The sequence below is a fragment of the Mesorhizobium ciceri WSM4083 genome, assembly GCF_000519305.1.
GTDB classification, from domain to species: domain Bacteria; phylum Pseudomonadota; class Alphaproteobacteria; order Rhizobiales; family Rhizobiaceae; genus Mesorhizobium; species Mesorhizobium ciceri_B.
In genome coordinates this window covers 618,140-733,482 of the sequence record NZ_KI912610.1, presented here as the reverse complement: position 1 = coordinate 733,482, position 115,343 = coordinate 618,140, and the positions used below count along the sequence as shown (strand labels likewise).

Genomic DNA, 115,343 nt, shown 5'->3' with positions numbered 1-115,343 from the left:
CTGGAAGACGATCTGCAATTCGCGCCTGAGCGGCCGCATGGCGTTGAAGGACAGCTGGTTGATGTCGCGGCCGTTGAACTGGATCATGCCGGTCGACGAGATCATGCGCGCCAGCGCCAGGCCGAGCGTCGTCTTGCCGGAGCCGGATTCGCCGACCACGCCAAGCGTCTGGCCGGCGCGCACGGTGACATCGATGCCGTCGACCGCCTTCACATTGTCGACGGTGCGGCGGAAGAAGCCCTGCTTGATCGGGAACCAGACCTTTATGTCCTTGCCGGTCATGACAGGCTTGGCGTCGGCATTGGCGGCCGGCGGCTTGCCCTTCGGCTCGGCCGCCAGCAGATGCCGCGTATAGGCATGCTGCGGATTGGCGAAGATCTCCTTGGTCGGCCCGGTCTCGACGATCTTGCCCTTGGTCATCACGCAGACGCGGTCGGCAATCTTGCGCACGATGCCGAGATCATGGGTGATGAACAGCATCGACATGCCCTTGCGGCTCTTCAAGCCGGCCAGCAATTCGAGGATCTGCGCCTGCACGGTGACGTCGAGCGCCGTCGTCGGCTCGTCGGCGATCAGAAGTTCGGGCTCGTTGGCCAACGCCATGGCGATCATCACGCGCTGGCGCTGGCCGCCGGACAACTGGTGCGGATAGGCATCGAGGCGCTTGTGCGGATCGCGGATGCCGACCTCGTTGAGCAGGGCCAGTGTGCGTTCCTTGGCCGGGCGGTCGGCCATGCCCTGGTGCAGCTTCAGGATCTCGACGATCTGCTGCTCGATCGTGTGCAGCGGATTGAGCGAGGTCATCGGCTCCTGGAAGATCATGGTGATCTTGTTGCCGCGCACCTGCCGCAACTGCTTTTCGCTCATCGCCAGCAGGTCGGCGCCCTGGAACACGATCTTTCCCGAGGGGTGGCTGGCGCTTGGATAGGGCAGCAGCTTCAGCACCGAAAGCGCCGAGACCGATTTGCCGGAACCGGATTCGCCGACCAGCGCCACCGTCTCGCCCTTGGCGATGTCGAACGAGATGTGGTCGACAGCCGTCGACTGGCCGCCGCCCTGGCTGAAGGCGACGCTGAGGTCCTGTACGCTGAGCAAGGGGGCTTCGCTCATCTGAACGTCTTGCGCGGATCGAAGGCGTCGCGCGTCGCCTCGCCGACGAAGACCAGCAGCGACAGCATCAGCGAGATGACGACGAAGCCGGAAATGCCGAGCCACGGCGCATTGAGGTTGCGCTGTGCCTGCTTGAGCAGTTCGCCGAGCGAGGCGGAGCCGGGCGGCAGGCCGAAACCAAGGTAGTCGAGCGAGGTCAGCGTCGAGATCGAGCCCGAGAGCAGGAAGGGCATGAAGGTCAATGTCGCCACCATGGCGTTGGGCAACAGGTGCCGGAACATGATGGTGCGGTTGGGCACGCCGAGCGCGCGCGCCGCGTTGACATATTCGAAATTGCGGGCGCGCAGGAACTCGGCCCGCACCACGCCGACCAGCGCCACCCAGGAGAACAGCAGCATCAGGCCGAGCAGGATGAAGAAGCCCGGCGGCAGAATGGCGGCGACGATGAGCAGGAGATAGAGCACCGGGATGGCCGACCAGATTTCGATGAAGCGCTGGAACAAGAGATCCGTCCAGCCGCCGAAATAGCCTTGCACGGCGCCGGCCGCGACGCCGATCAATGCCGAGCCGGCGGTCAGGATCAGGCCGAACAGAACCGAAATGCGGAAGCCGTAGATGACGCGCGCCAGCACGTCGCGCGCCTGGTCGTCGGTGCCGAGCCAATTCCAGTTGCCGACCATGCAGGCGGGGTCGGCGGCACCTTGCGGATACTGGTTGCAGCGCTTCGTGGCGTCATACTGCCAGGACGGCTTGGCCGGCGCTGCTTCCGGAATGGCATTGTTGACGGTCTGATAGGAATAGCGCACCGGCGGCCAGATCATCCAGCCATTGGCGTTGATCTCGTCCTGGATGACCGGGTCGCGATAATCGGTGACGGCATAGAAACCACCGAATTTTTCCTCGGGGTAGGCGACCAGGACGGGAAACAGGATCTCGCCCTTGTAGGAAGCGATGATCGGCTTGTCGTTGGCGATGAACTCGGAAAACAGCGACAGCACGAACAGGACGAGGAATATCCACAGCGACCAGTAGCCGCGCCGGTTGGCTTTGAAATTCTGCAGGCGGCGCTTGTTGAGCGGCGACAGAAACGGCCGCTTTATCCGCGCGGGTGCCGCGTCCACGGGGACTGTAGCCTGCGACATCAGACGTCTCTCCGCTCGAAATCGATGCGCGGATCGACCCAGGTGTAGAGCAGGTCGGACAAAAGCCCGACGAACAGCCCCAGAAGCGAGAAGATGTAGAGGTTGGCGAACACCACCGGATAGTCGCGCTCGACCACCGACCGGAAACCGAGCAGGCCGAGGCCATCAAGGGAGAAGATGTTCTCGATCAGCAGCGAGCCGGTGAAGAAGGCCGAGATGAAGGCGCCCGGAAAGCCGGCGATGACGATCAGCATGGCGTTGCGGAAGACGTGGCCGTAGAGCACCTGCCGTTCCGACAGGCCCTTGGCGCGCGCCGTCACCACATATTGCTTGCGGATTTCTTCGAGGAAAGAGTTCTTGGTCAGCAGCGTCGTCGTGGCAAAGGCAGACAGCACCAACGCGGTCAGCGGCAAGGTCATATGCCAGAAATAGTCGACGATCTTGCCCCACCAGGACAATTGATCCCAATTGTCCGAGGTCAGGCCGCGCAGCGGAAACCAGTCCCAGAACGACCCGCCGGCAAACAGCACCATCAGCATGATGCCGAACAGGAAGCCCGGAATGGCATAGCCGACAATGACGACGCCGCTGGTCCAGACGTCGAACGGAGTGCCGTCCTTGACCGCCTTGCGGATGCCGAGCGGGATCGAGATCAGGTAGGACAAAAGCGTGATCCACAGCCCGATCGAGATCGACACCGGCATCTTTTCCAGGATCAGGTCGAGCACCGAAATGTCGCGGAAATAGCTGTCGCCGAAATCGAAGCGGGCATAATTCCACAGCATCATACCGAAGCGCTCGAGCGGCGGCTTGTCGAAGCCGAACTGTTTCTCCAGCTTCTTGATGAATTCCGGATCGAGCCCCTGGGCACCGCGATATTTCGAACTGACGTCACCGGCGGCATCGAAATTGCCGCCAGCACCCGCGTCGCCGCCACCACCGCCGAGGCGGTCGCTGCCGCCCTGATTGGTCAGCCGGGCGATGACCTGTTCGACCGGGCCGCCGGGGGCGAACTGGATAACGGCGAAGGATATTGCCATGATGCCGAACAGCGTCGGGATCATCAAAAGGATGCGACGCAGGATATAGGCGCCCATCAGGCCTTCTGCCCTCGTTGAGCGAACATCTCAGCCTTTGCCAATTCTTGCCGCCTTGCCCTTATCGAACCACCACAGCGTCTCGACCGGAAAGCCGAAATCGGGCTTCTGTTCGACAAAGCCGAACATGTCCCAATAGGCGACGCGGTGATTCGCCAGATAGTATGTTGGAATCCAGTCGAGGCGCGCGCGCAAGACCCGGTCGAGCGCTCTGAGCGCCGTGACGAGTTCTATACGGTCTTTCGCCTTGCCGGCTGCCGCGATCAGGGCGTCGATGGCCTTGCTTTCGGTGCCCGGATAGTTGCGTTGCCCCGGGATTTTCGCCATCCGGGAATCATAGAGCATCTGCAGGCTGTCGTCGGTCGGCGTCGCCCCGATCGACCAATGCAGCAAGGCAAGGTCGAAGTCGTAATTGCTGTGCCGCTGCTCATACTGCGCCGAATCGATTTGCCGGATCGATGCGTCGATCCCGATCGCCTTCATATTCTCGGACCACGGGGTGTAGATGCGAACGATGCCGTCGTCCTCCGCCAGCATTTCGACCCGCAGTCGCTCACCCTTGTCGTCGACGACGAAACTGCCATCGCGTTTCCAGCCGGCTTGCGCGAGCAATCTCGAAGCCTCGCCCAGCAGCTTGCGGTCATGGCCCGAACCGTCGGACAGGGGCTGTGTTACCGCTTCACCGAAAACCTCTGGCGGCAACTCGGCCCGGAACGGCTCCAGCAGGGCCAATTCCTCAGGCGAGGGCAGGCCTTCGGCCTTGTAATCCGATCGTTCGAAATTCGATTGAGAACGCTCGTAGGAGCCGTAAAACAAGGCCCGCTTCATCCATTCGAAATCGAAGCACCGGGCGATCGCCCGCCGCACCCGCTCATCGCGGAATTGCGGACGGCGCTGATTCAGCGCGACGCTCTGCATGTCCGGCGTCTTCTCACCGGGAAATTCCCGTTTGACGACCTTGCCGTCCTTTAGCGCCGGAAAGTCGTAGCCGGTCGCCCATACCCGCGAGGTGAATTCCTCGCGGAAATGCGTGTCGCCTTTCTTGAAGGCCTCGAACGCCGCCTGCCGGTCAAGATAGAAGTCGATGCGGATGCGGTCGAAATTGTAGAGGCCGCGGTTCACTGGCAGATCGCGGCCCCAATAGTCGGCCACGCGGTCATATTCGACCGTCTGTCCGGCCGCCACGCGTCCAATCTTGTAGGGACCCGAGCCAAGCGGCGGTGTCATGGTCGAAGCATCGAAATCATTGGCCGTATAAAAGGCCTTGGAGACGATCGGCATCCCCACGATCGCAAGGATGTTTTGCGCCGACTGCTTGCCGTTGAGGGTGAGATCGACGGTGGCGGGATCGACCGCAACCGCGTCGGTCATGTACCGCAACGCCTGGGAAAGGTTCGGATGGCCCTTGTCCTTAAAAAGCTTCAGCGCGAAGACAACGTCGTCCGCGGTCAGCGGCGAGCCGTCGTGGAAACGCGCTTGCGGTCGCAGCGCGAAGCGGAAACCGTTGCGGTCGGGCGACAGGGTAACGGTTTCGGCGAGCAGGCCGTAGGCCGCATCCGGCTCATCGAGCGCGCTTGTCATCAGCGAATCGAAACAGAGTTCGGTGCGCGGCGGCGCTTCCCCCTTCAGCACCAGTGAGTTCAAGGTGTTGAAGGTCAGGAAGCTCTGATTGAGGGTTGCGTTCGGCGGCGCGAAATTCATCTGGCCGCCCTTTGGGGCGTCCGGATTGACGTAGTCGAAATGCGCGAAGTCCGGCCTGTATTTGAGGTCGCCGAAGGCCGACAGGCCATGCAGCTTGGTGCCGGTCGCAGTGTCGCCGAAGGCCCGGCCTGGCAGCAGGGCGGCTGCTGCCGCGGCACTGCCCAGGGCGAGAAAGTCGCGACGGGCAAGGGCCGCCATCAATTGCCACCCTTGTATTTGGCCGCCAAGGCCTTCTCCTTGTCCGGGTCGATCCACCAGGAGTCGATGTCGGCTCCGACATAGGCAGGCTGCTTGTCGGGGAATTTGAACTTGTCCCAATAGGCCAGCCACACGGCCGACCGGTAATATTGCGGAACGACGTAGAAGTTCCACAACAGGATGCGATCGAGCGCATGGGTGGCGGCGACGAGATCGTCGCGGTCGGTGGCGAAGATGATGCGATCGACCAGCGCGTCGACGGTCGGATCCTTGATGCCCATCAGATTGCGCGAACCGGGCGAGCCGGCGGCTTTCGAGCTCCAGAAGTCGCGTTGCTCGTTGCCCGGCGATTCCGACTGCTGGAGGATGCCTGTGACGACATCGAAATCGAAATTGTTGACGCGGTTGATGTACTGCGTCTGGTCGATGATGCGCAAAGTGGCGTCGACACCGATCTTGCGCAGATTGGCGATGTAGGGGCTGGCGATCACCTGGTCGGTGTCGTTCCAGCCGAGGATTTCGAACTTGAACGGCGCGCCGGTCTTGGCATTGACCATCTTGCCGCCCTTGATCACCCAGCCCGCCTTGGCGAAGAGATCGACCGCCTGTTTCAGGTACTTCCGTTCCGCCTGCGGGGAATCATAGACCGGCAGCTTGAATTCCTGGGTGAAAAGTTCGGGCGGCAGCTTGTCGCGGTATTTTTCCAGGATCTCCAGTTCCTTGCCTTGCGGCAATCCGCTCGACGCCAGTTCGGTGCCCTGGAAATAGCTCGACGTTCGGGTGTTGAAGCCGAAGAACAGCGTGCGGTTCATGCTCTCGAAATCGAATGGGATGGTCAGCGCCTCACGCACCAGCCGGTCCTGAAACAGTGGCCTCCGCTGGTTGAGGACGAAGCCCTGCATCGCTGCCGGCGCCTTGGTCTGAAAATCCTTCTTGATGACATCGCCGGCCTGGAACGCCGGAAAATTGTAGGCCGTCGCCCATTTGCGCGAACTGTATTCGCGGTTGATGTCTTCCAGCCCGCCCTTGGTGAAGGCGAGCCAGGCAGCGTTGTCGTCGAGGATATAGGTGTAGCGTCGCGTGTCGAAGTTCTCGCGGCCGATCTTCACCGGCAGCTTGGCCGCCCAGTAGTCCGGCACACGCTGCCAAATGACCTCCGAACCCGGCTTGAAGCTGGCGATCTTGTAGGCGGCCGAACCGAGCGGGATTTCCAGGGTCGGCTTGGTCACGTCGCGTTTCTTGCCGTTGGCATCGGTGCCTTCCCACCAATGTTTCGGCAGCACGGCAAGGTCGCCGATGATCTTGGGCAGTTCGCGATTGCCCTTCTGGTTGAAATGGAACTCCACCTCGCGATCCGAAATCGCCACCGCATCGGTGACATTCTCGAAATAGCGGCTGTATTGCGGGCTGTTGGCCTTGAGTACCTGGAACGACCAGATCACGTCATCGACGGTGATCGGCTGGCCGTCATGCCATTTGGCACGCGGGTCGAGCCGGTAGGTCGCGGAGGAATAGTCATCAGGATATTTGTAGGCATCGGCGATCAGCGGATGGCTGGTGCTGCCTTCGTCGGTCGCCTGCTCCATCAGCGTGTCGTAGAGCAGGCCGCCGCCGAACCCGACCAGGCCCGCGGCCGGCGATCCCTGGACGACGTAGGGGTTGAAGCTGTCGAATGTGCCTGGCACCACCGAGTTCAGCGTGCCGCCCTTGGGCGCGTTCGGGTTGACGTAGTCGTAGTGCTGGAAATTGGCGCCGTATTTGGATTCGCCGATCAGCGATGAGGTGGTGCGCCATTCGTCGGCGCGGGCAGCCTGCAATCCCGCCGCCAGAAGGGCTGCCGCCAGCAACGAGTTGAGAAGCGTTCGGCCAACCGTCATGCACTATCCTCTTCGCAATGCCGTTCTTGGGCAATCTAGATGATTTGGCGCTCGTGAAAACCGCCATGCGCGGCTTTGTCGCCGCCTATGCGGTTTTCCCAACAAAAAAGCCGGGCTGAACCCGGCTTTTTCAAGGTCGTCGAGATGATATCGAAATTATTGGGCAGGCGCTGGGGCCGGTGCGGCCGGAGCCGGGGCGGCGGGAGCGGCCGGCGCTGCTGGCTTGGCGCCCTCAGCCGGCTTTGCCGGAGCGGCTGCATCGGCAGGCTTGGCGCCTGCATCGGCGGCAGCACCCGGTGCCGGCAGCGGCTTGGGATTGTCCGACAGCGTGCGCAGATAGGCGATGACGTTGGCGCGGTCCTCGTCCTTGGGCAGGCCGGCGAAGCCCATGGCGGTGCCCTTCACGAATTTCTTCGGCGAGGTGATGAAGTGGTTGAGATTGTCGTAGGTCCACTTCTCGGCGCCGCCCTTGGAGAATTCCTTCATGCCGGCCGAATAGGCAAAGCCTTCATGCTCGGCGACCGGGCGGTCGATGAGATCCCACAGGTCGGGGCCGACCTTGTTGGGGCCACCCTTTTCGCCGGAATGGCAGGCCTGGCACTTCTTGAAGACGGCAGCACCTTGCTCGACATTGGCGGTTGCCAGCAGATCGGCGATCGGCTTGGCCGCGGCGGCAGGCGCGGCCGGACCGCCTTCGGCGGGCTCCGCGGCCTCGATGGCGAAGCCGGGCTTTTCCGGCGCCGGCGAGGCAAACAGCGCATCGGACACCAGGCCGACCGAGAAGACGACGAAAACGGTTCCGAGCAATCCGGCGAGCAGTTTGTTGACTTCGTTGGAATCCATACGCCCCTTGCTCCCTTTTCCGGCGGACAGAACCGTCCACTCCGTCCGTCGGTATCGTGACCCGTCCTGCCAGGGCGGTCAAATCGGGCGGAAACTAGGTCTTTTGCTGCGGCGTTGCAACACCTATAAGGGCGCTTCCAGTGAGACCTTTTGCCACTTTCCCTGTCCTCTTTCGAGACGCCTTGCACCCGAAATGTCCACGCTGATCCTGATCCCGGCCCGCATGGCCTCGACCCGCCTGCCGGGCAAGCCACTGGCCGACATCGCAGGCGCCCCGATGATCGTCCATGTCGCCCGCCGCGCCGCCGAAGCCGGCCTTGGCCGGGTGGTGGTGGCGACCGATACGCAAAGCGTGGCGCAAGCGGTGCGCGCGCACGGTTTCGAGGCTGTGATGACGCGCATGGATCACGAATCCGGCTCCGACCGCATCCACGAGGCGCTGATCGCGCTCGACCCCGGGCGCAAGGTCGAAACCATCGTCAATGTGCAGGGCGACCTGCCGACGATCGATCCCCAGATCATCGCCGCGTCGCTCAGGCCTTTCGAGGACAGTGCGGTGGACATCGCCACGCTCGGCGTCGAGATCGTCCGCGACGAGGAAAAGACCAACCCCAATGTCGTCAAGATCGTCGGTTCGCCACTTTCCGGCACCAGGCTGAGGGCGCTCTATTTCACCCGTGCCACGGCGCCTTGGGGCGAGGGGCCGCTCTACCATCATGTCGGCCTCTATGCTTACCGCCGCGAAGCACTCGAGCGTTTCGTCGCGCTGAAGCCGTCGCCGCTCGAACGGCGCGAGCGGCTGGAACAGTTGCGGGCGCTGGAAGCCGGCATGCGCATCGACGCCGAGATTGTCCTGTCGCTGCCGCTCGGCGTCGACACGCCGGAAGACCTAGAACGCGCCAGACAGATCCTTTCAACCTGAGATATCGGCATGCCTGAAAAGACCAACAGAATATCCTTCCAGGGCGAGCCGGGCGCCAATTCCGACACCGCCTCGCGCAACGTCTATCCATCGATGGAGCCGTTGCCGTGTCCGACCTTCGAGGATGCGTTCAACGCGGTCGAGACCGGCAAGGCCGATCTCGCCATGATCCCGATCGAAAACACCATTGCCGGGCGCGTCGCCGATATCCATCATCTCTTGCCGGAATCGAAGCTGCACATCATCGGCGAATATTTCCTGCCGATCCATTTCCAGCTGATGGTGCTGCCGGGCGTCAAGCGCGACGAGATCAAGACGGTGCACAGCCACATCCACGCGCTTGGCCAGTGCCGCAAATACATCCGCAAGAACGGCTGGAAGGCGATCGTCGCCGGCGACACGGCTGGCGCCGCCAAGATGGTCTCCGAGGTCAAGGACCACACCATGGCGGCGCTGTCGCCCGCACTGGCAGCGACCCTCTACGGGCTCGATATCATCGAGCGAAACGTCGAGGATACCGACTCAAACGTCACCCGTTTCGTCGTCCTGACCAAGAACAAGCAGTGGGCCGAGCGCCCGTCGCCTGACGTCAAGATGATGACGACCTTCATCTTCCGCGTCCGCAACGTGCCGGCCGCGCTCTACAAGGCGATGGGCGGCTTCGCCACCAACGGCATCAACATGACCAAGCTGGAGAGCTACCAGCTGGGCGCTTTCACGGCGACGCTGTTTTACGCCGACATCGAGGGCCATCCCGACGATCCGCTGGTCAAGCTGGCGCTGGATGAGCTTCGTTTCTTCTCGCGCGAAGTGCGGATTCTGGGCGTCTATCCGGCCAGTGAGTCGCGTGAGCAGTGGAAGGTTGCGGACTAGAGCAGTTCACCGTTTCACGGAAACGGCGACCCGTTCTAACTCCTTGTTTTTACGCAATTCCGGACGGAAAACCGTTTCACACTTTTCCTGGAATTGCTCTAGATCACCGCGCCCAGCGGCACGTAGTCTATTTCCATGAACGCCTCGACCTCCGGCACCCAGCGGTCGCGCACGAAGGCGACATGGTCGGGATGGTCGTTGTACCTGGTGTAGGCGGCCTGGTCGGCGAACTCCATCGAGAAGCCGAAACGATAGTCGTTCTTGGGGCTGATCTGCCGCAATTGCTCGAAATGCGTGACGCCCCTGATCGCGGTGAGGATTTTCTTGGCGTCGACCAGGAACCGCTTTTCCTCCAGCGAATGCGGCGGATGCTTCAGCGTGAAAACGACGGTGTGACGGATCATGTCCTGCTCCTGCAATGTCTTTGAATAATCGCTGCCATCATTGTGAATCGACCCAGGCGCGGATGAGGTGATGCGCAATGGCGCCTTTCGGCGGCGTGACCAGATTGTCCTTGTGCGTCCTTTCCAGCATCAGGCGCACCTCGTCGCGAAAAAACCAGCGGCAGTCCTCAAGCTCGTTGAGGTCGGCCTGGATATCGTCATTGAGCGGCTCGCCGAAGCAGCCGATCATCAGCGAATAGGGAAACGGCCAGGGCTGGCTGGCGTGGTAGACGACGCGGCCAAGCCTGATGCCGGCCTCTTCCAGCGTCTCGCGACGCACCGCCGCCTCGATCGTCTCGCCCGGCTCGATGAAGCCGGCAAGGGCCGAATACATGCCCGGCGCGAAATGCCGGCCGCGCCCGAGCAGGCACTTCTCCCGCGTCGCCGTCAGCATGATCGCCACCGGGTCGGTGCGCGGAAAATGCTCGGTGCCGCAATTCGGGCAATGGCGCTTGTAGCCGCCGGCCCGCATCTGCGATTCCGTACCGCATTTGCTGCAGAAGCGATGGCTGGCATGCCAGGCAAGCAGGGCCGCCCCTTGCGCCATCGCGCCAGCCGCCGCCTCGTCGATCAGCCCTTGCATATAGACCGAGCGATAGTCGATGGCCTTGACTGTTTCCGGAAGCTGTTCGGGTTCGACGCCGGCGGGCACGGCCAGCACCGGTCCTCGTTCGGAAAAGCCGAGCAGGATGCCTTGCGCCAGGGAAACCTTGAAGGGCTCGCTCTCGGTGGCGCCGAACCAGGGATCGAGAGCGCCGCCATCGCCGAGCTTCAAATAGAGCCGGCCGCCATGCATCAGAAGCAGCCGCGTCGCCGGATCGGCCAGCGCCTTGTCGACCGAATCGTCGGCGCGGTTCTCGGACTGGCGGTCGATCGTGTTGCCGGCGAAGCCGACGAACTGGCTCGGCTCGCGCAAAGGCGCGTCAAACAGGCGGAAGCTCATGGGGACTCTGGAATATGTTGAGGGATGGACACTGGGAACGCTTATAGCGCCGCCTTGATCGTTTCGGCAAACCGTCGCAGGTCGGAACGTTGATAGGGCTCACGCAGGCCGTGTCCCCACACCGGGCCTGGCCAGCCGGGATCGCCTTCCGAACGCGCGATGACATGGATGTGCAGCTGGCGCACGATGTTGCCGAGCGCGCCGGTGTTGATCTTGGTGCAGCCGGTCGCTTCTTTCAGCGCCTGCGCTACCATGTTGGTTTCGAAGGTCAGCATCGCCTGGTCGAGCGGCGTCATGTCATGGATTTCCTCCGCGCCGGGCCGCTGCGGAACCAGCAGCAGCCACGGCCAGCGGCGGTCGTTCATCACCCGCAGTTCGCACAGACCAAGCCACATCAACTGTTCGCTGTCCGCCTCCAGCCGTGCGTCCAGCGTGAATCCGGCCTCCAGGCCCGGCAGCATCGGCGTTTCCCTTGCTTTTCTTGGTTTGCTCAACACATGAAGGCTAGAGCGGCGGCAAGGGGGCTGCAAGTGAATCATTGCGCCCTCACGGTTTGGTGCGCCGATTCGGTATTTAACGATTTCTTCGGCGGACTTGCATTTCGTCGCGCAATTGCCGATATGGAAAGCGGGAGGTTGGTGGTGGACGATCCACTCGCCAACCGGGTCAGGTCCGGAAGGAAGCAGCCCTAACGAGCCCGGAACGGGTCATTGTTCCAGCCTCCCACCTCATCGGCCCCTCTCGCGACATTGACGACGCATTGCAGCGCGGGCGAGACTATGCGCAGGAATCGGCCGCCTTCGGGCGCGGCCATTTGGAGCTTTACGGGCGTATGAGCGAAGCCGGAAATTCGGGACCAAAAAGCCTGGAGATAGGCAAGGCCGCCGCCTATCGCGTGCTGGCACGCAAATACCGTCCTTCGAATTTTTCCGAGCTGGTCGGCCAGGAGCCGATGGTGCGTACCCTCACCAATGCCTTTGCCACCGGCCGCATCGCCCAGGCCTGGATGCTGACCGGCGTGCGCGGCGTCGGCAAGACCACGACGGCGCGCATACTCGCGCGGGCTCTGAATTATAAAACCGCCGATATCGACCAGCCTTCGGTCGACCTCGCGGTGCTCGGCGAGCATTGCCTGGCGATCATGGAAGGCCGCCATGTCGACGTCATCGAGATGGACGCCGCCTCGCACACCGGCATCGACGACATCAGGGATATCATCGAGCGCGTGCGTTATGCGCCGGTCTCGGCCCGCTACAAGGTCTACATCATCGACGAAGTGCACATGCTGTCGACGCAGGCCTTCAACGGCCTGCTGAAGACGCTGGAAGAGCCGCCGCCGCACGTCAAATTCATCTTCGCCACCACCGAAATCCGCAAGGTCCCGATCACCGTCCTGTCGCGCTGCCAACGCTTCGACCTGAGGCGCATCGACGCCGGCGCTCTGGTCGCGCATCTGTCCTCGATCTCGGCCCAGGAAGGCATTTCGGTCGACGACGACGCGCTGGCGATGATCGCGCGCGCCGCCGAAGGCTCGGCCCGTGATTCGCTCTCCATCCTCGACCAGGCGATTGCCCATGGCGCCGGCACTGTCGGTGCCGCGGCTGTGCGGGCGATGCTGGGACTTGCCGACCGCGCCCGCATCGTCGACCTGTTCGAACATGTGATGAAGGGCGATGTGGCGGCAGCCCTTGGCGAATTCCGCGCGCAATACGATACCGGCGCCGATCCGGCAGCCGTGCTGACCGATCTTGCCGAATTCAACCATCTCGTCACCCGGCTGCGTTTCGTGCCAACGGCCATCGAGGATGCCTCGCTGTCTGAGGACGAGCGGCAGCGCGGCGCCGATTTCGCCAGGACGCTGTCGGTCAGGGTGCTGTCACGGACATGGCAGATGCTGCTCAAGGGCATTCCCGAAGTGCAGTCCTCCAACCGGCCGGTGAGTGCCGCCGAAATGGTGCTGATCCGGCTGGCGCATGCCGCCGATCTGCCGACGCTGGACGAGGCGCTGAGGTCGCTCGAGGGCGCTGCGCCCATGCAAAATGGCGCGCCACGCCCGAATGGGGCGCCTGCAGGGGGAGGCAATGGCGCCAGCGCGGTGACGCAGACGCGCATGCCCGCCGGTCCGGGCGGCGCGCAGACCATGCGGCTGGTCGAAGCCTCGCCTGCTCCCGTTGCCTTCGTCGCTCCCCCGGAACCGGTCGTGGAGACGCAATCGGCGCCGCTGAAATCGCTGGCCGACATCATTGCCCTGGCCGACGCGCAGCGCGACATCGCCTTCAAGGTGCTGGTCAAGAGTTGCATCCGGTTTGTGCGCATCGAGCCCGGCCGCATCGACGTCGGCCTGACCAGCGATGCGCCCAAGATGCTGCTCAACGACCTGACGACGAAGCTTCGCGCCTGGACCGGCCGCAGCTGGCTGGTCTCGCTGTCGAAGGAAGAGGGCGGCCAGACGCTCGCCGAAATGGAATCGGCCAAACGCGAGACGGCTTTTCTCGATGCCAAGAGCGACCCGACTGTGGCCGCCATCCTGGCGCGCTTTCCCGGCGCCAAGATCATCGACGTGCGCATTCCAGACGCGCCGGAAGCCGAAACGACCGAGGCCGACGTGCCGGTCGAGCCGCCGGCTGACGACGATGAACCCTGATCCAGCCACGAATCCGCAAAGGACCCGACCATGAAAGATCTTCTCGGCCTGATGGGCAAGGCGAAGGAAATGCAGGCCAAGTTCCAGGCCATGCAGGACGAGATCGCCACGCTGGAAGCGTCCGGCCAGGCCGGCGGCGGCATGGTCAACGTGACGCTGACCGGAAAATTCGAGATGAAGTCGCTGAAGATCGATCCGTCTCTGTTCAAGGAAGACGATGTCGAGATCCTGGAAGACCTGGTGCTGGCCGCTCACAACGACGCCAAGACCAAGGTCGAGCAGATCATGCAGGAAAAGACCAAGGCGCTGACAGCAGGTCTGCCGATCCCGCCGGGAATGAAACTGCCCTTCTAGCATTCGGCGCGCCTGATCGACATGACCGAAGAGCCCTCCGAGAGACTGATCGAGCAGCGTATCCGCAACAGGATCTACGAGATCCTGGAAATCCTGGCCGATTGTGACGACGGCGTCGATCTCGTCGGCATCAAGGGCTATTTCTATCTGTTCGAGGATTTCGTCCATCGCCCGTCGATCGAAGCCGGCACATCCGCGCTTTCAAAGGACGAGCGCGCGATCGTGCTTGAGATCGCCGAATTCCTGGAGGCGGCAAGCGAGACAAATCCGGACTTCACCAAGGCCGAGTTCATAGACAGCGACTGGCCGGGAAAGATTGCGCCGACGGCCAGGGAGGCACGGACGCTGTTCCTCCGGCGCGGCCTGTTTTCGGAGAAGGTCGAGGAACTTGAGCCTGGCCAGCCGGCCGTGATTGCGGCTGGGCGATAGACCGGTTCCAGCAAAAATGAACAGCGTTTGCCCGGGAGAAGCGCGTAGTGCTTTCCCTTGGGGCAATTGCGGCGAAAGAAAGAGAGAGGGGTCATCGGTTTTGTGAAATGATGGCTCGATCTATCTGGAAAGCCACGAAATTGTGCCAATTTGGCAACAGTGCATTCTTAATAACGTTTTGGCCATCATTTTGCCCGAAAGTGTCTCATTCTTGCCGCAGCCTGGGGGCGGGCATGAAGTGAGAGGGTTACCTGTTGATTTCCACGCGATGGAAGACGCCGCTGTTGCTCGGCGCCGTCATTTCACCCCTGTTTTTGGCTGCCTGCAGCCAGACCACTTCACACGGCATGTCCGTCGCCAGCCTGACCGACGCCATCACGCCGGGCTTCCTGAGCTCCCGGGCCTACAGCCACACGCCAAAGGACAAGGAATGCCTGGAACGGGCGATGTTCTTTGAATCCAACCGCTCGAGCCGCGACGGCATGATCGCGGTCGGCACTGTGGTGATGAACCGGCTGCGCTCCGGCAAGCACGGTAGCACCATCTGCCAGGTGGTGGGCGAGCGCGGGCAGTTTGCCCCCGGCGTCATGACAAGGCCGATGAATTCACGCGCAATGCCCGATGTCGAGGAAGCCGCCGACGCGGTGCTCAAGGGTGAGCGCAAGGCCAAGCTCAAGAACACGATGTTTTTCCACACCGCCGGCCTGCGCTTCCCCTACAAGAACATGCATTACACCATGGTTGCCGGCGGCAATGCCTTCTACGAGAAGCGCGGCCGCAACTGGCAGCCGCTGCCGGATGAGCCGCAGGTCGCCATTGCCTCGGCGGCGCCGCAGAAGTCAGCCGAACCGGTAACGCTGGTCGCGTCCGCCGAGCCGGTGCGTCCGGCCAAGCCGGCCACCGTCCGGTCCGTCCCTGCCCTGCAGACCTATGTGACAGCGACCGCCGCGCCGGCCGCGAAATCCGCGCGTGTCTCGGCGGAGCCGACGGTGGTGGCGATGCAGGAGCCGATGGAGGAACCGGATGCCGCCCGTTTTGGCGGAACCTTGAACGCAAGGACAAGGGTCATCTCCTCGGTCGAGGACGCGCCGCAGGAGGCGTCGATGGGATTCCAGTCGACGCCTGAGAACACCGATGCCGTCGGCGCGATGATTGTCAGCCAGGGCCGGCCGCTCGAAGCCAACTGATCTGCGTTCTATGGTCTGTCCAATGGTCCGCCAAGCCGATATGGCGGGTTCATGCGGATGCGGGATGTTCCAAAGCGCTCTGAAAAATCCTGGAGCGGTTCACCGTTTCGCGGAAACGGTGAACCGCTCCAGCTTTTCGTTTTGACGCAATTCCCAAGGGAAGCGCTTCGCGCTTTTCCCGGGAAAACCGCTTCGCACTTTTCCTGGAATTGCTCTAAATCAGAGCGATGTCGAAGCGAATCGCCGGTCCCGAGATCGAACGCCTGATCCAACTCCTGGCCAAGGTGCCGGGGCTGGGACCCCGTTCGGCCAGGCGTGCCGCCCTTCATCTGATCAAGAAGAAGGAGCAGCTTTTGTCGCCGCTTGCCGCCGCCATGGCCGAGGCGGCCGACAAAGTGCGCATCTGCTCGACCTGCGGCAATGTCGACACATCGGACCCTTGCATGATCTGCACCGATCCGCGCCGTGATGCCGGCACCATCATCGTCGTCGAGGACGTCTCCGACCTGTGGGCGCTGGAGCGCGCGGCGGCGATGAATGTGCGCTACCACGTTCTCGGCGGCACATTGTCGCCGCTCGACGGCATCGGCCCCGACCAGCTCAACATGCGCTCGCTGGTCGACCGCGTTGCCGGTGGCGAGGTCAAGGAGATCATCCTCGCCGTCAATGCGACGGTGGAGGGCCAGACGACCGCGCATTACCTCACCGATCAGCTGTCCGGCTTCGACATCAAGGTGACACGGCTCGCGCATGGCGTGCCGGTCGGCGGCGAACTCGACTATCTCGACGAGGGCACGCTGGCCGCGGCGCTACGCTCGCGGACGGCGTTTTGACGCAATTGGCGGGGATGCTTGCTTAGATGACTGCCACGGAACGCAACCTTCGCAATCTCATCTCTGCACTTCTTCTGGCCGCGCTAGCCAGTCTCTTCCTTCCCACCCCCGCCTCCGCCGCAAAGATCGACGACCAGTTCCGCGCCTGGCTGCAGAACGACCTCTGGCCGCAGGCCAAGTCACAAGGCATTTCCAAAACCACCTTTGATGCCGCCTTCGACGGCATCAAGCCCAATCTGAAGCTGCCCGACCTGGTCAAGCCCGGCGAGAAGGCGACCACGCCGCGGAAACAGCACCAGGCCGAATTCGGTTCGCCCGGCGCCTATTTCGCCGAGAAGACGGTTCGCGCGGTGACGGCGGGCGGGCGGGCGCGCGAAGCCACCAATGCCAGGACACTTGCCGCCATCGAAAGGCGCTATGGTGTGCCGGGCGAAGTGCTGCTGGCGATCTGGGGCCGCGAGACCGGATTCGGCGCGGCGAAGATACCCTACGACGCCTTCGAGGTGCTGGGCACCAAGGCGTTCATGTCGACCAGGAAGGACTTCTTCCGCACTGAACTGCTTGCGGCACTCGAGATCGTCGAGCGTGGTCTGGCTCCTGTCGGCGCGATGAAATCGTCCTGGGCCGGCGCGCTCGGCCAGCCGCAATTCATGCCGACCTCGTTCCTGAAACATGCCGTCGATTTCGACGGCGACGGCCGCGTCGACATCTGGAAGTCGACGCCGGACGTGCTGGCCTCGATCGCCAATTATCTCGTCCACTATGGCTGGGTAAAGGGCCGCGGCTGGGGTTTCGAGGTGACGGTGCCGGAAAGCGTTTCCTGTTCGCTGGAAGGCCCGGACCAGGGCAAGAAAATCTCGCAATGGGCTGATATGGGCATCAAGCGCGTCGGCGGAAAGCCGTTTCCGGCGAGTGAGCTGAAGGCCGAAGGCTTCCTGCTGATGCCGGCAGGGCGCAGCGGCCCGGCCTTTGTCGCCACACCCAATTTCTACGTGCTGAAGCAATACAACACCAGCGACCTCTACGCGCTGTTCATAGGCCACGGCGCCGACCGCATCGCCCATGGCGATGGCAATTTCGCCGGCAGCTGGGGCGCGGTTGGCGGGCTCCACCGTTCGGACATCGCGGCCCTGCAGCGGTCGCTGGAAGCCAAGGGCTATGATGTCGGCAGCGCCGATGGCCTGCCCGGCTTCAAGACCCGCCGTTCGATCGGCACGTGGCAAGCCAAGAACGGCCGCGCCGCCACCTGCTTCCCTGACGCCGACCTGGTCGCGGCGCTGAAGTAGCCGCGACATTCGCCAGATTTCCCCGACTCGGCAGCCTCGATTGGCTGGCCTATGCGTCGACATCCCGCCGGCCTTTCTGGCCCATCGAGCCGTCGTATAAATGCTCGTTGCCCGCCACGAGGCCGCCGGATATGGTGTTGACCAACTGGACAAAAACCGCAACGGTAAGAGGTCGGTGGGGCCGTCTCCAGGCCCGAAAAGAATTCCACAACCCTGAGCCGGGAACTCAGGTCAACAAACAACAAAACAGGGAACAATCACGATGATGATGGAAAAGTTTGCTCTACGCTCTCGCTTCCTGCTTGCGGGTGCGGCCATGTCCGCACTGCTTCTGGCCGGCGCGCCCGCCGGTGCGGTCACGCCCGCCGACACGCTGGTCGAAGGTTTCGCGATCGACGACATCATCTCCATGGATCCGGGCGAGGCGTTCGAGTTGTCGACCGCCGAGGTCACCGGCAATACCTATGATCTGCTGGTCCGTCTCGACCTCAGCGACACCTCCAAGGTCAAGGGCGACCTCGCCGAAAGCTGGACCGTCTCCGACGATGGGCTGACCTACACGTTCAAGCTCAAGCCCGGCCTCAAATTCGCCTCCGGCAATCCGATCACCGCGGCCGACGTCGCCTGGTCGTTCGAACGCGCCGTCAAGCTCGACAAGAGCCCGGCCTTCATCATCGGCCAATTCGGCATCAGCGGCGACAACGTCACCGAGAAGGCCAAGGCGGTCGACGACAGCACTTTCCAGTTCACTGTCGACAAGGCCTATGCGCCAAGCTTCGTGCTGAACTGCCTGTCGGCCACGGTTGCGTCGGTCGTCGACGCCAAGCTGGTCAAGGAGCATATCGCGGCCGTGACCCCCAGTGCCGACTACAAATGGGACAATGACTTCGGCAATGCCTGGCTGAAAACCGGCTATGCCGGTTCGGGCGCCTACAAGCTGCGTGAATGGCGCGCCAACGAAGCCGTCGTCATGGAGCGCAACGACAACTACCATGGCGAGAAGGCCAAACTCGCCCGCGTCATCTACCGCAACATGAAGGAAAGCTCGGGCCAGCGCCTGGCGCTGGAGGCCGGCGACATCGACGTTGCCCGCAATCTCGAGCCGAACGACCTCGACGCCATCGCCAAGAACGCCGACCTCACCACCACCAGCGCGCCGAAGGGCACGGTCTATTACATCAGCCTCAACCAGAAGAATGCCAACCTTGCCAAGCCCGAGGTGCGCCAGGCGTTCAAATATCTGGTCGACTATGATGCGCTGAGCTCGACGATCCTCAAGGGCATCGGCGAAATCCACCAGACCTTCCTGCCCAAGGGCGTGCTCGGGGAACTCGACGAGAATCCGTTCAAGCTCGACGTCGCCAAGGCCAAGGAATTGCTGGCCAAGGCCGGCCTGCCCGACGGCTTCAGCGTAACCATGGACGTACGCACCGGCCAGCCGACGACAGGCATGGCGGAATCGATCCAGCAGACGCTTGGCCAGGCCGGCATCAAGCTCGAGATCATCCCGGGCGACGGCAAGCAGACGCTGACCAAATACCGCGCCCGCAACCACGACATCTATATCGGCCAGTGGGGCCAGGATTATTTCGACCCGAATTCCAACGCCCAGACCTTTGCCTCTAACCCGGACAATTCGGATGCGGGCAAGTCCAAGACGCTCGCCTGGCGCAACGCCTGGGACATTCCGGACCTGACCAAGGAGACGGAAGCAGCACTGCTCGAGAAGGATGCCGGCAAACGCGCCGACATGTACAAGGATCTCGAGAAGAAGATCCTCGACACCAGCCCCTTCGTCGTCATCCACCAGCAGCTGGAAGTGGCCGGCCTGCGCAAGAACCTCAAGGGCTTTGCGCTCGGCCCGAGCTTCGACAGCAATTTCGTCGGACCGGTGTCCAAGGAATAATGCTCGCGGACACGCCGCATGAGCGCGGTTGAAAAAGAAATGGCGGCGGGGCGCGGCAGCGCCCGCGCCGTCGCTATCGCATCATCGCTTGGCCGTTTCCTGGTCATTGCGATCACGACCTATCTTGGTCTGCTCGCGGTCACCTTCTTCATCGGCCGCGTCATTCCGATCGACCCGGTGCTGGCGGTGCTCGGCGACCGGGCGCCGGCCAATGTCGTCGAGCGCACGCGCCGCGAGATGGGCCTCGATCTGCCGTTGATCGAGCAATTCTACATCTATGTGAAGAATGCGCTGAACGGCAATTTCGGCGTCTCCGTGCTGACCACCAATCCGGTCATGACTGACATTCGCCGGGCGCTTCCGGCAACTACGGAACTTGCGACGCTCGGAACGCTGATCGGCGCGTTGTTCGGCGTGCCGCTCGGCGTGCTGGCGGCGGTCAAGCGCGGCAGCCTCATCGACCAGATCGTGCGCGTCATCGGCTTGATCGGCTATTCCGTGCCGATCTTCTGGCTGGGGCTGCTGGGGCTGGTGCTGTTTTATGCCAAGCTGCAATGGGTTGCCTTTCCGGCGCGGCTCGACGTCGTCTACGAATACACTTTTACGCCGATCACGGGCTTCTATCTCCTCGACTCCGCGATGCAGGGGCAGTGGGACGTTTTTTACGACGCCTTCCGCCACATCATCCTGCCGGCCTCGCTGCTCGGCTACTTCTCGCTCGCCTATATCAGCCGCATGACGCGTTCGTTCATGCTCAACGAACTGTCCCAGGAATACATCGTCGCGGCGCGCGCCAAGGGCCTGTCGGAAACCCGCATCATCTGGGGCCACGCGCTGCGCAATGCGGCGGTGCCGATGGTGACGGTGATCGCGCTCTCCTATGCCGGGCTGCTCGAAGGCTCGGTGCTCACCGAAACCGTGTTCTCGTGGCCGGGCATCGGCCTTTACATCACCAATTCGCTGCAGAACGCCGACATGAATGCGGTGCTCGGCGGCACCATAGTCATCGGCTCGGTGTTCATCGCCATCAATCTCCTCTCCGACCTGCTGTATCGGGTGCTCGATCCGAGGACGAAGGTTCAATGAGCGCCGACACTATCCAGAGTCGTCGGGACTGGCTGCTCAGCGAACGGCCGGCCTCGCGCATGCAGGCAAGGCTCGGCCGCGCCTATGTGGCGTGGCGGCGCTTTTCCGCCAACCGGCTGGCCTTTCTCGGCCTGCTCATCATCATTGCCTTGCTGGTCGTCGCCGCCCTTGCCGGCGTGCTGGCGCCCTATTCTCCGACGTTCGGCGACCTGAAGAACGCGCGCCTGCTGGCGCCGAGCGCCGAGCACTGGTTCGGCACCGACGATCTCGGCCGCGATATCCTGTCGCGCATCCTCTACGGCTCGCGTTGGACGCTTTATGTGGTCATCCTGGTGGCCATCATCGCGGCACCGATCGGCCTCTTGGTCGGCACGGTGGCCGGCTATGCCGGCGGCTGGACCGACGCCATCCTGATGCGCATCACCGACATCTTCCTCGCCTTTCCCAAGCTGATCCTGGCGCTGGCCTTTGTCGCAGCACTGGGCCCCGGCATTGAGAATGCGGTGCTGGCCATCGCCATCACCTCATGGCCGCCCTACGCCCGTATCGCGCGCGCCGAGACGCTGACGGTGCGCAATTCCGATTACATCAAGGCGGTGCAGCTGATGGGCGCCTCGCCCTTTCGCATCGTGCTGCGCCATATCATGCCGCTTTGCATTTCGTCCCTGATCGTCAGGGTGACGCTCGACATGGCCGGCATCATCCTGACCGCCGCCGGGCTCGGTTTCCTCGGACTCGGCGCGCAGCCGCCGCTGCCCGAATGGGGCACGATGATCGCGTCCGGTCGCCGCTTCGTGCTCGACCAATGGTGGGTGGCCGGTGCGCCGGGCTTCGCCATCCTCATTGTCAGCCTCGGTTTCAATCTGCTCGGCGACGGCCTGCGCGACGCGCTCGATCCCCGTAGTGGTGACCAATGAGCAGAGAAACGAAGACGCTTCTCGACGTCGACGACCTGCGCGTCACCTTCCCGACCCGCACCGGGCTGATCGAGGCGGTGCGCGGCGTCTCCTTTTCGCTCGGTCGCGAACGGCTCGGCATCGTCGGCGAGTCCGGCTCGGGAAAATCGCAGACCGGCCGCGCCATCATGGGCCTGACGCCGCCGCAGGCGCGGATATCGGCCAACAAGCTCGCCTTCGACGGCATCGACCTGCTCAGCGTCTCGCCACGCGAACGCCGGGCGCTGCGCGGCAAGCGCATCGCCATGATCCTGCAGGATCCGAAATATTCGCTCGACCCGGTGATGAGCATCGGTCGCCAGATCGTCGAGACGCTGCGCACCCATGAAAAGGTCGGCAAGGCCGAGGCACGCGACCGTGCATTGGCCATGCTGGAGGCGGTGCAGATACGTGATCCCTCTCGTGTCTTCAATTTGCATCCGCATGAAGTTTCGGGCGGCATGGGCCAGCGCGCCATGATCGCCATGATGCTGATCGCCGGTCCGGAAATGATGATCGCCGACGAGCCGACCTCGGCGCTCGACGTCACCGTGCAGCTCGATGTGCTCGGCATCCTCGACCGGCTGGTCAGCGAGCGCGGCATGGGGCTGATCTTCATCTCGCACGATCTGCGCCTGGTCTCATCGTTCTGCGACCGCGTCATCGTCATGTATGCCGGCAAGGTGGTCGAGCAGCTCAAGGCGTCAGAACTCGGCCAGGCCCAGCACCCCTACACGCGCGGCCTGCTCAACTGCATGCCCAAGATCGGTGCCGACCGCCACCCGCTGCCGGTGCTCGACCGCAAGCCGGAGTGGGCGGCATGACTTCCGCGATTGCCGTCGACAGGCTGGAAGTGATCTTCGACCGTTTTCGCGCGCTGAAGGGTGTCAGCCTCGACGTGCAGCCGGGCGAATCCTTCGGCCTGGTCGGTGAATCCGGCTCCGGCAAATCGACGCTGCTGCGGGCCATCGCCGGCCTTGCGCCGGTCGCATCGGGCAGCATCGTCGTCAACGGCAAGACGCTTGGGCCACGCCGCGACAAGGCCTTCTACCGCGAAGTGCAGATGGTCTTCCAGGATCCGTACGGCTCGCTGCACCCGCGCCAGACCGTCGACCGGCTGCTGCAGGAACCGCTTGCCATCCATGGCTTTGCCGACGGCGAAAAGCGCATCCAGCGGGCGCTCGACGAGGTCGGCCTCGGCAACGGTTTTCGGTTCCGCTATTCGCACCAGCTCTCCGGCGGCCAGCGCCAGCGCGTGGCGATCGCGCGTGCACTGATTCTCGAACCGTCGATCCTGCTGCTCGACGAGCCGACCTCGGCGCTCGACGCCTCGGTGCAGGCGGAAGTGCTCAACCTGTTGGAAGAGGTACGCAGGCGGCGCAAGCTGACCTTCCTTATGGTCAGCCACGACCTCGCCATCATCACCCATATGTGCGAACGGCTGATGGTGATGCAAAGCGGCGAGGCTGTGGAGAATCTGGCGGCGGCAGACCTTGTCGAACGCCGCGTAACCAAGGATTATACGCGCAATCTGTTGCGGGCCAGCGACGGGTTTGTGAGAACCGCCTGAATTCGTTCTTCCTGTGCACAGAACAACCCGTCTTGGGGGAACTACCATGGAGGAGTGGAAGTTTGCAGATCCACCCAATGTCGCGGTGTTTGTGGATAGGGGCATAGTTACGCGTGGCGACTGGATTGCCTACGTCTCGCATGACGATGACGACGGCAGTTGGCAATTCCACAACAGCGAAAGGGGACCTGTTGACGAAGGCGATATCATGATCGTCAGCTTGCAAAACGTTGTGCAGCGGGACGAAAGCATCCAGTCGTTGGCCGACTTGCCAGAAGGCTGGCATGCGTGGCGCATCTCAAGATCGTCGCCGTGGCAACGCGCCAGGTCGCACCCTGTACCCTCCAACGACAACGAATGACCCGGCAAAGCCTTAAGTTGAGCCTTGTGCCTGTTCGCCGTTCTCCAGAACGGAGGGCTCTTCCTGGCCTTTCGGCTCCTTGATCCTGAACCACGTCACATAAAGCGCCGGCAGGAACAGCAGCGTGATCGCAGTACCGGCGACGATGCCGCCCATCATGGCATAGGCCATCGGCCCCCAGAACACTTCGCGCGCGATCGGGATCAGCGCCAGGCTGGCGGCCGCCGCCGTCAGTGCGATCGGCCGCATGCGGTGTTCCGTCGCCTCAATGACGGCCGCCCAGCGGTCCTTGCCCTCGGCGACCAGATCCTCGATCTGCACAATCAGGATGACCGAGTTGCGGATCAGGATGCCGATCAGGGCCAGCACGCCGAGGATGGCGACAAAGCCAAGCGGCGCGCCGCTGGGCACCAAGGCCGCCACCACGCCGATCAGGCCGAGCGGCGCTACGGCGACGACCAGGAACAGGCGCTGGAAGCTTTGCAATTGCACCATCAGGATCGTCGCCATGACGAACAGCATCAACGGCACGACGGCGGCGATCGGTCCCTGGCTTTTGCCGCTCTCCTCGACCGAGCCGGCGGTCTCAATTGAATAGCCCGGCGGCAGCTTGGCGGTGAAGGCATCGACCGATGGCTTCAATTCGTTGACGACGGTGGCCGGCAGCACGTCGCCGACCAGTCCGGCGCGCACGGTGATGGTTGGAATGCGGTCGCGTCGCCACACCGTTGGCTGCTCCAGATCGTAGCGGAAGTTGGCGACGGCCGCGAGCGGGATCGCCTCGCCGGTACTGGTCGGCAATTGCATGTTCTGCAACGTCTCGATCGAGCCGCGTTCGGACCCACGCGAGCGCGCCACGACATTGATCAGATAGGTAGCGTCGCGCACCTGCGTGATGGTGGCGCCGCCGACCGTACTGTTCAGCGCGCTGGCGATGTCGGAAGAGGTGATGCCGAGCTGGCGTGCCTTGTCCTGCAGCACGTCGACCCTCAGCACGCGCTGCGGCTCGTTCCAGTCGAAGGTCGGCGCGGCTAGCTTTGGATTGGCGGAGATGACACCGGCGAATTGCTGCGCCAGTTCGCGCACCGTCTGGATGTTGGGACCGCCGACGCGATACTGCACCGGGCGGCCGACCGGCGGTCCGAGTTCGAGCGGCTTGACGAAGGCGTCGGTGCCGACGAACTCCTCGCGCAGCAGTCTTTCAAGCGCCGGCTTGACCCGGTTGCGGGCCGCGATGCTTTTGGTGACGATGACGGTCTGGCCGAAATAGGGGTTGGCCGGCTGCACGTCATAGGCGAGCACAAAACGCACCGCGCCCTGGCCGATATAGGATGAAAAATGGTCGATGTCGGGATTGCCGACCAGCGCCCGCTGCTCGAACCGCTCCATCTGGTCGCGCGTATCGGCGATCGAGGCATTCTGCGGCAGGTTCCAGTCGACGATCAGCTCCGGCCGGTCCGATGGCGGAAAGAACTGCTGCTGCACCAGGCCGAAGCCGGCGATCGAGCCGGCAAATAAAAGCACGGTGACGATGATGGTCAGCCAGTGATGGCGCACCGAGCCGACAAGCACCCGCCGGAAAAGCGAGGTGAAGCGGCCGGGCTGGTCGTGATGCTTGGTTTTCATCGTCGCCGGCAGGATGGTGACGCCGAGCAGTGGCGCAAACAGCACCGCCACGACCCATGACACCAGCAGCGACACCGCGATGACGACGAACAGGGTGAAGGTGTATTCGCCGGCGGCGCTGTTGTTGAGGCCGATCGGGATGAAGCCGGCAACCGTCACCAGCGTTCCGGTCAACATCGGGAAGGCGGTCGAGGTGTAGACATAGGTCGCCGCCTTGCGCAGATTGTCGCCGACCTCCAGCCGCGCCACCATCATCTCGACCGCGATCATCGCGTCGTCGACCAGAAGCCCGAGCGAGATGATCAGCGCACCCAGGGAAATACGTTGCAAAGAAATGCCGAGATAGGCCATGACCGTGAAGGTGATGGCCAGGACCAGCGGGATCGACAGCGCCACGACGAAGCCGGCGCGCATGCCGAGGCTGATGAAGGACACCGCGAGCACGATCGCCACCGCCTCGAACAGCGCGCGCGTAAAGCCCGAGACCGCCTCCTCGACGATGACCGGCTGGTCGGCGACCAGATGCACGCCGACGCCGACCGGCAGGTCGGCCAGCACCTTGTCCATCTCCTTATGCAGCGCCTCGCCGAATTCGAGCAGGTTGGCGTTGGGCTTCATGCCGATGGCGAGCCCGATCGCGTCCTGGCCGTTGAAGCGGAACAGTGCCGCTGGCGGATCGACATAGCCGCGTGTGATCGTCGCCACATCGCTCAGCCGGAAGAAGCGGTCATTGACGCGCAGATTGATGGCGCGAAGGCTGTCCTCGGAGGTGAACTGCCCGCCGACACGCACGCTGATGCGCTCCGGCCCCGACTGGATGACACCGGACGGCGTGATCGCGTTCTGCGCTTGCAGGCTCGCCACGATCGCCTGCTGGTTGAGGCCAAGGGCGGCGATCTGGCGGGTCGAGAATTCGAGATAGATCGCCTCGTCCTGGGCGCCGACGAGGTCGACCTTGCCGGCGTTGGGCACGGTCAGGATTTTTGTCCTGGCGTCCTCGACATAGTCGCGCAACTGGCGCGGCGTCAGCCCGTCCGATGTGAAGGCGTAGATGTTGCCATAGACGTCGCCGAAGCGGTCGTTGAAGAACGGTCCCTGCACCCCCTGCGGAAACTGCGCCGCGATGTCGTTGACCATGTTGCGCACCTGAATCCAGTTCGGCACGACGTCGCGTGCCTTGGTGGTGTCCTTCAGGTTGACGAAGATGACGGTCTGGCCGGCCGTGGTGACGGACTTGGTGTAGTCGAGGCTGTCGAGTTCCTCGAGTTTCTTCTCGATACGGTCGGTCACCTGCTGCACGGTTTCCTTGACCGAGGCGCCCGGCCAGTTGGCCTGGATGATCATCGTCTTGATGGTGAAGTTGGGGTCTTCTTCACGGCCGAGATTGAGGTAGGAGAACACGCCAGCCACGACGAAGACCAGCATGAAATACCAGACCATGGAGCGGTGGTTGAGCGCCCAGTCGGAGAGATTGAAGCCTTTCATGAGGCCCCTCCCTCGGGCACTTTCACCTTTTGGCCTTCGCTCAGGCTGTGGGCGCCCGCAGTGACCACACGCATTCCGGCCTCAAGCCCTTCGGCCACCGTGAAGGTGCCGCCATTCTTCGACGCGACCTTGATGTCGCGCGTGCTCACACTCGATGTCTGCGGGTCGACGATCCACACTTTTTCGGAACCGTTCTTTTCGAGCAGCGCCGACATGGGCAACTCGATCCTTGGCACAACCTTGGTCATGCGGGTCGCCGTCACCGTCGAGCCGAGCCGGAACGCCTGTGGCGGATCCGTGAGCGTCAGCTTGACGCGCCGCGTGCGGGTCGAGCCCTCGGATTGCGGTGCGATCTCGCGCAGCTTGGCCCCGGTCTGGATCGTCGGCAGCGACTGCAGGATCACCTGGAAGGGCGTGCCGGCCTCAAGATCACCGGTCAATTGATCGGGAATGTCGACCACCGCCTCGCGCAGGTCCGAACGCGCCACGGTGACGACCGTCTGGCCGGGAGAAACCGTCTGGCCGACCTCGGCACCGACGGCAGTGACGACGCCGTCGAAATCAGAAAACAGCCTGGCATAGCCGAGCTGTTCCTGCGATTTGGCAAGCGAAGCCTTGGCCCGCTCGACACCTGCCTCCGCAGCTTTGCGCGCCTGCTGCGCGGCATCGAAGACAGCTTGCGTGGCGTTGGCCGAGGCGAGCAACTGGCGCTGCCGTTCCTCGCTGGCGGCGGCGTTGGCGAACTGCGCCTCGGCATTGGACAGTTCCGCCTTGGCCGCTTGGAGGCCCAACTCCAGTGCGGCCGGATCGAGCGCCGCTATCGTCGTGCCTTTGCTGACGATGTCGCCGACATTGACATCGCGCGAGACGACCCGACCAAGCAGGCGGAAGGCAAGGTCGGCGCTGACCTGCGGTTCGACCGAACCGGCGAAGCCGAAGACCTGGGTGGTGCTTGGCTCGATCACCACCGACAGCACCGGCCGGATGATCTCGGGCGGCTTTTCATCGGACTTCGAGCAGGAAGCGAGCGTGCCGAGCATGAGCACGCCGAGCAGGATGCGTGGCGTCCGGCTCATTGGCCCGCTCCCGATATCTCGATCGTCTGTCCAGGGCTGAGCAGCTGTCCTCCAGCGGTGACGACGCTCTGGCCCGCGTCCAGCCCCTTGGCGATCACGACCGTGCCCGAATTGAACGCCAGCACTTCGACCGGCGCCATCGTCACTGCCTTGGTCGAGGGATCGACGATCCAGACCGCCGGCTTGCCGCCGCTGGACGTCAGCGCCTGCCAGGGCAGCAGGATCGCCTTTGCTGGCTTGGCGCTGACCGAGCCGATGACAGCCGCGCCAAGCGGCATGCCGGCGGGGGTGTCGGGAATGGCGACCTTGACCCGGATCGAGCCGGAAGCAGGGTCGACCGCCGGCGAGATTTCGCGCACCTTGCCCGTCGCCCTGATCTGCGGGTCGGACAACAGCGTGATCGTCACCGCTGGCGATGCCGGCGTCTTGGCGACCAGCGTCTCCTGCACGTTGAACACCGCGTCGCGGTCACCGTCCTCGGCGATAGTGAAGACGGTTTGCGCGGCTTGCATCACTTGGCCGGTTTCGACTTGGCGGGCGGTAATCACGCCGGCGGCACCGGCCTTGAGCTCGGTGAAGGACAGGTTTTGCTGGGCGTTGGCGAATGCGCTCTGCGCGGCATCGACGCTGCCTTGTGCCACCTTCAGGGCCTGGTCCGCGGCGTCATAATCGCGCCTGGTGGTAAAACCCTGGGCGAGCAGCGTCTTCTGCCGTTCGAAGGCGGCGGCGGACTGGGTCAATTGCGCCTGTGCCGCGTCGAGATCGGCCTGCGCCGAGCGCAAATCGGATTCCTGCTCCTGCGGATCGATCCGGGCGAGCACCGTGCCTTGATCGACATGCTGGCCGACATCGACAAACCGTTCGGCGACGCGACCGCCGACCCGGAACGACAGATTGTTCAGCGTACGCGCCGCGATCACCCCGGTCAGCGAGGTTCTCGGCGCATAGTCGGCCATCGCCACGGTTTCGGTGCGCACCATGACCGGCAATTTCTTGTCCGCCGCCTCCTGCTTCTGGCAGCCGGTTAGCAGAAGAGCCGCCGTGCAAGCGAAAAGCACCGAGGCGATCGGACAAGAAAACAGGCAGGGGGTTTTGACCGACGGCCGCGAGACGGACGATGTCGCGTTCCTGCTCATGGACTCCCCCAGCCCCGTGGGCGGCTCGCGCGGACCGCGAGACCTCGCGGATATCTGGAGGATAGTCGATCCCCGGGAAAAGGAAACCGGTCTCGTACGTGTATCGGGCAACTGGTTAAGCGCCGGGATCCACCTGTCGCAGGCCCAATCGCCTGCCGGTGGTGCCGACTTGAGGAAAACGTGAAATAAGGTCAGAAGACGTCTCAACGGCATCAAACAGGACGGGCGCCGGCCCGGTGAGGGATACGATGAAGAATTCAGCCATTTCCGAACGCAAGAACCAATCGATTTCCCGCGGCGTCGGCATGACCACGCAGATCTATGCCGACCGTGCTGAAAATTCGGAAATCTGGGATGTCGAGGGGCGTCGCTATATCGATTTCTCCTCGGGCATCGCCGTCGTCAACACCGGGCATCGCCATCCCAGGGTGATCGAGGCGGTCAAGGCACAACTCGACCGCTTCACCCACACCTGCCACCAGGTGGTGCCCTATGAGAGCTATGTGCGCCTGGCCGAACGGCTGAACGGCATGCTGCCTGGCAAATTCGAGAAGAAGACGATCTTCGTCACCACCGGGGCCGAGGCGGTCGAGAACGCCATCAAGATCGCCCGCAATGCCACCGGCCGTCAGGCGGTCATCGCCTTCGCCGGCGGTTTCCATGGCCGCACCTTCATGGGCATGGCACTGACCGGCAAGGTCGTGCCCTACAAGGTAGGCTTCGGCGCCATGCCGGGCGACGTCTATCATGCGCCGTTCCCGGTGCCGCTGCACGGTGTCTCGGTCGCCGACTCGCTGGCCGCGCTCGACCGGCTGTTCAAGGCCGATGTCGATCCGGCCCGCGTCGCCGCCATCATCATCGAGCCGGTTCAGGGCGAGGGCGGCTTCTACGACGCGCCGCGTGACTTCCTGGTTGCGCTGCGCAAGCTTTGCGACCAGCACGGCATGCTGCTGATCGCCGACGAAGTGCAGACCGGCTTTGCCCGCACCGGCAAGATGTTTGCGATGGATCACCATGAGGTGGCCGCCGACATCACCACCATGGCCAAGAGCCTGGCCGGCGGTTTCCCGCTGGCAGCGGTCACCGGCCGCGCCGAAATCATGGATGCGCCCGGCCCCGGCGGACTCGGCGGCACCTATGGCGGCAGCCCGATCGGCGTTGCCGCCGCGCACGCCGTGCTCGACGTCATCGAGGACGAAAACCTGTGCGACCGCGCCAACACGCTGGGCGCAAGGCTGAAGCAGCGGCTGCAGTCGATCCGTGACGACGTGCCCGAGATCGTCGACATCAGAGGCCTCGGCTTCATGAACGCGGTCGAATTCAACGACGTCAAGAAGGGCCTGCCGTCGGCCGAGATCGCCAATGCGATCCGGCTGAAGGCGCTCGACAAGGGCCTGATCCTGCTGACCTGCGGCGTCTACGGCAACGTCATCCGCTTCCTGGCGCCGATCACCATCCAGGACGAAGTCATGAACGAAGCGCTCGACATTCTGGAAAGCTCGATCCGCGAAGTCTGCGCCGCCTGAACTTCTACCTCCCCCTTGTGGGGAGGTCGGACCGAAGGTCCGGGTGGGGGCCTCGCGCAGACCCCACCCCGCTGCTTCGCAGCGACCCTCCCCACAAGGGGGAGGGTAAGCGGGGGCTAGCCCGCAGCCCTGGCAGGCTCATCCTGCTGAAACGCGGCCAGTGCAGCCTTCAGCCCTTCGGGACCCATGGCCACCGTCTGCAGCGTCGGCGAGAAGCCGGCGCCCAACATCTTGCGGCCAAGCATATGGTCGCCGGGACGGTTGACCGATTCGATGCCGAGCAGCCGGTCGCCGGCATAGTGGTAGATCGAGAATTTGTTGTCGGGCAGGTCGCCCAGCACGACATGGCTGTCGCCGCCGGCGGTCAGGCCGACCATCTGCAGCTTCATGTCGCCGATGTCGGACCAGAACCATGGCACCGCCGAATAGGCGTCGGCATGGCCCGATATCGTGCGCGCGGCAAGCCGCGCCTGGTCGGTGGCATTCTGCACCGATTCCAGCCGCACGTCGCCGCCGGTGAACCAGTGACGGTAGGAGGCAGCATCGCCAATGGCTAGAATCTCCGGCAACGACGTGCGCATCTGATGATCGACGCGGATGCCGTTGGCGATGCTAAGGTCGGCCGCCTGCGCCAGTTCGACATTCGGCACGGCACCAATGCCGACGATGACCATGCGCGCCGGCAGCCTTTCGCCTGATGAGGTGATGGCAGCCACGACATGACCGTTTTCGCCATCGAGCCTGGCGATCGAGGTGCCGGTGAGGATGCGCACGCCTGTCGCTTCCAGCCGTTGCCGGACGTGGCTCGCCACGACCGGCGCCACGGCGCGGCCGAGCAGCCGGTCCACGGCTTCCACCACTGTCACCGTGCGACCGGCGGCCCGCAGTGTGGCTGCGATCTCCAGCCCGATGAAACCGCCGCCGAGGATGACGACCTCGTCGCTCCGCGCGCTGAGCTCGCGGATCAGCCGCGCATCGGCCAGCGAACGCAGCGACAGCACGCCCGACAGGTCCGAGCCGGGCAACGGCAAGGTGCGCGGGCGCGAGCCTGTCGCCAGGATCAGGTGGTCGAAGGCAAGCGCACCCCCGCCGGCAATATCCAAGCTGCGGCGTCCGGCATCGATGCGATCGATCCTGACGCTAGGCCGGTAATCGATGGCGCTGCCTGTGTAGAAGGCCTCGCCGCGCAAGGGTTGTGGCTTGGCCTCGGCATCCTTGATGAAGGTCTTCGACAGCGGCGGCTTGTGATAGGGCAGTTCGTCCTCGTCACCGACGAGGATCACCGGCCCGTCATAGCCGTCCTCGCGCAGACTTGCGGCCGCTTGCACGCCCGCATGACCCGCGCCGACAATGACCACACCGTTCTTCATCGCACTCAATCCCGATTCTACCCTAGGATGTTCCGCCAGATGGCAATTGTCTGGCACCGCTGCAAGCGAGCTTTTGCGGGTCGCATCCGGGATGGCGGCTGTCAATCGCACAGTTCAGCGGCAAGACCGGTGCAGGAAAATGCATAAAGTTGACAGTCGTAGTTTAGAATAATTCTAAACTGTTGTTTCAATTGACTTTTCCTGCGGATTGTCATTGACATCCGACGATCTCGCAGCTTTATGGAAGCTCGCGCATCAGCGCATCCCTTTAATGTCTGGGCCTTGAACCCTTTCGATTGGAGGCATTTTGGTGTCTTTCTTCCGCGAACCGCGCGATCGCGCGGCATCTTTTGCGCCCAATGGCCCGCAGATGGCCTGGCGCCGGTTGGCGTGCGCGCCGTTTACAGAATTTCCGAGAAACTGGAGAGTGATCATGACAGCACGATATGGCAGCAGGCTTGCGGCGATCGGCGCCACTGCCCTGCTGACGGCGGCGGTATTCGTGTTGCCGGCAAAGGCGGAAACCGATGCAAAGGCGGTCATCAAGACCTATTCCGACATCGCGCTGGCCAAATATGAGGATTCGCTGACCACCGCGCAGACGCTCGACAAGGCGGTCGACGCGCTGCTCGCCACACCATCGGTGGAAACCCTCAACGCCGCCCGTGACGCCTGGAAGGCATCGCGCGTTCCCTACCAGCAGACCGAAGTCTACCGCTTCGGCAACAAGATCGTCGACGACTGGGAAGGCAAGGTGAATTCCTGGCCGCTGGATGAAGGCTTGATCGACTACGTCGCCAAGAGCTACGGCACCGAATCGGACGCGAACGCGCTCTACACGGCCAATGTGATCGCCAACAAGGAGATCGAGATCAACGGCAAGAAGGTCGATGCATCGAAGCTTTCGCCGGAATTCCTCTCCGGCACGCTGCAGGGAGCCGGCGGCATCGAGGCCAATGTAGCCACCGGCTATCACGCCATCGAATTCCTGCTTTGGGGCCAGGACCTGCATGGCACCGGCCCGGGTGCCGGCGAGCGCCCCTTCACCGACTACGACCTCAAGAACTGCACCGGCGGTAATTGCGACCGTCGCGCCGAGTATCTGAAATCGGCCAGCGACCTTCTGGTTTCGGATCTTCAGGAGATGGTCGGCAACTGGAAGGAAGACGGCGCCGCCCGCAAGGCTCTCGTCGATGGCGAGCCGAACACGGCGATCTCGACCATCTTCACCGGCATGGGCTCGCTGTCCTACGGCGAACTGGCCGGCGAGCGCATGAAGCTCGGCCTGCTGCTGCATGATCCGGAAGAGGAGCACGATTGCTTCTCCGACAACACCTACAATTCGCATCTCTACGACGCCATCGGCATTCGCGCGGCCTATCATGCGAGCTACACGCGTCTCGACGGCACCGTCGTTTCGGGTCCTTCGGTGGCCGATATGGTGAAGGCGGCCGATCCGGCGATCGACAAGGAACTGTCCGACAAGCTCGATGTTTCGGTCGCCAAGATGGAGGCGATCAAGGCGCGTGCACTGGCCGGGGAGGCCTATGACCAGCAGATCGCCGAGGGCAACGTTGAAGGCAACGCCACCGTGCAGGCGGCGATCGATGCGCTGATCGATCAGACCAAGTCGATTGAGCGTGCCGTCGGCTCCCTGAAGCTCAGCACCATCGCCTTCGAAGGGTCCGACAGCCTCGACGCGCCGGACAAGGTGTTCAAGTAAGGGCCGAAAGACAGGAGACTGATCCGGAGCCGGACAACCGGCTTTGGAACGGCCTCCGCTAGAAAATCAAGCCACACGGCGCGGGAGACGCCGTCAGCCAGCCGAGCAAGCCAATGCTGATTTGTCATTGCAATATCATCACCGAGAAGGAGATCGAGCAGACGATCGTCGGGCTGCTGGACCAGGATCCCTGGCAGCTGATCGTGCCGGCGAAGATCTATCATGCCATGCAAAAGCGCGGTCGCTGTTGCGGCTGCTTCCCAAATGTGGTGGAAACGATCATTCGGGTCACCGAAAATTACCACGCCCGCTCGGAGGCGAGCGGCGTGGATGTCGTTTCACACCTGGATCGCGTCAGAGGCCTGCGCGTCCAATACGGGAGCAGAATTCATGAAAGGCGATCCGCAGATCATCGAGCGGCTTAACGAGGCCCTTTTTCTGGAACTCGGGGCCGTCAATCAGTACTGGGTGCATTTCCGTCTGCTTGAGGACTGGGGATACGCCAAGCTGGCAAAGAAGGAGCGGGCGGAATCGATCGAGGAGATGCACCATGCCGACAAGCTCGTCGCCCGCATCATCTTCCTCGAAGGCCATCCGAACCTGCAGTCCGTGGCGCCGCTGCGCATCGGGCAGAACGTCAAGGAAGTGCTCGAATCCGACCTTGCCGGCGAATATGACGCACGTACCGCCTACAAGCGCTCGCGCGAAATCTGCAACGACGCTGGCGACTATGTGACGATGAAGCTGTTCGAGGAATTGCTGGCCGACGAGGAGGGACACATCGACTTCCTCGAGACGCAGCTCGACCTGCTTGCCTCGATCGGCGAGGAGAAATACGGCCAGCTCAACGCCGCATCGGCGGACGAGGCGGAGTAAGGGCATGCGGGAATGCGGCGCCTGCTAGAACTCGTGCGCCGCTCGCGGCGGGCCAATGGCTCGCCGCTCCTTCGCAAGACGCCAGCCGGATTGGCGCGTCGGCGCTGTGTCATGCTCGTGTTGGCGCTTGCCTCTTCGGCGATGGCGGGTGATCTTCCGCCGGTCGGGCTCGCCACCACGCGCACCGACCTCAATGCGAAGGATCAGGCGCGCGTCATCGCCGTCACCAGGCCGACCACGGATTTTTCCAGGCCAGAGCAGTTCGAACTGATGCAAGGTGGCGCCGGCACGTCCCGAAAGGACGTCAGCCGCGATTCCTTCTCGCAATCCTCGGCCAACATCACCTTCGAGGAAGAGGGCGACTTCAAGCTCGGCAATGCCCTTTTCCGCAAAAACTGGGTCTCGTCGCCATCCTCGACGCAGGCGTCGGACGGGCTCGGCCCGCTGTTCAACGAACGTGCCTGCCAGAACTGCCATCTGAAGGATGGCCGCGGCCGCCCGCCGCAAGGCAACGCCGGCACCACGTCGATGTTCCTGCGGCTGGCCCGCGACGCCAGCAGCGTGGAAGACAAGGCGGCGCTTGCCGACCACAAGGTGCTCAACTTCCCCGACCCGGTCTACGGCACACAATTGCAGGAGCTCGCCGTACCCGGCCTGCCCAGTGAAGGCAGGATGCATATCGACTATCAGGAACGTAAGGTAGAGCTGACGGACGGCACTGTGATCTCCTTGCGCAAGCCGAGCTATTCGGTTGACGGCCTTGGCTACGGGCCGCTTGGCCCGCGCACCACGCTGTCGCCGCGCCTGACCCCGCCGATGATCGGCCTGGGCCTGATCGAACAGATCGCGCCGGCTGATATTCTCGCCCACGCCGATCCGGACGACAGGGACGGCGACGGCATTTCCGGCAGGCCGAACATCGTGCGCGATAGCCTGAACGGAGAACTGACGCTTGGCCGTTTCGGCTGGAAGGCACAGACCGCGTCGATCCGCCAGCAAGCGGCGGACGCCTTTGCCGGCGACATCGGCATCTCGACGCCCGAAGAGTCGAAGCATTGGGGCGATTGCACTGCTGCTGAGGTAAAATGCCTCGCCATGCCGAACGGCGTGCAGCAACGCCTTGGCCCGGTCGAGGCGCCGCCGCCGGTGATGGATCTCGTCACCTTCTATTCGCAGAACCTGGCCGTGCCGTCGCGCCGCGACCTCGATCGGCCGGACGTGCTCGCGGGCAAAAAAACATTCTACGAGATCGGCTGCATTGCCTGCCACACACCGAAATTCGTCACGCGCCGCGATACGCCCAACAAGGCGCAGGCCTTCCAGTTGATCTGGCCCTATTCCGACTTCCTGCTGCACGACATGGGGCCTGATCTGGCCGATGGCCAGGCTGTGGGCGATGCGACGGGCACTGAATGGCGCACGCCGCCGCTGTGGGGCATCGGCCTGACCGAGACGGTAAACGGCAATTCCTTCTTCCTGCATGACGGGCGCGCGCGCAGCCTGACCGAGGCGATCCTGTGGCATGGCGGCGAGGCGCAGAAAGCGCGCGACCGCTTTGCCGCCGCCAGCGCGACTGAGCGTGACGCGCTGCTCAAATTCCTGGAGTCATTGTGATGTTCAAGCGTTCTGCATTGTTTCTCGTTCTTCCGCTGGCCCTGCTGGGCGTTGTCCCTGCGTCGGCGGCGGTCAAAGCCTCCGACATCATCCAGCGGGCGATCGATGGCTTCGTCCGCCCGGCCTATGCCGGCCTGCACGAGCATGCGGAAGCCTTGACCGAATCCATGCGCGAGCTATGCGTCACGCCCTCGCAAGGAGAACTCGATGCCGCACGGTCCGAATTCTCCGCCACGGTCTATGCCTGGTCGTCAGCCGAAATCATCGGCTTCGGGCCGATCAAGGAGAACAACCGGCTGGAACGCATGCTGTTCTGGCCGGATCGCAAGAGCATTGGCCTGAAGCAGGTGCAGGCGGCGCTGTCGGCCAAGGATCCAACCGCGACCGATCCGGCACAACTGGCCGGCAAGAGCGTTGCCATGCAGGGGCTGGGCGCGCTCGAATTCGTTCTTTACGGCGACGGCGCCGATGCACTTGCCGGCAAGGATGATCCCTACCGCTGCGCTTATGGCACTGCTGTTGCCGGCAACATCGAAACCATGGCCGGTGAGGTCAGCGCCGCCTGGAACAAGCCGGACGGCTTTGCAGCGCTTTGGGCCAATCCGGGGCCGCAGAACGCGCTCTACCGCGACGGCAATGAAGCAGTGACCGAGCTGGTCGGCGTCTTCATCAATGAGCTGGAAATGGTGCGCGACGTGCGCCTGAAAGGGTTTTTCGGCGGCAAGCCGGGCGCGGACAAGCCGAAGCAAGCGATCTATTGGCGCTCGCAAAACACCACCGCGTCGCTGGCCGGCAACCTCTCCGGCATCGATACGCTGTTCCAGGCCTCGAAACTTGGCGATGCTCTGCCGGCCGATGCGCGTTGGATGGCCGAATCGATCCATATCCAGCTGGTCAACGGTGTCGCCACCGCTAAGGCCGTCAGCGGTCCAATCGACAAGGCGCTTGCCGATCCGGCATTGCGCGACAAGCTCGATCATTTCGCGCTGATCACCTCCAGCCTGTCGACCCTGATCGGCACCAGGTTGACCGCCGAATTCGGCCTGACTGCAGGCTTCTCCTCGCTGGATGGGGACTGAGCATGATCCCGAAAAGTGGAAGCCGGTTTTCGGAAAAGATCATGCTCAAGAAGAGAGATTGATCCTTGAAAACCCCTCTGATAGATCGCCGCGATTTCCTGAGAGCTGCAGGCGTTGGCTTCATGGCCGCGATGGCGCCATCGGCCTGGGCAACGACGCTTGCGGCCGACGCCGTCTTCGCCACCGCTTTCGTCAAACGCGACGGCAGCTTTGGCGCTGCCGTCCTGTCCGAGGCCGGCAAGGTCCTGCATGCGATCGACCTGCCTGATCGCGGCCACGACGTCACTTTCGATCCGATATCGAAACGCTCGGTGGTCTTCGCGCGCCAACCCGGCACCTTTGCCGTGGTTTTCGACCATTCGGGCCGTGATGCGCCGTTGACCATCGCCAGCATCGCCGGCCGGCATTTCTTCGGCCATGGCGTGTTCTCGGCCGACGGGGCGCTGCTCTATGCCACCGAAAACGACTTCGACAACGCCGCTGGCGTCGTCGGCGTCTACGATGCGCGGGCGAAATTCAGCCGTGTCGGCGAGTTCCCGACCTATGGCATGGGTCCGCACGAGCTTCTGCTCCTAGGCGATGGCAGGACGATTGCGGTTGCAAATGGCGGCATCGAGACCCATCCGGATTACGGCCGTGCCGAGCTCAACATCGCCACCATGAAGCCGTCCTACGTGCTGATAGACCGCATCACCGGAAACCTTGTCGAGAAGCATGAATTGCCGGCCGCACTGCATCAGCTGTCGATCCGCCACATGGACACCGATCCGTCCGGGACCGTCTGGTTCGGCTGCCAGTACAGGGGGCCGGGCACCGATCGTCCGTTGCTGGTCGGCCGCGCCACGCGCGGCAAGGATCTGCAACTGCTCGACATGCCGCAGGACGTTTTGTCCGGCTTCCGCAACTACATAGGCTCGGTCGCCGCCAATCCGGCTGCCGGCACCGTCGCGGTCTCTTCGCCGGAAGGCAATTCGCTTGTCGTCATCGATGCGGCCAGCGGCCGGGTCGTCGCGAACAGCGCGCTGGTCGAGGTCTGCGGCGTGGCTCCCGATGGAACCGGCTTCATGGCCACCACCGGCGCCGGCGAGATCGTCGAGGGCAGCGGTGCGACGCGCTCCGAACCGGACTATGTCTGGGACAACCACGTGCTGCGCATCGAACAGGCCGCATAGGCTACAAGCGAAGCCGCTTAACGAATTATGCACTATCCCCTTGCGGTGGCGGGCCGTGGCGGGCACAGGGAATTGTTTTTCGAACCGGTCGCTTCATGAAACTGCTTGCCATCGACTGTGCCGCCAACCTCTGCGCCGCTTGCGTCTATGACGCGACGGCGAAGCAGGAGCTTGGCCATCAGGTGCTCGATCTCGGCAAGGGCCATGCCGAGCAACTGATGGCGGTCATCGCCGAAGCGCTGGCGGCAAGCGCAACCGACTATGCAGGTCTTGGCGCCATTGCCGTCTCTGTCGGCCCCGGTTCCTTCACCGGTCTGCGGGTCGGCGTCTCGACCGCACGTGGGCTGTCGCTGGCGCTGAAGATACCGGCAATCGGGGTGACGACACTGGAGGCGCTGGCCGCCGAAGCAGCAGCGGCATTTCCCGGTCGCGCCGTGCTGGCGGTGCTCGATGCAGGCCGGGAGGAGATCCACGCGGCCTTTTACGACGAAATGTCAGTCTTGACTTACGGTCCGGCCGTGGCCACGCTGACTGACGTGGTGGCAATGGCGACGGAAACGTCTCCGGTGCTTGCCGGCACCGCGGCAGCGCTCATCAGCGCATCGGCCGGGCGCGAATTCGATGTCGGCCCTCGGACAGCCACCGCCGACATTGTCACCTACGCCCGCCTGGCTGCCGCCAAGGGCGCGGGCGAACGGCCGAAACCACTCTATATGCGCGGCGCCGACGCCAAGCCGCAGGCCGGGTTCATTCTTTCAAGGCAAGAAAATTAGATGCGCATACCTTTTCTCCAACCACGCCGCCGGGACTATGCGCTCGAGCCGCTGAGGATCGCCGACAGTCCGGCGGTCTCGCTGCTGCATCGCGAGGACTTTGTCCGCCCCTGGACCGATGGCGAATTCGCCGCTCTGTTCGAACAGGACACCGTGTTCGGCTATGCCGCGCGCGAAACCGGACAGGGCTCCAAGCCGCCCGTCGGCTTCGTGCTGGCGAGGCTTGCGGCAGGCGAGGGCGAGATCCTGACCGTCGCGGTGGCGCGATCGCATCGCCGGCAGGGATTGGGCTGGCAGTTGATGGACGCGGTGTTGCGCGAACTGCACGCGCAGCGCGCCGAAGCGCTGTTCCTCGAGGTCGACGAGACCAATGTCGCGGCGATCGCGCTTTATCGCCGGCTGGGCTTCCGCGAGGTCGGCAAGCGGCCGAATTACTACAGGTCGGCCGAACACGGACCGACCGGCGCGCTTGTCATGCGCCGCGATCTTCGCTAGCGAGACGGCCGGGATGGGGCGATGATCAAGAAAATCAGGATTTTCCTGGCGCTGGGCCTCGTTGTCGCCGGTTCGCTGGTCCTCGTGCCGTTGCAGATCCTGTCGATGAAGACCGGCTGGTGGCGGGAAACCGTCATCCTCAAGATCTGGCACAGGCTGATCATCAGGGCGCTCGGCATGCGCATCCATGTCAAGGGAACGCTGTCCGACAAGCGCCCGCTGCTGGTTGCGTCCAATCACATCTCCTGGACCGACATCATGGTGCTCGGTTCTTTTGCCGACGTGAAATTCATCGCGAGAGCCGATATGGAAGGCTGGCCCTTGATCGGCATGCTGTCGAAGTTGCAGCGCACCGTGTTCATCGAGCGCGAGCGCAAGCGTTCGTCGGGCGACCAGGCAAGCGAGATTGCCAGCCGCATGGCCAAGGGCGATGCGATGGTGCTGTTTGCCGAGGGTTCGACCGGCGACGGCAATATGGTCCTGCCGTTCAAGAGCACGCTGTTCGGCGCCGCCTCGATGGCGATTTCCGAAGGCGCGGCGGAACAGGTGTTCATCCAGCCGGTGGCGATTGCCTATACGCGCCTGCACGGCGTGCCGCTCGGCCGTCGGCATCGCCCGCTTGCCGCCTGGATCGGCGATGAGGATTTGATGCCGCATCTCAAGGTATTGCTGGCGGAGGGCGCGCTCGACGTCGAGGTGCATTTCGGCGAGGCAATCGCCTTTTCCAAGGGTTCGAACCGCAAGGAGACGTCGAAACTGATGGAAAGCCAGGTGCGTGAGATGATGCAGGCGGCGCTTGCCGACCCGCGGCCGAGCCGCTAGCCCCGGCATGCCCTTGCCGGCGCGGGCCGAGAATCGTCTGTTTTTTGTCACGGAAAGGCGTTAGAAGCCGCCTTATGGACTTGAACACGATAGAAAGCGACGACATCGGCACTACGGCTGGACAGCCGGCGGTGCTTCCCGCGGCAGCGAGAAAAGTCTTCATCAAGACCTATGGCTGCCAGATGAACGTCTATGATTCACAGCGTATGGCCGATGCGCTGGCTGCCGACGGCTATTCCGCGACCGATGCCATTGGCGAGGCGGACCTGGTGCTGCTGAACACCTGTCATATCAGGGAGAAGGCTGCCGAAAAGGTCTATTCCGAGCTCGGCCGTATCCGCGACATGAAAGCCGAGCGTGCCCTGGCCGGCCGCGAGATGCTGGTCGGCGTCGCCGGCTGCGTGGCGCAGGCTGAAGGCGCCGAGATCATCCGCCGTTCGCCGGCCGTCGACCTGGTCATCGGTCCGCAGACCTATCACCGGCTCCCGGACGTGCTGGCGCGGGTGCGCGGCGGCGAAAAGATCGTCGAGACCGACTACGCCATCGAGGACAAGTTCGAGCACCTGCCGCAGCCCAAGCGCGCCGAGGTCATCAAGCGCGGCGTCACCGCCTTCCTCACCGTGCAGGAAGGCTGCGACAAGTTCTGCACCTTCTGCGTTGTGCCCTACACAAGGGGCTCCGAAGTCTCCCGGCCGGTGGCGCAGATTGTCGCGGAGGCCGAGCGCCTGGCCGAAGCCGGCGTGCGCGAGGTGACGCTGCTTGGCCAGAACGTCAATGCCTGGCATGGCCGGGGCGAGACCAAAGGGGGCAAGACCGAAGAATGGGGCCTTGGCCGCCTGCTGTTCAGGCTGGCCGAAATCCCCGGGCTGGCGCGTCTGCGCTACACCACCAGCCACCCGCGCGACATGGATGAGGAACTGATAGCGGCCCATCGCGATCTGCCGTCGTTGATGCCCTATCTGCATCTGCCGGTGCAATCAGGCTCCGACCGCATCCTCAAGGCGATGAATCGCCGGCACACGGCGAGGGATTATCTGGCGCTGCTCGACCGTATTCGTACCGCGCGGCCTGACATCGCGCTGTCCGGCGACTTCATCGTTGGCTTCCCCGGCGAGACAGAAGCGGATTTCGAGGCGACCATGGAGCTGGTGCGCCAGGTCAATTACGCCTCGGCCTTTTCGTTCAAATATTCGCCGCGTCCAGGCACGCCGGGCGCCGAAATGCCCGACCATGTGCCGGAAACGGTCAAGGACGAGCGCTTGCAGAGACTGCAGGCTCTGCTTGTGAAGCAGCAGCAGGATTTTGGTTTGAGCCTCGTCGGAACCACCATCGACACGCTGATCGAGAAGCCCGGCCGTCAGGCCGGCCAGAAGGTCGGCCGCTCACCTTGGCTGCAGCCGGTTATTGTTGATGAAAAGGCCGGCGAAATCGGTGACATTATCCAGGTGCGAATCACGAAGACGGGCTACAACAGCCTGTTCGCCGAATTGGCCTGAGGGTCTCGGCAGATGAGGAGAGACGGTTGAGCGCAGCAGAGCTGAAGAACCTGCCCCCGGTACCGGCATCTGGGGCTTCTGACATGGCGCACATCGTTCTGACTTTCGACAACAACAAGCTTGCCAGCGCCCTTTATGGTCAGTTCGACGAAAACCTCGCTAGGCTGGAGCAGAAGCTTGGCGTCGACATCCGCTCACGCGGCAACCAGCTGACCATCAAGGGTTCGGCGTCGGCCGCCGAGCAGGCGCGCCGCGCCCTGGACAACCTCTACGGCATTCTCCAGAAAGGCGTCGATATAGGCCAGTCCGACGTCGACGGCGCCGTGCGCATGGCGATCGCCGCCGACGATCAGCTGACCCTGCCGACGCTGGAACGCAAGGGCAAGGTCTCCGCCGCCCAGATCACCACCCGCAAGAAGACGATCTATGCCCGCTCGCTCAACCAGGACGCCTATATGCGGGCGCTGGAGCGGTCGGAACTGGTGTTCGGTATCGGCCCGGCCGGCACCGGCAAGACCTATCTGGCGGTGGCGCATGCGGCGATGCTGCTCGAGCGCGGCATGGTCGAGCGCATCATTCTCTCGCGGCCGGCGGTCGAGGCCGGCGAACGGCTGGGCTTCCTGCCCGGCGACATGAAGGAGAAGGTCGATCCCTATCTGCGGCCGCTCTATGACGCGCTCTACGACATGATGCCCGCCGACAAGGTCGAGCGCGCCATTGCCGCCGAAGTGATCGAGATCGCGCCGCTCGCCTTCATGCGCGGCCGCACGCTGGCGCATGCCGCCGTCATCCTCGACGAGGCGCAGAACACCACGCCGATGCAGATGAAGATGTTCCTGACGCGCCTGGGCGAAAACTCGCGCATGATCGTCACCGGCGACCCGACCCAGATCGACCTTCCCTCGAACACCAAATCGGGCCTGGTCGAAGCCTTGCGGGTGCTGGACGGCGTGGCGGGCGCGGTCACCGTGCGCTTCAACGACGGCGATGTGGTCCGCCATCCGCTGGTGGCGGAAATCGTCAGGGCCTACGACCGGGACGCCAAGCTGGCGCGCGGCCTCGGCGCCGAGAATTGATGTTGACGATGCGACTTCATGCCTGAGGACATAATATCCGGCGACGGGAATGTTCCCGTTGACATCGACATATCGGTTGAGGCGGGCAACTGGCCCGACGAGGTAAGCCTGACGCGGCTGGTCGATGGCGCCGTCAAGGCGGCTTTTGCCGAAACCGGCGTGGCGGGCCGTTCCGAACTCAGCCTCGTTTTTACCGACGACGCCCATATCCGGACCCTCAACGCCGGCTGGCGCGGCAAGGACAAACCGACCAACGTCTTGTCTTTCCCGGCTTTTCCGTTTGCGCAAGGCGGTCCGTTGCCGCCGATGCTGGGCGACATCGTGCTGGCCGCCGAAACGGTCGCCGATGAAGCGGCACTGGAAGACAAGCCTGTCGAGAACCATATCACCCATCTCGTCATCCACGGCCTGTTGCATCTGCTGGGCCATGACCACGAGACCGAGGCCGAGGCCGAGGCGATGGAAGCCGTCGAACGCGCGGCGCTTGCAAGGCTTGCCATTCCCGACCCCTACGCGTAACTACATCTGACCAATTGACCGGACGACGATGAACGACAAACCAGAGACTGCCGCCCGCCCCGACGCCGGCAGTGCGACCAAGGCTTCCGATACGTCGGAAGAGGGATCAAGTCCGAGTACCGTAACCTCTGGTGCTAACAGTACCTCTGGTGCCAGCAGTACCTCTGTTGCCGCCGGCACCTCTGGTGCTGCCAGCACCGGCAGCGCTGCCGGCGAGACTTCGCCTGCCGGTCCCTCCCTGTTTGACCGCGTTCTGGGCCTGTTTCGGCAACGCAACGGAACCAGCCTGCGTGAGGAAATCGCCGGCGCGCTTGCCGAGACGACGAGCGATGCCGGCGCCTTCTCGCCCGGCGAACGCGCCATGCTCAACAACATCCTGCGGCTGCGCGAAGTGCGCGTCGAGGACGTCATGGTACCGCGCGCCGACATTCAGGGGGTCGAAATCACGACGACGCTCGGCGATCTCCTGGGCACTTTCGAACAATCCGGCCATTCCCGCATGCCGGTTTATTCCGAGACGCTCGATGATCCGCGCGGCATGGTCCATATCCGTGACGTGCTGGCCCACATCACCAAGATCGCGCGCGTCAAGAAGGGCCGCACGACCAGGAAAACCCCCGCTGCCACGGTTCTCGATCTTGCCCAGGTCGACCTCGCACGCACCATTGGCGACCTCAATCTGATCCGCCCGGTGCTGTTCGTGCCGCCGTCGATGCTTGCCTCCGACCTGATGGGCCGCATGCAGACGACGCGCACCCAGATGGCGCTGGTCATCGACGAATATGGCGGCACCGACGGCCTCGCCTCGCTGGAAGACATCGTCGAGATGGTGGTCGGCGACATCGAGGACGAGCATGACGACGACGAGCCGATGATCACCCAGAGCGGTGACGGCGTGTTCATCGTCGACGGCAAGGCCGAGATCGACGACGTCGCCAAGATGATCGGCGGGGATTTCGCCGCCGGTGAACATGGCGAATATGTCGACACGATCGGCGGCATGATCTTCAACACGCTTGGCCGTGTTCCGGCCCGCGGCGAGGTGGTGCAGGCGATCCCCGGCTTCGAGTTCCACGTCCTCGACGCCGATCCGCGCCGCGTCAAGCGCGTGCGCATCGTGCAGAGCCAGAAGGGTGAGCGCCGCCGGCGCGCCACCGCGCGCACCGAACAGGCGTAAGCGTTTCGCTCGCCCGATGACTGTCGAAGACCCCTTCAAGCATTCCACGCTGGGGTCCAGTGTCTTCTACAAGGACCCTCGCGCCGCGCTGGACTGGCTTGAAGCAGCATTTGGCTTTGAGCGTAGCATGGTGGTCAGCGATGCTGAGGGAAAACTCGTCCATGCAGAGATGCGATTCGGCGACAGCTACATCATCGTCGATTCCGAATGGAGCGATTATGTTGCCAGCCCGGCTTCGGTCTCGGGCAGGAACACGCAGTCGATCTATGTCAGGCTGCAGGGCGGCCTGGATGCGCATTGCGAGAAGGCGCGGGCTGCCGAGGCTGATATAATCCAGGAGCCGGCGGATCAGTTCTACGGTGAGCGCCAGTATCGTGCACGCGACCCCGAGGGTCATGTCTGGACCTTCACGCAGACCATCCGTTCGGTTCCGCGCGAGGAGGCCGAGCGGCTGGGCGGCGTTCAAATCGAGGGTTGGCACCGGTAGGGCAGGGCCGGAGCTGTGCATCTCAGCCAGCCATCCGCCGTTTGGAGCGCGGAGCGCAGCCTGTTAAATCTTGTGTCCTGATTCGCGACTCGGAAGTATGCATGGAGCGCCTCACCGGCCGGATAATTCTGCTTTGGGGTTGGCGGCGTGCGCTCGTGGCGTTTCTCGCGGGCGCTTTTGCCGTGCTTGGGCAGGCGCCTTACGATTTCTTCGCCGCCTGTTTCGTCTCGTTTCCGCTGCTGGTCTGGCTGCTCGACGGCGCCACCGGCGAAGCTTCCGGCAGTCTGTTCCGGCGTCTGCGGCCGGCTTTCGCCGTCGGTTGGTGGTTCGGTTTCGGCTATTTCCTCGCCGGCCTCTGGTGGATAGGTTCGGCGCTGCTGGTCGAGGCCGACAGCTTTGCCTGGGCGCTCCCCTTCGCTGTGGTCGGCATTCCTTTCATGCTCGCCTTTTTCTACGGCTTTGCGGCAATTGTTGCTCGGCTGCTGTGGAGCAACGACATTGGCCGCATCGCCGCCCTTGCCTTCGGCTTCGGGCTGGCGGAATGGCTGCGCGATTTCCTGTTCACCGGTTTTCCCTGGAATGCCGTCGGCTACGCGGCCATGCCCGTGCCGCTGCTGATGCAGAGCGTCTCGGTGACGGGCATGATCGGCATGAACGCGCTCGCGGTGTTCGTCTTCGCACTGCCGGCACTGCTGGCGGCACGTCGGCATCTGCGCCTCGGCGCGGCACTGTTTGTCGTGCTCGCCGCAGCCCATGTCGGCTTCGGCTATATCAGGCTTGCCGCTCCCGAGCCGCCAGCTTCACGCAGCCTGGATGTCCGCATCGTCCAGCCGGCCGTGGACCTATCGGAAAAATGGGATGCCTCGGTGCGCGACCGCATCTTCGCGGTCCTGATGGGGCTCTCGGCCAAGGCGCCGGACCCAGGCCATCAAAAGCCGCAGCTGATCCTGTGGCCCGAAACCTCGGTGCCGTTCCTCTTCACCGAGCGTCCGGACGCATTGACGGCGCTGGGGGACATGCTCGGACCCGGCCAGATGCTGATTGCCGGCGTCGTTCGCGAGGAAGGCGGTTCGGCCGCGAATGCCGACAGCCGTTACTACAACTCCGTGGTGGCGATCGACGACAAGGGTGAAATCACGGACGCAGTCGACAAGGTTCACCTGGTGCCGTTCGGCGAATACCTGCCTTTCGCCGATCTGCTCCAGCGTTTCGGCATCGAGCAACTGGTTGCCGGGCCGATGAGTTTCGCGGCCGGCAATGAGCGCCACGCCATCACGCTGCCCGATGGCATCCGTGCGCTGCCATTTATCTGTTATGAGGTGATCTTTCCCGATCTTGTGGCAGTTGACGCTGCGTCAGCGCAGCTTATTGTGAACGTTACCAACGATGCGTGGTTCGGCGACACGCCGGGTCCGTATCAGCATTTCAGGCAGGCCCAGATCCGCGCGGTGGAAAATGGATTGCCATTGGTACGTGCTGCCAACAACGGCATCTCGGCCGTCGTCGATCCGCGCGGGCGCATCGTCGATGCGCTTGCGATCGACGCACGCGGCGCCATCGATGCCCACATACCGATTTCCGGACAGGCGCTCATATCTCCCGGCCAACGGCGCATTAACGGAATGCTGATCATGTTGCTGTTTGCCGTTGGGGCGGCGCTGTTGAACGTAAGGCAAAGGCTACGGGTGAATTGACAGCCAACACATTAGAAACTCATACTGTAAGTGCCTGAAAATTTCTCGAAGCCGGTGGATCGTTCTGTTGGGGCAGTTGCCTCCGGCTTTGTTTGGGCAGGAAAAAAATAGAGAAAGCCGAAAAAATTCGGCGAGGAAAAAATGACAGAAGACAACAAGAAGAAACCGAATCCGATCGACATCCATGTTGGCAGTCGCATTCGGCTTCGCCGTAACATGCTGGGAATGAGCCAGGAAAAGCTGGGAGAAAACCTCGGCATCACATTTCAACAGATTCAGAAATATGAAAAAGGCACCAACCGCGTCGGCGCCAGCCGATTGCAGGCGATCGCGTCCATACTCGGCGTGCCGGTCGCCTTCTTTTTCGAGGATGCGCCCGGCCAGGAGCCCGTGGCGGGCCGCGGCTTTGCCGAGGACGCGTCGATGGCTTTCGCTGTCGAATTCTGCGGCAGCCCTGAAGGCCTTCAGCTCAACCGGGCCTTTGTCAAGATCGCTGATGGCAAGGTGCGCCGCAGGATTATAGACCTGGTCAAGTCCCTCTCCGCCGACGATCCCGACTGAGCCTCAATCACGCCAGCACCGGCGGCGTCTTGTCGCTGGTGGCACAAGATAACTGCATCGACATTCATGCCAGAGCCGAAGCACCGCTTGACGAGCGGCGCTTCGCCCCGCTAACACGTGGCGCGCCAAAATCGGCAGCCTGCCGATCGTTTTTCAAGAGGGGACACCCGTGACGCGGCAGAACTACTTCTTCACCTCGGAATCCGTTGCCGAGGGCCATCCCGACAAAGTCTGTGACCGGATTTCCGACGAGATCGTCGATCTGGTCTATCGCGAAGCCAAGAAGACCGGCATGGACCCGTGGAAAGTCCGTGTCGCCTGCGAGACGCTGGCCACCACCAACCGTGTCGTCATCGCCGGCGAAGTGCGTGTTCCCGACACGCTGCTCAAGAGGGACAAGGCAGGCAATATTCTCAAGGATGCCGCCGGGCATCCGGTCGTCAATCCGGCCAAGTTCAAGTCGGTCGCCCGCAAGGCGATCCGCGAAATCGGCTACGAGCAGGCCGGCTTCCACTGGAAAACGGCGAAGATCGAGGTTCTGCTGCACGGCCAGTCGCCTGACATCGGACAGGGCGTCGACAATGCCTCCGACCGTCAGGGCGAAGAGGGTGCCGGCGACCAGGGCATCATGTTCGGTTACGCCTGTCGCGAGACGCCGGATCTGATGCCGGCGCCGATCTACTACAGCCACAAGATCCTCGAACTGCTGGCTGCCGCCCGTCACGAAGGCAGCGGTGAAGCCGGCAAGCTCGGCCCGGACGCCAAGAGCCAGGTCACCGTTCGCTATGTCGACGGCAAGGCCGCCGAGGCGACGCAGATCGTGCTGTCCACGCAGCATCTTGATGCGAGCTGGGATTCGAAGAAGGTCCGCAAGGTCGTCGAACCCTATATCCGGGAGGCGCTGGGCGAGCTGAAGATCGCTGACAACTGCATGTGGTACATCAATCCGACCGGCAAGTTCGTCATCGGCGGGCCGGACGGCGACGCCGGCTTGACCGGCCGCAAGATCATCGTCGACACCTATGGTGGTGCCGCACCGCATGGCGGCGGCGCCTTCTCCGGCAAGGACACCACCAAGGTCGATCGTTCGGCGGCCTATGCGGCGCGCTACCTGGCCAAGAACGTCGTGGCGGCGAAACTCGCCGATCGCTGCACCATCCAGCTTTCCTACGCCATCGGCGTTGCACAGCCGCTGTCGGTCTATGTCGACTTGCACGGTACCGGCAAGGTCGACGAGGCAAAGCTCGAGGAGGCGCTGCGTACGGTGATGGATCTGTCGCCGTCGGGCATCCGCCGTCACCTCGATCTCAACAAACCGATCTACGCCAAGACGTCGTCCTACGGCCATTTCGGCCGCAAGGCCGGCCGTGATGGGTCTTTCTCCTGGGAAAAGACCGATCTCGCCAAGGCGCTCAAGGACGCGGTCGCCGCCTGACAGCGGCGCCGCAGAGTCCCGCCATGGATCCGAAGGACAGACCAAGCCGCGCGACCGAAGCTTTTTTCGGTCGCCGGCGTGGCAAAACCATGCGTCCGCAGCAGGCGGCCGCGCTGGAAAGCGGCTTCGAGACATATCGGCTCGATCTGACGGCTGAACCGCCGACCGATCTCAGCACTCTGTTTGAAGCCTATGTTGGCGCGGTTCGCCTCGAGATCGGCTTCGGCGGTGGCGAGCATCTGCTGCATCGTGCGACCGAGGCGCCCGCGATCGGTTTTATCGGCGTCGAGCCCTTCGTCAACGGCATGGCCAAGATGATGATGGCGGTGCGCGAGAAACCGCTCGCCAATCTGCGGGTTTATGACGACGACGCCACAAGACTGCTCGACTGGCTGCCGCAAGCCTCGCTCGACGGCATCGATCTGCTCTACCCCGACCCCTGGCCGAAGAAGAAACACTGGAAGCGGCGTTTCGTCAGCCCGGTCAATCTCGAGCGGTTCGCGCGTGTGCTGAAGCCTGGTTCAAAATTCCGCTTTGCGTCCGACATCGACACCTATGTCAACTGGACCCTGCTGCATTGCCGCGCGCACGGCGCGTTCGCATGGCAGGCTGGCGAGGCGGTGGACTGGCACCGGCCCTATGAAGGCTGGCCGAGCACCCGTTACGAGGCCAAGGCCATTCGTGAGGGCCGGCGACCGGCCTATCTCACCTTCATTCGGAAATAGGCTCGCGGTCTTAGAGCAACTCCAGGCAAAGTGTGAAACGGTTTTCCGTCCGGAATTGCGTCAAAGCTAGAAGCGGCGGCCGATGCGATCGAAGGCGGCAGGCTCGACGCCGAGGTTGCGCAGGTCGCCGGCGCGCGGCCTGCGACCGGCTTCCACGGCCCGTGAAGCGGCAACGGCGCTGCCGAATACGGTGAAGAAGTCGCCTATTGCAGAAAATATCTTGCGATTGCTCATGATCATATCCTTTCGCGCACGTGTGACGCATGGCCACATTTATGCAGCGCAACATAAGTAGGTGCGTTTCAGCGCCAATCCCATGGGTGTCGCCGCATGGGCGCCATGCGCCCCATGCAACACTGACCCGGGCCGCCTCGATGGCGGCGCTTCCCGAACCAGCATAGCGGGCTTGAAACACTGGCCGCGATCGTTTATATCAGCCTCAAATTCTTGGTCGGTATGACGAAGAGTGGGTCCACCCGGTCCCGCTCTTTTTTATTACCTGCCGATAACTTGGTAGAGAACGACAGGGCTTCAATGACTGCAACGGCAAGCGAGGGCGACGATCGCATCATCCGCGAAAGCGGTATCGATGCGCGCATCGCGCTGATCGTCCAGCCGGTTCTGCGCGGCATCGGCTTCCGCCTCGTGCGGGTGCATCTGTCGGGCCAGAACGGGCTGACGCTGCAGATCATGGCCGAACGCGAGGACGGCACCATGACCGTCGAGGATTGCGAAGAGGTCAGCCGCGCGGTGTCGCCGGCGCTCGACGTCGATGATCCGATCGAAAAGGCCTATCATCTTGAAGTCTCGTCGCCCGGCATCGACCGACCACTGGTCCGCAAATCGGATTTCACGACCTGGACGGGCCATCTGGTTAAGATGGAAACATCGATGGTCGTCGCCGACCGCAAGCGCTTCAAGGGCAAGATCGCCGAAGCCGGCGAAGACGATGTGCTGATCGAGCGCGACAAGGCAGCCTATGGCGAGGAGCCGACGGTGCGCGTCCCCTATGACGCAATTGCCGATGTGCGCCTGATCCTGACTGACGATCTCATCCGCGATGCCCTGTCGAAGGACAACAGGGCGCGCAAGGAAGCCAAGAAGCGCCGCGGCGAACCTGACGACGACGAGTCGGATGCGGAAGCGGACGCCACGGAAGACCACGAACAGGAACTATGATTGAGCTGCCGGGCGCAAAGGCCCGGCAAACAAGCTCCGGAGAAAAACGATGGTTGTAAGCGCCAACAGACTTGAATTGCTGCAGATCGCCGACGCGGTCGCGCGTGAAAAGTCGATCGACAAGTCGATCGTCATCGCCGCCATGGCCGATGCGATCCAGAAGGCGGCGCGTTCGCGTTACGGTCAGGAGACCAACATCCGCGCCGATATCAACCCGAACACCGGTGAGATGAAGCTGCAGCGGCTGATGGAAGTGGTCGAGAAGGTCGACGACTACGCCACGCAGATCGCCATTTCCTCGGCTCGCGAGCGCAATCCCGACGCCCAGCTCGGCGACTTCATCGCCGAACAGCTGCCGCCCATGGATTTCGGCCGCATCGCCGCCCAGTCGGCCAAGCAGGTCATCGTGCAGAAGGTCCGCGAGGCCGAACGCGACCGCCAGTATGACGAGTACAAGGACCGCATCGGCGAGATCGTCAACGGTACCGTCAAGCGCGTCGAATACGGCAACGTCATCGTCGATCTCGGCCGCGGCGAAGCGATCATCCGTCGCGATGAGCTGATCCCGCGCGAGAACTACAAATATGGCGACCGCGTCCGCGCCTATGTCTACGATGTGCGCCGCGAGCAGCGCGGCCCGCAGATTTTCCTGTCGCGTACCCATCCGCAGTTCATGGCCAAGCTGTTCACCATGGAAGTGCCGGAAATCTATGACGGCATCATCGAGATCAAGTCGGTCGCCCGCGACCCGGGTTCGCGCGCCAAGATCGCCGTCATCTCGCGCGACAGCTCGATCGATCCGGTCGGCGCCTGCGTTGGCATGCGCGGCAGCCGCGTCCAGGCCGTCGTCGGCGAACTGCAGGGCGAGAAGATCGACATCATTCCGTGGTCGCCTTCGGCGGCGTCCTTCATCGTCAACGCGCTGCAGCCGGCGGAAGTCGCCAAGGTCGTGCTCGACGAGGATGCCGAGCGCATCGAAGTCGTGGTTCCCGACGACCAGCTGTCGCTGGCCATCGGCCGTCGCGGCCAGAACGTGCGTCTGGCTTCGCAGCTGACCGGTTGGGATATCGACATCCTGACCGAGGCCGAAGAATCCGAGCGCCGCCAGAAGGAATTCGTCGAGCGTTCGTCGCTGTTCATGGAAGCCCTGGACGTCGACGAGATGGTCGGCCAGGTGCTGGCCTCCGAAGGCTTCACCAGCGTTGAGGAAGTCGCTTATGTCGATTCTGGCGAGATCGCCTCGATCGACGGCTTCGACGAGGACACCGCTTCGGAAATCCAGACCCGCGCCCGCGAATATCTGGAGAAGATCGAAGCCGAGCATGACGACAAGCGCAAGGCGCTCGGCGTTTCGGACGAATTGCGCGAAATCCCCGGCGTCACCACCGCCATGATGGTGACGCTCGGCGAGGACGGCGTGAAGACGATCGAGGATTTCGCCGGCTATGCCGCCGACGACCTGACCGGATGGAAGGAACGCAAGGACGGCGAGACAAAGGTCTATCCGGGCGTGCTGGCCAATCATGGCGTGACCCGCGCAGACGCCGAACAGATGGTTCTGGCCGCCCGCCTCAAGGCCGGTTGGATCACCGAAGACGAGCTTGCAGCCGAAGAAGTCTCGGCTGACGAAGCCGTTGGTGCGTGAGGTGAAACCGCATCGCACCGAACCCGCCCCTGGACGAGATGAACGATCGCACCTGCATCGTTACGCGCAAACAAGCCGAACCGGATGATCTGATCCGGTTCGTCGTCGGCCCGGATTCGGCCGTCGTTCCCGACATCAAGAGAAATCTGCCCGGCCGCGGTTGCTGGGTGAGCGCCGACCGCCTACATATCGACAAGGCTGCGGCGAAGAACCTCTTTGCCCGCGCCTTCAAGGCACAGGTGGTCGTGCCGCCCGATCTTGGCGACATGGTCGACGGGCTGCTTTCCAGATATGCTCTGGGCATGCTCGGTCTTGCCCGCAAGGCAGGCGCAATTTCGCTTGGTGCTACCAAGGTCGAAAGTGCCGTCCGCGGCGGATTGGCGCTTTTCGTGCTTCACGCGACCGAGGCGTCCGACGACGGCGTGCGCAAGATCAGCCAGGCGCGACGGGCGACAGTCCATCTCGGCGGGCCCGCCATCCTTGCCTACAAACTTTTCTCCGAGGCCGAGTTGAGCTTGGCATTGGGGGGTACAAATGTGATACATGCTGCCGTTCTCGCGGGAGACGCGGGCAGGGCGGTCCAGAAGCGCATGGTTGCGCTCGACCGGTATCGGGGCGGTTCCCCGGACGATCTGGCAATGCTTGCGGCTGTTGCTGACGAAGATGATGCCGCAGAGGATATGGAATGAGCGATACGAAATCGGGTGACGACAATACGCTGAGTGTGACGCCGAAGAAGACCTTGACGCTGAAGCGCCCCGGTATGGAACAGGGCACTGTGCGCCAGAACTTCTCGCACGGCCGCACCAAGCAGGTCGTCGTCGAAACCAAGAAGCGCAAGTTCTCGATGCCCGGCGACAAGCCGGAGCCCGTTGCCGCCCCCGTCTTCACACCGAAGCCGGCGGTCGTGGCCGCGCCCGTCGTCGTGCCGGAAGCACCGAAGGCGCCGCCACCCCCGCCGCCACCGGCCCCGGTCGAGCGCAGCGGCATGGTGCTGAACGAACTTTCGCGCAGTGAAATGGAAGCACGCCGCAGGGCGCTCGAGGGCTCGAAGGTTCGCGAGGTCGAGGACCGCCAGCGCGCCGCAGAGGATGCCAAGCGCCGCGCCGAGGACGAAGAGCGCCGCAAGCGCGAACGCGATGAATCCGCGCGCCGCCAGGCCGAGGAAGAGGCGCGGTTGCAGACCGAAGCCGAATCCCGCCGTCGGGCCGAGGAAGAGGCCCGCCGTCGCGCGCCATTGGCTGCCGAACTGGCAACAGTCGATGACGAGGAAGTGGCCAAGCCGAAACGGGCTGGTGCCGGTGTGCCGGTGCGCCGTCCGGTCACGCCTGAAGTGGCGCGTCCGGCCAAGCCGACCAAGAGCGAGGAAGATCGCCGCCGTGGCAAGCTGACGCTGAATTCGGCATTGTCCGACGAAGATGCGCGAGCCCGTTCGCTGTCGTCGATGCGTCGTCGCCAGGAAAAATTCAAGCGCGCGATGCATAATGAGCCGCGCGAGAAAGTCATGCGCGAAGTGATCCTGCCAGAGACCATTACGATCCAGGAACTGGCGCAACGCATGTCCGAGCGCGCGGTCGACCTGGTCAAGTTCTTCATGAAGCAGGGCCAGATCCTGAAGCCGGGCGACGTCATCGACGCCGACACGGCCGAGCTGGTTGCCACCGAATTCGGCCACACGGTCCGCCGCGTCGCCGAGTCCGACATCGAGGAAGGCCTGTTCAACATCGCCGACAATGCCGAGGACCTGGTTTCGCGTCCGCCGGTCGTGACGATCATGGGTCACGTCGACCACGGCAAGACCTCGCTGCTCGACGCGATCCGCAACGCCAATGTCGTCTCCGGCGAAGCCGGCGGCATCACCCAGCACATCGGCGCCTATCAGGTCGAGAAGAATGGTCACAAGATCACCTTCATCGACACGCCCGGCCACGCCGCCTTCACGGCGATGCGTGCTCGTGGCGCCCAGGCGACCGACATTGCCATCCTGGTGGTTGCGGCTGATGACAGCGTCATGCCGCAGACGATCGAATCGATCAGCCATGCCAAGGCGGCCGGCGTTCCGATCATCGTGGCGATCAACAAGATCGACAAGCATGATGCCGATCCGCAGAAAGTGCGCTCCGAACTGCTGCGCCACGAGGTCTTCGTCGAATCCATGGGCGGTGAAGTTCTGGACGTCGAAGTGTCGGCGACCAAGGGCACCAATCTCGACAAACTGCTCGAGGCGATCCTGCTGCAGGCCGAAATTCTCGACCTGAAGGCCAATCCGGACCGTACCGCCGAAGGCGTCGTCATCGAAGCCCAGCTCGACAAGGGCCGTGGCCCCGTCGCCACCGTGCTGGTGCAGACCGGCACGCTGATGCCGGGCGACATCCTCGTTGCCGGCAATGAATGGGGCCGGGTGCGTGCGCTGGTCAACGATCGTGGCGTGCAGATCAAGGAAGCGCCGCCGGCGATGCCGGTGGAAGTGCTTGGCCTGCAGGGCACCCCGCAGGCCGGCGATCGCTTCGCCGTGGTCAACAACGAGGCCCGTGCCCGCGAGATCACCGAATACCGCCAGCGCCTGGCGCGCGAGAAGGCGGTTGCCAAGCATGCCGGCCAGCGCGGTTCGCTCGAGCAGATGATGTCGCAATTGCAGACAAGCGGGCTGAAGGAATTTCCGCTGGTCATCAAGGGCGACGTGCAGGGCTCGATCGAGGCGATCAACGCCGCGCTGGACAAGCTCGGCACCGACGAGGTGCGTGCGCGCATCGTCCATGCCGGCGCCGGCGCCATCACCGAAAGCGATGTGTCGCTGGCGGAGACTTCGGGTGCCGCGATCATCGGCTTCAATGTCCGCGCCAATGTCCAGGCGCGTGCCGCCGCAGCGGCGGCTGGCATCGAGATCCGCTATTACTCGATCATCTACAACCTCGTGGATGACGTGAAGGCGGCTCTGTCGGGCCTGCTGTCGCCGGAGCGGCGCGAGACCTTCATCGGCAATGCGCAGATCCTCGAAATCTTCGACATCACCAAGGTCGGCAAGATCGCCGGCTGCCGTGTCACCGAAGGCAAGGTCGAGCGTGGTGCGGGCGTGCGCCTGATCCGCGACAACGTCGTCATCCACGAAGGCACGCTGAAGACCCTGAAGCGCTTCAAGGACGAAGTTTCGGAAGTCCCCGGCGGCCAGGAATGCGGCATGGCCTTCCAGAACTACGAGGACATGCGCGTCGGTGACGTCATCGAGTGCTTCCGCGTCGAGATGGTGACCCGGACACTCTGAGTTCGAGTGACTTGTCCATAGCGGGCGGTGGCCGAAAGGCCGCTGCCCCCAAGTCTATTGAGAATGCCCATATGAGACATGCGGCACGGTCCCATCCCGCGCCTCACGCTTTCAGGATTGAGAAAAATGCCCCGTCCAACCGCATCCAGCCCATCCCAGCGCATGCTGCGCGTCGCCGAACAGGTGCGCCATGCGCTGTCCGAAACCCTGCAGCGCGGCGAGATCATCGATCCGCTGATCGAGAACACCGTGGTGTCGGTCTCGGAAGTGCGCATGTCGCCCGATTTGAAGGTCGCTACCGCTTTCGTCTCGCCGCTCGGCGCCAAGGATACCGATGCGGTGGTCGAGGCGCTGAACAAGCATGCGAAATTCGTCCGTGGCCGTGTCTCCGGCGCGCTGCGGCAGATGAAATTCATGCCGGAGTTCCGCTTCAAGCTCGACACCTCCTTCGACAATTTTGCCAGGATCAACGACCTCTTGAAATCGCCGGAAGTGGCGCGCGATCTGGGTCCTGAGGACCAGGAAAACGCGGACCAGGACAAAGACGACAACAAGGACACCGAATAGTGGCGCGTCGCGGCAAGAAGAAGGGCCGGCCGATCTCGGGCTGGCTGATCCTGGACAAGCCGGTCGGCATGGGCTCGACCGAAGCCGTCTCCAAGATCAAATGGCTGTTCCAGGCCGAAAAGGCCGGCCATGCCGGCACGCTCGACCCGCTGGCGTCCGGCATGCTGCCGATCGCGCTTGGCGAGGCCACCAAGACCGTGCCTTACGTGCAGGACGGCGCCAAGATCTATCGCTTCACCGTTGCCTGGGGGCAGGAGCGCTCCACCGATGACCTCGAAGGTCCGGTGACGAAGGAATCCGACCTGCGTCCGTCGGAAGCCCAAGTGCTCGCCCTGCTGCCGAAATACACCGGCGTCATCATGCAGACGCCGCCGCAATTCTCGGCCATCAAGATCGCGGGCGAGCGCGCCTATGATCTGGCCCGCGACGGCGCGACGGTCGACATACCCGCGCGCGAGATCGAGATCGGCCGTCTGGACATTGTCGAACACAGCGCCGACCATACTGTTTTCGAGGTCGAATGCGGCAAGGGCACCTATGTGCGCTCGCTGGCCCGCGACATGGGCCGCGACATGGGCTGTTTCGGCCATATCAGCGAATTGCGCCGGGTCGAGGTCGAACCGTTCACCTCGGAGGACTTCGTCACCATCGCCGAACTGGAAGCCGCCCGTTTCGGCGTGCTGGAGGAAGACAGCGCCGACGCGACTGATATCGCCGACGCGACAGAAGCCGCTGACGCGGTGGAAGTGCCAATTGACTTCGACGCCATCGATGCGCTTCTGGTCGATACATCGGCTGCCCTCGATTGCCTGCCGCAGATCGCGATCAGCGATGACGCGGCAACCAAGATCCGTCTTGGCAACCCAGTCATCATCCGCGGCCGCGACGCGCCGGTGGAAGCCGAAGAAGCCTGCGCCACGGCGCGCGGCAAGCTGGTCGCCATCGGTGCCATCGAGCAAGGCATGTTCAAGCCCAAGCGGGTCTTTGCCGGGTGACTCCTGTCGTCTAATGTCAAGGCGGGGACTCGCACGAGGGGCATATGGCAAAGACTGAGACCGTGAAGACGCGTGCGCCGGTGAAGACGCGGCGGCCGCCAGTCGGTGCGTCGCCGGGCACGCTGATCGCCGACCCCTCGGCGCGGCGCAGCGAACTCAGGCTGACGCTGATCTCGCCCGAAAAATTCAAGACCATCGAAAATGCCAGCATCGACGACCTCAACACCCATTGCGACAAATGGCCGGTCCTCTGGCTCGACTGCACCGGCCTCGCCAACATCCCGCTGATCGAGGAGATCGGTCGCATTTTCAGCCTGCATCCGCTGGCGCTGGAAGACGTCGTCAACACCGGCCAGCGGCCGAAGGTCGACTTCTTCGAGGATCACGCTTTCGTCGTCGTCAGGATGATCGACGACGTCACCTCGCATCGCTATGAGCAGATCGCCGTCTTCTTCGGCAACAACTTCGTCGTCACCTTCCAGGAGCGGGAAGGCGATCCATTCGATCCGGTGCGCAAGCGCATCGAAAGTTCGGCGCCTAACCGGCTGCGCGCCCGCGGCGCCGATTACCTCGCCTATGCGCTGATCGATGCCATCGTCGACAGCTACTTTCCGCCGATCGAGGCCGCCGGCGATACTGTCGACAGCATCGAGGACGAGATGCTGCATTCGCCGCACAAGCATCAGATGCGGCAGCTGCATGAATTGCGGCGCGACGCCAACGTGCTGAAAGGCGTGCTCTGGCCAATGCGCGATGCGCTGGCGACGCTGATCCGCAACGATGTGCCCTATGTGAAGGCCGAGACCAAGATCTTCCTCAACGACACGCTCGACCATGCGCTCAGGCTGATCGAGCTGGTCGAGACCCAGCGCGACATGCTGACCGGCCTGATCGAGATGCACCTGTCGCTGAGCCAGGCGCGCACCAACGACGTCATCAGCTATCTCACCATCGTCTCGGTCATCTTCATGCCGCTCACCTTCCTGGTCGGCATCTGGGGCATGAATTTCGATCCGGAGTCTTCGCCCTGGAACATGCCGGAACTGAAGGCCTATTATGGCTATCCCTTGTCGCTGCTGTTCATGGCGCTTGTCGCGTTCGGGCTGATCGCCTTCTTCAAATGGAAGAAATGGCTCTGACAAGGATAAATCACGCCATTTCGGCCTGAAAAGCCGGCTTGTGAATTGGGCTGGTGTTTTCCGGGGAATTGCACTATATGCGCCGCAGCATAGCGCTATGACGCTTTGCTTGCACCGGCCCCTGCTGGACGACATCCCGGCTGAGGGCGACCCGTTTCCTCAAACAGATAAGGAAAAACACGATGTCGATTACTGCCGAGCGCAAACAGGAATTGATGGGTGAATTCGCAACCGCCAAGGGCGATACCGGGTCTCCGGAAGTCCAGGTGGCCATCCTTTCCGAGCGCATCAAGAACCTGACCGACCATTTCAAGGACCACAAGAAGGATAACCATTCCCGCCGTGGTCTGCTTGCTCTCGTCTCCCAGCGCCGCAGCCTGCTTGATTATCTCAAGCGCAAGGACGACGCGCGCTACCAGACGCTGATCGAGAAGCTCGGTCTGCGTCGTTGACGAATTGACCGGCGGGCTTTCGAAGGAGAGCCCGCCGGTCGCGCATTCTGCCAGTCGCATCGACTGGCCAGACCCGGTTTCGATCGTGCAGAGGGCACTCGAAACCGCCCATGGACGGTCATGGGGCAGGATTGCAGGACGCTCGCGCGCGCACCGCGCCGAAATCACCCGAGCTTCCCGTTGTCTTGCCCGTGGCTGCCCGAGAAAGGAAGCCAGGGAAAGGGCATCTCCGCGCACCGTGAAACGGCGCGGCCCTTTCCTCATATTAAGGACAAGAGATGTTCAATCACCACAAAGTGGAAATCGAATGGGGCGGTCGTCCGCTCATCCTCGAAACCGGCAAGATAGCGCGCCAGGCTGATGGCGCGGTGCTCGCCACCTACGGCGAGACCAAGGTCCTCGCCACCGTCGTTTCGATGAAGGAGCCGAAGCCCGGCCTCGATTTCTTTCCGCTGACCGTCAACTACCAGGAAAAGACCTACGCCGCCGGCAAGATCCCGGGTGGCTATTTCAAGCGTGAAGGCCGTCCGAGCGAGAAGGAAACGCTGGTTTCCCGCCTCATCGACCGCCCGATCCGCCCGCTCTTCGCCGCTGGCTACAAGAACGACACGCAGATCGTCGTCACCGTCGTCCAGCATGATCTCGAGAACGATCCCGACATCCTGTCGATCGTCGCCACCTCGGCCGCTTTGACGCTCTCCGGCGTGCCCTTCATGGGCCCGATCGGCGGCGCCCGCGTCGGCTACATCAACGGCGAATACGTGCTCAACCCGCATGTCGACGAGATGCAGGAATCCAAGCTCGACCTGATCGTCGCCGGCACCACCGACGCCGTGCTGATGGTCGAGTCCGAAGCCAAGGAATTGGGCGAAGAGCTGATGCTCGGCGCCGTCATGTTCGGCCACAAGGGCTTCCAGCCGGTCATCGACGCCATCATCAAGCTGGCCGAAGTCGCCGCCAAGGAGCCGCGCGACTTCACCGCGCCGGATTATTCCGCGCTTGAAGCCGAGATGCTGAAGATCGTCGGTGACGAACTCAGCAATGCCTACAAGAACGTCGACAAGCAGAAGCGTTACGCCGCCGTCGACGCCGTCAAGGCGAAGGTCAAGGCAGCGTTTGCCCCGGCAGAAGGCGAAGATGCCAAGTACACTTCCGAGCAGATCGGTTCCGTATTCAAGGAACTCCAGGCCAAGGTCGTGCGCTGGAACATCCTCGACACCGGCTCGCGCATCGATGGCCGTGACCTGAAGACGGTCCGCAAGATCGTCTCCGAAGTCGGCGTCCTGCCGCGCACCCACGGTTCGGCGCTGTTCACCCGCGGCGAGACCCAGGCGCTGGTCGTTGCCACGCTCGGCACCGGCGAGGACGAGCAGTATGTCGATTCGCTGACCGGCATGTACAAGGAGAAGTTCCTCCTTCACTACAACTTCCCTCCCTACTCCGTCGGCGAGACCGGCCGCATGGGTTCGCCGGGTCGCCGCGAAATCGGCCATGGCAAGCTCGCCTGGCGCGCCATTCGCCCGATGCTGCCGAGTGCCGACCAGTTCCCCTATACGCTGCGCGTCGTCTCGGAGATCACCGAGTCCAACGGCTCGTCATCGATGGCCACCGTCTGCGGCACCTCGCTGGCGCTGATGGATGCCGGCGTGCCGCTGGCAAAGCCGGTCGCCGGTATCGCCATGGGCCTGATCAAGGAAGGCGAGCGCTTCGCCGTTCTCTCCGACATCCTGGGTGACGAAGATCACCTCGGCGACATGGACTTCAAGGTTGCCGGCACCGCCAACGGCATCACCTCGCTGCAGATGGATATCAAGATCGAAGGCATCACCGAGGAGATCATGAAGATCGCGCTGGACCAGGCCAAGGATGGCCGCCAGCACATCCTCGGCGAGATGGCGCATGCTCTGACCGGCGCGCGTTCGGAACTGGGTGAGTTCGCACCGCGCATCGAAGTGATGCACATCCCGACCGACAAGATCCGTGACGTGATCGGCTCGGGCGGCAAGGTGATCCGCGAGATCGTCGAAAAGACCGGCGCCAAGATCAACATCGAGGACGACGGCACGGTCAAGATCGCTTCGTCCAACGCCAAGGAGATCGAGGCGGCGAAGAAGTGGATCCACACCATCGTCGCCGAGCCGGAAGTCGGCGAGATATACGAAGGCACGGTCGTCAAGACCGCCGACTTCGGTGCTTTCGTCAACTTCTTCGGTCCGCGTGACGGCCTCGTCCACATCTCGCAGCTTGCCAACGACCGGGTCGCCAAGACCTCGGACGTGGTCAAGGAAGGAGACAAGGTCTGGGTCAAGCTGATGGGCTTCGACGAGCGCGGCAAGGTCCGCCTGTCGATGAAGGTCGTCGACCAGGCCACCGGCAAGGAACTCGCCCGCGACAAGAAGAGCGAAGGCGAAGAAAACGCCGCCTGAACGTCTTGAGTTCATGAATTGAAGCGGGCGCGGCTTATGTCGCGCCCGTTTTCATTTCAGCCCCGGTTTTCACTTTCAAATCGCCCAGACAAGTCGAGATCGAACAATGTCCGCCGAGCCGTTGAAGACGCTTTTCCATCCCTTCGAGGCCGAGGCTGTTGCTTTGCCGGGAAAGGGCATGCGCGCGCTGTTTCTCGGCGCTGAGCCGGGTTTTCGCCTGCCTGAAGGCTTTGAGGCGACGCTTCACCTCGTGCAGGGCTTCCGGCCGCATTTTAGCGCGCTGCAGGCGTCTGGCTTCGTGGTCACCGCGCAAGTGGAAGGCGATGGCTTCGATATGGCACTTGTGCTTGCCGGCCGGCATCGCGGCCTGAACGAAGTGCGCCTCGCGCAGGCGCTTGAGCGGGTGGCGCCGGGCGGCTTGGTCGTCGTTGGCGGCGGCAAGGACGATGGCATTGCCAGCCTGCGCAAGCGCGTTGACGAACTTGTGCCGCTGGAGGGCCATCTGCCAAAATATCACGGCATCGCCTTCTGGTTACGCCGTCCCGCGGACCTCGCCGCCGCGGAAGAACTGCGCGCCGCCAATCCCGCTCTGCTGGTTGAAAACCGGTTCCGCACCGCGCCCGGCATGTTTTCCTTCGACCGGATCGATACCGGCTCGAAATTGCTGGTCGAGAACCTGCCCAATGATCTGCGTGGCAACATTGCCGATTTCTGCGCCGGCTGGGGGTATCTGGCTGCCGAGATCGCCGTCCGCTCACCGGGCATTTCAGCGCTCGACCTCTATGAGGCCGATTTCGCCTCGCTCGAAGCCGCAAAGCTCCATCTGGCAGGGGTCGGCCAGTCGATCGCCAGGAATTTCTTCTGGATCGATCTGCTGAAGGAACCGGTCGAGAAGCGCTACGACGCGATCGCCATGAACCCGCCCTTTCACCGCAGCCGGGCGGCCGAGCCGGAGATCGGCGCCGGCATGATCCGCGCGGCGGCCAAGGCCTTGAAACCAGGTGGGCGGCTGTTCATGGTCGCCAACCGCCAGCTTCCCTATGAGCCGATCCTGGCGGCCGCTTTTTCGAGCCATGCCGAACTCGCCCGCGATGGCATGTTCAAGGTGCTTTCCGCTCGTCGTTGATACAATGCACCGCGTTCAATGCAGATTGGCGACGCGCCGGACCTCATCGGTGACATGCACGTCGCCGACCCTGATCTTGAGGGGGGCCGGCCTGCCGTAAAGATAGCCTTGCACCACCTCGCAGCCGGCTGCCCTGAGCAGCGTCGCCTGGCTTTCGGTCTCGACGCCTTCGGCAATGATGCTGACGCCGAGCGCGCGCGACAGCCCGACGATGGTCGAGACGACCGCACCCGAGCTGGAATCGGTGTCGAGGCGGCTGACGAAGGACCGGTCGATCTTCAGCTTGCCGAACGAGAAATCGATCAGGTAGCTCAAATTGGAATAGCCGGTGCCGAAATCGTCGACGGCGACCGAGATGCCCATATCCGCGAGCTCCTTCAGGATGGCGGCGGCGCGGTCGCGGTCCTGCATCATCGCCGTCTCGGTCACTTCCAGCTCCAGCCGCGACGGCTTGATGCCGGTGCTCGTCATGGCGTCGCGCACGATGCCGACGAAGTCCTTGGTCATGAACTGCACGGGCGAGATGTTGACGGCGACGAAGCAATCGTCGGGCAGATGCCGGGCGTCGCTGCAGGCTTTGCGCAGCACCCATTCGCCGATCGGGCCGATCATGCCGGTTTCCTCGGCGATCGGAATGAACTCCATAGGCGGGATCATGCCGCGTTCCGGATGCCGCCAGCGGATAAGCGCTTCATACCCGACGATGCGGCCGGTCGGGAGATCGAGCTGCGGCTGGTAATGAAGGTCGAAGTCACCACGTTCGAAGGCTATGTGCAGTTCGGATTCGATCCATTGGCGATGGTCGGCGACCCTGCCCATTTCGGCATGGAAGACCGACCAGTTGCCGACGCCGCTGGCGCGCGCGTTCTGCAGCGCCAGATTGGAGCGGCGCAGGATGAGGACGGGATCGACGCCGTCCTTTGGCATCGCCACGATGCCGACCGACAGGCTGACCGATTGCAGGTGCTTGCCGAGATCATAGGGCTCCATCATCTCGTCGATGAGCCTCTCTATGGTGCTTTCCAAGGACCCTGAAACCTGGTTGTCAGGGAGCAGGATCGCGAATTCACCGGCGCCGATACGTCCGATCAGCGCGCGCGGCGGCACGCACGTCTTCAAGCGCTTGGTGAAGGCGCGGATCAGCTCGTCGCCCTGGCTGTAGCCGATGGCGTCGTTGATCTGCTTGAACCGGTCTATGTCGATATCGATCAGGAACATCGGCTCGCCGGTCCGGCTGGTCGCGCATGCCGCCTCGGCAATCTTGCCGACCATCGCCGGGCGTGCCACCAGACCGGTCAGCTTGTCGAAATGGGTTTCTGTGAAGACGAAATCCGCCGATTCATCGACGCCGGCGAAGAAGGACATCGCGGCGACCGACGCCGCCAGTGCGCAAAGAGCGGCCATCACAGAGACCATCATGTCCGCTGAGATGCCGGCAAAACCATCGCCGAGACCGAGCTTCAGGCCCCAGAGCCCGAGGACGAAACTGCCGAGACCCGAACTCGCTATGGTGAGCAGTCGGAACACCGGTGTTCGCTTCGGGTTGCTGACGGCGAGCATTGAAAGTTCCCCTGAGTACGGGGCTTTCTAGCGGATATCTCCTTAAAATGAGTTTCCGCGAATGAATCCAATTTTATTGGACCGAAAGTATTTCTTGAGGGGATCAATGCGCCTGGCGCTGAAACGGATTCAGTTGGCGCGCTTTAAGCTTCGTGTCTTCAAATGTCGCCATTTCAAAACCGCCGCGCACCTTTGGGCGACAGGCGTTAATCTCGTCCGCCGTCGGTTTGCTTCAATTCGTCGAGCGTCGGCATGGAAACGATGTGATAGCCGGAATCGACATAGTGGATTTCTCCGGTAACCCCGGAAGACAGATCCGACAACAGATAAAGTGCCGAGCCGCCGACCTCGTCGATGGTCACCGTGCGGCGCAGTGGCGAGTTTCGCTGCTGGTAGGAGAACATGTGGCGCGCATCTGAAATACCGGCGCCGGCGAGCGTGCGCACGGGTCCAGCCGATATGCCGTTCACCCTGATGCCGCGCGGACCGTAATCGTTGGCGAGGTAGCGTACACTGGCCTCCAGTCCGGCCTTGGCGACGCCCATGACATTGTAGTTCGGCATGACGCGGACCGACCCCGCATAGGTCAGCGTGATCATCGATCCGCCGTCTTTCATCAAGGTGGCTGCATGGCGGGCGACCTCGGTGAAGGAGTAGCAGGAGATCACCATGGTGCGGACGAAATTGTCCCGGCTGGTGTCGGCGTAGAGCCCTTTCAACTCGTTCTTGTCGGAAAAGCCGATGGCGTGGACGATGAAATCCAGCCCGCCCCATTCTTTGCCCAGGGTCTCGAACGTGGCGGCGACCGAGGCGCTGTCCTCGACGTCGCACGGCACGACCAGCGAGGCGCCGAGCTTGTCGGCCAGCGGCTTGACCCGGCGCCCGAACGCATCGCCCTGATAGGTGAAGGCGAGTTCCGCCCCATGTTCGGATAATTTCCGGGCGATGCCCCAGGCGATCGAATGATCGTTGGCGACACCCATGACAAGCCCGCGCTTGCCCTTCATCAATCCGTCCATGGCCGGCAAATCCTTATGCGGAATAGCGCTGGAAAACGAGCGTGGCGTTGGTGCCGCCGAAGCCGAACGAATTGGACAGGACAGTGTCGATCCTGGCGTCATCAATGCGCTTTCGCACGATCGGCATGCCCTCGAATTCGGGGTCGAGGGTCTCGATATGGGCGCTTTCGCCGATGAAACCGCCCTGCATCATCAGGATCGAATAGATGGATTCCTGCACGCCGGCCGCGCCCAGCGAATGGCCGGTCAGCGACTTCGTCGAGGTGATGTACGGCATCTCTGGGCCGAACACCTCGCGGATCGCGCCCATTTCCTTGGAATCTCCCACCGGCGTCGAGGTGCCATGCGTGTTGATGTAGTCGACCGGCGTGGAAACCGTGGCCAGCGCCTGGCGCATGCAGCGGACCGCGCCTTCGCCTGAAGGAGCAACCATGTCGTAGCCATCCGACGTCGCGCCATAGCCGACGATCTCGGCATAGATCTTGGCGCCGCGCGCCTTGGCATGCTCAAGCTCTTCCAGCACCAGCACGCCGGCGCCGCCGGCAATGACGAAGCCGTCGCGATTGGCGTCATAGGCACGGGAGGCGGTCGATGCCTTGTCGTTGAATTTCGACGACATGGCGCCCATCGCGTCGAACAGGTCCGACATCGTCCAGTCGAGATCCTCGTGGCCGCCGGCGAAGACGATGTCCTGCTTGCCCCACTGGATCAATTCATAGCCATTGCCGATGCAATGCGCCGAGGTCGAACAGGCCGACGAGATCGAGTAGTTGACGCCGTGGATCTTGAACCATGTGGCAAGCGTCGCCGATGCGGTCGACGACATTGCCTTCGGCACCGCGAACGGACCGATGCGCTTGGGACTGCCGTTCTTCAGCGTCGTTTCGGCCGCCTCGACGATGGTACGGGTGGATGGTCCGCCCGATCCCATGACGATACCGGTGCGCCCATTGGTGATGTCGCTCTCGCCGAGGCCCGCATCCGCGATCGCCTGGTCCATGGCGACATGGTTCCAGGCAGCACCCTGGCTCAGGAAGCGCATCGCACGGCGATCGATCATCGCCGATGGATCGAGCGTCGGCGCTCCCCATACCTGGCAACGGAAGCCGTGTTCGGCGAAGGAATCGGAGAAGCTGATGCCGGATCTGGCGTCATGCAGAGAGGTCTGCACCTCGTTGGCATTGTTGCCGATCGACGACACAATGCCGATGCCTGTGACTACGACACGTCTCATTCGCAACTCCTTCCAGGGGTGCTGGCCAGAGAACTGGCCAGAGATGCCGGTCAGCCAACCGCCGACTGCTTGGACAGACCGACTTTCAAATCCGTTGCCGCGTATATGGGTTCGCCATCCGCCTTCAGCCAGCCATCGGCGATGCCGAGCACCAGCCGGCCCCGCATCACGCGCTTGAAGTCGATGCCATATTCGACCTTCTTCACCGAGGGCGTGACCATGCCCTTGAATTTCACTTCACCGGTCGACAGCGCCATTCCCTTGCCGGATTCGCCCAGCCAGCCGAGATAGAAGCCCGTCAATTGCCACATGGCGTCGAGGCCGAGGCACCCCGGCATGATCGGATTGCCGATGAAATGGCAGGCAAAGAACCACAGGTCCGGCTTGATGTCGAACTCCGCGCGGATGAAACCCTTCTCGAAGGCGCCGCCGGTCTCGCTGATCTCGGTGATGCGGTCGAACATCAGCATCGGCGGATAGGGAAGCTGGGCGTTGCCCGGTCCGAACAGTTCGCCGCGGGCGCAGGCCAGCAATTCATCGTACTCGTAGCTGGATTTACCCGCCATCAATTCCATCCCATATCGTTCCGGGCTATCGGGTGCCCTTGTCGTTGGTTTCCTAACACAATCTGTTTCAGGCCGGAAACCGGCGTTTGCGCTTAGCCTGCTCGTCTGCCTGGGTCAATGCGCGCTATTGATCGCATTCGGACGACAGAATATATGTCCTGAGAGGTCCGGTTTCGGCAGATGTTCATTTTTTTGCCATTCTGGGCGTGTCTTGGGGCGGAACTGTGGGGTTCGACGAGAAGATGGACCTGGACGGCCGGAAGGAAAATGTCGCTGTGGACAAGCGGGTTCGTGAAGCCGGCCTGAGGCCGACGCGTCAGCGCATTGCGCTGGCCGACCTGCTTTTCGCCAAGGGCGACCGTCATTTGTCGGCCGAGGAACTGCACGAGGAGGCTGTTGCCGCCGGCGTGCCGGTGTCGCTGGCCACCGTCTACAATGCCCTCCACCAGTTCACCCAGGCGGGACTTTTGCGCATCCTCGCCGTGGAGGGCGCGAAAACCTATTTCGACACCAACACCTCCGATCATCACCATTTCTACATCGAAGGCGAAAACCGCATATTCGACATCGACAGCGGTCCGGTGACGGTTGCCAACCTGCCGGAGCCGCCGGAAGGGATGGAGATCGCCAATGTCGATATCGTGGTGAGGCTGCGCCCCAAACGCCGCGAATGACCGGCGAGGCCGGAATGACCGGCCAGGCCAGAATCACCCGCCGGGCCAGAATCTTTGGCCAGGCCAGAATCTTCGACCAGGGATGAAACGCCTCGATTGCGTCATTCGGCTTGAATGGGCAATCGTGGCGGTGGCTGCCGTTGTTTTCTACGGCTCAACCGCTATGCCCTGGTGGCTCTTTGGATTGCTTATCCTGGCGCCGGACCTGTCGATATCAGGCTATCTGGCCGGTCCACGCGTCGGTGCCCTTGCCTACAATGCCTTGCATATCCTGATCGTGCCCGTGCTGCTGCTGCTCGGCGGGCACATGTGGGGCAATGCGGCCGCGATGGCGGTTGCGCTGATCTGGATCGCCCACATCGCCATCGATCGTGCGCTGGGTTACGGCCTGAAGCTGTCGACCGGCTTTCAGGACACCCATCTCGGCCGCATCGGGGCTAAACCACGACCGCGAACCTTCGAAAGGTCGCGGTCAGCAGGTGAAAAAATCAGTCCTTGACCCGTTCGCCGGGATAGGCGCCCCAGACGACCGACTGGGCAAGCCAGCCGGTGTGGCCGTCGAACGTCATTTCGCACCACTGGCCGTCGCAGGATTTGATCGTACCCATGACGCCAGGTTCGATCATCGCGACCACCCTTGCATCCTTGTCGGGGCTATTGAGAAGGTTGACCTGAGAGCCCTTGCCGCGCTGCCATGGTGCGACGATTGCCGTGCGTCGGCCGGACAGCAGCGACTGGTTGATCCAGCCTTCCGAACCGTCGGCATCGCGCACGCGGCGCCATGTATCGAATTCCTGGATGATCTCCATCGGCAGGCCGGCCTTCATATACATCCAGTCGACCGAGTAGTTGGCGCCGGGGCCGACGCGCGAGTTGACGCGGCCGGATTTCAGGCTGACGAAGCGCGGCAGCGGCAGGCCGCTCGGCCCGAGCGTGACGACGCTCTGGGCGGGTGCTGCGGCACTCTGCGCGGCCACAAGCGGAGAATAAAGCAGCGCGCCGAGAAATGCTGCACTGAGGGTCAGGCGAAGCGACGCGAAACCAGACACTTTCGTTCCTTTCGGCGCTTGCCCATCGGCCCCGGCGCCCCTTTTTCTTTGTCTTCGGCGGCACCGCTTGTTACATGGAGTAATCGGCACCGCGACCGGCTTTCAGTTTCGCCGGTCTTGGTTAAAGAGGTCTCAACGAGGGAAACAATGGCAGGCAAAAAGAAGCCTCTCGTGGTCATCACGCGAAAGCTGCCCGACCCGGTCGAGACCCGCATGCGCGAATTGTTCGACGCCAGGCTGAATGTCGAGGACCGGCCGATGACGCAGCCGGAACTGGTTGCGGCGGTCAAGGAGGCCGACGTGCTGGTGCCGACGGTGACCGACCAGATCGACGCGGCGTTGATCGCCCAGGCCGGCGACAACCTCAAGCTGATCGCCAATTTCGGCAATGGTGTCGACAAGATCGATGTCGCGGCTGCGGCCAAGAGGGGCATCACCGTCACCAACACGCCGAATGTCCTGACCGAAGACACCGCCGACATGACCATGGCGCTGATGCTGGCGGTGCCGCGGCGGCTGGCGGAAGGTGCCAATGTGCTCACCGGCGACAAGAAATGGGCCGGCTGGTCGCCGACCTGGATGCTGGGCCGGCGCATCTGGGGCAAGCGGCTCGGCATTGTCGGCATGGGCCGCATCGGCACCGCCGTCGCCAGGCGGGCCAAGGCCTTCGGACTGTCGATCCATTATCACAACCGCCACCGCGTGCTGCCGGCCGTGGAAGACGGGCTGGAGGCGACCTATTGGGAAAGCCTCGACCAGATGCTGGCCCGCATGGATATCATCTCGGTCAACTGTCCCTCGACGCCGGCAACCTTCCATCTGCTTTCGGCGCGGCGGCTGGCGCTGCTGCAGCCCACCGCCTATGTCGTCAACACCGCGCGCGGCGACATCATCGACGAGGAAGCGCTGGTCAAGCTGATCCAGGACGGCAAGATTGCCGGCGCCGGCCTCGATGTCTACGAGCACGAGCCGGCTTTGAACGGCAGGCTGCTGAAGCTCGCCGCCAAGAACAAGGTCGTGCTTTTGCCGCATATGGGCTCGGCGACGCTCGAGGGCCGTATCGACATGGGTGAAAAGGTCATCATCAATATCCGCGCCTTCGTCGACGGCCACCGCCCGCCAGACCGCGTGCTGCCGCTTAGGACCTGACGCTGTCGCGGTGCAGTAGCCGTGCCCCCGCAAACCGTAAGATAAGACTTACAGGATAACTTTGCGCATGGTGATCGAGGTCGGCCTGGCATAGCCGTCATGAGCCGTCCGTTCAGTTTCGCGAAAGCCGAGGCGAGCAAAGGCCGCATGGTTCCCGGTCAACTCGATCCGCGTCTGGAGCTCGATGGCGAACTTGCCTCGGCTGCGGGCAAGGTCTTCGATCGCTTGCATCAGCCGCCGGCCAATACTTTGTCCCTGGCAGTCCGGCGCCACGGCGAGTTTGCCGACATAGAACTCTGTCACCTTTTCAAGGGCAAAGACGCAGCCGACGATCCGATCGCCCCTGAGCGCCACGAAGCCGGTCTCCCTCCGTGCCTTGTCCCGCAGACTGTCGGCGGTCAAAAGGTGGGCCGAGGAGGGCGGGTCGATGACGCCGTCCATCGAGGCGAAGGCACGCATGATCAATGCGAGCACATCGTCCCAACGATCGAAACCGGCCGGGATCCGCGAGATGGAGACAGCTTCGAGCCGGTCCAAGAATTCAGCTTCTCTTGTAGCGGATGGTGTCGAAGCGCGCCGCCAGCCCGTCATAGAGCAGCAGCCGGCCGACCAGCGGCTCGCCGACGCCGGTGATCAGCTTGATTGCCTCCATGGCCTGCAGCGTGCCGACGACGCCGGTCAGCGCGCCAAGCACGCCGGCTTCGGCGCAGGACGGCACCAGGCCCGGCGGCGGCGCCTCGGGAAACAGATCGCGATAGCCCGGGTTGGGCTTGCCGTCCTTGCCGTCCTCGAATGGCTTCAGCACCGTTACCGAACCATCGAAGCGTCCGACGGCGGCATGCACCAGCGGTTTCCCAGCGCTCGCGCAGGCATCGGCCACGGCATAGCGCGTTTCGAAATTGTCGGAACCGTCGACGACGATGTCATAGCGGGCGACGAGGGCGGGAGCGTTGTCCGTGGTCAGCCGGATTGCGTGCGTTTCAACAATTGTATTGGGATTGATGCGAGCGATTGCCGCCTTGGCGCTATCGGTTTTCAGCAGGCCGACAGTGTCGGTGCCGTGAATGACCTGGCGCTGCAGGTTGGACAGCGAAACGGTGTCGTCATCGACCACGCCTAGTGTGCCGACGCCGGCGGCGGCAAGATATTCAAGCACCGGCGCGCCCAGCCCGCCGGCGCCGATGACCAGCACCCGGGCCTGTTTCAGCCTTTGCTGGCCGGCGCCGCCGATTTCCGGCAGCACGATGTGGCGGGCATAGCGTTCGATCTCGTCTGCGGTCAGGGCGGCAGTGGTCATTGCCTGATCATACAGGGACGGAAAAACCTTGTCAGGGGTCTTCGGTTGGCCCAACCGTCCCATGGTCGACAGTCAGGAATTGCGCGCGTCCCTGGAGACTGGAAAACAGCGCCGCATCGGTTCCTGTCATGAACGCCTGGCAGTTCAGTTCCTCCAGGATGGAAAACAGCGCCGCGCGCCGCCGGCTGTCGAGATGCGCGGCGATCTCGTCGAGCAGCAGGATCGGCGTCATGCCCGACATTTCGCCGGTCAGCCTTGCATGCGACAGCACGATGCCGACCAGCAGCGCCTTTTGCTCGCCTGTCGAGCAGAGCTCGGCCGGCATCGCCTTGGGGCGGTGTCGAACCACCAGATCCGAACGGTGCGGGCCATCGAGCGTGCGCCCAGCGGCGCGGTCGCGCTCGCGGCCCTCGGCAAGCGTCCGACGGAAGCGTTCCTCGACATCGACCGCCGGTGCGGCGGCAATTTCGGCTTCCAGGTCTCCCGAAAGGCCGATATCGGCCTGCGGAAACGGTCCTGTGTCGGGCAGCCTGTCGATCATGGCGGCGAGAAGACGCACCATCTCGGCCCGCGCGGCGGCGATCGCCACACCGGTTTCGGCCATCTGCGTCTCGATAGCGTCGAACCAGCGGTCGTCTCGGGAGCCTTCGGTAAGCAGTCGGTTACGACCGCGCATCGCCTTCTCGTAGTCGATCGCACGTTGCCCGTGGCCGGGATCGATCGCCAGCACCAGCCGATCGAGAAAGCGCCGGCGGTCCGCGGCCGGCCCGGTGAACAACGCGTCCATGGCTGGTGTCAGCCACACCACGCGCAGCCATTCCAGCATGTCCTCGGCCGAACGTGCCGGAGCGCCGTTGATGCGCACCCGCCTGCCGCCTTCGCCGGCGGTGTCACCGCCGGAGATGCCTGTTCCGATCTCAACCTGGCCATCAGGTCCGTCGAGCCGGGCATGCAGCGCGAAGCCGCCGTCGCCGCCCTCGCGGGCGACATCAGCGTAGGGCGCGCGGCGCAAGCCACGTCCCGGTGTCAAAAAGGAGATCGCTTCGAGGAGATTGGTCTTGCCGGCGCCGTTGTCGCCGGAGAAAACCACGGCACCTGGCGCCAGATCGATCGTCAGCGCCGCATAGTTGCGGAAATTAGTAAGTGTTAGCTTACTTATGTGGTTCTGTACCGGCAACCGCTATCCGCCTATCGAAGTCGCCGTAAATATCGCGCTTGCCGCCGGTCCCCGACAGGACCGAAGTGCTGACACCGCGCCGCTACACCCGCATCGGCATCAGCACATAAAGCGCGGTCTCGTCGGCCATGTCGTGGATCAGCGTCGGCGAACCGGCATCCGCCAGCATGAACTTGGCCTCCGTGCCGGTCAGCTGCGCGGCAACGTCGAGCAGGTATTTGGCGTTGAAGCCGATCTCGATCGGATCGGATGAATAGTCAGCGGACAGTTCTTCGGTGGCGCTACCTGAATCCGGATTGTTGACCGCAAGCGTCACCTGACCCTCGCTGATCGACAGCTTCACCGCGCGACCGCGTTCGGAAGAGATGGTCGAAACGCGATCGACGGCGGCGGCAAAGCTCTGGCGGTCAATGATCAGCCTCTTGTCGTTGCCGGTCGGAATGACCCGCTGATAATCGGGGAAGGTGCCGTCGATCAGCTTCGAGGTCAAAACCACGCTGCCGATGGTGAAGCGGATCTTGGTGTCCGACAGTTCGGTGGTCACCGCGACATCCGGATCGTCGACAAGCTTCTGCAGTTCGCTCACCGTCTTGCGGGGAATGATGATGCCCGGCATGCCCTCGGAACCCGCCGGCGCGTCGATCTCGGCGCGCGCCAGGCGGTGGCCGTCGGTCGCCACCGAGCGCAGCTTCAGCTTGCCGCCGACCTCATGCGTGTGCAGGTAGATGCCGTTCAGGTAATAGCGTGTCTCCTCGGTGGAGATGGCAAACTGGGTTTTCTCGATCAGGCCTTTCAGGGCAACCGAGTCGAGACGGAAGATATGGGAGAAGGATCCGGCCGAAAGCTCCGGGAAGTCGGATTGCGGCAGGCACTGAAGGCGGAAGCTCGAGCGGCCAGACGTCACCGTCATGGCGTTGCCGTCCTCGTCCGTCTTCAGCATCACCTCGGCGCCGTCGGCGAGCTTGCGCACGATGTCGTAGAGCAGATGTGCCGGGACCGTCGTCGCCCCGCCGCGCTCCACCTTGGCGGGCGTCGCTTCGGTCACCTCGAGGTCGAGATCGGTTGCCTTCATTTCAAGGCTGGCGCCTTCGGCGCCGAGCAGCACGTTGGACAGGATCGGTATGGTGTTTCGCCGCTCGACCACACGGTGGACGTGGTTGAGCGACTTCAGGAGATTTGACCGTTCCAGGATAACACGCATGACGAAACAGGCTCGCTTGAATGAATGACGGGTCACCAGTGAGCGGCGTCCCGCGAAAGGTCTGAACAGGCTCAGAATCTGCGTAAACTGACAGGAAAAAACCAGCGAACGCAAGCCCGTGCCGCCGGTTCAGGCCGGCTGCGCGGGCTTTCTGGGGATAACGCGCCCGAAGTCCGCGAGCCAGTGTCGTAAAACCGAAATCCAGATCGCTTCCAGGCGGCGCCACGAGCCCGATCCAGGCCCAGCGCCGACGTTGTTTCGGTTCGGCCACTCCCGGAAGGTCAGGCCTGGTCGTTGATCAGCCGCCGCAGAAGCTCAAGTTCCTGCGCCAGCGTGTTGTCGTTGCCGGAAAGGTCCTCGATCTTGCGCACGGCATGCAGCACCGTGGTGTGATCACGGCCGCCGAAACGCCGTCCGATCTCGGGTAGCGAGCGCGGCGTCATCACCTTCGACAGGTACATGGCGACCTGCCGCGGCTTGACGATGGTGCGCGTGCGCCGGTTGGACAGCAATTCGGTCTTCGACACATTGTAGTGACGCGCCACAATGCGCTGGATGTCCTCGATACGGACACGCTTCGGCTCGCCGGTGCGATAGATGTGGCCGAGGATTTCGTCGATCCGGTCGATGGTGATCTGCGGCTCGAAGGATTGACGGAACAAAAGCTGATTGAAGGCGCCTTCCAGCTCGCGTCCGCTGCCGGTCACGGTGCGGGCGACGTGATTGAGGATCTCCTCCGAAATGTCGAGCGATGCGTCGTCGCTCCTGGCCGTGGCAAGGCGCAATTTGAGCATGCCGAGGCGCATGGCGAAATCGGGCGCCGACATTTCAAGCGCGACACCGCCATTGAGGCGCGAACGGACCCGCGGTTCGAGCGATTCAAGTTCCGATGGCGGCCGGTCGGCAGCGACGACGACCTGCTTGGCGCTGTCGAGCAGCATGTTGATGAGGTGGCAGAATTCATGCTGGATCGACTTGCCCTGCAGGAACTGCATGTCGTCGATGATGAGCAGGTCGATGTCGCGCAACTGCTCCTTGAGCGTCAGCGCGTTGTTGTCGCGGATCGCGGTGGCAAAGCGCCACATGAAATACTCGGCCGTGAGATAGACGACGCGCGACTTGGGGTTCTGCTTCAGCGATTCCGCGGCGATGGCCTGCAGCAAATGGGTCTTGCCGAGCCCGACGGTTGCGTGAAGGAAGAGCGGATTGAAGCGCACCGCGCTCGATTGCGATTCCGCCACTGCCTTGGCGGCGGCGAAGGCCACCCGGTTCGACGGTCCCTCGATGAAAGAGCCGAACGTGTAGCGCGGATCGAGCGGTGACCCCAGAACGTTGTGGCGGAATTCGCTCTCGATCGGTGTGCCCGGACGCGGAGCCGATGCGCGCTCCACCCGGCTGGGGCTGACTGTGCCGGCGGCAAGCGCCGTCTGCGTCTGCCGTGTCACCTTGCTGCGTGCTGGCGTTACCTCTGGCTCGGCCTGGGCGCGTCCCTGACGGGTTGCCGTGCGCACGACGATGTCGATCTTGAGAAGATCGGGATCCTCCTGCTTCCACAACTCGGAGATGAGGTCGAGATAGTGGCCGTTGATCCATGAGCGCAGGAAGGCGGTAGGCACCGAGATGCGGACAATGCCCTTGGAAGCCTCGGCGACCTTCATGCGGCCAAACCAGCTCGAATAGACTTCGGTTCCCAGGCGCGCCTTCAACTGGGTCTTGACCCTGTCGAATTTCTGTTCCGCGTCGCTGGACACCGCCATGTCGTTTGCTCCGATCAAAGTTCCAGGAAATGGGAGGTCGCCCGTAAGCTCCCTTTCGATGCCGCTCTGCATGATCTTTTCCTTGTCCTTCCGTACCTGTTTTCCACCGGGGATGCGCCTCCTGCACCCGGTTCCGGCGACCTAAGTCTTTGCCACGATGTCCGCTGCCGCCGCCGGCAGATGAACGTCGCCCATTATCCGTGGGAACCGGTGCCGGCCCATGGAAGCCAGTCCGCGTTGGGTATGTCAGGGCAATACAACACCGTCCGGCGAAAAGAGCGCCGGCGCGCCGTCTACCTGCCATGTCTAGTTACGCCAGTCCCCTACCGTATCGAAAAAGACAAACCAAACCCGTCCGCGGACTTGATCCGCGTTGCAAATCCCGCCAATTTGAGCTGGCCGATTCAGGCTTGGGTTAAGGGCCAGAGCCCGTCCCTTTCGATAGATCGACACTACCGAAATCGCTGTGGATAGGGCAAGGCCACGTCTAACGGATTTTTAAGGAATCTGGTTACTGGAGGTGGGTTCGAGTGGCGTGCCGCAACGGCACATTTTAACAAAGCCATTGTGATTCAAACCCTTTTCCGGCGAATATGAAAAACCGGACGCCGAGAGAAATATTCTGAAATAATTCGCTTGACAGCGACTTGTCCCCGATCGGGTCCGACCGGTGTGGACAAGCTGTGGATCACCATCCGTAAGTGTCTGAAAAATATAATCTATTTCTGACAGTTAAGAATCTTTAGGTCGGCCGTTTCAAGCATGCCGATCAACAGCACGCACGCATATGCCGGCAAACTATTCCTAAATGTGAAATCCCGCATAAGACGGCGTTTCCGGACATTCTTTTTAAGTGCTTGCCGGCAAACGAAAAAACCCGGCACAAACGGCCGGGTTCCAAGAACGTCAGTCTAGGCAAGTAATGTCAGGCCGACAGTACCTTGACCCGCTGAGCCAGTCGCGACACCTTGCGGGACGCCGTGTTTTTGTGGATCACGCCCTTGGTCGCGGCACGCATCAATTCCGGCTCCGCGATCTTGAAGGCAGCCTGTGCGGCAGCCTTGTCACCGGAGGCAAGCGCCTCTTCGACCTGGCGGATATAGGTGCGGACGCGCGAGCGGCGATTCTTGTTGACCGCTGCGCGGCGGACGATCTTGCGCGTTGCCTTTTTGGCCGAGGATGTATTGGCCATGATGCCTCTCTTCTGATCTGGTCGGCGCATGCGGGATGCCGCAGGGCGCAAAAAACAAACGGGCAGCCACGGGGCCGCCTCGGTTGGTGCGGCTTATAGTTCAGCTTTTCCGGCGCGTCAACGCTGCCTGGTCTTCTTTTTGGCGGCCAACAGTCATCTTCTTCGCAGCCAAGGGATTGGCGTCAGCGGTTGGTGAAATTCGGCTTCCGCTTCTCGGCAAAGGCCGCCATGCCTTCCTTCTGATCGTCCAATGCAAACAGCGAGTGAAACAGCCGGCGCTCGAACCGCAACCCTTCGGAAAGCGTCGTCTCGAAGGCGCGGTTGACAGCCTCCTTTGCCATCATCACCGATGGTAGCGAGAATGCGGCGATCTTGGCCGCGGCCTTCAGCGCCTCCTCGACAAGTTCGCCGGCGGGCACGACCCGCGACACCAGGCCAGAACGCTCGGCCTCGGCGGCATCCATCATCCGCCCGGTCAGGCACATGTCCATCGCCTTCGACTTGCCGACGAAGCGGGTCAGCCTTTGTGACCCGCCCATGCCTGGAATGACGCCGAGGGTGATCTCTGGCTGGCCGAACTTGGCCGTGTCGGCGGCGATGATGAAATCGCACATCATCGCCAGCTCGCAGCCGCCGCCGAGTGCATAGCCCGCCACCGCCGCGATAATAGGCTTTCGTGCCCGCGTCAGTTCCTCCCAGCCGACGAAGAAGTCTTGGGCGTAGGCGTCCGCGTAGGAGATGGACTGCATCTCCTTGATATCGGCGCCGGCGGCGAAAGCCTTTTCAGAACCGGTGATGACCATGGCGCCGATACCGGCATCGGCGCTGAAACCGTTCACGGCCGCCACCAGTTCGGTCAGGATCTGGGAGTTCAGCGCGTTGAGCGCCTGCGGCCTGTTCAGCGTGATCAGCCCGACCTTGCCGTGCGTCTCGGTGATGATCGTCTCATAGGTCATGGCTGCTTCTCCTTGCTCACGCTCGTCTGGAGCGGTTCATCGTTTCACGCAAACGCAGAACCGCTCCATCTCCCTGTCTTGACGCAATTCCGAATGGAAAACAGTTTCACACTTGGAATTGCTCTAACTCATCGCTGACACGTCCGGCAATAAAAGGTCGATCGGCCGCTCTGCACGACACGTTCGATGTGGCCGCCGCAGCTGGGCTTGGAGCAGGCCTCGCCTTCGCGGTCGTAGACGGCGAAGGCGTGCTGGAAATAGCCCAGCGACCCATCGGTCTGCATATAGTCCCGCAGTGAGGAACCGCCGGCTGCGATCGCATCCGATATCACCGAACGAATGGCTTGCGCGAGGTGTTCGCTTTGGGCCTGGGCTTTCTTTCCGGGCCTGGCGATCGTGCCCGCCTCGCGCAGCGGCGACAGGCCGGCGCGCCACAGCGCCTCCGACACATAGATGTTGCCGAGCCCGGCGATCAGCCTCTGGTCGAGGAGCGCTGCCTTCAGCGGTGATCGTCGCCCCTTCATCAACGAGGCAAGCAGCGCACCGTCCAATGTGTTGCCCGTAGGCTCGACGCCAAGTCCAGCCAGCATTGGATGAACGTCCGGCCCTTCGGCAAACAACATGAAGCCGAAGCGGCGCGGATCATTGAAGATCACGCGGGATCGGGCGCCTGCCGGAGACACGACATGGAAGACGACGTGGTCGTGATTGGAGCTCTTCGAGCGGTCGTGCCGGAAGATGCCGGGCATGTCGCTGCCATCGGCCGTCTCGATGCGGAATGAGCCCGACATGCCGAGATGGCAGATCAGCACGGGGCCGCCTTCCATGTCCATCGTCAGGTACTTGGCCCGGCGGCCGAGTGCCGTGATCGTCTTGCCGGTCAGTCGCTGCGCGAATTTTTCCGGAAATGGAAAGCGCAGATCCGGTCGGCGCGCCTCGACGCGGGCGATGGTGGCGCCTTCCAGAACCGGCTGAAGTCCGCGCCGGACGGTTTCGACCTCCGGCAATTCAGGCATGACCGCCGATCGCCGTATAGAAAGAAGCGCCGTAGCGTCCGGGCGCCAGCCCGAGATGCTCGGCCACGGTCTCGCCGATGTCGGCGAATGTCGTTCTCAGTCCGATGTCGCCGCCCTTGAGACCCGGTCCAGTGCCGATCACCGGAATGCGCTCGCGCGTGTGATCGGTCCCGCCCCAGGTAGGGTCGTTGCCGTGGTCGGCCGTCAGGATGAGAAGATCGCCCTGCCGCAGCCTCGCAAATGCCTCCGGCAGCCGCAGGTCGAAGGCCTCGAGCGCTGCAGCATAGCCCGCGACATCGCGGCGGTGACCGAATTCGGTGTCGAAGTCGACGAAATTGGCGAAGACGAGATCACCGTCGCCGGTATCATCCATCGCACCCAGGGCCTCGTCGAACATCGCCATATTGCCTGCCGCCTTGCGCACTTGCGAAATTCCGCGATGGGCGAAGATGTCGCCGATCTTGCCGACGGTGATGACACGGCTGCCACGCGCCGTCAGCCGGTCGAGCAGGGTCGGTTCCGGCGGGGGCACGGCGTAGTCATGACGGTTGTATGTCCGCTCGAAAGTGGCGGTGGTTTCGCCGACGAACGGTCGCGCGATCACCCGTCCGATCCTCAGCGGGTCAACCAGCCTGCGCACCACCTGGCAGAATTCATAAAGCCGATCGAGGCCGAAATGAACTTCATGCGCGGCGATTTGCAGGACCGAGTCGACCGACGTGTAGCAGATCGGCTTGCCGGTCCGGATGTGCTCCTCGCCGAAGCGCTCGATGATCTCGGTGCCCGGCGCATGGCAATTGCCGAGAATGCCCGGCACCTTGCCTTCGCGGATCATCGCCTCGGTCAGTTCGGCCGGAAAGGCGGGAACCGTATCCGGGAAATAGCCCCAGTCGAGGCGAACCGGCAGGCCGGCGATTTCCCAATGGCCCGACGGCGTGTCCTTGCCGCTCGAAACCTCCTGAGCAGCGCCGTGGAAGGCAGTGGTGAGCAGATCCGTCCCGCTGCTGGCAAAACCCAGTCCCGTCGCGGTTTCGGCAGCCTTGCCAAGCCCGAGCGAGGCCATGTGGGGGACAAACAGCGGTCCACTGCGAAGCCCTTCGCGATCCGCGCGCCCCTCTGCACAGGCTTCTGCGATGTGCGCGAATGTGTTGGCGCCGGCGTCGCCGTAGCGGTCGGCGTCGGCCGCTCCACCGATGCCGAAGGAGTCCAGGACGAAGAGGAAAGCGCGCGTCATCGAGTTGTTGCCAGTTTGACCGACCAGACATAGGGTTCCGCGACTTCATTGGCAATTCGGAAACCAAACGGCAACGGCTTGGCGTGATAGTCTGATGCATGTCGCCCAAAGGTGCGCAGCGGTTTTGGGCAACGACATGCACAAATGCACCGGCATGGGCATGGATCGAGGACAACAGACCGTGGTTCCTGTCATGAGAGTTGCGCTGAAGACTTATGCCGCTCTCATGCTGGCGCAGATCGCACTCTGGTCCAATCCGGCGCATGCCGACTGGCGCGATGATATCGGCACGTTTCGCATAGGCATCGTTGCCGAGCCAGGTGCCGGCAACGCCGTTCCGGGGCTGGCTGTGTTGACCGACGCCTACACCAAAGCATTGGGTATGAAGGTCGAATTTGTCGTTGCCCGCGACTATGCCGCGCTGATCGAGGCGCAGGCCAATTCCCGCATCGAATATGCGATCTATTCGGCCACCGCATATGCGACGGCCTCGCAACGCTGCTTATGTATCGAGCCGCTTGTCGCTCCGGTCGATTCAGACGGCTCGATCGGCATCCGCTCCGTTCTGCTGACGCGGGACGGCAAGCTGCCCGACCTTGCGGCGATGGACAGCCATCGTATCGCCATGGCGCCTTCGGACAGCGTCGGCGGTTCTCTCTTGCCATTGGCGGCGTTGGCGGCGGAAGGCCGCAAGATCGCGGAAGATGCACCGTTTCTGGTCCGTGCCGATTCGGCCGCGACGGCCGAGACGATGCTGGTCGATGGCAGCGCCGATGGCCTCTTCGGCTGGGTGACGGCCGCTGCCGACGGCCCGCGAGAACCGTCGGGCACGCAGGCGAGGTTGGAGGCGGCTGGGCTCTCGGTGACGGCGCTTCGTGTCGTGTGGACGTCGGGTCTGCTGAGATACGGCCCGCACGCGGTCCGCAGCGATCTCGACCCCGAAGCCAAGCGCCGGCTCACCGTGTTCCTCACCAACCTCAAGTCGACGACGCCCGATATCTACGACCTTCTGGAGTCGAAGCATCCCGGCGGCTTCGCCACCGTGGCGCCCAAAGACTACGAGATGGCCGCTGCTATCGTGCGCTTCGTTTCGGACCGCGGACAGCAGCAGTAGCTGGAGCGGCCTTGCGTAACGCCTGGCTGCCTCTTGTTCAACAGTCGCTGCAAGGGATCGTCACGCTTCTGCGGGGGCGCAGAAAATAGGTTTCGCCCATGGTTATGTTGCTGAAAGCCGAGGTCAGCCCAAGCTTCTGCTGACTGCTCGCGCTCCACGCGATGACCGGCGTATAGCCGAGGTTGCTTTCGACGCGGATGAGAAAAGTGTTGGCGACTCTGAGCGCCGCCGGGACCGTTGTCGCGGTGGTGGCGGCGGCGCCACGGCTGGCGACGCCGGCTACCAATTTGCGTGACCACACCACCAGTGCCTGTGTCCCATCGGCCGAGACCTGGATTGCCGTGATGGTGATGGTCGGGTTTGAGCGATTGTAGGGTTGAAGGGTGACGCTGCCGATCTGCATGATGGCGTCGACATCCGCTTTGAGGACGCTTGTCTGCTGGGTGACGAGATCGGCCACCATGCTGCCGATACGACTGACCTTCTTGCTGGTCTCGATGGCTTGCGACGCTTCCATTGTGAGGAAATACATGATCAGCAGAATTGGCATGATCAAAGCGAATTCGACCGCCGCGATGCCGCGGCGATCCGACCAGAATCGACTTGCTTTGCGCCAAACTCCCGTAATCATAAGATGTGCCCCCGCACGCATCATGCTCATTGCCCTTTTCTTATACTGCTCGTGCATTCCGCTCAGTTGTCGAACGGCTCGTTCTGCCAGGTCACCGATGCGAAATGCAGGGTCTTGTTGCCGCCCATCGATTTGGCCAGCAGGTCGGTCATGATCGGCCATTTGTAAAAGACCCGCAGCATGTTCCTCGACTCCGCCGCACCCGCCGTAGTGGAAAAGGGCACTTCGGTGGTGCCGTTCGTCAACTGGACATCGTTGTTCTTGATCTTGAAGCCGGCCGCCGCCGCGTCTGCGAATGCCGTGTATTGGCGAAGATCCACCATCAACTGAAGCTTGCAATCCTGGGCGACGATGATCTGCAGTTTGTTGCAGATCGTGGTCTTCAACCCGTCTTCAGTGACGGTGGCCGCCTTTAACTGGCCGGTGCGCAACTGTCGCGCGACATCGTCGGTGATGTTGGCCATCACTTCCTGCGCGGCAAACGAAATGCAGCTTTCCAGAATGGCGAAGACAAGCAGCGCGAAGGGGACTGAAAGGATCGCGAATTCGATTGCCGTGGCGCCGCGCCGGTCACGAAGGAAGCGGGCGAAAAACCTTCGGCGTCCCGCTCTGTGGTCGCCTGTGCAGCCGAATTCCGTGCTCATGTCCGATCCTGCCGATCTCGATGCGGTCTCGGAAGGAGCATTAGCGCAAACCAATTGAGGTCCGGTTTGGATGATCGTTAAAGTCGGCGCAGGCCTCTTAACCAGCCGATAACCGGAACGGCAGCCGATCACGCCACCTATCGGCTGACGCTCATCTCCGCTTCGGAAGACTTCTCCGCTTCGCTCTTGTAGGAGCTTTCGCAATAGGGCGTGCAGGACATCGTCTGGATTTCGGCACGCCGATAGATGCGCACCGACGAAGCGGCCTGCCGCACGACGGTAACCTGCTCGTCGACGATGGGACTGCCGTCGGTATCGAGCACGACCAGATTGGTGACGCCGAAGCCTTTGCCGGTGAGCACGATCGTCGAAGCGTCCTGCACCGAAGCGTCGGCGATTGCCGGGTTGCCGACCACGATGGTGTCTGCGGGGCGCGACAGTTTGACGATCTTGGCCTGGTTCATCGTGACCTCGATGCCGGCGCCGGCCATGGCGGGCGCCACGAAGCTCGAGACGGCAAGAAGCGCGGCAATCAGGATTGACGATCTCGGCTGGGCCATTGAGGCGCTCCACGCAGGCGGACTGATCAACGGAACATGAACGAGATTGGTGAATCAACGGTTAAGCATGCGATGTTGCCAATCGTGAGAATGGCCGGCAAGGGCGCCCGCGAGGCGCGGTCCGGTCGGGGCGCAAGCCTGCCAAACTCGGAACAGGAAGGCGCGGCGGTACTTTAGCCCGAAGTTAACCACGCAATATGTTCGAACCGGGAAAGGAATCGGTAAGGCTGTTTCTTAAGCCGATCGAAAGAGCTTCTCCCTAGATTGGCAGCATCCGATCAACCATCACAGAAGTTGACGGAAGTGCTGTAACACGTGGAGTAGGAGCTCTCGAATGTCTAATCTCATCGCACGTTTTGTGAAGGACGAATCCGGCGCGACCGCTATCGAATATGGTCTGATCGCCGCTCTCATCGCGCTCGCCATCATCACTGGCGCCGGCACGCTCGGCAATGCGCTGAACGCCAAGTTCACCAACATCGGCACCACCCTGAACGGCACGCCGAGCGGCAGCTGATCGGCTTATCGCCGAGCACTTGCATTACATTTCTGGAAAAGGGCCGCCGCGTGGCGGCCCTTTTTCTATGCCGCTGCCAATATAGGTCGTCTTTTCGTTCCTGGCCTCATCAATCGTTAATCGAACATACTTAGATTGAGCCCGTGAAATCGGACAATAGGCATGGCGCCGATGCTTGAAGCCCTGATCTTCGTCGTCTTTCCGTTCTGCATGCTGTTTGCCGCGATCTCCGACATGCTGTCGATGACGATCGCCAACCGCGTGCCGGTGCTGCTCGTCGTTGTCTTCGCGCTGGTCGCGCCCCTTACAGGCATGGACTGGGCGGCCTATGGCGGACACTTCGCCGCCGGCGCCCTGGTCCTGGCCGTGACGTTCGGCCTGTTTGCAATAGGCGGCATGGGCGGCGGCGACGCCAAGCTTCTGGCCGCAACCGCGATCTGGATGGGCCTCAATGTCAATCTCGTGGAGTATCTTGTCGCCTCGACAATCATCGGCGGCCTGCTGACGCTCGCGATCATCCTCTACCGGAAGTCGATGCTTGCGGCCGTTACCGGCCAAAATCCGTTTCTGCGCCATTTCGCCGACGAGGCTAAAGGCGTTCCCTACGGCGTCGCGCTCGGCCTTGGCGGGTTGCTGACCTATCCGGACTCGCCTTTGATGATATGGGCGCTGGCCAGGCTGGCGGCCTGACCACGATATATTTTATTGTCTGTCAGCATTGCCGAGCCCCGTTCTCAACAGGGCCGGCCCGGCCATTTTGGTCGTTCTGGCCAAATTCCGGCTAATTTATGTAAACCTTAAATTAATCACGATCGTAAGCATTACATTAACCTTGTTTTGACGATTGCCGCTGCAAAGTCCGGCTTGGCTACGTGGTTTGCCAGGGCAAGGGTTCGGACAGATGCCAGCATCGCGATTGATAATTCTGAGCGTGGCGGTGGCCGCGGCGGGTGGCGCTGGCTATGTCGCGAAGAACATGGTGGCACCGCCGCCCCAGGTCGCCGTCGATTCCGGCCCCCAGGCCCCGGCGGTGGCACTCCAGGATGTGCTTGTGCTTTCAGGCGACGTTCCGATGGGCAACCCGATCCAAAACAACATCGCCTGGCAATCCTGGCCCGCCGACGGCGTCAACGCGAATTTCATCACCCGCACCGCCGAGCCCGAGGCACTGGACAAGCTGAAGGGTTCCATTGCCCGTGTGGCGATGTATGCCGGAGAACCCCTGCGGCGCTCCAAGCTGATCGGCGAGGGTCAGAGCTTCATGTCGTCGATCCTGCCTTCCGGCATGCGGGCGGTCGCCACGGCCATCTCGGCCGATACGTCGGCCGGCGGCTTCATTCTTCCCAACGATTTCGTCGATGTCATCATGACCCGCAGGGCCGATGCCGCCAGCGGCTCCGCCGGCTTCAACACCGAGACCATCCTCAAGAACATCCGCGTCCTGGCCATCGACCAGACCATTCAGGAGGACGAGGAAGGCAAGAAGACCAGGGTGGGCCAGACCGCCACGCTGGAACTGACGCCCAAGCAGGCGGAGATCATCACCGTCGCCCAGCAGATGGCGGATCGCCTGACCCTGGCGCTGCGGGCGGTCGCGGACACGCAGGAAAAGAATGTGGGTGAGGCCGACTATCTCGTTTCCGGCAATGGCCGCAGGGGAACGGTGAGGTTGATCAAGTCGGGCGAAGTTTCCGAAGTGGGAGCAAGGAAATGAAGCTAGGTGGCAAACTGCCGGCAATCGTAGCCGCGGCATTCGGCCTGCTGCTCGTCGGAACGAACGTGCAAGGCAGCGTCGTCGAGGCAAAGAACGCGCAGGTCACGGCATCGACGGCCACCCAGCGCGTCAAGCTCGGCCTCAACAAGTCGGTGGTCATCGACCTGCCGAGCGATGCCTACGACATTCTCGTCGCCAACCCGGCGGTTGCCGATGCGGTGACCCGCACCGCGCGGCGCATCTATCTGTTCGGCAAGGCGGTCGGCGAGACGAACATCTTTGTCTTCGGCCCCAATGGCGAGCAGATCGTCAGCCTGGACCTGGCCGTGGAACGCGACGTTGCCGGCCTGGAGGATTATATCAGGCGCTTCCTGCCGACGTCGGCCATCAAGGTGGAACTGCTGAACGACAACGTCGTCCTGACCGGAACGGTCGACACGCCGCTGGACGCAAAGCGCGCGGTAGACCTGGCGACGATCTTCGTTTCGGGTGGTGAAGCGACGACGGGACAGTATTCGCAGACCGCCGCCGGCGGTTCGGCCCAAAGCGGTGTCGACATCAACAATCCGGACCAGGAGCGCCGCACCAGCAAGATCGTCAACCTGCTACAGATCATTGGCGACGACCAGGTCACGCTGAAGGTGACGGTCGCCGAAGTCAGCCGCTCCGTGATGAAGCAGCTCGGCGTCAATATGGTCGGAAGCGGCAGCTCCAACGGCATTTCCTATAGCGCGGCAAGCTCGCCTGCTTTCGGGTTGGGCAAGCCGCTTTCGGCTAGTTCCGGTTTGTTGCTGGGAGACGGGATCGGCAACGGCCTCCAGGCCTACATCAATGCCATGGAGCAAAGTGGCGTGATGAAGACGCTGGCCGAGCCGACCCTCACCGCCGTGTCCGGCGAGAAGGCAACGTTCAAGGTCGGCGGCGAGTACAATCTGGCCACCGGTCGCTCGAGCAATGTCTCGACCGACAATCAGACCGGCCTGACTACATACACGTTTGAAAAGATCGAATACGGCATTGGCCTCGAGTTCGAGCCGGTCGTGTTGTCGGCGGGGCGCATAAGCCTCAAGGTCAGGACGTCTGTTTCGGAGCCGACCACGGATGGTGCGCCGACCCTCGAAGGTTCGGGCACTCAACCCGGCATGACGATATTGTCGATCCGCAAAAGGCTTGCCGATACCACCGTCGAATTGCCTTCGGGCGGGTCGATGATGATCGCCGGTCTCGTTCGCGACGACGTTCGCCAGGCTATCTCGGGCCTGCCTGGCCTGGCCAAGATCCCGGTGCTCGGCTCCCTCTTCCGCAGCAGGGACTTCGTCCGCAACGAGACCGAGCTCGTCATCATCATAACGCCCTATCTGGTGAAGCCGGTGACCCGCAACGACCTTGCCAAGCCGGACGACAATTTCAACGCCGCCAGCGATGGCGCCGGCATGTTCCTTGGCCGCGTCAATCGCGTCTACGGCACCATGCAGACAGACAAGCCCAACGGCCGCTACCACGGCGTTGTCGGCTTCATCTACAAGTGAGCGGGGAAGCGGACATGTCTCAGTCAGCATTGAAGGCAAGCACCATCGCGGCAGCGATGCGCTTTGGCCGCTCGCGGGTCAGCCGGCGAGCCGTTCCGGTCCTGGCGGTTGCGGTGGCTGCGCTGCTGGCGGGCTGCGCCCAGCGCGATAGCATCACGGTCGGCGCCATTCCGGACGATTACCGCACCAACCATCCGATCGTGATCGCCGAGAAGAATCAAAAGATCGATCTGCCGGTTGGTGCCGGCGACCGCGGCATGACGGGCTCTCAGCGCGACACGCTTCTTGGCTTCCTGGATGGCTATGACAGAAGTGCCGCCCCGACGCTGACGATCCAGGTCCCTAGCGGATCGGCCAACGAGGTCGCCGCGAGCGCGGCGGCCCGTGATTTCGCCCGGCTCGCGATTGCCAGCGGCGTCAAGCGCAACCGGCTTGTCGTCACCTCGTATCAGGCTGCCTCCAGCGAGATATCCTCGCCGGTCCGCGTCGCTTATGTTGCGGTGAGGGCGCAGACCGACAAATGCGGACGCTGGCCAGCCGACCTCGTCGACACGTCGGAAAACAAGCACTATGCCGATTTCGGCTGCTCTTATCAGAACAATCTTGCCGCCCAGATGGCCAACCCCGCCGATCTCCTCGGCCCGCGCAAACTTTCCACCATTGATGCTGAAAACCGCGGCGCGGTGATCGATGTCTACCGTGCAAGAGGCATCTCGGACGAGTTCCTCGGCAATTCGGAAGTGACGTACTGAGCCGCCAGTCTCGGATAGAACAGGCCACGGGAAAGACCATGACGATGAGCAACCTTGCCTACGACGCCCCGGTGGACGGCAGCGATACCTCGCAGCAGGACATCGCCGCGATGCAGGCGTTGCGGCCGATCCCGCGGATTTCGATCCAGGCATTCTGCGAGACCGACGGTGTTGCCAACCCGGTCGAGCGCGCCGGCGAGGACCGCCGCATGACGAAGGCGCATCTCAAGGTCCATATGGGCGGCGTCCCCACTGCCATCGAATTCTACCAATCGGCGCCGACGCCCAATCTGATCCTGCTGGAATCGCGCAGCGAGCCCAAGCAATTGCTGGAACAACTCGCCCAGCTTTCGGAATATTGCGATCCGACGTCGAAGGTGGTGGTGATCGGCCACTACAATGATGTCGGCCTCTACCGGGAACTCATCCGCAGCGGCATTTCCGAATATGTGATCGCTCCGGTCTCGATGGCCGACATCGTCAGCGTGGTGTCGTCGATTTTCATCGATCCGGAAGCCGAGCCGCTCGGCCGCTCGATCGCCTTCGTCGGCGCCAAGGGCGGTGTCGGCTCCTCGACGATCGCCCACAATGTGGCTTGGGCGATGTCCTCCCTGTTCAAATCCGAAGTGGTCGTCGCCGATCTCGATCTGGCTTTCGGCACCGCCAACATCAATTTCGACCAGGATCCGGCGCAAGGCATCGCCGAGGCGGTGTTTTCACCGGAACGCATCGATGAGGTCTATCTCGACCGGCTGCTGACCCAGTGCGCCGAGCATCTGTCGCTGCTGGCAGCACCTTCGACGCTCGAACGGGTCTATGATTTCGATCCCGAGGCCTTCGTTCAGCTCATCGACACCGCCCAGCGCAGCGTACCGCTTCTGGTGCTCGACGTCCCCCATGCCTGGACGGGCTGGACCAAGAACACCCTGGTCAAGGCCGACGAGATCGTCATCACCGCGACACCGGAACTTGCCAATCTGCGCAACACCAAGAACCTGGTCGATATGCTCAAGCGGCTTCGTCCCAATGATCCGCCGCCCAAGCTGATCATCAACCAGGCCGGCGTCCCGAAGCGCCCGGAGATTTCGCCGTCCGATTTCGCCGAGCCGCTCGGCCTGTCGCCGATGTCGGTCATTGCTTTTGATCCGTTGCTGTTCGGCAATGCCGCCAACAACGGACGCATGCTTGGCGAAATGGATGCCAAGAACCCGGTCGTCGCGATGATCAACGAGATGGCGCATGTGCTGACCGGGCGCAGCGAAATCAAGGCCAAGAAGAAGGCCGGGCTCGGCAGCCTGCTCGGCAAGCTCTCGCGCAACAAGAAGTGACGCTTCAGCAGTGGAATCGGTAGTCGATCATGTTTGGTAAAAGAGGCAGCGACGACGGCAACCGGTTCACGCCGGAATTTCGCCAGCCAGCACCGGCGCCTGTTGCGCCGCCAGCTGCGGGTTCCATGGACACGGCGGTTCTGACCCGGCCCGCGGCGGCGCCAGGCGCGCCTGTCGCGCCGCCGGCGCGCCGTGCGGTCGAGGCGCCGCCATTGGCGCCTGAGCCGAAGCGGGCACAGCGCGAAAAGAGCGAAACTTATTACGATACCAAGAGCCAGGTTTTCTCCGCGCTCATCGACACCATCGATCTGTCGCAGCTTTCCAAGCTTGACCCTGAAAGCGCGCGCGAGGAAATCCGCGACATCGTCAACGACATCATCGCGATCAAGAACTTCGCAATGACGATCGCCGAGCAGGAAGAACTGCTCGAGGACATTTGCAACGACGTGCTCGGCTATGGGCCGCTCGAGCCGCTGCTCGCCCGAGACGACATCGCCGACATCATGGTCAACGGCTCCAGGAACGTCTACATCGAAGTCAACGGCAAGGTCGAACAGACCGGCATCCGCTTTCGTGACAACCAGCAGCTCCTCAACATCTGCCAGCGCATCGTCAGCCAGGTTGGCCGCCGCGTCGACGAATCCAGCCCGATCTGCGATGCGCGCCTTCCCGACGGCTCCCGCGTCAACGTCATCGCGCCGCCACTCTCCATCGATGGCGCCACGCTCACCATCCGCAAATTCAAGAAGGACAAGCTGACGCTCGATCAACTGGTCAAGTTCGGCGCCATCTCGCCGCAGGGCGCCGAAGTTCTCAAGATCATCAGCCGTGTTCGCTGCAACATCGTGATCTCGGGTGGTACCGGTTCGGGCAAGACCACGCTGCTCAATTGCCTGACCAACTATATCGACCGCGAAGAGCGCGTCATCACCTGCGAAGACTCGGCCGAGCTGCAATTGCAGCAGCCGCATGTGGTGCGCCTCGAAACCCGCCCGCCCAATCTGGAGGGCGAGGGTGAGGTGACGATGCGCGACCTGGTCAAGAACTGCCTGCGCATGCGGCCCGAGCGCATCATCGTCGGCGAAGTGCGCGGACCCGAGGTGTTCGATCTTCTGCAGGCGATGAACACCGGCCATGACGGCTCGATGGGCACGATCCACTCCAACAGCCCGCGCGAATGCCTGAATCGTATCGAATCCATGATTGCCATGGGTGGTTATTCGCTGCCGCAGAAGACAGTGCGCGAAATCGTCGTCGGCTCCATCGACGTGATCATCCAGGCGGCGCGCCTGCGCGACGGATCGCGCCGCATCACCCACATCACCGAAGTGATCGGGATGGAAGGCGACGTCATCATCACGCAGGATATCGTCCTCTACAACATCAAGGGCGAGGACGCCAACGGCAGGCTGTTGGGTGAGCACGTATCGACCGGCATCGGCCGTCCGCATTTCTGGGAGCGTGCACGCTATTACGGCGAAGAGCAGCGTCTCGCCATTGCGCTCGAGGCGATGGAGAAACGCGCTGACTGACGTATGCTGGGGTGTAAGGGTTCGGGCCAATGTTTGGAATTGACGGCACAGTACTGGCGTTTGTCGTGCTCGCCGGCTTCAGCGCCGGCGCCGTAGCTTATGCATTTCTGTTCACCCGGATCAGCAACGAGAAACAGGTCGGCAAGCGGCTCGAAACGATCAGGACTGCCGAGACGGATCGCTCCGTCGTCAAAGCCTCGCGCGACCGCGTGGCGGAAGCCACCAAGCGGCGCAAATCGGTTCAGGATTCTCTCAACGAACTCGACGCCAAGCAGAAAACCAAGGACAGCCGCGTTAAGAAACCGCCGCTGAAAGCCCAGCTTCGTCAGGCCGGCCTCAAGACCACCATCGAGCGTTTCTATATATATTCCGCAATATGCGGCGTCGTTTTGACGATTGTCGCCTTTGTGGCCGGAGCCCCGCTGATCGCCTTGCCGGGCGTGCTGCTGGCCGGGGGGCTGGGCCTGCCGCGCTGGTTCGTCACGTTTCGCCGCGCCCGCCGGGTCAAGGCATTCCTCAACGAATTTCCAAACGCGCTCGACATCATCGTGCGCGCGGTCAAATCCGGCCTGCCGCTGAACGACGCCGTGCGCCTGATCGCCAACGAATCGCCTGAACCCGTGAAGGCCGAGTTTCGCCGCATCGTCGATTCACAGCAGATGGGCCTCTCTATCCCCGATGCGACCTTGCGTATGCCCGAAACCATGCCTTGCACCGAGGCAAGCTTCTTCGGCATCGTTATCCAGATTCAATCGCAGGCCGGCGGCAATCTCTCCGAGGCGCTGGGCAATCTTTCGCGCGTGCTTCGCGATCGCAAGAAGATGAAAGCCAAGGTCGCGGCGCTGTCGATGGAAGCGAAGGCGTCCGCCGCGATCATCGGTGCGCTGCCCTTCATCGTCGCCTTTCTCGTCTACCTGTCGAGCCCGGCCTACCTGATGCCGCTCTTCAACACCAGCGTCGGGAACCTGATCCTTGGTTGCTCTGCGGTCTGGATGTCGATCGGCATCCTGGTGATGCGCAAGATGATGAACTTCGAAGTCTAGGATGCTGGCATGACCGAGCAAGTCATCAAGACCCTGACGGATCCGAGCTTCCTGATCGCGATGCTGGTCGCGATAGCGGTGTTTGCGACCGTCTTCACCTTGCTGCCGGCGTTTGGCGGAAACCAGCTGAAGTCACGCATGAAATCCGTTGCGCTGGAACGCGACGAACTGCGTGCGCAACAGCGCGCCCGGCTTGCGGTCGAGGCCGACCGCCGTCGCAAGGGCTTGCGCGAGGAACAGTCGGTCGGCATGCGCAACATTGTCGACCGGCTGGATCTGAGACGCGCGCTCGCCGATGAAGGCACCTTGCAGAAACTCAAGGTGGCCGGCTTTCGTGGACAGAACCCGCTGACGCGGTTTCTTTTCTTCCGCCTCGTGCTTCCCTTTGTCGGTTTCGCGCTGGCCGCAATCTACATCTTCGTGCTCGGAGGACTGCCCGACAAGCCATTGGTCATCAGGCTGTTCGTCTGCATCCTCGTTGCTTACGGCGGCTTCTACGCGCCAGTCGTCTACGTCAACAACCGCGCCACCAAGCGCAAGCAGTCGATCCAGATGGCATGGCCGGATGGGCTCGATCTGATGCTGATCTGCGTCGAATCGGGCATGTCGGTGGAAGCAGCACTGCGCAAGGTCGCCGACGAGATCGGCGCGCAATCGGTGGCGCTGGCGGAAGAGTTCATCCTCACCAACGCCGAGCTTTCCTATCTGCCGGAGCGCAAGCAGGCCTACGAGAACCTGGCAAGCCGCACCGGCCTGGATTCGGTCAAGTCGGTGTCGCAGGCGCTCGTCCAGGCCGAGCGTTACGGCACGCCGGTGGCGCATGCACTACGCGTGCTTGCCGCCGAAAGCCGCGACATGCGCATGAATGCGGCCGAGAAGAAGGCGGCCGCCCTGCCGCCAAAGCTCACAGTGCCGATGATCCTGTTTTTCCTGCCGGTGCTTTTCGCCATCATCCTGGGTCCCGCCGGCATTCAGGTCAGCCAGCGCGGTATCTTCGGCGATCATGCGGCGCCGGCAACAAACGCCCAGTAGCGGCAAGGTAAATTCCTGCATCCAACCTCAAACGAAGAAGCCGCGCTGCATGCAGCGCGGCTTCTTCGTTTGAGGTTGTTGGGATTGTGATCTCAGTTGGTCGCGGACTTCGGCTTGTCCTGATCCTTGAGCTGGCTCCAGGCATTCTGCTGGGCCAGCATCTGCCTGAGATAGGCGACATTTGCCTGCGCCTGTTCGGGCGACAGTTCCTGTGAGGCGATCTTCTCGGCCTCGTCGAAACGGCCTTGCAGGCCGACGACCAGTGCCAGGTTCTGGCGGACGCGGCTGTCCGCGTTCGGCTGCTGCGCGGCCGAGCGCATATAGGTTTCGGCGGTGCGCAGGTCACCTTCCAGCACATACGACATGCCAAGATTGGAGAGCACGGAAGGCTCGTTCGGCTTGAGATCGAGTGCCTTGCGGTAAAGCCGGCGCGCATCGTCCTTCTGACCCGTCTGGTCGAGAATGGCCGCTTCGGCCGAAACCAGCTTCCAGTCGGGATATTCCGGTGTCTGAGCACGGCGCACCGCGTCGAGCGCCGCCTCGAACTGGCCATTGGCGGCCAGCGCCTTGCCATAGGAGGCAAGAACGTCACGATCCTTGGGCAAAGCGATGGCGAGTTTGCGCATCACGGCCAGCGACTGATCGGCGTCGCCATCCATCTGCAATGCCGCCGCATAGTTCGTCGCTATCCGCTTGTCATTGGGATTCTTCGCGTAGGATTGGCCAAGTGCGCCGGTGGCATTGTGCAGTTCGCCGGCCGACATGCTTTCCAGCGGTTTGCCGCTGGTGCGTGCGATAGAGCCGGTGGACAGCTTGTCGGTTCCGCAACCGGCGACGCCCGCCGTCAGCGCCAGCACAAGAGCCGTGGTGATGAGCCGTTTTCCTCTGGCATTGATCCTGCGGTTGGTCGGCATGGCACCCTAAGCCTCCATTCATGCGCGGCCATTGCGTGGCCGTCTTCCCTCCCGCAGAAATATTCTGTTAACCCTAACGGATGGTTAAGAACGGCGACTCACACGGAGAACATCGCATGCCTGTCGAACTCGTCGGGAAGACATTGCCGGGCGCGCTACCGGTCCATCTGGTCGCCAGGGACGGTCTGGACGCGGCCGGTCTCGCGCCGGCCGCTGTCGCCTGGGCCAGGGCCAACGGCTTTTCCGGCGAGGCAGGCAGGACGCTGGTCGTGCCCGGCGAAAACGGGCCGCTCGGCGGCGCCTTGTTCGGTGTCGGCGATGGCGAAGGCGCGCTCGCCCTCGGCGCACTGTCGAAAGCCTTGCCGGAAGGCGACTGGCATTTCGCCTCTCCGCCGGCCGAGCCCGAACTCGCGGCCACCGCACTGGTGCTCGGCGGCTATGTCTTCACCCGTTACGGCAAGAAGTCAGGCAGGGCGCTGCGCTTCGGCCTGCCGGCAGGCGTCAATGCCGGGCGCGTCCGCCGCATTGCCGATGGCGTCTTCCTGACACGCGATCTGGTCAACACGCCGACCAGCGATATGGGTCCGGAAGATTTGGAGCAGGCGGTGCGGACCCTGGCCGCCAGGCACAAGGCCGAAGTCTCGGTGGTCAAGGGCGACGATCTCCTCGACCGGAATTTCCCGATGATCCATGCGGTCGGCCGCGCGTCGACCAGCGCGCCGCGCCTGATCGATATGCAGTGGGGGCAGCAAGACGCGCCGAAGGTGACGCTGGTCGGCAAGGGCGTCTGCTTCGACACGGGCGGTCTCGACATCAAGCCATCGTCCGGTATGCTGCTGATGAAGAAGGACATGGGCGGTGCCGCCAATGTGCTTGGCCTCGCCTCGATGATCATGGCTGCCGGGCTGAATGTACGACTGCGCGTGCTCATTCCCGCAGTCGAGAATTCGATTGCCGGCAACGCCTTCCGGCCTGGCGACGTGCTGGCGAGCCGCAAGGGCATCACTGTCGAGATCGGCAACACGGATGCCGAGGGACGGCTGGTGCTGGCCGACGCGCTGGCACTGGCCGACGAGGAGGAGCCGCAGCTTCTGGTCGACATGGCGACGCTGACCGGGGCTGCCCGTGTCGCGCTCGGCCCCGATTTGCCGCCGTTCTACACCGGCGACGAAACGCTGGCATCCGACCTTGCGGCGGCTTCCGTCGCGGCCGAGGACCCGCTGTGGCGCATGCCGCTGTGGCAGCCCTACGATGCAAAACTGTCGTCGAAGATCGCCGACATCAACAATGTCACGCCGGATGGTTTCGCCGGCTCGATCACGGCGGCGCTGTTCCTCAAGCGCTTCGTCGAAAAAACCGCGGCCTGGGCGCATTTCGACATCTTCGCCTGGAACCCGGCTGACCGTCCGCATGGCCCCGCCGGCGGCGAGGCACAAGGCATCCGCGCGCTGGAGCGGATCATCGCGAAACGCTACGGTTGACAGTCGCAGACGAGAGACGGCAATCGCGTTGACTGAAACGGAACCGAAACAATTTGCCGTCATGCTGGCGCGATGTCGATTGCGATGCGCCCCAGCCAGGCCTTGCGACTGTGGCAGCAGGTGATGCTGTCGCAGGTGCGCGACGACGCGCCCGATCTGACCATGCGCCAGACGGCGATCCTGTTCACCATCTATCTCGACCCGCCGCCGCACACCGTGCGCGGGCTCGCCGCGCGCCTCAATGTCACCAAGCCGGTGATCACCCGCGCCCTCGACACGATGGGCGCTTTGAAACTCGTCTCGCGCCATCGCGACGAACTCGACAAGCGCAATGTTCTGATCAGGCGCACGGTCGAAGGCGCGCTCTTTGTCGAGCGCTTCGGCGATGGTATCATCGCCAAGGCGCTCGAACTGCCGATGTGAGCGCATTACCTTCTCAACAGAGTGCTCGATTTGACCGCCAGGGATGCCCGCCTTCACGCTTTTCGCTCCGATCTCGCCGATGCAAGGCTGAAGGGCGAGGTCGCCGCCGACCGCTTCGTCGCCGGCCGGCCGGCGCGGGTCATCGCGTCAGTGGCCGATATGCGCAAGGCGCCCCGACCGGACGCCGGCGTCAACACGCAAGCGCTGTTCGGCGACGATGTCCTGGTCTTCGATGTCGCTGAGGGCTGGGCCTGGGTCCAGGCCGAACGCGACGGCTATGTCGGCTACGTCGCCGACACGATGCTGGGCAAACGGGACCATGCGCCGACGCACATCGTCTGCGTGCCGCGCACCTTCCTCTACCCCGGGCCGGATCTGCGCTTTCCGATCGCCGGACAATTGTCGATGGGATCGACGGTGACAGTGACGGAGGCCGCCGAGACGCGCGGTACGCACTATGCGGTCCTGCCTTCCGGCGAGGCGCTGATCGCAGGTCACCTGCGGCCGCTCAGCGAAGCTGCCTCCGACTATGTCGCGGTTGCCGAGGCGTTTCTAGGAACACCTTATCTCTGGGGCGGTACTTCCGGTTTCGGTATCGACTGTTCGGGGCTGGTGCAACTGGCGATGCGCATGGCCGGCAGCGACGTGCTGCGCGATTCCGATATGCAGGCGGCGACACTTGGCGAGCCGCTGGAACCGGGACCTGGTTTCTCAGGGTTGCGACGCGGCGATCTGGTGTTCTGGAAGGGCCATGTTGCCGTCATGACCGATGCCGACACGATGATCCACGCCAACGGCCACACCATGCTGGTGTCGCGCGAAGGGCTGAAGGACGCGGTTGATCGCATCGGTTATCTCTATGGCGGCCCGACCGGGTTTCGGAGGCCGTAGCCTCTCTTCCTTCGCCCCGTTCACGGGGAGCCGGCATCCTCTCCCGATAAACGGGGCGAGGAAAGCTCACCTCGATCACCTTTTGTTCCGATTTTCCTTGGCGTTCGCGCGCCGTCGCGCTACCTCTGGCGGGTGACAGTTGAGCCGCGCCTTGCCGAACAGAATGCCGCCGTGGCCCTGCCCGAACCATTCCTCAGATGGTTTGGCGAGAAAGGCTGGTCGCCGCGCGCCCATCAGATCGAACTTCTGGCGAAGGCCCAGGCCGGGCAATCAGTCCTGCTGATTGCGCCGACCGGCGCCGGCAAGACGCTGGCCGGGTTCCTGCCTTCGCTCACCGAACTGGCCAACCGGCCCAAGAGAAAGCCGGGCCAGGCGCGCCGCGGTATCCACACGCTCTACATCTCACCGCTAAAGGCGCTTGCCGTCGATATCGAGCGCAATCTCGGCAAGCCGGTGGAAGAGATCGGCCTGCCCGTCACCATCGAGACGCGCACCGGCGACACCCCCGCCCACAAGCGCCAGCGCCAGAAGCTGGTGCCGCCCGGCATCCTGCTGACCACCCCTGAGCAACTGGCGCTGCTGATTGCGGCCGGCGATGCAAAACGTTTCTTCGAGGATCTGCGCTACGTCGTGCTCGACGAACTGCACTCGCTGGTGACGTCGAAACGCGGGCATCTGCTGGCGCTCGGCCTGGCACGGCTGCGCAGCTTTGTCCCCGCGCTGCAGACGATCGGCCTGTCGGCGACGGTAGCCGAACCGGACGAGTTGCGGCGCTGGCTGGTCAGCCAGAATCCACCCAAGGGTTCGACAGGCAGCGACATGGCCGAACTGATCGTCGTCACCGGCGGCGCCAAACCGGAGATTTCCATCCTCGATTCCGAAGAGCGGGTGCCATGGGCCGGACATTCGGCGCGCTACGCCACGCCGGAAATCTATCGCGAGATCAAGCGCCACAAGACCACCCTGCTGTTCGTCAACACGCGCAGCCAGGCGGAGCTGCTGTTCCAGGAATTGTGGCGGGTCAACGAGGATACGTTGCCGATCGCGCTGCATCACGGTTCGCTCGACGTCGCCCAGCGCCGGCGCGTGGAAAAGGCGATGGGGGAAAACGCACTGCGCGCCATCGTCGCCACCTCGACGCTAGACCTCGGCATCGACTGGGGCGATGTCGATCTGGTCGTGCATGTCGGCGCGCCGAAGGGGGCGAGCCGGCTGGCGCAGCGCATCGGCCGCGCCAACCACCGCATGGACGAGCCGTCCAAGGCGATCCTCATTCCCGCCAATCGCTTCGAGGTGCTGGAATGCCGGGCCGCCCTCGACGCCAACTATCTCGGCGCGCAAGACACGCCCCCCTTGATCGATGGCGGGCTCGATGTGCTGGCCCAGCATGTGCTCGGCTGCGCCTGCGGCGCGCCATTCCGTGCCGATGACCTGTTCAACGAAGTGCGAACCGCAGCACCCTATGCCGGCCTCGACCGGCCGACATTCGATCGCGTCATCGATTTCGTCGCCACCGGCGGCTATGCGCTGAAGAATTACGAGCGCTACGCCCGCATACGCCTGAACAAGGATGGGTTCTGGCGGGTGTCCAATCCGCGCGTCGCCCAACAATACAGGTTGAATGTCGGCACCATCATCGAGGTGCCGGCGCTGAATGTGCGCTATATCAAGGCCGGTGGCAAAGGCGTGGCTTCGCGTGGCGGCCGGGTTCTCGGCAAGATCGAGGAGGCCTTCCTCGAAACGTTGACGCATGGCGACACCTTCATGTTCGCCGGCAAGGTGCTGCGCTTCGAAGGCATCCGCGAGAATGAATGCTTCGTGTCGAACGCGCCCGGCAGCGATGCCAAGGTGCCCTACTATGGCGGAGGCAAGTTTCCGCTTTCGACCTATCTCGCCGAACAGGTCCGCATCATGCTCGATGACCCGCAGCGATGGAAAAAGCTGCCCGAGCAGGTCGCCGACTGGCTGCGGTTCCAGGCCGACAAATCGGTGCTGCCCAAGCGTGACGACCTGCTGATCGAGACCTTTCCACGAGGCAACCGCCACTATCTGGTGGCTTATCCGTTCGAGGGCAGGCTGGCGCACCAGACGCTCGGCATGCTGCTCACCCGCCGCCTCGACAGGGCAGGAGCCAGGCCGCTCGGCTTCGTCGCCACCGACTATGCCTTGGCGATATGGTCACTGGGCGACATGAGCGCGATGTTCAAAGCCAGGAAGCCTTCGCTTGGCGCACTTTTTGACCAGGACATGCTGGGAGACGACCTCGAAGCCTGGCTGGCCGACAGCTGGCTTCTCAAGCGTACCTTCCGCAATTGCGCGCTGATTTCAGGGCTGATCGAGAAACGCCATCCGGGCCAGGAAAAGAGCGGTCGCCAGGTCACGGTCTCGACAGACCTGATCTATGACGTGCTGCGCAGCCATGAACCGGACCACATCCTGCTGCAGGCGACGCGTGCCGACGCGGCCACCGGCCTGCTCGATGTCAGCAGACTTGCCGACATGCTCTCGCGCATCCAGGGTCGAATCGTGCATAAGGCACTCGAACAGATATCGCCGCTCGCCGTGCCCATCATGCTCGAGATCGGCAAGATGCCCGTCAATGGCGAAGCCGATGAAACGCTTTTGATGGATGCGGCGACATTGGTCGAGGAGGCCATGGGGCCGGGAATGGCTGAGGAATGAATTTTTCGCTGGCGCGCACATCGCTGATCGCCGAGGCCGACCTTGTCGGCATATCAGGCGAGCGCGCCGTCTGCGACCCGCGCGGCGTGCTTTATTTTCCGGATCTGCGGCTTTTGGCCGTGTCCGATCTGCATCTGGAAAAGGGCTCGTCGCTGGCACGCCGCGGCACGCTGATTCCGCCCTACGACACCGGCGCGACCTTGCTGCGGCTTCAGGCCGTGATATCAGACTACCAGCCGTCGATCGTCATCAGCCTGGGCGACAGCTTTCACGATGGCGGTGGCGCCCAGCGTATGCATGCAAGCTTCCGCGAACGGCTGGAAACGCTGATGGCAGGCCGAGACTGGTTCTGGGTCGCCGGCAACCATGACCCGGAAGCGCCAGCCGATCTGCCCGGCGAAACGGTGCGTGAACTTGCTATAGGCTCGCTGCTGTTCCGGCATGAGCCGTCGAAGCAGCGCGTCGAAGGAGAAATAGCGGGCCATCTGCATCCCTGCGCCCGCATAGTCCAGCAGGGACGCTCGGTGAGGCGCCGCTGCTTTGCCGGCGACGGCGGTCGCATGATCATGCCAGCCTTCGGCGCCTATACCGGTTCGCTCAACGTTCTCGACCGCGCCTATGCCGGGCTGTTCCGGCTGGACACGCTGATGGCTTATATGCTGGGCGCCCAACGCATCTTTGCCATTTCCGGCTCGATGCTGCGGCCGGGCTAAACAGCTCTACCTGCCGTAGTAGAGCGTAACCGTGTGCTTTGCCTCGGCGAAGAACAGCCAACGTTCGACCAGCATGCCGGCGAACTGGATTGCAGCAGCAAGTATCGACAGCAACGCTGCCAGCGGCCATGACAGGGCGGACACAATGGCGAGCAGCCCCAAGGGCAACACGAAGGCCAGAAGCTGGGTGATCTGGCGCAGCCGCGCGCTGTGCTTGCGCGCGATGCGGAAACCCATTTCCTTGAGCAGATAATTTTCCTCGGTATGCGGCCATTCCAGCGACCGCACTGTACCGCCGGCCAACCCGGTTGCGGTGTTGGCGGTGGTCGCGATCTCCAATCGGTCGTTGTAGCGCCAGGTCGCCACTTTCCAGCCCCAGCCGAACAAGGTCAGCAGCAGGCAAGCCGCCAACTGCACCTTCGAACCAAGCGCAAAGCCCTGCAGCAGCGCGTTCAGCAACACGCTGCCGGTCATCGCCGAAAAAATGAGATAGCCGGGCAGCGTGAAACGGCTGTGCCATTGGGCGATCGGCTTCAGCGACGCGTAGATCATGCCTGTGGTGCAGACGGTGATGACGGCACCACAGGCCGTCAGCAATCCGGCTACCGTCACCCAACCGCCGCTGCGGCCAAAGAAGACCCAGCCGATGCCGAACAGTCCAGCCGGGATAAAAGTAGTGACCGAGGCGACGCCTTCGCGCGACAGCCATGAACTGCGCCATTGCGAGAACGCCCGCCAGGCGCGTTCGGGGCGGCCGAGATGACCCGTTGAGGACAACAACCCGGCCATGATCAGGCCGAATGCCAGTCCCATGCCGATGAAGCCCAGCCAGAAATCGGGTGGGATGATCTGGAATCCTCCGAGCACGCCAAGCAGCGCCAGCAGGCCGTAGCCGGCGCCGGTGGCGGTGGTGAAGAAGACCACGGAGAAGGCTGGATGCATGGGCTAGTTCGAAAGCATGCGGTCGACCCAGCCGAGGAAACCGCCTTCGGCCCGCACCGGTTCGAGTGCGGGTGCTGCCACCGATGCGGCGCGATTGGTATGGGCGCGCGGCGGCAGGTATTTGTTGGTCGGGCGATAGCCGAGTTCAGGCATCAGGTCGACGCCGCCACGCTCCGCCACCAGTTGCGAGACAGCCGACTGAGGATCGCCGAGATCGCCGAAATGCCGTGCACTGGTCGGGCAAGCGGCGACGCAGGCCGGCACGCGGTCTTCCTCGGCCAGATTGTCATTGTAGATGCGATCGACGCAGAGCGTGCACTTCTTCATCACCCCGACATCACTGTCGAATTCGCGTGCGCCATAAGGGCAGGCCCAGCTGCACAATTTGCAGCCGATGCACTTGTCCTCGTCGATCAGCACTATGCCGTCCGAGGCCCGCTTGTAGGAGGCACCGGTGGGGCAGACGGTGACGCACGCCGGCGTTTCGCAATGCAGGCAGGAGCGCGGGAAGTTCACCGTTCGACCGCCCATCTCGGTGGTGTGCTCATAGCTGTGCACGCGGTTGAACCAGACGCCGTCGACGTGGCCGCCATAGGGATCGATGTCGGTCAGCGGCGCCATGTGGCCGCCGGTGTTCCATTCCTTGCAGGCGGTGACACAGGCCTGGCAGCCAACGCATGTATCGAGATCGATGACGAGGCCGAGCTTCTTGCCGCTTTGACTTGGCAGACAGGTCATTCAGTCGCCTCTCTTGCCCGGCGGAATTCGGCACCGAAAGTCAGCCTGTCGGGCGAGGGTTCGAAATGCGGTGGCTGCTGGAAACGCTCGAACTGCGGCTCGGTGAAGCCGGCTTCTTCCGCCGCGCATTTGACGATGCGCACGCGTAAATCGAACCATGCCGCCTGGCCGGTGACCGGATCGGAGTTCGAATAGCGCTTGCCCTGAGCGTCAGCCGAGGTCTGGTCGCCGATGATATGGTTGAGCAGGAAGCCACGGTTGGATTCGGCCGCATTGTCCTTCAGCCCCCAACTCCCGCGCCTTTTGCCGATGGCGTTCCAGGTCCAGACCGTGCTTTCGTTCACCCCGTCGATCAGCTTGATCTGCCCCTTCACCCTGCCGTTGATGCTTTCGATCCACACCCAGTCATCATCGACAAGGCCGAGACCGGCTGCCGTCCGGTGATGCACGAACAGCCGGTTCTGGCTGGTGATCTGCCTCAGCCACGCATTCTGCGAGCCCCAGGAATGGTACATGTGCATCGGCCGCTGCGTCAGCGCATGCAGCGGATATTTTCCAAGGTCGACGACCGCTTCCTCGAAGGGCATGTGCCAGAACGGCAGCGGGTCCATGTAGGTCTCGATGCGCTCGCGGTCACCCTTTGGTGGCAAGACAGGGCCATGCCCACGCGCGGCAAGGCGGAAGCGCTGCATAGGCTCCGAGTAGAGCTGGAAGACGATCGGCTCAGCCTTGGGAATAAAACCCATCTGCACCGCGAAATCGAGATAGGAGCGGTTGGCCATCTTGTAGTAGCGCTGGTCCTCAGCAAAATCATGGTGCCAGAAGCCGCCATTGTCGATGTAGCGCTGCAGCTGGTCCGGATTGGCCTCGCCCCTGCCGGTCGAGGTCCCATCCTTGCCGCGCCAGCCGGCGAGCGGGCCGATGCCCGGCGTGCGCTCATGGTTGACGATGTAGTCGGCATAGTCGGCATATTTGGCTGAGCCATCGTCGTTGATGAAACCGGGCAGGCCGAGCCGGGCGCCGAGTTCGATCAGCGCCGACTGGAAGGGCCGGACGTCGCGGTCAGGCTCGACGACGGGATGGCGGATGGCGTCGCCGGGTCCGTCGGCATGGCTGATCGGTCGATCGAGCAGGCTGATGCAGTCATGGCGCTCGAGATAGGTGGTGTCCGGCAGCACGAGGTCAGCGAACGGCACGGTCTCGGAATAATAGGCATCGGAATAGATGATGAAAGGGATCTTGTAGTTGCCCGCTTCGTCGCTGTCGGTCAGCATGGCAATGGTCTCGACGGTGTTCATCGAGGAATTCCACGCCATGTTCGACATATACATCATCAGCGTATCGATCGGGTACGGGTCGCCGGCCCAGGCATTGCGGATGACGGTGTGCATCAGGCCGTGTGCCGCCAGCGGTGCGTCCCAGGAATAGGCCTTGTCGATGCGAAGCGGCGTGCCGGCCTCATCGACCAGCAAATCGTCCGGCCCACAGACGAAACCGAGTGGCATGCCGTCAAGCGGCGTCATCGGCTTGACGGTTTTGCCGGCTGGCTTGGGACCGGGCGGAGCGGAGCGGGGGTAGGGCGGCTTGAAACGGAAACCGCCGGGAACATCCACCGTGCCCAGCAAGACCTGGAGGAGATGGATGGCGCGGCAGGTGTGGAAGCCGTTCGAATGGGCCGAGATGCCGCGCATGGCGTGCATCGAGACGGGTCGCCCCTTGATTGTCTCATGCCGGCGCCCGGCCCAGTCGGTCCAGGCGATCGGCAGTTCGATCGTCTGTTCGAAGGCGACATGCGCAAGTTCGGCGGCGATCCTGCGGATCGTATCGACGGCAATGCCGCAGCGCTCGGCGACCGCGTCCGGCGCATAGCTCTCATCGAGGTAGCGGTCGGCGATCAACTGGAACACCGGAACGCAGTGGCGCCCACCGATCGTGAAGCTGCCGGTCAGCGCCGGCTTCGCATCGGCATCGGTAGCGCTGACCGGTCTCTTCGCCACCCTGTCCCAGGACAGCGGATTGCCGTCGGCGTTGCGCACGAACAGCCCGTCGTCGGCGGCACCTGGCTCCTGCACGACGAGGACATGGGCATTGGTGTAGCGCAGCAGATAATCGAGATCGACGCGGCCGGCCTTGAGCAATTCGTGGATGAGGGCGAACACGAACAGGCCGTCGGTTCCGGGCCGGATGCCGATCCAGTCGTCGGCAATGGCATTGTAGCCGGTGCGGCACGGGTTGATCGAGACGACCTTGGCGCCGCGCGCCTTGAGTTTGCCGAGGCCGATCTTGATCGGGTTGGAATCATGGTCTTCGGCAACCCCGAACAGCATGAAATACCGGGTGTTGTCCCAGTCGGGCTCGCCGAACTCCCAGAAGGAGCCGCCGATCGTATAGAGGCCGCCCGCCGCCATGTTGACCGAACAGAAGCCGCCATGGGCGGCGAAATTCGGGGTGCCGAACTGGCTTGCCCACCAGCCGGTCAAGGATTGGGATTGATCGCGGCCGGTAAAGAAGGCCAGTTTCCTGGGGGCGGTCCGGCGGATGGCCGAGAGCCGTTCCGTCGCGATCGAAAACGCCTCTTCCCACTCGATCTCGCGGAACTCGCCGGAGCCGCGCGGGCCGGTGCGCAGCAATGGCTTCTTGAGCCTTGCCGGGCTGTAATGCTGCATGATGCCAGAGCTGCCCTTGCCGCAGATCACGCCGCGATTGACCGGATGGTCCTTGTTGCCGTTGATGTAGCGGACCTTGCCATCCTTGATGTGCACATCGATGCCGCAGCGGCAGGCGCACATGTAGCAGGTCGTCTTGGCGACGCTGTCGGAAACATCAGGCGACGTGTCGACGCCGTCGCCTTCGTCAGGCGCGCGCGTGTCGGCAAGCGGGCGTTGTGATGGTGCCGAATTCGCGCCGCGCGGCGGTCCCTGCATCATGATCCGGTGGTGCCTGTACGGCTCATGGATTTGGCCCGCGTCTTTGGTCCGGGGCCGCGCATGTAATGCTCTTCAGGGTGGTAGCGATCGCCGTTCAGCCGCCGCCTTATGCCGCGGGTCCAATGCGCAAGCAGGGATCTGAACCGCCCGATCATTCTGCTCTCTGCGATCTCTCGGCGAATTTTTTCTAACTTCGTTCAAAAACTTAGAATAAAGCTATCGATCCGTCTAATCAGTTGTTCTTGTAAATTCGATCGATATTGGTTCTTAATGCAGACATGACCCTGGACCAGTTGCGGATTTTCGTCGCCGTCGCGGAGCGCGGCCACATGACCAAGGCGGCGGAACTGCTAGGCATTTCGCAGTCGGCCGCATCGGCCGCCATCCGGGCGCTTGAAGAACAGCACGGCGTGCATCTGTTCAACCGCGTCGGCCGCAACATCGAGCTTGCCCAGACCGGTCATCGTTTCCTGCCGGAGGCCAAGGCCGTGCTCGAACGGGCCGCCGCCGCGCGCAATGTGCTGGAGCATGTCTCGCAGACCGTCACCGGCAGCCTTTCGATCGCCGCCAGCCAGACCATCGCCAGCTACTGGCTGCCGCGTCGGCTGGCTTCCTTCCACGAAGCCTATCCGGCCGTCAGGCTGAGCGTCTCCATTGGCAACACCAGGCAGGTCGAGGCTAATGTCCTCGACGGCGCGGCCGATCTCGGCCTGGTCGAGGGGCGCACCGAGTCCGACATATTGCGCCGCACCAAGGTCGACGTCGACAGGCTGATGCTGGTGGTTGCCAGCGCGCATCCGGAGATCCCCGAAGTCGCGCCCGGCCGCCCTGACATCAAGGGCCTGCGCTGGATCATCCGTGAGGGTGGTTCCGGCACGCGCGAGGTGCTGGAGGATCTGGCGCGCCACGAAGGGATTTCGCTCGCCGACCTCCAGATATTCCTGGTGCTGCCGAGCAATGAAGCTATTCGCCAGGCCGTCGAGGCGGGGGCCGGCGCCACCATCATTTCCGAACTTGTCGTGGCACGCGCCGTGGCCGAAGGCAGTCTGAGGTCGGTGCCGCTCCAACTGCCGAAACGCGACTTCGCCATGATCACCCATCGTGATCGCCAGGCAAGCTTGGCCCAGATGGCGCTCAAGGCGCATCTGGGCACGTCGGATCAACGGTGAGGGTTCGCTGAGATTCAGGTCAGGCCGAGTCGAAAATGGCTGATGCCGAGAACCGGAGCGGAGCGTACTTAAAGTACGTGAGCACCGGAAGCGCAGGTATCAGCCATTTGCAGGCCGGCATCACCTAATATCAATGGACCCGGTCAGCCGAATTTTCGCTGCGCATCCAGCGCCAGGCCAAGTCCGACCGAGCCGAACATGTCGCCTTCGATGACAGATGCCTGCGGCACCAGCGACAGGATTTCTCGCCTTGCCAGCGGGATCGCGGTCGATCCGCCGGTCAGGAACACCGCGGTGATATCGGATGGCTTCACCTCAGCGTCCCGGATGGTCTGCGCTACCGTCGCCGTGACCCGCTCGATGTCCCTGGCGATCGTGGCATCCAGCCCGTTGCGCGTGATTTCGGCCGCGAACTCCGCACCCGGCAGCTTCACCACGACCTCCGCGGATGACCTGTCGGTCAGCTCTATCTTGGCTTTTTCGACAAGTGCGGCCAGCGCGTGTCCATAGCGGTGTTCGACGATGTGGATGAAACGGTCGACCAGGTCGGCGCGCTCGGCCTCGTAGCGGATCTGGCGCAGATGCGTCATCGCCTTGGCGGTGTAGACCAGGTTGATGCGCTGCCATGTCGCGAGGTCGATGAAGTAGCTTGCCGGCAGATTGCGCTTGCCGTCCTTGGTCGGCGTCAAATAGCCGAGTTGCGGCATGATATGGGCGATGCTCAGCAGCCGGTCGAAATCCGTACCGCCGATATGGACGCCCCGGCTGGCCAGGATGTCGTCCTTGCGGTCGAGCGACCGGGAGCGCTGCGGCGAGACGCGCACGATCGAGAAGTCCGACGTGCCGCCGCCCATATCGATGATCAGCGCCAGTTCCTCGCATGTCACCTTTTGTTCGTAGTCGAGCGCCGCCGCGATCGGCTCGAACTGGAAAGCGATGTGCCTGAAGCCCTGGCCACGGGCGGCGTTCTCGAGTTCGCTTTGCGCCTTCGCGTCGGCCTCGGCATCGTCGTCGACGAATTGCACCGGCCGGCCAAGAACGACGGTCTCGACCGTATCGCCGGCATCTGCTTCCAGCCTCATCTTGAGATGTCCGAGGAACATGCCGACGATGTCCATGAAGCCGATCGAGCGCGATTTGATGCGGGTCTTTTCATGGGCCAGCGAACTGCCGAGCACGCTCTTCAGCGAACGCATCAGCCGGCCTTCGATGCTGTCGGTGTAGTTGGCGATGGCGTGACGGCCAAAGCAGGTGCGGTTGTCCTCGAAGTTGAAGAACACGGCACTGGGCAGTGTCACCTGGCCGTCCTCCAGCGCGACGAGGCGCGGCTGCCCGTTGCGGACCACGCCAACAGTGGAGTTCGAAGTGCCGAAGTCGATGCCGCCGAAGGCTGGTCGCATGACAAGTTCCTGTATTTGTCGTCGGCGAGCCGACAGGCGCCGAGAAATCGCGCGCTGCCCGGGGACGGGCTGCGCTGCCGAACCGAATTGTTTGTGTCTGCCATTTGGCTGGGGAGCGCGGTCTACCGCATGCCTCGGCAAAGGGAAACCACTTTTCGGGGAAAGTTCTGAAGTGCGTCGCGTTTGAGTGGATTCACGCGACGCACTTCAGGTCTTGATTCGATGCATGTCGTTCTCCCAAAACCGGGGCCACTTTTGGGCGACATGCATTAATCCCGCCGGAAGATCAGCCTTCCGAGCCAGCCTGTCAGCATGGCCAGCGATATCGCGAAGACGCCGTAGAGGAAGGAATAATTGTGGGCGACACGGAAGATCGACTGTTCGAAACCGGATTTGCGGATTTCGAGCTGGGCCGAGCTTTCCTTGATGAACAGGCCGCTCTTGAACAGGAACGCGCGGGCTTTATGGGTTCCAACTGGCACATTTGGCGCCAGCCTCACTGTGGCGCGGAACAGGTTCTGCGACAGGAATTGCACGCCGCCGACATTCTCGCTGTAGAGGCCGGTCGCCGACTTGCGCTCCCGCAGTGCGGCCGTGAATTCCTCGATCGTCGCCGGGCTGTCGCCGGCATCGGCGGGCTGCATGTAGAGGTTGGAGGCGCCGAGCGACAGCTGCTTGTAGCTGTTGGGTTCAGTGATGTCCTGCAGCGGTCGCGTCGTCGCCACCGAATAGGAGACCGGCACGTTCTCGAAGGTCTCGGAATCCAGATTGACCCAGACGCCTAGCACCCGGTCCTTGCGGCGCACCACCACCGGTTTGGGCGGACCTTCGAGCACGACGATGACGTCGTAACGGCCTTGGCGCGCGACAAGTGGATCCGGGTTTTCCAGCGAACCGAAAATGGTCAGGTCGGCCCCGGAAAAGCCGGCGGTGATCGAGACATTATCGGTGGAGAGACCGATCTGGATGCCTTCGGTCAGCGGAACCTGTGCCTTCGCCGGCACGGCGACCGCAAGCAGCGTCAGGAGAATGGCGGTTGCGAATGTGTTGCGAGCCTTCATCAGTTGAGGCCCGCGGCAGACAGCGAATAGAGGTTGGGCGGGGTGACGAAAAGATCGATCGCCAATCGTATCGCCACCGCCAGCACCAGCAGCGCCAGCAAGGCCCTGAGTTGCTCGCCGCGCAGCCGCTGGCCTGCCTTGGCGCCGTACTGCGCACCGGCGACGCCGCCCGCCATCAGCAGGAAGGCCAGCACGACGTCGACCGTCTGGTTGGTGGTGGCGTGGACCAGCGTCGTATAGGCGGAGGTGAAGATGATCTGGAACAGCGAGGTGCCGATGACGACGTTGGTCGGCACTTTCAGCAGATAGATCAGTGCCGGCACCATGATGAAGCCGCCGCCGACGCCCATGATCGACGACAGGAAGCCGATGCCGGCGCCAAGGCCAAGGACGGGGATGACGCTGACGAACAGTTTTGAGGCCCTGAACCGCATCTTCAGCGGCAAGCGGTGGATCCAGTTGTGCTGGCCGGATTTCTTCAGCACCGGTGCCGCACCGCTGCGCGTGGCGCGCAGCGCATTGACGCTTTCGACCAGCATCAGCCCGCCGACGGTGCCGAGCAGCACGACGTAGAGCAGCGAGATGAACAGGTCGAGCTGGCCGAGGCGGCGCAGGAAGGCGAAGACGAAGATGCCGCCGGTGGAACCGACAATGCCGCCGGCCAGCAACACCCCGCCGAGCTTGAAGTCGAGCGTCCCTCGCTTCATGTGCGAAAGGACGCCGGAGACGGAGGAGGCGATGACCTGGTTGGCGCCCGTGGCGACCGCGATCGCCGGGGGTATGTTGTAGAAGATCAGCAGCGGCGTGATGAGGAAGCCACCGCCGACGCCGAACATGCCCGACAGGAAACCCACCGCCGCGCCCATGGCCAGCAGGACGAAGATATTGACGGAAATTTCCGCGATCGGGAGATAGATGCCCACCCGTCAGTCTCGATCAGTTCTGCCTGTCGGCGAATGCAACCGTTGCGGGCATCTTGGCCCGACAAGCCAATTCGTTCTTGCGCCGGAGGTGCTGCGAAGTCAAACCGCGCTACGCCACCGAAACAAAAAACATCTCAATCAGTTAACAGGCGAATGTGTGGCAAGGGCGTCGTGGAAACGACGCCTCTGCCGTTATTTGCGCGCCAGCAGTGCCTTGACCAGTTTTTCATCGACTTCGCCGGTCGCCGGCATCTTGTTGTCGGTCTGGAAAGCCATGATCGCGGTCTTCGTCTTCTGGCCCATCTTGCCGTCGGCGCCGCCGGCATCGTAGCCGTTCTTGTTGAGAATGCGCTGGATGTTCTGGACGGCCTTCTTCATGTCGATGCTGGCGGTCGTCTGCGGCGCGCCGTCCTGCCAGGACTCGGGAATGTCGGCCGAATTGGCTGCCGCATCCAGCGGCTTGGCCTTCCACAATTTGGTCGCGGCGCGGGCGCGCTCGAGCTGCTCGGGCCGCAGCGCATTGGCGATCTCGTCACGCTTGGCAGCGGCATCCTTGTCGCCGGTCTTGGCGACGAGCGCGAACCATTTGTAGGATTCTTCGAGGTTCTGCTTCATGCCGACGCCCTTGGCGGCGAGGATGCCGAGATTGAACTGGCTGTCCTTGACGCCGACGTCGGCCGCCGCCTGGAACCAGTGCGCAGCCGATTCATTGTCGGTCACGCCGTCTGCCGCCATGGCGAACAGGACGGCCAGATTGTGCATGCCGCTGGCGTTGCCCTGTGCCGCGGAAAGCTGGTACCAGGTCTTCGCTTTCTTGATGTCGCGCGCGACGCCGATGCCCTTTTCGTAGAAATTTCCGATGCGGTATTCGGCCGGCGCGAAGCCGAGTTCCGCCGATTTCTCGTACCATTTGGCCGCTGCCGCCATGTCTTCCTTGACGCCGCGCGACTCGGCATAGCGCGAGCCGATTTCGAACAGCGCCTTGGCGTCGCCGCTGGCGGCGGCATCGCGCAAGGCGGGCGGGCCGGCGTCAGCGGGAATGTCGAACTTTGCCGTCGTCGCCGGCGAAGCGTCCACCGGCGGAACCGCGCCCGTGGTGTCCTTTGTGGTGGTTGGCTCTGCCGCCATAGGCTGGATGCCGGTGTCGGTATCGGCAGCTTCCGGGGCGACCGGAACGGTCGAGGCGGGCGCAGCCGAGGCTGTCGTCGTCTCGGACACCGCTGGGGCCGCATCGGCCGATGTGGCCAAGGCGACGGGGGCGGGAACCGGTTCTGCGGTCGGCGCGGCACCCATCGGCGGCTCGGCGCCTGGCGGCGTGGCAATCATGCTTTGCGCGGCCATGTCGTCCTTGGTTGCCGGTGCGGACGGCTCGGCCTGCCTGACGGTGCGGTCAGGCGCACTTTCCACTGCCTCGGGCTGCGCGTCCGTCTTTGGCTGGCTCGCGGCATCGAGCGAGGCGGTCTGCACCGGCTGCGAGGCGACGATCGGTGCGACGTCGTTGCTTGCCAGCTGGGCGGGTTCGGCGAAGAAGGCCTTGCCCAGTTGCAGGGCGCCCAGCGCCAGCAGGATCGCGGTTGTCCCCATCAGGATCGGCTTGCGCCGTGCCTTGAGCAGGTCGCCGATCCGCAGCGCCTTCACCGGTCCGGTTACCGTCGACTGGCGCTTCAGCGCATCGGCCTCGGCGGCCGCGGCCTGCGCAGCGCGCCGGGCAGCGGCGATGAAATCCGATTTCGCGGCATCGGTGTCGCTGGGCTTGGCCGGCTGGCCGCGCTCGTCGCGCACGCGCTTCATGATGGCGTTAAGGTCAGGTGCGCCGGAACCGGGCTCCAGCGGCCGGTTGGCCATTTTCGGATCGAGCGGTTCGTCGAGATCAACGCTCGGGATCGGGGCACTCGGCGCCGAGCCGGCCAGTGGCGGGATGTCCGCCTCCTTCTTGCCCTTGAAGGCGCGGGCCAGTCCACCGAACATCGACCTGCGGCCGCCCGCCTGTTCGTTCTTGTCGACAATTGTGTCGGAGCCGAGAGCAGCCATGGCCGCAGCCGCTGCGGCTTCGGCCGGCGTGCGCGTTCCCATACCCAGGCCGCCCAGATCGCTACGAGCACCCGGCTCGTTGCGCAGGATGGCGGCGGCACGGCCATCGAGATCGGCCATGTCCCCGGTCAATGGCAGGGGCTGATCGATATCCATCGACGGCGCGTCGACGGCCATCTTGGGTCGCCGCGCGCCGCGCCAATTGCTCGGCTCGACCGGTGCCGCATCCAGCAATTCGCTCATCGCCTCGACCGGCTCGCCGGGTTCAAGCGAACCCAGCCGGTCGACGATCTTGAGCAAAGTGTCGTGGATGGCCTCGAACGTTCTCGAATTGCGTTCGTCAGAGCGCCGCGTCAGCGTTTCAAGCGTCTTCAAATCCTGGGCGAGGCCGGAAACCGCGGTCGTATTGGCGCTCGAACCGGCCAGCGATTGCACTGCGTTCTCGGCCGCTTCGCGCGCCGCGCCAAGGATGGAATCGCGGGTTCCTGCGAGCGACTTTTCAATTTCGTTGAGACGCGGGCTGATGTCCTCGAATTCCGGCAGCGGGGTGCTGGGCTTGGAAAGATGAGCGGACAGGCCGGCAACCTGTGCTTCCAGGCTGCGGATCAGCGCCGGATCGATGCCGGCGACCTGTGCGGCCGAGGCGTCCAGCCGGCTTGAAATGTCTTCGAGCCGGCTCTCCAGGCCGCGGATCGCCGCTTCGCCCGCAGGATCGGGTACACGCGTTTCCATACGCTTGGCGAGCGCCGTAAAGCGGGCATCGATGGCTTCCATGATGCCGGCGCTGTCGACCTGCGGCATGCGCTGGTCGAGCCTGTCGGCAACCTCGTCCAGTCTGCGCTCGAGATCGCGGAACAGCATGTTGCCCTGTTCGATGGCGTCACCCTGGCGGCGTTCCATCATGCTCGACAGCACGTCGAAGCGCTGCTCCAGCCCTTGGAAGATGTAGTCGGCGTCAGGCATGGCGGGTGCCTGGTCGATCTTGTCGGCGATGAGTGCGATCTGCTTGGCAAGGCGCTCCATCGCCTGCTCCGGCAGATTGGCGCGGCCGGCGAGTTCGTCGACCCGGCCCGACAGCGTGCTCAACCGGTCCATGACCGCGTTGCCCGGACGATCCTGCGCCACTTCCTCGATCTGTCGGGCAAGCGAGTCGATCCGCTTCTCGATGCGCTCGAAAGCCTCGTGGTCGAATGAATTGGCTTGCGCGGCCACCGTGGATGCAACGATGGCGCGGGAAATCTCGTCCAGCCGCTCGTCGATCATGCCAAGCGTGTCGCTGCCGCGATTGTCCTGCTGGCTGGCGAAATGGTCGACAGCACCGGCAAGCGTGCGCACCTTCTCCTCCAGCGAGCGCAGCGACAACGATTCCGGCAAATTGTTGACGGCATTGCTGATCTGCTCCAGCCGGGCGGTGAGAGCAGACAGGCCCGGGTCGTCCGAGCGCTTGCGCTGGTCGGCATCGACGCGGTCTTCGAACGCCGTCCAGCGGCGATCGAAATCGTCCCAGCGGCGGTCGACCTTCTGCACGCTCTCTTCGCGTGCCAGCGTTTCGAGCGCGGCTTTGACCTGTTCGAGCTCGAGCCGCAGCATGTTGACGCTTCTGTCGTCGCTCTTCTCGGCCAGCGTCTGGATGGCGCCGGAAAGCCGTTCGAACTCAAGGCCGAGTTCGGCGCTGCCCTTGGCCGAAGCACCGGGCTTTGCGCCTGACTGGAAAGCCCGCTCGATGTCCTTGCGCAGCGCTTCGAATTCCCGCTGCAGACCGGCGGTCATCTGGTGGCGCAATTCCTCGCGCATGCCGCGCAATTCGCCGGCGATCTTGCCGACCATGGCAACGCCGTCCTCCTGGCCGCGCACGCGATCGATATCGCGGGCAATGGCCTGGTAATTCTGCTCGAAAGCGGTGGCTCCCTGCGTCGGGCTCTTCTGACGCAACGCGGGCTGCGGGTCCTCGTACCAGCGCTGCTGGCCGGAGGGCCGGGCGGCGGGATAGCGCGCGTCGGCGCCATATTGGCGGGGATCGGGTTGGCGGAGATCGGGACGTGCCATCGGATCCTCGCGCGTCCGCTCCAGCCGCTGCTCCAGTGTCTCCAGCGACTGGTTCAACTGCTCGAGCGTGGTCTGCGGCCTGCGCTGCCTGCCGGCGTTGAGTGTATCGAGATAGGACCGCTTGCTGTTCATCGGTGCGTCCGTCTTTCAGAATGGCTGGCTCGTGGCCAGTTCCCCCAGGTCCCTGCCGGAACGAAGGCGACCTGCGGCTATGCCGCGGCGGAAGACGAGCTTCCCAGGCTCTCGCCCGCGCTCCGAAAAACCGTGAAAAATTCGATACAGGATAAACACGGGTAGCCGACGCGCCCACATTTCCCCCAACGTGGTAAACAACGCGTTAACCAAACTTAAGAAATTGAAAGGATGTTGGCTGCCGGCCTGACGGTGCGGCATAAAGGGCGGCGCGCAGAACGCCCTTGCGTCATCATGCGGCAATCGGTATAGAATTGACGTAAACGTAAAAGGCGCATTGAGCGCAGGTTTGCGATTTGTTTGTTGAAACCACGACTGGAAGCAGGCCCCCGCTTCCAGTCAGGCGACGCACGGTCCAGGACCGCGACGCCACCAGACGGGGAAAGCCAGTGACCATGAAGCTTATCTCGGCCGGCGAGACCGCGGCCAATACCAATATGTCTGCCGAAGCCGGCGAGGACCTCGTCCGCATCGGCGAGATGGCGAAGAAATATGGAGTGACGCTGCGCACGCTGCGTTTCTACGAAGACAAGGGCCTGCTCAACCCGCAGCGCGACGGTTCGACCCGTCTCTACACGCGCCGCGACAAGGCCCGCCTCAAGCTGATCCTGCTTGGCCGCAAGGTCGGGTTCTCGCTGCGCGACGTCAAGCAGATGATGGATCTCTACGATCCCACCGGTTCAAACACCAAGCAGCTCAAGCTCGCGCTGGACAAGTCGGAAAAGCAGCTTGCCCGCCTGCAGAAGCAACGGGCGCTGATCGACGACGCCATCAACGAGCTGAGCGGCTCGATGTCGGCGGTGCGCCAGATGCTGAGCGAGCGTTCGGCGCCGCAGGCGAGCGCCGCCAGCTAAGGCAATTCCGTCCGCAATTGCGCCAGACACCAAGTCGTCTGCCGATCGTCTGAGTTCTGTCGAGCCGCGTGGCCTGCCACGCGGCTTTTCGTTGTCCTGGCCCACTCTCATGGACTTTCGGCGCTGGCTTGCGCAACGTCGCGCCGCTACGCTCATTGCTCCAGTGGGCGGGGAATCTTGTCGCATCGAAAAATTGACGTTTACGCAAACGTCAATTTTTGCTATCCCGCTCCCAATATGGGTCCGCATGCCGCCCCTGGCTTGTCTTCGGGGCATTCGGACCGGGTTTGCAGGGTGGAGAAAAAGCATGCCGACATACAGGGCTCCGGTCCAGGATACGCTGTTCGTGCTCAACGAGGTGCTGGGGTACCAGCGTTATTCGAACCTTCCCGGATTTGCCGACGCCACGCCCGATGTGCTCGAGGCGATCCTCGCCGAGGGCGCCAAGCTCGCCGAAAACGTCATGCATCCGCTGAACCGTGTCGGCGACATGGAAGGCTGTGTGCGTCACGACGATGGCTCGGTGACCACGCCGAAAGGCTTCAAGGAGGCCTTCGACCAGTATCGCGAGGGCGGCTGGATGGGATTGGCCGCACCCGTCGAGTTCGGCGGCCAGGGCCTGCCCTATGCCGTGCATACCGCCGTCGCCGAATATATGGTCTCGGCCAATATGTCCTTGATGATGTATCCGGGCCTGACGCAGGGTGCGATCGCGGCGATCATCACCCACGGTACCGACGAGCAGAAGGCAACATGGTTGCCGAGGATGATCGAGGGTGCCTGGACCGGCACCATGAACCTGACCGAGCCGCATTGCGGCACGGATCTCGGCCTGTTGCGCACCAAGGCGGTGCCGAACGGCGATGGCACCTATAAGATTTCAGGCCAGAAGATCTTCATCTCGGCCGGCGAACACGACATGTCGGACAACATCGTCCATCTGGTGCTGGCCCGCATCGAGGGCGCGCCGGAAGGTGTCAAGGGCATCTCGCTGTTCATCGTGCCGAAGCTCAAGCTCGACCCGTCGGGCAATCCGGGCACCAGGAACACCGTCTCCTGCGGCTCGATCGAGGAGAAGATGGGCATCCATGGCAACTCGACCTGCGTCATGAACTATGACGAGGCTGAGGGCACGCTGCTCGGCGAGGCCAATGGCGGCCTGAAGGCGATGTTCACGATGATGAACGAGGCGCGCCTTGGTGTCGGCCTACAGGGATTGTCGCTGTCGGAGATCGCCTACCAAAACGCCGTGTCCTACGCCAAGGATCGTTTGCAGGGCCGCTCATTGTCGGGGCCGAAGGCGCCGGACAAGAAGGCCGACCCGATCATCGTCCATCCCGACATCCGCCGCAGCCTGATGACCATGAAGGCCTTCAACGAGGCCGGCCGCGCGCTGGCGCTGTGGACGGCGATCAAGTCCGATATTGCCCACCGCTCCGGCGACGACAAGGACCGCCAGGCCGCCGACGACTACACCGGCCTGATGACGCCGGTGGTCAAGGGCGTGCTCACCGACAAGGGCTTCGACCACGCCGTCATGGCGCAGCAGGTGTTCGGCGGTCACGGTTATATCGAAGAGCACGGCATGAGCCAGTTCGTGCGCGATGCCCGCATCGCCATGATCTATGAAGGCGCCAATGGCATCCAGGCCCTCGACCTCGTCGGCCGCAAGCTTGGTTTGCATGGCGGCCGCGCCGTGCAGGCCTTCTTCAAGGAGGTCGGCGAATTCTGCGAGGAGAACCGTGCTAACGAGAAGATGGCGCCGTTCACCAAGGCGTTGAAGAAAGGTCTCAACGATTTGCAGGCCGCCACCATGTGGCTGGTGCAGAACGGCATGGCCAAGCCCGACAATGCCGGTGCCGCCTCGACCGACTACATGCATCTCTTCGGCCTGGTCGCTCTGGGCTATATGTGGGCGCAGATGGCCAAGGTGGCACTTGGCAAGACTGGCGCCAATGGCGCTCAATCTTCCTATGAAAACAACGTGGCTTTCTACGACAACAAG

The 115,343-nt window shown here is 63.0% G+C and carries 103 protein-coding genes and 1 other RNA gene (2 of these 104 running past the window's edge); 65 read left to right on the top strand and 39 right to left on the bottom strand.

The features are described from left to right. From MESCI2_RS0129585 to MESCI2_RS0129555, 6 genes are all read right to left on the bottom strand, one after another. Positions 1–1,110, bottom strand: partial view of an ABC transporter ATP-binding protein gene (locus tag MESCI2_RS0129585; RefSeq protein WP_027039617.1) — the 5' portion only. 522 nt of this gene lie to the left of the window's left edge; only the first 1,110 of its 1,632 coding nucleotides appear in the window; its start codon is at positions 1,108–1,110; its stop codon lies off the left edge, out of view. Then, the gene (locus MESCI2_RS0129580) at positions 1,107–2,252 is read right to left on the bottom strand and encodes an ABC transporter permease (RefSeq protein ID WP_027039616.1); all 1,146 of its coding nucleotides are present in this window, start codon (positions 2,250–2,252) and stop codon (positions 1,107–1,109) included. Before MESCI2_RS0129580 ends, MESCI2_RS0129585 begins: the two co-directional genes overlap by 4 nt. Beyond that, on the bottom strand, positions 2,252–3,349 hold the full coding sequence (locus MESCI2_RS0129575) for a microcin C ABC transporter permease YejB (RefSeq protein ID WP_013527941.1): 1,098 nt from the start codon (positions 3,347–3,349) through the stop codon (positions 2,252–2,254). The genes MESCI2_RS0129580 and MESCI2_RS0129575 overlap by 1 nt, the downstream gene beginning before the upstream one ends. Before the next feature lie 30 nt (positions 3,350–3,379). Further along, complete coding sequence (locus tag MESCI2_RS0129570; RefSeq protein WP_027039615.1) at positions 3,380–5,248, bottom strand: extracellular solute-binding protein; 1,869 nt, start codon at positions 5,246–5,248, stop codon at positions 3,380–3,382. Then, positions 5,248–7,125 (bottom strand): extracellular solute-binding protein, encoded by a 1,878-nt coding sequence (locus tag MESCI2_RS0129565; RefSeq protein WP_027039614.1) that lies wholly within the window; start codon positions 7,123–7,125, stop codon positions 5,248–5,250. Before MESCI2_RS0129565 ends, MESCI2_RS0129570 begins: the two co-directional genes overlap by 1 nt. A 156-nt stretch (positions 7,126–7,281) precedes the next feature. Further along, positions 7,282–7,968, bottom strand: a complete 687-nt coding sequence (locus MESCI2_RS0129555) for a c-type cytochrome (protein WP_027039613.1) — start codon at positions 7,966–7,968, stop codon at positions 7,282–7,284. Between the two features lie 193 nt (positions 7,969–8,161). On the opposite strand from MESCI2_RS0129555, the gene MESCI2_RS0129550 reads away from it, so the two are divergent. Then, complete coding sequence (locus MESCI2_RS0129550; RefSeq protein ID WP_027039612.1) at positions 8,162–8,890, top strand: 3-deoxy-manno-octulosonate cytidylyltransferase; 729 nt, start codon at positions 8,162–8,164, stop codon at positions 8,888–8,890. Between the two features lie 9 nt (positions 8,891–8,899). Further along, complete coding sequence (locus MESCI2_RS0129545; protein WP_032901421.1) at positions 8,900–9,763, top strand: prephenate dehydratase; 864 nt, start codon at positions 8,900–8,902, stop codon at positions 9,761–9,763. A 98-nt stretch (positions 9,764–9,861) separates the two neighbouring features. On the opposite strand, the gene MESCI2_RS0129540 is transcribed toward MESCI2_RS0129545, so the two are convergent. Genes MESCI2_RS0129540 through MESCI2_RS0129530 form a run of 3 tightly spaced genes read right to left on the bottom strand, consistent with a single transcriptional unit; the run spans position 9,862 to position 11,610 of the window. Further along, positions 9,862–10,167: a Dabb family protein gene (locus MESCI2_RS0129540; RefSeq protein ID WP_027039610.1), complete on the bottom strand. Its 306-nt coding sequence runs from the start codon at positions 10,165–10,167 to the stop codon at positions 9,862–9,864. 37 nt (positions 10,168–10,204) lie between these two features. Next, on the bottom strand, positions 10,205–11,149 hold the full coding sequence (gene nudC, locus MESCI2_RS0129535) for an NAD(+) diphosphatase (RefSeq protein WP_027039609.1): 945 nt from the start codon (positions 11,147–11,149) through the stop codon (positions 10,205–10,207). 41 nt (positions 11,150–11,190) lie between these two features. Further along, positions 11,191–11,610, bottom strand: coding sequence for an HIT domain-containing protein (locus MESCI2_RS0129530; protein WP_027039608.1), 420 nt, complete (start codon positions 11,608–11,610; stop codon positions 11,191–11,193). A 169-nt stretch (positions 11,611–11,779) separates the two neighbouring features. Here MESCI2_RS0129530 and ffs point away from each other — a divergent pair. The 13 genes from ffs to MESCI2_RS0129465 all read left to right on the top strand — a co-directional run bounded on the left by ffs (position 11,780) and on the right by MESCI2_RS0129465 (position 23,740). Beyond that, an RNA gene (ffs, locus tag MESCI2_RS1000000137630) (signal recognition particle sRNA small type) lies at positions 11,780–11,876 on the top strand. 105 nt (positions 11,877–11,981) lie between these two features. After that, positions 11,982–13,793: a DNA polymerase III subunit gamma/tau gene (locus tag MESCI2_RS0129525; RefSeq protein ID WP_027039607.1), complete on the top strand. Its 1,812-nt coding sequence runs from the start codon at positions 11,982–11,984 to the stop codon at positions 13,791–13,793. A gap of 30 nt (positions 13,794–13,823) precedes the next feature. Then, the gene (locus MESCI2_RS0129520) at positions 13,824–14,147 is read left to right on the top strand and encodes a YbaB/EbfC family nucleoid-associated protein (protein WP_027039606.1); all 324 of its coding nucleotides are present in this window, start codon (positions 13,824–13,826) and stop codon (positions 14,145–14,147) included. A 21-nt stretch (positions 14,148–14,168) separates the two neighbouring features. Beyond that, positions 14,169–14,576: a hypothetical protein gene (locus MESCI2_RS0129515; protein ID WP_027039605.1), complete on the top strand. Its 408-nt coding sequence runs from the start codon at positions 14,169–14,171 to the stop codon at positions 14,574–14,576. A 254-nt stretch (positions 14,577–14,830) separates the two neighbouring features. Continuing rightward, positions 14,831–15,763, top strand: coding sequence for a cell wall hydrolase (locus tag MESCI2_RS0129510; RefSeq protein WP_027039604.1), 933 nt, complete (start codon positions 14,831–14,833; stop codon positions 15,761–15,763). 227 nt (positions 15,764–15,990) lie between these two features. After that, positions 15,991–16,596 (top strand): recombination mediator RecR, encoded by a 606-nt coding sequence (gene recR / locus MESCI2_RS0129505; RefSeq protein ID WP_027039603.1) that lies wholly within the window; start codon positions 15,991–15,993, stop codon positions 16,594–16,596. 26 nt (positions 16,597–16,622) lie between these two features. Continuing rightward, positions 16,623–17,882 carry a lytic murein transglycosylase gene (locus MESCI2_RS0129500; RefSeq protein ID WP_027039602.1) on the top strand — a complete coding sequence of 420 codons (1,260 nt, stop codon included), beginning with the start codon at positions 16,623–16,625 and terminating at the stop codon, positions 17,880–17,882. A 262-nt stretch (positions 17,883–18,144) separates the two neighbouring features. Continuing rightward, complete coding sequence (locus MESCI2_RS0129490; protein ID WP_027039601.1) at positions 18,145–19,788, top strand: ABC transporter substrate-binding protein; 1,644 nt, start codon at positions 18,145–18,147, stop codon at positions 19,786–19,788. A gap of 18 nt (positions 19,789–19,806) precedes the next feature. After that, positions 19,807–20,874, top strand: a complete 1,068-nt coding sequence (locus tag MESCI2_RS0129485; protein ID WP_027039600.1) for an ABC transporter permease — start codon at positions 19,807–19,809, stop codon at positions 20,872–20,874. Next, complete coding sequence (gene nikC / locus MESCI2_RS0129480) at positions 20,871–21,791, top strand: nickel transporter permease (RefSeq protein ID WP_027039599.1); 921 nt, start codon at positions 20,871–20,873, stop codon at positions 21,789–21,791. Before MESCI2_RS0129485 ends, nikC begins: the two co-directional genes overlap by 4 nt. After that, a complete protein-coding gene (locus tag MESCI2_RS0129475; protein WP_027039598.1) occupies positions 21,788–22,633 on the top strand; it encodes an ABC transporter ATP-binding protein in 846 nt (281 codons plus the stop codon). The genes nikC and MESCI2_RS0129475 overlap by 4 nt, the downstream gene beginning before the upstream one ends. Continuing rightward, a complete protein-coding gene (locus MESCI2_RS0129470; protein WP_027039597.1) occupies positions 22,630–23,379 on the top strand; it encodes an ABC transporter ATP-binding protein in 750 nt (249 codons plus the stop codon). Before MESCI2_RS0129475 ends, MESCI2_RS0129470 begins: the two co-directional genes overlap by 4 nt. Before the next feature lie 46 nt (positions 23,380–23,425). Next, positions 23,426–23,740 carry a hypothetical protein gene (locus MESCI2_RS0129465; protein ID WP_027039596.1) on the top strand — a complete coding sequence of 105 codons (315 nt, stop codon included), beginning with the start codon at positions 23,426–23,428 and terminating at the stop codon, positions 23,738–23,740. Between the two features lie 12 nt (positions 23,741–23,752). Here the strand turns inward: MESCI2_RS0129465 and MESCI2_RS01000000135880 are convergent, their stop codons facing one another. The 3 genes from MESCI2_RS01000000135880 to MESCI2_RS0129450 are packed head-to-tail and all read right to left on the bottom strand — an operon-like array spanning position 23,753 to position 29,063. Further along, complete coding sequence (locus MESCI2_RS01000000135880; protein WP_032901420.1) at positions 23,753–26,851, bottom strand: efflux RND transporter permease subunit; 3,099 nt, start codon at positions 26,849–26,851, stop codon at positions 23,753–23,755. Then, a complete protein-coding gene (locus MESCI2_RS0129455; protein ID WP_027039595.1) occupies positions 26,848–27,927 on the bottom strand; it encodes an efflux RND transporter periplasmic adaptor subunit in 1,080 nt (359 codons plus the stop codon). Before MESCI2_RS0129455 ends, MESCI2_RS01000000135880 begins: the two co-directional genes overlap by 4 nt. Then, on the bottom strand, positions 27,924–29,063 hold the full coding sequence (locus MESCI2_RS0129450) for an efflux RND transporter periplasmic adaptor subunit (protein ID WP_027039594.1): 1,140 nt from the start codon (positions 29,061–29,063) through the stop codon (positions 27,924–27,926). Before MESCI2_RS0129450 ends, MESCI2_RS0129455 begins: the two co-directional genes overlap by 4 nt. Positions 29,064–29,311: 248 nt before the next feature. Between MESCI2_RS0129450 and MESCI2_RS0129445 the strand changes: the two genes are divergently transcribed. After that, a complete protein-coding gene (locus tag MESCI2_RS0129445) occupies positions 29,312–30,589 on the top strand; it encodes a 4-aminobutyrate--2-oxoglutarate transaminase (RefSeq protein ID WP_023811424.1) in 1,278 nt (425 codons plus the stop codon). Positions 30,590–30,705: 116 nt separating this feature from the next. Here the strand turns inward: MESCI2_RS0129445 and MESCI2_RS0129440 are convergent, their stop codons facing one another. Next, positions 30,706–31,959: an NAD(P)/FAD-dependent oxidoreductase gene (locus MESCI2_RS0129440; RefSeq protein WP_027039593.1), complete on the bottom strand. Its 1,254-nt coding sequence runs from the start codon at positions 31,957–31,959 to the stop codon at positions 30,706–30,708. A 433-nt stretch (positions 31,960–32,392) separates the two neighbouring features. On the opposite strand from MESCI2_RS0129440, the gene MESCI2_RS0129435 reads away from it, so the two are divergent. From MESCI2_RS0129435 to trmB, 18 genes are all read left to right on the top strand, one after another. Next, on the top strand, positions 32,393–33,682 hold the full coding sequence (locus tag MESCI2_RS0129435) for an imelysin family protein (RefSeq protein WP_027039592.1): 1,290 nt from the start codon (positions 32,393–32,395) through the stop codon (positions 33,680–33,682). A gap of 113 nt (positions 33,683–33,795) precedes the next feature. After that, positions 33,796–34,107, top strand: a complete 312-nt coding sequence (locus tag MESCI2_RS0129430; RefSeq protein WP_023811421.1) for a (2Fe-2S)-binding protein — start codon at positions 33,796–33,798, stop codon at positions 34,105–34,107. Further along, positions 34,073–34,558 (top strand): bacterioferritin, encoded by a 486-nt coding sequence (bfr, locus tag MESCI2_RS0129425; RefSeq protein WP_013527914.1) that lies wholly within the window; start codon positions 34,073–34,075, stop codon positions 34,556–34,558. The genes MESCI2_RS0129430 and bfr overlap by 35 nt, the downstream gene beginning before the upstream one ends. A gap of 12 nt (positions 34,559–34,570) precedes the next feature. Continuing rightward, complete coding sequence (locus MESCI2_RS0129420; protein WP_027039591.1) at positions 34,571–36,172, top strand: di-heme oxidoredictase family protein; 1,602 nt, start codon at positions 34,571–34,573, stop codon at positions 36,170–36,172. Further along, positions 36,172–37,251, top strand: coding sequence for an imelysin family protein (locus tag MESCI2_RS0129415; protein ID WP_027039590.1), 1,080 nt, complete (start codon positions 36,172–36,174; stop codon positions 37,249–37,251). Before MESCI2_RS0129420 ends, MESCI2_RS0129415 begins: the two co-directional genes overlap by 1 nt. A gap of 65 nt (positions 37,252–37,316) precedes the next feature. Further along, on the top strand, positions 37,317–38,423 hold the full coding sequence (locus MESCI2_RS0129410) for a DUF1513 domain-containing protein (RefSeq protein ID WP_027039589.1): 1,107 nt from the start codon (positions 37,317–37,319) through the stop codon (positions 38,421–38,423). A 95-nt stretch (positions 38,424–38,518) separates the two neighbouring features. Then, positions 38,519–39,196: a tRNA (adenosine(37)-N6)-threonylcarbamoyltransferase complex dimerization subunit type 1 TsaB gene (gene tsaB / locus MESCI2_RS0129405; protein WP_027039588.1), complete on the top strand. Its 678-nt coding sequence runs from the start codon at positions 38,519–38,521 to the stop codon at positions 39,194–39,196. Continuing rightward, on the top strand, positions 39,197–39,691 hold the full coding sequence (gene rimI, locus MESCI2_RS0129400) for a ribosomal protein S18-alanine N-acetyltransferase (protein ID WP_027039587.1): 495 nt from the start codon (positions 39,197–39,199) through the stop codon (positions 39,689–39,691). Between the two features lie 21 nt (positions 39,692–39,712). Then, complete coding sequence (locus tag MESCI2_RS0129395) at positions 39,713–40,513, top strand: lysophospholipid acyltransferase family protein (protein WP_027039586.1); 801 nt, start codon at positions 39,713–39,715, stop codon at positions 40,511–40,513. Positions 40,514–40,587: 74 nt separating this feature from the next. Continuing rightward, complete coding sequence (gene miaB / locus MESCI2_RS0129390; protein ID WP_027039585.1) at positions 40,588–42,009, top strand: tRNA (N6-isopentenyl adenosine(37)-C2)-methylthiotransferase MiaB; 1,422 nt, start codon at positions 40,588–40,590, stop codon at positions 42,007–42,009. An 83-nt stretch (positions 42,010–42,092) separates the two neighbouring features. Continuing rightward, positions 42,093–43,085 (top strand): PhoH family protein, encoded by a 993-nt coding sequence (locus MESCI2_RS0129385; RefSeq protein WP_224699087.1) that lies wholly within the window; start codon positions 42,093–42,095, stop codon positions 43,083–43,085. Between the two features lie 18 nt (positions 43,086–43,103). Beyond that, positions 43,104–43,604 (top strand): rRNA maturation RNase YbeY, encoded by a 501-nt coding sequence (ybeY, locus tag MESCI2_RS0129380; protein WP_027039583.1) that lies wholly within the window; start codon positions 43,104–43,106, stop codon positions 43,602–43,604. Positions 43,605–43,632: 28 nt separating this feature from the next. Beyond that, positions 43,633–44,781, top strand: coding sequence for a hemolysin family protein (locus MESCI2_RS0129375; protein WP_027039582.1), 1,149 nt, complete (start codon positions 43,633–43,635; stop codon positions 44,779–44,781). Between the two features lie 16 nt (positions 44,782–44,797). Then, positions 44,798–45,268: a VOC family protein gene (locus tag MESCI2_RS0129370; protein ID WP_027039581.1), complete on the top strand. Its 471-nt coding sequence runs from the start codon at positions 44,798–44,800 to the stop codon at positions 45,266–45,268. A 101-nt stretch (positions 45,269–45,369) separates the two neighbouring features. Beyond that, positions 45,370–46,962, top strand: a complete 1,593-nt coding sequence (gene lnt, locus MESCI2_RS0129365; RefSeq protein ID WP_027039580.1) for an apolipoprotein N-acyltransferase — start codon at positions 45,370–45,372, stop codon at positions 46,960–46,962. Between the two features lie 141 nt (positions 46,963–47,103). Continuing rightward, on the top strand, positions 47,104–47,523 hold the full coding sequence (locus MESCI2_RS0129360) for a helix-turn-helix domain-containing protein (RefSeq protein WP_027039579.1): 420 nt from the start codon (positions 47,104–47,106) through the stop codon (positions 47,521–47,523). Between the two features lie 169 nt (positions 47,524–47,692). Beyond that, positions 47,693–48,958 carry a methionine adenosyltransferase gene (gene metK / locus MESCI2_RS0129355; protein WP_027039578.1) on the top strand — a complete coding sequence of 422 codons (1,266 nt, stop codon included), beginning with the start codon at positions 47,693–47,695 and terminating at the stop codon, positions 48,956–48,958. Positions 48,959–48,981: 23 nt separating this feature from the next. Continuing rightward, positions 48,982–49,683 carry a tRNA (guanine(46)-N(7))-methyltransferase TrmB gene (gene trmB, locus MESCI2_RS0129350; protein WP_027039577.1) on the top strand — a complete coding sequence of 234 codons (702 nt, stop codon included), beginning with the start codon at positions 48,982–48,984 and terminating at the stop codon, positions 49,681–49,683. Between the two features lie 66 nt (positions 49,684–49,749). On the opposite strand, the gene MESCI2_RS1000000137625 is transcribed toward trmB, so the two are convergent. Continuing rightward, positions 49,750–49,917: a hypothetical protein gene (locus MESCI2_RS1000000137625; protein WP_081738978.1), complete on the bottom strand. Its 168-nt coding sequence runs from the start codon at positions 49,915–49,917 to the stop codon at positions 49,750–49,752. A 300-nt stretch (positions 49,918–50,217) separates the two neighbouring features. On the opposite strand from MESCI2_RS1000000137625, the gene rimP reads away from it, so the two are divergent. From rimP to MESCI2_RS0129295, 10 genes are all read left to right on the top strand, one after another. Then, positions 50,218–50,862 (top strand): ribosome maturation factor RimP, encoded by a 645-nt coding sequence (gene rimP / locus MESCI2_RS0129340; RefSeq protein WP_027039576.1) that lies wholly within the window; start codon positions 50,218–50,220, stop codon positions 50,860–50,862. Between the two features lie 49 nt (positions 50,863–50,911). Next, on the top strand, positions 50,912–52,507 hold the full coding sequence (nusA, locus tag MESCI2_RS0129335; RefSeq protein ID WP_013527896.1) for a transcription termination factor NusA: 1,596 nt from the start codon (positions 50,912–50,914) through the stop codon (positions 52,505–52,507). A 38-nt stretch (positions 52,508–52,545) separates the two neighbouring features. Next, positions 52,546–53,196 carry an RNA-binding protein gene (locus tag MESCI2_RS0129330; protein ID WP_027039575.1) on the top strand — a complete coding sequence of 217 codons (651 nt, stop codon included), beginning with the start codon at positions 52,546–52,548 and terminating at the stop codon, positions 53,194–53,196. After that, a complete protein-coding gene (gene infB / locus MESCI2_RS0129325; protein WP_027039574.1) occupies positions 53,193–55,769 on the top strand; it encodes a translation initiation factor IF-2 in 2,577 nt (858 codons plus the stop codon). The genes MESCI2_RS0129330 and infB overlap by 4 nt, the downstream gene beginning before the upstream one ends. Before the next feature lie 126 nt (positions 55,770–55,895). Further along, entirely contained in the window at positions 55,896–56,336 is a 441-nt protein-coding gene (gene rbfA, locus MESCI2_RS0129320) for a 30S ribosome-binding factor RbfA (RefSeq protein WP_013527893.1), read from the top strand. Beyond that, positions 56,336–57,331 carry a tRNA pseudouridine(55) synthase TruB gene (gene truB, locus MESCI2_RS0129315; RefSeq protein ID WP_027039573.1) on the top strand — a complete coding sequence of 332 codons (996 nt, stop codon included), beginning with the start codon at positions 56,336–56,338 and terminating at the stop codon, positions 57,329–57,331. Before rbfA ends, truB begins: the two co-directional genes overlap by 1 nt. 44 nt (positions 57,332–57,375) lie before the next feature. Continuing rightward, entirely contained in the window at positions 57,376–58,470 is a 1,095-nt protein-coding gene (gene corA / locus MESCI2_RS0129310) for a magnesium/cobalt transporter CorA (protein WP_027039572.1), read from the top strand. Positions 58,471–58,610: 140 nt separating this feature from the next. Next, a complete protein-coding gene (rpsO, locus tag MESCI2_RS0129305; RefSeq protein ID WP_269470859.1) occupies positions 58,611–58,922 on the top strand; it encodes a 30S ribosomal protein S15 in 312 nt (103 codons plus the stop codon). Positions 58,923–59,200: 278 nt separating this feature from the next. Further along, positions 59,201–61,348, top strand: coding sequence for a polyribonucleotide nucleotidyltransferase (gene pnp, locus MESCI2_RS0129300; RefSeq protein WP_027039571.1), 2,148 nt, complete (start codon positions 59,201–59,203; stop codon positions 61,346–61,348). Positions 61,349–61,454: 106 nt separating this feature from the next. Beyond that, positions 61,455–62,474 (top strand): class I SAM-dependent methyltransferase, encoded by a 1,020-nt coding sequence (locus MESCI2_RS0129295; RefSeq protein ID WP_027039570.1) that lies wholly within the window; start codon positions 61,455–61,457, stop codon positions 62,472–62,474. 15 nt (positions 62,475–62,489) lie between these two features. On the opposite strand, the gene MESCI2_RS0129290 is transcribed toward MESCI2_RS0129295, so the two are convergent. The 4 genes from MESCI2_RS0129290 to fabA form a co-directional block, all read right to left on the bottom strand. Next, a complete protein-coding gene (locus tag MESCI2_RS0129290; protein WP_027039569.1) occupies positions 62,490–64,034 on the bottom strand; it encodes a putative bifunctional diguanylate cyclase/phosphodiesterase in 1,545 nt (514 codons plus the stop codon). Positions 64,035–64,240: 206 nt separating this feature from the next. Then, positions 64,241–65,053 (bottom strand): enoyl-ACP reductase FabI, encoded by an 813-nt coding sequence (gene fabI, locus MESCI2_RS0129285; protein ID WP_027039568.1) that lies wholly within the window; start codon positions 65,051–65,053, stop codon positions 64,241–64,243. Positions 65,054–65,066: 13 nt separating this feature from the next. Continuing rightward, positions 65,067–66,287 (bottom strand): beta-ketoacyl-ACP synthase I, encoded by a 1,221-nt coding sequence (gene fabB, locus MESCI2_RS0129280; RefSeq protein ID WP_027039567.1) that lies wholly within the window; start codon positions 66,285–66,287, stop codon positions 65,067–65,069. A gap of 50 nt (positions 66,288–66,337) precedes the next feature. Continuing rightward, on the bottom strand, positions 66,338–66,853 hold the full coding sequence (gene fabA / locus MESCI2_RS0129275; protein WP_027039566.1) for a 3-hydroxyacyl-[acyl-carrier-protein] dehydratase FabA: 516 nt from the start codon (positions 66,851–66,853) through the stop codon (positions 66,338–66,340). A gap of 242 nt (positions 66,854–67,095) precedes the next feature. On the opposite strand from fabA, the gene irrA reads away from it, so the two are divergent. Then, positions 67,096–67,527, top strand: a complete 432-nt coding sequence (irrA, locus tag MESCI2_RS0129270) for an iron response transcriptional regulator IrrA (protein WP_024503471.1) — start codon at positions 67,096–67,098, stop codon at positions 67,525–67,527. 82 nt (positions 67,528–67,609) lie between these two features. Then, a complete protein-coding gene (locus tag MESCI2_RS01000000135875) occupies positions 67,610–68,026 on the top strand; it encodes a DUF4260 domain-containing protein (protein WP_032901419.1) in 417 nt (138 codons plus the stop codon). On the opposite strand, the gene MESCI2_RS0129255 is transcribed toward MESCI2_RS01000000135875, so the two are convergent. Then, positions 68,016–68,576, bottom strand: a complete 561-nt coding sequence (locus MESCI2_RS0129255) for an SH3 domain-containing protein (RefSeq protein ID WP_027039565.1) — start codon at positions 68,574–68,576, stop codon at positions 68,016–68,018. The two genes, MESCI2_RS01000000135875 and MESCI2_RS0129255, sit on opposite strands and share 11 nt — an antisense overlap. Positions 68,577–68,723: 147 nt before the next feature. On the opposite strand from MESCI2_RS0129255, the gene MESCI2_RS0129250 reads away from it, so the two are divergent. Then, positions 68,724–69,725 carry a 2-hydroxyacid dehydrogenase gene (locus MESCI2_RS0129250; RefSeq protein ID WP_027039564.1) on the top strand — a complete coding sequence of 334 codons (1,002 nt, stop codon included), beginning with the start codon at positions 68,724–68,726 and terminating at the stop codon, positions 69,723–69,725. A 48-nt stretch (positions 69,726–69,773) separates the two neighbouring features. Here the strand turns inward: MESCI2_RS0129250 and MESCI2_RS0129245 are convergent, their stop codons facing one another. From MESCI2_RS0129245 to MESCI2_RS0129205, 9 genes are all read right to left on the bottom strand, one after another. After that, positions 69,774–70,262: a GNAT family N-acetyltransferase gene (locus MESCI2_RS0129245; RefSeq protein WP_027039563.1), complete on the bottom strand. Its 489-nt coding sequence runs from the start codon at positions 70,260–70,262 to the stop codon at positions 69,774–69,776. A gap of 4 nt (positions 70,263–70,266) precedes the next feature. Continuing rightward, on the bottom strand, positions 70,267–71,022 hold the full coding sequence (locus MESCI2_RS0129240; protein ID WP_027039562.1) for a molybdopterin-synthase adenylyltransferase MoeB: 756 nt from the start codon (positions 71,020–71,022) through the stop codon (positions 70,267–70,269). Between the two features lie 31 nt (positions 71,023–71,053). Beyond that, positions 71,054–72,199 (bottom strand): DNA replication/repair protein RecF, encoded by a 1,146-nt coding sequence (gene recF, locus MESCI2_RS0129235; protein WP_027039561.1) that lies wholly within the window; start codon positions 72,197–72,199, stop codon positions 71,054–71,056. A gap of 82 nt (positions 72,200–72,281) precedes the next feature. After that, positions 72,282–73,400, bottom strand: coding sequence for a DNA polymerase III subunit beta (gene dnaN, locus MESCI2_RS0129230; RefSeq protein ID WP_027039560.1), 1,119 nt, complete (start codon positions 73,398–73,400; stop codon positions 72,282–72,284). Between the two features lie 281 nt (positions 73,401–73,681). Continuing rightward, complete coding sequence (gene dnaA, locus MESCI2_RS0129225; RefSeq protein WP_245270492.1) at positions 73,682–75,157, bottom strand: chromosomal replication initiator protein DnaA; 1,476 nt, start codon at positions 75,155–75,157, stop codon at positions 73,682–73,684. A 925-nt stretch (positions 75,158–76,082) separates the two neighbouring features. Beyond that, the gene (gene rpsT / locus MESCI2_RS0129220; RefSeq protein ID WP_027039558.1) at positions 76,083–76,349 is read right to left on the bottom strand and encodes a 30S ribosomal protein S20; all 267 of its coding nucleotides are present in this window, start codon (positions 76,347–76,349) and stop codon (positions 76,083–76,085) included. 182 nt (positions 76,350–76,531) lie between these two features. After that, positions 76,532–77,305, bottom strand: coding sequence for an enoyl-CoA hydratase (locus MESCI2_RS0129215; protein ID WP_027039557.1), 774 nt, complete (start codon positions 77,303–77,305; stop codon positions 76,532–76,534). Between the two features lie 128 nt (positions 77,306–77,433). Continuing rightward, entirely contained in the window at positions 77,434–78,321 is an 888-nt protein-coding gene (gene mutM, locus MESCI2_RS0129210; RefSeq protein ID WP_027039556.1) for a bifunctional DNA-formamidopyrimidine glycosylase/DNA-(apurinic or apyrimidinic site) lyase, read from the bottom strand. Further along, positions 78,314–79,555: a phosphopentomutase gene (locus MESCI2_RS0129205; protein ID WP_027039555.1), complete on the bottom strand. Its 1,242-nt coding sequence runs from the start codon at positions 79,553–79,555 to the stop codon at positions 78,314–78,316. Before MESCI2_RS0129205 ends, mutM begins: the two co-directional genes overlap by 8 nt. 193 nt (positions 79,556–79,748) lie before the next feature. On the opposite strand from MESCI2_RS0129205, the gene MESCI2_RS0129200 reads away from it, so the two are divergent. After that, positions 79,749–80,669 carry a phosphate/phosphite/phosphonate ABC transporter substrate-binding protein gene (locus MESCI2_RS0129200; protein WP_027039554.1) on the top strand — a complete coding sequence of 307 codons (921 nt, stop codon included), beginning with the start codon at positions 79,749–79,751 and terminating at the stop codon, positions 80,667–80,669. A 37-nt stretch (positions 80,670–80,706) separates the two neighbouring features. Here MESCI2_RS0129200 and MESCI2_RS0129195 read toward each other — a convergent pair whose 3' ends face one another. The 3 genes from MESCI2_RS0129195 to MESCI2_RS0129185 are packed head-to-tail and all read right to left on the bottom strand — an operon-like array spanning position 80,707 to position 82,504. Then, complete coding sequence (locus MESCI2_RS0129195) at positions 80,707–81,324, bottom strand: TadE/TadG family type IV pilus assembly protein (RefSeq protein ID WP_027039553.1); 618 nt, start codon at positions 81,322–81,324, stop codon at positions 80,707–80,709. 38 nt (positions 81,325–81,362) lie between these two features. Next, positions 81,363–82,076, bottom strand: coding sequence for a TadE/TadG family type IV pilus assembly protein (locus MESCI2_RS0129190; protein WP_346558283.1), 714 nt, complete (start codon positions 82,074–82,076; stop codon positions 81,363–81,365). A 5-nt stretch (positions 82,077–82,081) separates the two neighbouring features. Continuing rightward, on the bottom strand, positions 82,082–82,504 hold the full coding sequence (locus MESCI2_RS0129185; protein ID WP_013533687.1) for a pilus assembly protein N-terminal domain-containing protein: 423 nt from the start codon (positions 82,502–82,504) through the stop codon (positions 82,082–82,084). Between the two features lie 334 nt (positions 82,505–82,838). Between MESCI2_RS0129185 and MESCI2_RS0129180 the strand changes: the two genes are divergently transcribed. The 9 genes from MESCI2_RS0129180 (at position 82,839) to MESCI2_RS0129140 (ending at position 91,951) form a co-directional block, all read left to right on the top strand. Further along, positions 82,839–83,021: a Flp family type IVb pilin gene (locus MESCI2_RS0129180; RefSeq protein WP_023811379.1), complete on the top strand. Its 183-nt coding sequence runs from the start codon at positions 82,839–82,841 to the stop codon at positions 83,019–83,021. Positions 83,022–83,192: 171 nt separating this feature from the next. After that, positions 83,193–83,711 carry an A24 family peptidase gene (locus MESCI2_RS0129175; protein WP_027039551.1) on the top strand — a complete coding sequence of 173 codons (519 nt, stop codon included), beginning with the start codon at positions 83,193–83,195 and terminating at the stop codon, positions 83,709–83,711. 211 nt (positions 83,712–83,922) lie between these two features. Beyond that, a complete protein-coding gene (gene cpaB / locus MESCI2_RS0129170) occupies positions 83,923–84,735 on the top strand; it encodes a Flp pilus assembly protein CpaB (RefSeq protein WP_027039550.1) in 813 nt (270 codons plus the stop codon). Continuing rightward, the gene (locus tag MESCI2_RS0129165) at positions 84,732–86,264 is read left to right on the top strand and encodes a type II and III secretion system protein family protein (RefSeq protein WP_027039549.1); all 1,533 of its coding nucleotides are present in this window, start codon (positions 84,732–84,734) and stop codon (positions 86,262–86,264) included. Before cpaB ends, MESCI2_RS0129165 begins: the two co-directional genes overlap by 4 nt. A 14-nt stretch (positions 86,265–86,278) precedes the next feature. Continuing rightward, positions 86,279–87,016: a CpaD family pilus assembly protein gene (locus MESCI2_RS0129160; protein ID WP_027039548.1), complete on the top strand. Its 738-nt coding sequence runs from the start codon at positions 86,279–86,281 to the stop codon at positions 87,014–87,016. Between the two features lie 38 nt (positions 87,017–87,054). Continuing rightward, entirely contained in the window at positions 87,055–88,344 is a 1,290-nt protein-coding gene (locus MESCI2_RS0129155) for an AAA family ATPase (protein ID WP_032901418.1), read from the top strand. A 29-nt stretch (positions 88,345–88,373) separates the two neighbouring features. Further along, the gene (locus MESCI2_RS0129150; protein ID WP_027039546.1) at positions 88,374–89,876 is read left to right on the top strand and encodes a CpaF family protein; all 1,503 of its coding nucleotides are present in this window, start codon (positions 88,374–88,376) and stop codon (positions 89,874–89,876) included. Between the two features lie 29 nt (positions 89,877–89,905). Continuing rightward, positions 89,906–90,919 (top strand): type II secretion system F family protein, encoded by a 1,014-nt coding sequence (locus MESCI2_RS0129145; protein ID WP_027039545.1) that lies wholly within the window; start codon positions 89,906–89,908, stop codon positions 90,917–90,919. 9 nt (positions 90,920–90,928) lie between these two features. Next, positions 90,929–91,951, top strand: a complete 1,023-nt coding sequence (locus MESCI2_RS0129140; RefSeq protein ID WP_027039544.1) for a type II secretion system F family protein — start codon at positions 90,929–90,931, stop codon at positions 91,949–91,951. A gap of 92 nt (positions 91,952–92,043) precedes the next feature. Here the strand turns inward: MESCI2_RS0129140 and MESCI2_RS0129135 are convergent, their stop codons facing one another. Then, the gene (locus tag MESCI2_RS0129135) at positions 92,044–92,865 is read right to left on the bottom strand and encodes a tetratricopeptide repeat protein (protein WP_027039543.1); all 822 of its coding nucleotides are present in this window, start codon (positions 92,863–92,865) and stop codon (positions 92,044–92,046) included. Positions 92,866–92,981: 116 nt separating this feature from the next. Here MESCI2_RS0129135 and MESCI2_RS0129130 point away from each other — a divergent pair, with 116 nt between their 5' ends. The 5 genes from MESCI2_RS0129130 (at position 92,982) to pdeM (ending at position 99,055) form a co-directional block, all read left to right on the top strand. Beyond that, a complete protein-coding gene (locus tag MESCI2_RS0129130) occupies positions 92,982–94,346 on the top strand; it encodes a leucyl aminopeptidase family protein (RefSeq protein ID WP_027039542.1) in 1,365 nt (454 codons plus the stop codon). A 72-nt stretch (positions 94,347–94,418) separates the two neighbouring features. Next, entirely contained in the window at positions 94,419–94,769 is a 351-nt protein-coding gene (locus MESCI2_RS0129125; protein ID WP_013533675.1) for a MarR family winged helix-turn-helix transcriptional regulator, read from the top strand. A gap of 30 nt (positions 94,770–94,799) precedes the next feature. Beyond that, entirely contained in the window at positions 94,800–95,660 is an 861-nt protein-coding gene (locus tag MESCI2_RS0129120) for an NlpC/P60 family protein (RefSeq protein ID WP_027039541.1), read from the top strand. A gap of 132 nt (positions 95,661–95,792) precedes the next feature. Beyond that, positions 95,793–98,342, top strand: coding sequence for a ligase-associated DNA damage response DEXH box helicase (locus MESCI2_RS0129115; protein ID WP_027039540.1), 2,550 nt, complete (start codon positions 95,793–95,795; stop codon positions 98,340–98,342). Continuing rightward, entirely contained in the window at positions 98,339–99,055 is a 717-nt protein-coding gene (gene pdeM / locus MESCI2_RS0129110; RefSeq protein WP_027039539.1) for a ligase-associated DNA damage response endonuclease PdeM, read from the top strand. Before MESCI2_RS0129115 ends, pdeM begins: the two co-directional genes overlap by 4 nt. Before the next feature lie 6 nt (positions 99,056–99,061). Here the strand turns inward: pdeM and MESCI2_RS0129105 are convergent, their stop codons facing one another. Genes MESCI2_RS0129105 through MESCI2_RS0129095 form a run of 3 tightly spaced genes read right to left on the bottom strand, consistent with a single transcriptional unit; the run spans position 99,062 to position 103,662 of the window. Then, positions 99,062–99,997, bottom strand: coding sequence for a dimethyl sulfoxide reductase anchor subunit family protein (locus MESCI2_RS0129105; protein WP_027039538.1), 936 nt, complete (start codon positions 99,995–99,997; stop codon positions 99,062–99,064). A gap of 3 nt (positions 99,998–100,000) precedes the next feature. Further along, positions 100,001–100,735: a 4Fe-4S dicluster domain-containing protein gene (locus tag MESCI2_RS0129100; protein WP_027039537.1), complete on the bottom strand. Its 735-nt coding sequence runs from the start codon at positions 100,733–100,735 to the stop codon at positions 100,001–100,003. Then, positions 100,732–103,662 carry a molybdopterin oxidoreductase family protein gene (locus MESCI2_RS0129095; RefSeq protein ID WP_027039536.1) on the bottom strand — a complete coding sequence of 977 codons (2,931 nt, stop codon included), beginning with the start codon at positions 103,660–103,662 and terminating at the stop codon, positions 100,732–100,734. Before MESCI2_RS0129095 ends, MESCI2_RS0129100 begins: the two co-directional genes overlap by 4 nt. A gap of 278 nt (positions 103,663–103,940) precedes the next feature. Between MESCI2_RS0129095 and MESCI2_RS0129090 the strand changes: the two genes are divergently transcribed. Then, positions 103,941–104,831: a LysR family transcriptional regulator gene (locus MESCI2_RS0129090; RefSeq protein WP_027039535.1), complete on the top strand. Its 891-nt coding sequence runs from the start codon at positions 103,941–103,943 to the stop codon at positions 104,829–104,831. Positions 104,832–104,974: 143 nt separating this feature from the next. Here MESCI2_RS0129090 and MESCI2_RS0129085 read toward each other — a convergent pair whose 3' ends face one another. The 4 genes from MESCI2_RS0129085 to MESCI2_RS0129070 form a co-directional block, all read right to left on the bottom strand. After that, on the bottom strand, positions 104,975–106,231 hold the full coding sequence (locus MESCI2_RS0129085; protein ID WP_027039534.1) for an Hsp70 family protein: 1,257 nt from the start codon (positions 106,229–106,231) through the stop codon (positions 104,975–104,977). A 269-nt stretch (positions 106,232–106,500) separates the two neighbouring features. Then, positions 106,501–107,292: a TIGR02186 family protein gene (locus MESCI2_RS0129080; protein WP_027039533.1), complete on the bottom strand. Its 792-nt coding sequence runs from the start codon at positions 107,290–107,292 to the stop codon at positions 106,501–106,503. Continuing rightward, positions 107,292–108,215, bottom strand: a complete 924-nt coding sequence (locus MESCI2_RS0129075) for a sulfite exporter TauE/SafE family protein (RefSeq protein ID WP_027039532.1) — start codon at positions 108,213–108,215, stop codon at positions 107,292–107,294. The genes MESCI2_RS0129080 and MESCI2_RS0129075 overlap by 1 nt, the downstream gene beginning before the upstream one ends. Positions 108,216–108,407: 192 nt before the next feature. After that, a complete protein-coding gene (locus MESCI2_RS0129070) occupies positions 108,408–112,424 on the bottom strand; it encodes a peptidoglycan-binding protein (RefSeq protein WP_027039531.1) in 4,017 nt (1,338 codons plus the stop codon). Positions 112,425–112,879: 455 nt separating this feature from the next. Here MESCI2_RS0129070 and MESCI2_RS0129065 point away from each other — a divergent pair, with 455 nt between their 5' ends. After that, positions 112,880–113,338, top strand: coding sequence for a MerR family transcriptional regulator (locus MESCI2_RS0129065; RefSeq protein ID WP_013533661.1), 459 nt, complete (start codon positions 112,880–112,882; stop codon positions 113,336–113,338). Positions 113,339–113,645: 307 nt separating this feature from the next. Then, positions 113,646–115,343, top strand: partial view of an acyl-CoA dehydrogenase gene (locus MESCI2_RS0129060; protein ID WP_027039530.1) — the 5' portion only. It continues 114 nt past the right edge of the window; the window shows 1,698 of its 1,812 coding nt (coding positions 1–1,698); its start codon is at positions 113,646–113,648; its stop codon lies beyond the right edge, outside the window.

Bases quoted from the DNA above. Each gene is read 5' to 3' on its own strand.
- MESCI2_RS0129105 (WP_027039538.1), bottom strand. From the start codon at position 99,997: ATGCATCCAGCCTTCTCCGTGGTCTTCTTCACCACCGCCACCGGCGCC.
- MESCI2_RS0129445 (WP_023811424.1), top strand. From the start codon at position 29,312: ATGAAGAATTCAGCCATTTCCGAACGCAAGAACCAATCGATTTCCCGC.
- MESCI2_RS0129080 (WP_027039533.1), bottom strand. From the start codon at position 107,292: ATGAAGGCTCGCAACACATTCGCAACCGCCATTCTCCTGACGCTGCTT.
- MESCI2_RS0129430 (WP_023811421.1), top strand. From the start codon at position 33,796: ATGCTGATTTGTCATTGCAATATCATCACCGAGAAGGAGATCGAGCAG.
- MESCI2_RS0129295 (WP_027039570.1), top strand. From the start codon at position 61,455: ATGTCCGCCGAGCCGTTGAAGACGCTTTTCCATCCCTTCGAGGCCGAG.
- MESCI2_RS0129140 (WP_027039544.1), top strand. From the start codon at position 90,929: ATGACCGAGCAAGTCATCAAGACCCTGACGGATCCGAGCTTCCTGATC.
- MESCI2_RS0129470 (WP_027039597.1), top strand. From the start codon at position 22,630: ATGACTTCCGCGATTGCCGTCGACAGGCTGGAAGTGATCTTCGACCGT.
- MESCI2_RS0129575 (WP_013527941.1), bottom strand. From the start codon at position 3,349: ATGGGCGCCTATATCCTGCGTCGCATCCTTTTGATGATCCCGACGCTG.
- MESCI2_RS0129150 (WP_027039546.1), top strand. From the start codon at position 88,374: ATGTTTGGTAAAAGAGGCAGCGACGACGGCAACCGGTTCACGCCGGAA.
- infB (WP_027039574.1), top strand. From the start codon at position 53,193: ATGAGCGATACGAAATCGGGTGACGACAATACGCTGAGTGTGACGCCG.
- trmB (WP_027039577.1), top strand. From the start codon at position 48,982: ATGGATCCGAAGGACAGACCAAGCCGCGCGACCGAAGCTTTTTTCGGT.
- lnt (WP_027039580.1), top strand. From the start codon at position 45,370: ATGGAGCGCCTCACCGGCCGGATAATTCTGCTTTGGGGTTGGCGGCGT.
- MESCI2_RS0129200 (WP_027039554.1), top strand. From the start codon at position 79,749: ATGAGAGTTGCGCTGAAGACTTATGCCGCTCTCATGCTGGCGCAGATC.
- dnaA (WP_245270492.1), bottom strand. From the start codon at position 75,157: ATGGCGGTGTCCAGCGACGCGGAACAGAAATTCGACAGGGTCAAGACC.
- MESCI2_RS0129490 (WP_027039601.1), top strand. From the start codon at position 18,145: ATGATGATGGAAAAGTTTGCTCTACGCTCTCGCTTCCTGCTTGCGGGT.
- MESCI2_RS0129455 (WP_027039595.1), bottom strand. From the start codon at position 27,927: ATGAGCCGGACGCCACGCATCCTGCTCGGCGTGCTCATGCTCGGCACG.
- rimI (WP_027039587.1), top strand. From the start codon at position 39,197: ATGCGCATACCTTTTCTCCAACCACGCCGCCGGGACTATGCGCTCGAG.
- MESCI2_RS0129570 (WP_027039615.1), bottom strand. From the start codon at position 5,248: ATGGCGGCCCTTGCCCGTCGCGACTTTCTCGCCCTGGGCAGTGCCGCG.
- MESCI2_RS0129160 (WP_027039548.1), top strand. From the start codon at position 86,279: ATGTCTCAGTCAGCATTGAAGGCAAGCACCATCGCGGCAGCGATGCGC.
- nikC (WP_027039599.1), top strand. From the start codon at position 20,871: ATGAGCGCCGACACTATCCAGAGTCGTCGGGACTGGCTGCTCAGCGAA.
- MESCI2_RS0129435 (WP_027039592.1), top strand. From the start codon at position 32,393: ATGACAGCACGATATGGCAGCAGGCTTGCGGCGATCGGCGCCACTGCC.
- MESCI2_RS0129415 (WP_027039590.1), top strand. From the start codon at position 36,172: ATGTTCAAGCGTTCTGCATTGTTTCTCGTTCTTCCGCTGGCCCTGCTG.
- MESCI2_RS0129250 (WP_027039564.1), top strand. From the start codon at position 68,724: ATGGCAGGCAAAAAGAAGCCTCTCGTGGTCATCACGCGAAAGCTGCCC.
- MESCI2_RS0129565 (WP_027039614.1), bottom strand. From the start codon at position 7,125: ATGACGGTTGGCCGAACGCTTCTCAACTCGTTGCTGGCGGCAGCCCTT.
- MESCI2_RS0129215 (WP_027039557.1), bottom strand. From the start codon at position 77,305: ATGACCTATGAGACGATCATCACCGAGACGCACGGCAAGGTCGGGCTG.
- fabB (WP_027039567.1), bottom strand. From the start codon at position 66,287: ATGAGACGTGTCGTAGTCACAGGCATCGGCATTGTGTCGTCGATCGGC.
- nusA (WP_013527896.1), top strand. From the start codon at position 50,912: ATGGTTGTAAGCGCCAACAGACTTGAATTGCTGCAGATCGCCGACGCG.
- miaB (WP_027039585.1), top strand. From the start codon at position 40,588: ATGGACTTGAACACGATAGAAAGCGACGACATCGGCACTACGGCTGGA.
- MESCI2_RS0129145 (WP_027039545.1), top strand. From the start codon at position 89,906: ATGTTTGGAATTGACGGCACAGTACTGGCGTTTGTCGTGCTCGCCGGC.
- pdeM (WP_027039539.1), top strand. From the start codon at position 98,339: ATGAATTTTTCGCTGGCGCGCACATCGCTGATCGCCGAGGCCGACCTT.
- MESCI2_RS0129195 (WP_027039553.1), bottom strand. From the start codon at position 81,324: ATGATGCGTGCGGGGGCACATCTTATGATTACGGGAGTTTGGCGCAAA.
- MESCI2_RS0129370 (WP_027039581.1), top strand. From the start codon at position 44,798: ATGACTGTCGAAGACCCCTTCAAGCATTCCACGCTGGGGTCCAGTGTC.
- mutM (WP_027039556.1), bottom strand. From the start codon at position 78,321: ATGCCTGAATTGCCGGAGGTCGAAACCGTCCGGCGCGGACTTCAGCCG.
- MESCI2_RS0129540 (WP_027039610.1), bottom strand. From the start codon at position 10,167: ATGATCCGTCACACCGTCGTTTTCACGCTGAAGCATCCGCCGCATTCG.
- MESCI2_RS0129155 (WP_032901418.1), top strand. From the start codon at position 87,055: ATGACGATGAGCAACCTTGCCTACGACGCCCCGGTGGACGGCAGCGAT.
- MESCI2_RS0129135 (WP_027039543.1), bottom strand. From the start codon at position 92,865: ATGCCGACCAACCGCAGGATCAATGCCAGAGGAAAACGGCTCATCACC.
- MESCI2_RS0129420 (WP_027039591.1), top strand. From the start codon at position 34,571: ATGCGGCGCCTGCTAGAACTCGTGCGCCGCTCGCGGCGGGCCAATGGC.
- cpaB (WP_027039550.1), top strand. From the start codon at position 83,923: ATGCCAGCATCGCGATTGATAATTCTGAGCGTGGCGGTGGCCGCGGCG.
- fabA (WP_027039566.1), bottom strand. From the start codon at position 66,853: ATGGCGGGTAAATCCAGCTACGAGTACGATGAATTGCTGGCCTGCGCC.
- bfr (WP_013527914.1), top strand. From the start codon at position 34,073: ATGAAAGGCGATCCGCAGATCATCGAGCGGCTTAACGAGGCCCTTTTT.
- dnaN (WP_027039560.1), bottom strand. From the start codon at position 73,400: ATGCGTGTTATCCTGGAACGGTCAAATCTCCTGAAGTCGCTCAACCAC.
- MESCI2_RS0129095 (WP_027039536.1), bottom strand. From the start codon at position 103,662: ATGATGCAGGGACCGCCGCGCGGCGCGAATTCGGCACCATCACAACGC.
- MESCI2_RS0129395 (WP_027039586.1), top strand. From the start codon at position 39,713: ATGATCAAGAAAATCAGGATTTTCCTGGCGCTGGGCCTCGTTGTCGCC.
- rbfA (WP_013527893.1), top strand. From the start codon at position 55,896: ATGCCCCGTCCAACCGCATCCAGCCCATCCCAGCGCATGCTGCGCGTC.
- MESCI2_RS0129240 (WP_027039562.1), bottom strand. From the start codon at position 71,022: ATGACCACTGCCGCCCTGACCGCAGACGAGATCGAACGCTATGCCCGC.
- pnp (WP_027039571.1), top strand. From the start codon at position 59,201: ATGTTCAATCACCACAAAGTGGAAATCGAATGGGGCGGTCGTCCGCTC.
- MESCI2_RS0129500 (WP_027039602.1), top strand. From the start codon at position 16,623: ATGACTGCCACGGAACGCAACCTTCGCAATCTCATCTCTGCACTTCTT.
- MESCI2_RS0129545 (WP_032901421.1), top strand. From the start codon at position 8,900: ATGCCTGAAAAGACCAACAGAATATCCTTCCAGGGCGAGCCGGGCGCC.
- fabI (WP_027039568.1), bottom strand. From the start codon at position 65,053: ATGGACGGATTGATGAAGGGCAAGCGCGGGCTTGTCATGGGTGTCGCC.
- MESCI2_RS0129070 (WP_027039531.1), bottom strand. From the start codon at position 112,424: ATGAACAGCAAGCGGTCCTATCTCGATACACTCAACGCCGGCAGGCAG.
- MESCI2_RS0129090 (WP_027039535.1), top strand. From the start codon at position 103,941: ATGACCCTGGACCAGTTGCGGATTTTCGTCGCCGTCGCGGAGCGCGGC.
- recR (WP_027039603.1), top strand. From the start codon at position 15,991: ATGTCGAAGCGAATCGCCGGTCCCGAGATCGAACGCCTGATCCAACTC.
- MESCI2_RS0129525 (WP_027039607.1), top strand. From the start codon at position 11,982: ATGAGCGAAGCCGGAAATTCGGGACCAAAAAGCCTGGAGATAGGCAAG.
- MESCI2_RS0129185 (WP_013533687.1), bottom strand. From the start codon at position 82,504: ATGGCCCAGCCGAGATCGTCAATCCTGATTGCCGCGCTTCTTGCCGTC.
- MESCI2_RS0129330 (WP_027039575.1), top strand. From the start codon at position 52,546: ATGAACGATCGCACCTGCATCGTTACGCGCAAACAAGCCGAACCGGAT.
- MESCI2_RS0129065 (WP_013533661.1), top strand. From the start codon at position 112,880: ATGAAGCTTATCTCGGCCGGCGAGACCGCGGCCAATACCAATATGTCT.
- MESCI2_RS0129515 (WP_027039605.1), top strand. From the start codon at position 14,169: ATGACCGAAGAGCCCTCCGAGAGACTGATCGAGCAGCGTATCCGCAAC.
- corA (WP_027039572.1), top strand. From the start codon at position 57,376: ATGGCAAAGACTGAGACCGTGAAGACGCGTGCGCCGGTGAAGACGCGG.
- MESCI2_RS0129580 (WP_027039616.1), bottom strand. From the start codon at position 2,252: ATGTCGCAGGCTACAGTCCCCGTGGACGCGGCACCCGCGCGGATAAAG.
- tsaB (WP_027039588.1), top strand. From the start codon at position 38,519: ATGAAACTGCTTGCCATCGACTGTGCCGCCAACCTCTGCGCCGCTTGC.
- MESCI2_RS0129175 (WP_027039551.1), top strand. From the start codon at position 83,193: ATGCTTGAAGCCCTGATCTTCGTCGTCTTTCCGTTCTGCATGCTGTTT.
- MESCI2_RS0129440 (WP_027039593.1), bottom strand. From the start codon at position 31,959: ATGAAGAACGGTGTGGTCATTGTCGGCGCGGGTCATGCGGGCGTGCAA.
- MESCI2_RS01000000135880 (WP_032901420.1), bottom strand. From the start codon at position 26,851: ATGAAAGGCTTCAATCTCTCCGACTGGGCGCTCAACCACCGCTCCATG.
- MESCI2_RS0129130 (WP_027039542.1), top strand. From the start codon at position 92,982: ATGCCTGTCGAACTCGTCGGGAAGACATTGCCGGGCGCGCTACCGGTC.
- rimP (WP_027039576.1), top strand. From the start codon at position 50,218: ATGACTGCAACGGCAAGCGAGGGCGACGATCGCATCATCCGCGAAAGC.
- MESCI2_RS0129180 (WP_023811379.1), top strand. From the start codon at position 82,839: ATGTCTAATCTCATCGCACGTTTTGTGAAGGACGAATCCGGCGCGACC.
- MESCI2_RS0129555 (WP_027039613.1), bottom strand. From the start codon at position 7,968: ATGGATTCCAACGAAGTCAACAAACTGCTCGCCGGATTGCTCGGAACC.
- MESCI2_RS0129205 (WP_027039555.1), bottom strand. From the start codon at position 79,555: ATGACGCGCGCTTTCCTCTTCGTCCTGGACTCCTTCGGCATCGGTGGA.
- rpsT (WP_027039558.1), bottom strand. From the start codon at position 76,349: ATGGCCAATACATCCTCGGCCAAAAAGGCAACGCGCAAGATCGTCCGC.
- nudC (WP_027039609.1), bottom strand. From the start codon at position 11,149: ATGAGCTTCCGCCTGTTTGACGCGCCTTTGCGCGAGCCGAGCCAGTTC.
- MESCI2_RS0129100 (WP_027039537.1), bottom strand. From the start codon at position 100,735: ATGACCTGTCTGCCAAGTCAAAGCGGCAAGAAGCTCGGCCTCGTCATC.
- MESCI2_RS0129530 (WP_027039608.1), bottom strand. From the start codon at position 11,610: ATGCTGCCGGGCCTGGAGGCCGGATTCACGCTGGACGCACGGCTGGAG.
- MESCI2_RS0129360 (WP_027039579.1), top strand. From the start codon at position 47,104: ATGACAGAAGACAACAAGAAGAAACCGAATCCGATCGACATCCATGTT.
- ybeY (WP_027039583.1), top strand. From the start codon at position 43,104: ATGCCTGAGGACATAATATCCGGCGACGGGAATGTTCCCGTTGACATC.
- MESCI2_RS0129375 (WP_027039582.1), top strand. From the start codon at position 43,633: ATGAACGACAAACCAGAGACTGCCGCCCGCCCCGACGCCGGCAGTGCG.
- MESCI2_RS0129125 (WP_013533675.1), top strand. From the start codon at position 94,419: ATGTCGATTGCGATGCGCCCCAGCCAGGCCTTGCGACTGTGGCAGCAG.
- MESCI2_RS0129450 (WP_027039594.1), bottom strand. From the start codon at position 29,063: ATGAGCAGGAACGCGACATCGTCCGTCTCGCGGCCGTCGGTCAAAACC.
- MESCI2_RS01000000135875 (WP_032901419.1), top strand. From the start codon at position 67,610: ATGAAACGCCTCGATTGCGTCATTCGGCTTGAATGGGCAATCGTGGCG.
- MESCI2_RS0129485 (WP_027039600.1), top strand. From the start codon at position 19,807: ATGAGCGCGGTTGAAAAAGAAATGGCGGCGGGGCGCGGCAGCGCCCGC.
- MESCI2_RS0129475 (WP_027039598.1), top strand. From the start codon at position 21,788: ATGAGCAGAGAAACGAAGACGCTTCTCGACGTCGACGACCTGCGCGTC.
- MESCI2_RS1000000137625 (WP_081738978.1), bottom strand. From the start codon at position 49,917: ATGAGCAATCGCAAGATATTTTCTGCAATAGGCGACTTCTTCACCGTA.
- MESCI2_RS0129385 (WP_224699087.1), top strand. From the start codon at position 42,093: ATGGCGCACATCGTTCTGACTTTCGACAACAACAAGCTTGCCAGCGCC.
- MESCI2_RS0129165 (WP_027039549.1), top strand. From the start codon at position 84,732: ATGAAGCTAGGTGGCAAACTGCCGGCAATCGTAGCCGCGGCATTCGGC.
- MESCI2_RS0129550 (WP_027039612.1), top strand. From the start codon at position 8,162: ATGTCCACGCTGATCCTGATCCCGGCCCGCATGGCCTCGACCCGCCTG.
- MESCI2_RS0129290 (WP_027039569.1), bottom strand. From the start codon at position 64,034: ATGCTCGCCGTCAGCAACCCGAAGCGAACACCGGTGTTCCGACTGCTC.
- MESCI2_RS0129465 (WP_027039596.1), top strand. From the start codon at position 23,426: ATGGAGGAGTGGAAGTTTGCAGATCCACCCAATGTCGCGGTGTTTGTG.
- irrA (WP_024503471.1), top strand. From the start codon at position 67,096: ATGGACCTGGACGGCCGGAAGGAAAATGTCGCTGTGGACAAGCGGGTT.
- MESCI2_RS0129520 (WP_027039606.1), top strand. From the start codon at position 13,824: ATGAAAGATCTTCTCGGCCTGATGGGCAAGGCGAAGGAAATGCAGGCC.
- MESCI2_RS0129085 (WP_027039534.1), bottom strand. From the start codon at position 106,231: ATGCGACCAGCCTTCGGCGGCATCGACTTCGGCACTTCGAACTCCACT.